General features: G+C 34.7%; 107 protein-coding genes (1 of these 107 running past the window's edge). 32 read left to right on the forward strand and 75 right to left on the reverse strand.

Features of this window, described 5'->3' with window-relative positions; genetic code table 11:
- Both LAB100_RS08960 and LAB100_RS08965 read left to right on the forward strand, forming a co-directional pair.
- The coding region (locus tag LAB100_RS08960; protein ID WP_174233500.1) for an SLAP domain-containing protein at positions 1–1695 on the forward strand (1695 nt) is incomplete at its 5' end.
- 130 nt (positions 1696–1825) lie between these two features.
- On the forward strand, positions 1826–3727 hold the full coding sequence (locus tag LAB100_RS08965) for a BspA family leucine-rich repeat surface protein (RefSeq protein WP_119327181.1): 1902 nt from the start codon (positions 1826–1828) through the stop codon (positions 3725–3727).
- A 67-nt stretch (positions 3728–3794) separates the two neighbouring features.
- Here the strand turns inward: LAB100_RS08965 and LAB100_RS08970 are convergent, their stop codons facing one another.
- Complete coding sequence (locus LAB100_RS08970; protein ID WP_119327182.1) at positions 3795–5519, reverse strand: pyruvate oxidase; 1725 nt, start codon at positions 5517–5519, stop codon at positions 3795–3797.
- A 194-nt stretch (positions 5520–5713) separates the two neighbouring features.
- Between LAB100_RS08970 and LAB100_RS08975 the strand changes: the two genes are divergently transcribed.
- The gene (locus LAB100_RS08975) at positions 5714–6235 is read left to right on the forward strand and encodes a DUF308 domain-containing protein (RefSeq protein ID WP_119327183.1); all 522 of its coding nucleotides are present in this window, start codon (positions 5714–5716) and stop codon (positions 6233–6235) included.
- Here LAB100_RS08975 and LAB100_RS08980 read toward each other — a convergent pair whose 3' ends face one another.
- Positions 6236–6604 (reverse strand): PaaI family thioesterase, encoded by a 369-nt coding sequence (locus LAB100_RS08980; protein ID WP_119327184.1) that lies wholly within the window; start codon positions 6602–6604, stop codon positions 6236–6238. It abuts the gene before it with no gap.
- A gap of 112 nt (positions 6605–6716) precedes the next feature.
- Between LAB100_RS08980 and LAB100_RS08985 the strand changes: the two genes are divergently transcribed.
- From LAB100_RS08985 to LAB100_RS08995, 3 genes are all read left to right on the forward strand, one after another.
- Positions 6717–8174, forward strand: a complete 1458-nt coding sequence (locus tag LAB100_RS08985; protein WP_119327185.1) for an AMP-binding protein — start codon at positions 6717–6719, stop codon at positions 8172–8174.
- A gap of 165 nt (positions 8175–8339) precedes the next feature.
- Positions 8340–8765 carry a MarR family winged helix-turn-helix transcriptional regulator gene (locus LAB100_RS08990; RefSeq protein WP_119327186.1) on the forward strand — a complete coding sequence of 142 codons (426 nt, stop codon included), beginning with the start codon at positions 8340–8342 and terminating at the stop codon, positions 8763–8765.
- Positions 8765–10150, forward strand: a complete 1386-nt coding sequence (locus LAB100_RS08995; protein WP_119327187.1) for an MDR family MFS transporter — start codon at positions 8765–8767, stop codon at positions 10148–10150. The genes LAB100_RS08990 and LAB100_RS08995 overlap by 1 nt, the downstream gene beginning before the upstream one ends.
- Here the strand turns inward: LAB100_RS08995 and LAB100_RS09000 are convergent.
- From LAB100_RS09000 to LAB100_RS09010, 3 genes are all read right to left on the reverse strand, one after another.
- Positions 10138–10890 carry an alpha/beta fold hydrolase gene (locus tag LAB100_RS09000; protein ID WP_119327188.1) on the reverse strand — a complete coding sequence of 251 codons (753 nt, stop codon included), beginning with the start codon at positions 10888–10890 and terminating at the stop codon, positions 10138–10140. The two genes, LAB100_RS08995 and LAB100_RS09000, sit on opposite strands and share 13 nt — an antisense overlap.
- Before the next feature lie 76 nt (positions 10891–10966).
- Positions 10967–11242: a hypothetical protein gene (locus LAB100_RS09005; protein WP_119327189.1), complete on the reverse strand. Its 276-nt coding sequence runs from the start codon at positions 11240–11242 to the stop codon at positions 10967–10969.
- An 814-nt stretch (positions 11243–12056) separates the two neighbouring features.
- Positions 12057–12338: a LysR family transcriptional regulator gene (locus tag LAB100_RS09010; protein ID WP_119327190.1), complete on the reverse strand. Its 282-nt coding sequence runs from the start codon at positions 12336–12338 to the stop codon at positions 12057–12059.
- A 92-nt stretch (positions 12339–12430) separates the two neighbouring features.
- Here LAB100_RS09010 and proB point away from each other — a divergent pair, with 92 nt between their 5' ends.
- From proB to LAB100_RS09030, 4 genes are all read left to right on the forward strand, one after another.
- Positions 12431–13240 carry a glutamate 5-kinase gene (gene proB / locus LAB100_RS09015; protein WP_119327191.1) on the forward strand — a complete coding sequence of 270 codons (810 nt, stop codon included), beginning with the start codon at positions 12431–12433 and terminating at the stop codon, positions 13238–13240.
- A 22-nt stretch (positions 13241–13262) separates the two neighbouring features.
- Positions 13263–13688, forward strand: a complete 426-nt coding sequence (locus tag LAB100_RS09020) for a MarR family winged helix-turn-helix transcriptional regulator (protein ID WP_119327192.1) — start codon at positions 13263–13265, stop codon at positions 13686–13688.
- Positions 13689–13869: 181 nt separating this feature from the next.
- A complete protein-coding gene (locus LAB100_RS09025) occupies positions 13870–15117 on the forward strand; it encodes a glutamate-5-semialdehyde dehydrogenase (protein ID WP_119327193.1) in 1248 nt (415 codons plus the stop codon).
- Complete coding sequence (locus tag LAB100_RS09030) at positions 15098–15568, forward strand: GNAT family N-acetyltransferase (protein ID WP_119327194.1); 471 nt, start codon at positions 15098–15100, stop codon at positions 15566–15568. Before LAB100_RS09025 ends, LAB100_RS09030 begins: the two co-directional genes overlap by 20 nt.
- Before the next feature lie 82 nt (positions 15569–15650).
- Here LAB100_RS09030 and LAB100_RS09035 read toward each other — a convergent pair whose 3' ends face one another.
- Both LAB100_RS09035 and LAB100_RS09040 read right to left on the reverse strand, forming a co-directional pair.
- Positions 15651–16079: a hypothetical protein gene (locus LAB100_RS09035; RefSeq protein ID WP_162894258.1), complete on the reverse strand. Its 429-nt coding sequence runs from the start codon at positions 16077–16079 to the stop codon at positions 15651–15653.
- Between the two features lie 260 nt (positions 16080–16339).
- Positions 16340–17284 carry a D-2-hydroxyacid dehydrogenase gene (locus LAB100_RS09040; protein WP_119327196.1) on the reverse strand — a complete coding sequence of 315 codons (945 nt, stop codon included), beginning with the start codon at positions 17282–17284 and terminating at the stop codon, positions 16340–16342.
- Positions 17285–17621: 337 nt separating this feature from the next.
- On the opposite strand from LAB100_RS09040, the gene LAB100_RS09045 reads away from it, so the two are divergent.
- Entirely contained in the window at positions 17622–18341 is a 720-nt protein-coding gene (locus tag LAB100_RS09045) for an MIP/aquaporin family protein (RefSeq protein WP_119327197.1), read from the forward strand.
- Between the two features lie 53 nt (positions 18342–18394).
- Here LAB100_RS09045 and LAB100_RS09050 read toward each other — a convergent pair whose 3' ends face one another.
- Both LAB100_RS09050 and LAB100_RS09055 read right to left on the reverse strand, forming a co-directional pair.
- Entirely contained in the window at positions 18395–19618 is a 1224-nt protein-coding gene (locus LAB100_RS09050; protein WP_119327198.1) for an ABC transporter permease, read from the reverse strand.
- Entirely contained in the window at positions 19611–20507 is an 897-nt protein-coding gene (locus LAB100_RS09055; protein ID WP_119327199.1) for an ABC transporter ATP-binding protein, read from the reverse strand. The genes LAB100_RS09050 and LAB100_RS09055 overlap by 8 nt, the downstream gene beginning before the upstream one ends.
- A gap of 119 nt (positions 20508–20626) precedes the next feature.
- Between LAB100_RS09055 and LAB100_RS09060 the strand changes: the two genes are divergently transcribed.
- Positions 20627–21529, forward strand: coding sequence for a DMT family transporter (locus LAB100_RS09060; RefSeq protein WP_119327200.1), 903 nt, complete (start codon positions 20627–20629; stop codon positions 21527–21529).
- 83 nt (positions 21530–21612) lie between these two features.
- On the opposite strand, the gene LAB100_RS09065 is transcribed toward LAB100_RS09060, so the two are convergent.
- From LAB100_RS09065 to LAB100_RS09185, 25 genes are all read right to left on the reverse strand, one after another.
- Positions 21613–22965 (reverse strand): ABC transporter substrate-binding protein, encoded by a 1353-nt coding sequence (locus tag LAB100_RS09065; protein ID WP_119327201.1) that lies wholly within the window; start codon positions 22963–22965, stop codon positions 21613–21615.
- The gene (locus LAB100_RS09070) at positions 22965–23795 is read right to left on the reverse strand and encodes a carbohydrate ABC transporter permease (RefSeq protein ID WP_119327202.1); all 831 of its coding nucleotides are present in this window, start codon (positions 23793–23795) and stop codon (positions 22965–22967) included. Before LAB100_RS09070 ends, LAB100_RS09065 begins: the two co-directional genes overlap by 1 nt.
- Complete coding sequence (locus LAB100_RS09075) at positions 23795–24736, reverse strand: carbohydrate ABC transporter permease (protein WP_119327203.1); 942 nt, start codon at positions 24734–24736, stop codon at positions 23795–23797. Before LAB100_RS09075 ends, LAB100_RS09070 begins: the two co-directional genes overlap by 1 nt.
- On the reverse strand, positions 24729–25817 hold the full coding sequence (locus tag LAB100_RS09080; RefSeq protein ID WP_119327204.1) for an ABC transporter ATP-binding protein: 1089 nt from the start codon (positions 25815–25817) through the stop codon (positions 24729–24731). Before LAB100_RS09080 ends, LAB100_RS09075 begins: the two co-directional genes overlap by 8 nt.
- A 206-nt stretch (positions 25818–26023) precedes the next feature.
- Positions 26024–26434 (reverse strand): cupin domain-containing protein, encoded by a 411-nt coding sequence (locus LAB100_RS09085; protein ID WP_119327205.1) that lies wholly within the window; start codon positions 26432–26434, stop codon positions 26024–26026.
- Between the two features lie 3 nt (positions 26435–26437).
- Positions 26438–26761, reverse strand: a complete 324-nt coding sequence (locus LAB100_RS09090; RefSeq protein WP_119327206.1) for a carboxymuconolactone decarboxylase family protein — start codon at positions 26759–26761, stop codon at positions 26438–26440.
- Between the two features lie 173 nt (positions 26762–26934).
- Complete coding sequence (locus LAB100_RS09095) at positions 26935–30078, reverse strand: LamG-like jellyroll fold domain-containing protein (protein ID WP_246001322.1); 3144 nt, start codon at positions 30076–30078, stop codon at positions 26935–26937.
- Positions 30079–30791: 713 nt separating this feature from the next.
- Positions 30792–31238, reverse strand: coding sequence for a MerR family transcriptional regulator (locus LAB100_RS09100; RefSeq protein ID WP_119327207.1), 447 nt, complete (start codon positions 31236–31238; stop codon positions 30792–30794).
- Between the two features lie 43 nt (positions 31239–31281).
- Complete coding sequence (locus tag LAB100_RS09105) at positions 31282–31986, reverse strand: SDR family oxidoreductase (protein ID WP_119327208.1); 705 nt, start codon at positions 31984–31986, stop codon at positions 31282–31284.
- 14 nt (positions 31987–32000) lie between these two features.
- Positions 32001–34514, reverse strand: coding sequence for an ABC transporter permease (locus LAB100_RS09110; RefSeq protein ID WP_119327209.1), 2514 nt, complete (start codon positions 34512–34514; stop codon positions 32001–32003).
- A gap of 8 nt (positions 34515–34522) precedes the next feature.
- Complete coding sequence (locus LAB100_RS09115; RefSeq protein WP_119327210.1) at positions 34523–35224, reverse strand: ABC transporter ATP-binding protein; 702 nt, start codon at positions 35222–35224, stop codon at positions 34523–34525.
- Positions 35225–35480: 256 nt separating this feature from the next.
- Positions 35481–37430 carry a M13 family metallopeptidase gene (locus tag LAB100_RS09120; protein ID WP_246001324.1) on the reverse strand — a complete coding sequence of 650 codons (1950 nt, stop codon included), beginning with the start codon at positions 37428–37430 and terminating at the stop codon, positions 35481–35483.
- Positions 37431–37506: 76 nt separating this feature from the next.
- Entirely contained in the window at positions 37507–39444 is a 1938-nt protein-coding gene (locus tag LAB100_RS09125) for a M13 family metallopeptidase (RefSeq protein WP_119327211.1), read from the reverse strand.
- Positions 39445–39610: 166 nt separating this feature from the next.
- Positions 39611–40075 carry a universal stress protein gene (locus LAB100_RS09130; protein WP_119327212.1) on the reverse strand — a complete coding sequence of 155 codons (465 nt, stop codon included), beginning with the start codon at positions 40073–40075 and terminating at the stop codon, positions 39611–39613.
- A gap of 17 nt (positions 40076–40092) precedes the next feature.
- Positions 40093–41313, reverse strand: coding sequence for a carboxylate--amine ligase (locus LAB100_RS09135; protein WP_119327295.1), 1221 nt, complete (start codon positions 41311–41313; stop codon positions 40093–40095).
- Between the two features lie 514 nt (positions 41314–41827).
- Positions 41828–43033, reverse strand: coding sequence for a BspA family leucine-rich repeat surface protein (locus tag LAB100_RS09140; protein ID WP_119327213.1), 1206 nt, complete (start codon positions 43031–43033; stop codon positions 41828–41830).
- Between the two features lie 530 nt (positions 43034–43563).
- Positions 43564–45492: an asparagine synthase (glutamine-hydrolyzing) gene (gene asnB, locus LAB100_RS09145; RefSeq protein ID WP_119327214.1), complete on the reverse strand. Its 1929-nt coding sequence runs from the start codon at positions 45490–45492 to the stop codon at positions 43564–43566.
- Positions 45493–45506: 14 nt separating this feature from the next.
- Positions 45507–46676: a metallophosphoesterase family protein gene (locus tag LAB100_RS09150; RefSeq protein WP_119327215.1), complete on the reverse strand. Its 1170-nt coding sequence runs from the start codon at positions 46674–46676 to the stop codon at positions 45507–45509.
- A gap of 120 nt (positions 46677–46796) precedes the next feature.
- Positions 46797–47321 (reverse strand): GNAT family N-acetyltransferase, encoded by a 525-nt coding sequence (locus LAB100_RS09155; protein ID WP_119327216.1) that lies wholly within the window; start codon positions 47319–47321, stop codon positions 46797–46799.
- Between the two features lie 62 nt (positions 47322–47383).
- The gene (locus LAB100_RS09160; protein WP_119327217.1) at positions 47384–48061 is read right to left on the reverse strand and encodes a hypothetical protein; all 678 of its coding nucleotides are present in this window, start codon (positions 48059–48061) and stop codon (positions 47384–47386) included.
- On the reverse strand, positions 48051–48878 hold the full coding sequence (locus LAB100_RS09165) for an ATP-binding cassette domain-containing protein (protein WP_162894259.1): 828 nt from the start codon (positions 48876–48878) through the stop codon (positions 48051–48053). Before LAB100_RS09165 ends, LAB100_RS09160 begins: the two co-directional genes overlap by 11 nt.
- Positions 48875–49366, reverse strand: a complete 492-nt coding sequence (locus LAB100_RS09170; RefSeq protein WP_119327219.1) for a hypothetical protein — start codon at positions 49364–49366, stop codon at positions 48875–48877. The genes LAB100_RS09165 and LAB100_RS09170 overlap by 4 nt, the downstream gene beginning before the upstream one ends.
- Before the next feature lie 580 nt (positions 49367–49946).
- A complete protein-coding gene (locus LAB100_RS09175; protein ID WP_119327220.1) occupies positions 49947–50492 on the reverse strand; it encodes a DNA-3-methyladenine glycosylase I in 546 nt (181 codons plus the stop codon).
- A gap of 342 nt (positions 50493–50834) precedes the next feature.
- Positions 50835–51320 carry a universal stress protein gene (locus tag LAB100_RS09180; RefSeq protein WP_119327221.1) on the reverse strand — a complete coding sequence of 162 codons (486 nt, stop codon included), beginning with the start codon at positions 51318–51320 and terminating at the stop codon, positions 50835–50837.
- A gap of 80 nt (positions 51321–51400) precedes the next feature.
- Positions 51401–52513: a glycerate kinase gene (locus tag LAB100_RS09185; protein WP_119327222.1), complete on the reverse strand. Its 1113-nt coding sequence runs from the start codon at positions 52511–52513 to the stop codon at positions 51401–51403.
- Positions 52514–52574: 61 nt separating this feature from the next.
- Between LAB100_RS09185 and LAB100_RS09190 the strand changes: the two genes are divergently transcribed.
- Positions 52575–53378 carry a tyrosine-protein phosphatase gene (locus LAB100_RS09190; protein ID WP_119327223.1) on the forward strand — a complete coding sequence of 268 codons (804 nt, stop codon included), beginning with the start codon at positions 52575–52577 and terminating at the stop codon, positions 53376–53378.
- Between the two features lie 286 nt (positions 53379–53664).
- On the opposite strand, the gene LAB100_RS09195 is transcribed toward LAB100_RS09190, so the two are convergent.
- The 3 genes from LAB100_RS09195 to LAB100_RS09205 are packed head-to-tail and all read right to left on the reverse strand — an operon-like array spanning position 53665 to position 56314.
- Positions 53665–54423 carry an ABC transporter ATP-binding protein gene (locus LAB100_RS09195; protein WP_119327224.1) on the reverse strand — a complete coding sequence of 253 codons (759 nt, stop codon included), beginning with the start codon at positions 54421–54423 and terminating at the stop codon, positions 53665–53667.
- Positions 54371–55321, reverse strand: coding sequence for an ABC transporter permease (locus LAB100_RS09200; protein ID WP_119327225.1), 951 nt, complete (start codon positions 55319–55321; stop codon positions 54371–54373). Before LAB100_RS09200 ends, LAB100_RS09195 begins: the two co-directional genes overlap by 53 nt.
- Before the next feature lie 24 nt (positions 55322–55345).
- Complete coding sequence (locus LAB100_RS09205) at positions 55346–56314, reverse strand: ABC transporter substrate-binding protein (protein ID WP_119327226.1); 969 nt, start codon at positions 56312–56314, stop codon at positions 55346–55348.
- Positions 56315–57342: 1028 nt separating this feature from the next.
- On the opposite strand from LAB100_RS09205, the gene LAB100_RS09210 reads away from it, so the two are divergent.
- The gene (locus LAB100_RS09210; protein ID WP_119327228.1) at positions 57343–58551 is read left to right on the forward strand and encodes an MFS transporter; all 1209 of its coding nucleotides are present in this window, start codon (positions 57343–57345) and stop codon (positions 58549–58551) included.
- A gap of 58 nt (positions 58552–58609) precedes the next feature.
- On the forward strand, positions 58610–58999 hold the full coding sequence (locus LAB100_RS09215; RefSeq protein ID WP_119327229.1) for a winged helix-turn-helix transcriptional regulator: 390 nt from the start codon (positions 58610–58612) through the stop codon (positions 58997–58999).
- Between the two features lie 62 nt (positions 59000–59061).
- Here LAB100_RS09215 and LAB100_RS09220 read toward each other — a convergent pair whose 3' ends face one another.
- The 6 genes from LAB100_RS09220 to LAB100_RS09245 all read right to left on the reverse strand — a co-directional run bounded on the left by LAB100_RS09220 (position 59062) and on the right by LAB100_RS09245 (position 66624).
- Positions 59062–59535 carry an SLAP domain-containing protein gene (locus LAB100_RS09220; RefSeq protein WP_119327230.1) on the reverse strand — a complete coding sequence of 158 codons (474 nt, stop codon included), beginning with the start codon at positions 59533–59535 and terminating at the stop codon, positions 59062–59064.
- Positions 59536–59539: 4 nt separating this feature from the next.
- Positions 59540–61363 (reverse strand): bacterial Ig-like domain-containing protein, encoded by a 1824-nt coding sequence (locus LAB100_RS09225; protein ID WP_119327231.1) that lies wholly within the window; start codon positions 61361–61363, stop codon positions 59540–59542.
- A 266-nt stretch (positions 61364–61629) separates the two neighbouring features.
- Positions 61630–61815, reverse strand: a complete 186-nt coding sequence (locus LAB100_RS09230; protein ID WP_119327232.1) for a hypothetical protein — start codon at positions 61813–61815, stop codon at positions 61630–61632.
- 446 nt (positions 61816–62261) lie between these two features.
- The gene (locus LAB100_RS09235) at positions 62262–64616 is read right to left on the reverse strand and encodes a phosphoketolase family protein (RefSeq protein WP_119327233.1); all 2355 of its coding nucleotides are present in this window, start codon (positions 64614–64616) and stop codon (positions 62262–62264) included.
- A 101-nt stretch (positions 64617–64717) separates the two neighbouring features.
- Complete coding sequence (locus LAB100_RS09240; protein ID WP_119327234.1) at positions 64718–65446, reverse strand: GntR family transcriptional regulator; 729 nt, start codon at positions 65444–65446, stop codon at positions 64718–64720.
- A 188-nt stretch (positions 65447–65634) separates the two neighbouring features.
- On the reverse strand, positions 65635–66624 hold the full coding sequence (locus tag LAB100_RS09245; RefSeq protein WP_119327235.1) for a choloylglycine hydrolase family protein: 990 nt from the start codon (positions 66622–66624) through the stop codon (positions 65635–65637).
- Between the two features lie 679 nt (positions 66625–67303).
- Between LAB100_RS09245 and LAB100_RS09250 the strand changes: the two genes are divergently transcribed.
- Positions 67304–68248, forward strand: a complete 945-nt coding sequence (locus tag LAB100_RS09250; RefSeq protein ID WP_119327236.1) for a Dyp-type peroxidase — start codon at positions 67304–67306, stop codon at positions 68246–68248.
- 120 nt (positions 68249–68368) lie between these two features.
- On the opposite strand, the gene LAB100_RS09255 is transcribed toward LAB100_RS09250, so the two are convergent.
- The 8 genes from LAB100_RS09255 to LAB100_RS11585 form a co-directional block, all read right to left on the reverse strand.
- Positions 68369–71128 carry a sigma 54-interacting transcriptional regulator gene (locus tag LAB100_RS09255; protein WP_119327237.1) on the reverse strand — a complete coding sequence of 920 codons (2760 nt, stop codon included), beginning with the start codon at positions 71126–71128 and terminating at the stop codon, positions 68369–68371.
- Positions 71129–71223: 95 nt separating this feature from the next.
- Positions 71224–72195 (reverse strand): SIS domain-containing protein, encoded by a 972-nt coding sequence (locus LAB100_RS09260; protein ID WP_119327238.1) that lies wholly within the window; start codon positions 72193–72195, stop codon positions 71224–71226.
- A 106-nt stretch (positions 72196–72301) separates the two neighbouring features.
- Complete coding sequence (locus LAB100_RS09265; RefSeq protein WP_119327239.1) at positions 72302–73141, reverse strand: PTS system mannose/fructose/sorbose family transporter subunit IID; 840 nt, start codon at positions 73139–73141, stop codon at positions 72302–72304.
- Positions 73142–73156: 15 nt separating this feature from the next.
- Complete coding sequence (locus LAB100_RS09270; RefSeq protein ID WP_119327240.1) at positions 73157–73936, reverse strand: PTS mannose/fructose/sorbose/N-acetylgalactosamine transporter subunit IIC; 780 nt, start codon at positions 73934–73936, stop codon at positions 73157–73159.
- A gap of 15 nt (positions 73937–73951) precedes the next feature.
- Positions 73952–74422 (reverse strand): PTS sugar transporter subunit IIB, encoded by a 471-nt coding sequence (locus tag LAB100_RS09275; RefSeq protein ID WP_119327296.1) that lies wholly within the window; start codon positions 74420–74422, stop codon positions 73952–73954.
- Entirely contained in the window at positions 74406–74834 is a 429-nt protein-coding gene (locus LAB100_RS09280) for a PTS sugar transporter subunit IIA (protein WP_119327241.1), read from the reverse strand. The genes LAB100_RS09275 and LAB100_RS09280 overlap by 17 nt, the downstream gene beginning before the upstream one ends.
- 608 nt (positions 74835–75442) lie before the next feature.
- Entirely contained in the window at positions 75443–75961 is a 519-nt protein-coding gene (locus LAB100_RS09285; protein WP_119327242.1) for a hypothetical protein, read from the reverse strand.
- A 367-nt stretch (positions 75962–76328) separates the two neighbouring features.
- Positions 76329–76481 carry a DUF6095 family protein gene (locus tag LAB100_RS11585; protein WP_162894260.1) on the reverse strand — a complete coding sequence of 51 codons (153 nt, stop codon included), beginning with the start codon at positions 76479–76481 and terminating at the stop codon, positions 76329–76331.
- A 188-nt stretch (positions 76482–76669) separates the two neighbouring features.
- On the opposite strand from LAB100_RS11585, the gene LAB100_RS09290 reads away from it, so the two are divergent.
- Complete coding sequence (locus LAB100_RS09290) at positions 76670–77779, forward strand: SLC13 family permease (protein ID WP_119327243.1); 1110 nt, start codon at positions 76670–76672, stop codon at positions 77777–77779.
- A gap of 53 nt (positions 77780–77832) precedes the next feature.
- Here LAB100_RS09290 and LAB100_RS09295 read toward each other — a convergent pair whose 3' ends face one another.
- The 5 genes from LAB100_RS09295 to LAB100_RS09315 form a co-directional block, all read right to left on the reverse strand.
- Positions 77833–78366 (reverse strand): ClbS/DfsB family four-helix bundle protein, encoded by a 534-nt coding sequence (locus LAB100_RS09295; protein WP_246001326.1) that lies wholly within the window; start codon positions 78364–78366, stop codon positions 77833–77835.
- Positions 78367–78742: 376 nt separating this feature from the next.
- Positions 78743–80167 carry a C69 family dipeptidase gene (locus LAB100_RS09300; protein WP_119327245.1) on the reverse strand — a complete coding sequence of 475 codons (1425 nt, stop codon included), beginning with the start codon at positions 80165–80167 and terminating at the stop codon, positions 78743–78745.
- A 21-nt stretch (positions 80168–80188) separates the two neighbouring features.
- On the reverse strand, positions 80189–81055 hold the full coding sequence (gene sdaAA, locus LAB100_RS09305; RefSeq protein WP_119327246.1) for an L-serine ammonia-lyase, iron-sulfur-dependent, subunit alpha: 867 nt from the start codon (positions 81053–81055) through the stop codon (positions 80189–80191).
- Between the two features lie 11 nt (positions 81056–81066).
- A complete protein-coding gene (gene sdaAB / locus LAB100_RS09310) occupies positions 81067–81738 on the reverse strand; it encodes an L-serine ammonia-lyase, iron-sulfur-dependent subunit beta (protein ID WP_119327247.1) in 672 nt (223 codons plus the stop codon).
- Positions 81739–82170: 432 nt separating this feature from the next.
- The gene (locus LAB100_RS09315; protein WP_119327248.1) at positions 82171–83607 is read right to left on the reverse strand and encodes a C69 family dipeptidase; all 1437 of its coding nucleotides are present in this window, start codon (positions 83605–83607) and stop codon (positions 82171–82173) included.
- A 201-nt stretch (positions 83608–83808) separates the two neighbouring features.
- Between LAB100_RS09315 and LAB100_RS09320 the strand changes: the two genes are divergently transcribed.
- Positions 83809–84534 carry a GntR family transcriptional regulator gene (locus LAB100_RS09320; RefSeq protein ID WP_119327249.1) on the forward strand — a complete coding sequence of 242 codons (726 nt, stop codon included), beginning with the start codon at positions 83809–83811 and terminating at the stop codon, positions 84532–84534.
- A gap of 92 nt (positions 84535–84626) precedes the next feature.
- Here LAB100_RS09320 and LAB100_RS09325 read toward each other — a convergent pair whose 3' ends face one another.
- The gene (locus LAB100_RS09325) at positions 84627–85649 is read right to left on the reverse strand and encodes an LCP family protein (protein WP_119327250.1); all 1023 of its coding nucleotides are present in this window, start codon (positions 85647–85649) and stop codon (positions 84627–84629) included.
- A 155-nt stretch (positions 85650–85804) separates the two neighbouring features.
- Between LAB100_RS09325 and LAB100_RS09330 the strand changes: the two genes are divergently transcribed.
- Entirely contained in the window at positions 85805–86293 is a 489-nt protein-coding gene (locus tag LAB100_RS09330; protein WP_119327251.1) for a cysteine hydrolase family protein, read from the forward strand.
- 404 nt (positions 86294–86697) lie between these two features.
- On the opposite strand, the gene LAB100_RS09335 is transcribed toward LAB100_RS09330, so the two are convergent.
- Together LAB100_RS09335 and LAB100_RS09340 are read right to left on the reverse strand one after the other, a co-directional pair.
- Positions 86698–86967 (reverse strand): hypothetical protein, encoded by a 270-nt coding sequence (locus tag LAB100_RS09335; RefSeq protein WP_119327252.1) that lies wholly within the window; start codon positions 86965–86967, stop codon positions 86698–86700.
- Between the two features lie 180 nt (positions 86968–87147).
- Positions 87148–87471, reverse strand: a complete 324-nt coding sequence (locus LAB100_RS09340; protein ID WP_119327253.1) for a thioredoxin family protein — start codon at positions 87469–87471, stop codon at positions 87148–87150.
- Positions 87472–87637: 166 nt separating this feature from the next.
- Here LAB100_RS09340 and LAB100_RS09345 point away from each other — a divergent pair, with 166 nt between their 5' ends.
- Complete coding sequence (locus tag LAB100_RS09345) at positions 87638–87907, forward strand: metal-sensing transcriptional repressor (RefSeq protein WP_119327254.1); 270 nt, start codon at positions 87638–87640, stop codon at positions 87905–87907.
- 75 nt (positions 87908–87982) lie between these two features.
- Here LAB100_RS09345 and LAB100_RS09350 read toward each other — a convergent pair whose 3' ends face one another.
- Positions 87983–88687 carry a VIT1/CCC1 transporter family protein gene (locus LAB100_RS09350; RefSeq protein ID WP_119327255.1) on the reverse strand — a complete coding sequence of 235 codons (705 nt, stop codon included), beginning with the start codon at positions 88685–88687 and terminating at the stop codon, positions 87983–87985.
- A gap of 10 nt (positions 88688–88697) precedes the next feature.
- Positions 88698–89387, reverse strand: a complete 690-nt coding sequence (locus tag LAB100_RS09355; RefSeq protein WP_119327256.1) for a VIT1/CCC1 transporter family protein — start codon at positions 89385–89387, stop codon at positions 88698–88700.
- A 191-nt stretch (positions 89388–89578) separates the two neighbouring features.
- Between LAB100_RS09355 and LAB100_RS09360 the strand changes: the two genes are divergently transcribed.
- The 5 genes from LAB100_RS09360 to LAB100_RS09380 all read left to right on the forward strand — a co-directional run bounded on the left by LAB100_RS09360 (position 89579) and on the right by LAB100_RS09380 (position 93037).
- Positions 89579–90043, forward strand: coding sequence for a Fur family transcriptional regulator (locus LAB100_RS09360; protein ID WP_119327257.1), 465 nt, complete (start codon positions 89579–89581; stop codon positions 90041–90043).
- A complete protein-coding gene (locus LAB100_RS09365) occupies positions 90036–90464 on the forward strand; it encodes an arsenate reductase/protein-tyrosine-phosphatase family protein (protein WP_119327258.1) in 429 nt (142 codons plus the stop codon). The genes LAB100_RS09360 and LAB100_RS09365 overlap by 8 nt, the downstream gene beginning before the upstream one ends.
- Positions 90465–90656: 192 nt before the next feature.
- Positions 90657–91562 (forward strand): metal ABC transporter solute-binding protein, encoded by a 906-nt coding sequence (locus tag LAB100_RS09370; RefSeq protein ID WP_119327259.1) that lies wholly within the window; start codon positions 90657–90659, stop codon positions 91560–91562.
- A 2-nt stretch (positions 91563–91564) separates the two neighbouring features.
- Positions 91565–92233 carry a metal ABC transporter ATP-binding protein gene (locus LAB100_RS09375; RefSeq protein ID WP_119327260.1) on the forward strand — a complete coding sequence of 223 codons (669 nt, stop codon included), beginning with the start codon at positions 91565–91567 and terminating at the stop codon, positions 92231–92233.
- 6 nt (positions 92234–92239) lie between these two features.
- The gene (locus LAB100_RS09380; RefSeq protein WP_119327261.1) at positions 92240–93037 is read left to right on the forward strand and encodes a metal ABC transporter permease; all 798 of its coding nucleotides are present in this window, start codon (positions 92240–92242) and stop codon (positions 93035–93037) included.
- Positions 93038–93176: 139 nt separating this feature from the next.
- Here the strand turns inward: LAB100_RS09380 and LAB100_RS09385 are convergent, their stop codons facing one another.
- The gene (locus tag LAB100_RS09385; protein ID WP_119327262.1) at positions 93177–93602 is read right to left on the reverse strand and encodes a Fur family transcriptional regulator; all 426 of its coding nucleotides are present in this window, start codon (positions 93600–93602) and stop codon (positions 93177–93179) included.
- A gap of 60 nt (positions 93603–93662) precedes the next feature.
- Positions 93663–95090, reverse strand: coding sequence for an MFS transporter (locus tag LAB100_RS09390; RefSeq protein WP_119327263.1), 1428 nt, complete (start codon positions 95088–95090; stop codon positions 93663–93665).
- A gap of 215 nt (positions 95091–95305) precedes the next feature.
- Here LAB100_RS09390 and LAB100_RS09395 point away from each other — a divergent pair, with 215 nt between their 5' ends.
- The 7 genes from LAB100_RS09395 to LAB100_RS09425 all read left to right on the forward strand — a co-directional run bounded on the left by LAB100_RS09395 (position 95306) and on the right by LAB100_RS09425 (position 101999).
- Positions 95306–96004: a response regulator transcription factor gene (locus LAB100_RS09395; protein ID WP_119327264.1), complete on the forward strand. Its 699-nt coding sequence runs from the start codon at positions 95306–95308 to the stop codon at positions 96002–96004.
- The gene (locus tag LAB100_RS09400; protein ID WP_119327265.1) at positions 95994–97382 is read left to right on the forward strand and encodes a sensor histidine kinase; all 1389 of its coding nucleotides are present in this window, start codon (positions 95994–95996) and stop codon (positions 97380–97382) included. Before LAB100_RS09395 ends, LAB100_RS09400 begins: the two co-directional genes overlap by 11 nt.
- A gap of 344 nt (positions 97383–97726) precedes the next feature.
- Positions 97727–99229, forward strand: a complete 1503-nt coding sequence (locus LAB100_RS09405) for an AMP-binding protein (protein WP_119327266.1) — start codon at positions 97727–97729, stop codon at positions 99227–99229.
- 3 nt (positions 99230–99232) lie between these two features.
- Positions 99233–100042, forward strand: coding sequence for an ABC transporter permease subunit (locus tag LAB100_RS09410; RefSeq protein ID WP_119327267.1), 810 nt, complete (start codon positions 99233–99235; stop codon positions 100040–100042).
- A complete protein-coding gene (locus LAB100_RS09415; RefSeq protein ID WP_119327268.1) occupies positions 100042–100767 on the forward strand; it encodes an ABC transporter ATP-binding protein in 726 nt (241 codons plus the stop codon). The genes LAB100_RS09410 and LAB100_RS09415 overlap by 1 nt, the downstream gene beginning before the upstream one ends.
- An 84-nt stretch (positions 100768–100851) precedes the next feature.
- Entirely contained in the window at positions 100852–101502 is a 651-nt protein-coding gene (locus LAB100_RS09420; RefSeq protein WP_119327269.1) for a CPBP family intramembrane glutamic endopeptidase, read from the forward strand.
- A gap of 83 nt (positions 101503–101585) precedes the next feature.
- Entirely contained in the window at positions 101586–101999 is a 414-nt protein-coding gene (locus tag LAB100_RS09425; protein ID WP_119327270.1) for a protein-export chaperone SecB, read from the forward strand.
- Between the two features lie 61 nt (positions 102000–102060).
- On the opposite strand, the gene LAB100_RS09430 is transcribed toward LAB100_RS09425, so the two are convergent.
- From LAB100_RS09430 to LAB100_RS09485, 12 genes are all read right to left on the reverse strand, one after another.
- Positions 102061–102609, reverse strand: coding sequence for a helix-turn-helix domain-containing protein (locus tag LAB100_RS09430; protein ID WP_119327271.1), 549 nt, complete (start codon positions 102607–102609; stop codon positions 102061–102063).
- Positions 102610–102747: 138 nt separating this feature from the next.
- Complete coding sequence (locus LAB100_RS09435; protein WP_119327272.1) at positions 102748–103071, reverse strand: hypothetical protein; 324 nt, start codon at positions 103069–103071, stop codon at positions 102748–102750.
- 37 nt (positions 103072–103108) lie between these two features.
- The gene (locus tag LAB100_RS09440; RefSeq protein ID WP_119327273.1) at positions 103109–103789 is read right to left on the reverse strand and encodes a CPBP family intramembrane glutamic endopeptidase; all 681 of its coding nucleotides are present in this window, start codon (positions 103787–103789) and stop codon (positions 103109–103111) included.
- Between the two features lie 121 nt (positions 103790–103910).
- Positions 103911–104429: a helix-turn-helix domain-containing protein gene (locus tag LAB100_RS09445; protein ID WP_119327274.1), complete on the reverse strand. Its 519-nt coding sequence runs from the start codon at positions 104427–104429 to the stop codon at positions 103911–103913.
- Positions 104430–104512: 83 nt separating this feature from the next.
- Positions 104513–105490, reverse strand: coding sequence for an aliphatic sulfonate ABC transporter substrate-binding protein (locus tag LAB100_RS09450; protein ID WP_119327275.1), 978 nt, complete (start codon positions 105488–105490; stop codon positions 104513–104515).
- Positions 105487–107004, reverse strand: coding sequence for an AMP-binding protein (locus LAB100_RS09455; protein WP_119327276.1), 1518 nt, complete (start codon positions 107002–107004; stop codon positions 105487–105489). The genes LAB100_RS09450 and LAB100_RS09455 overlap by 4 nt, the downstream gene beginning before the upstream one ends.
- Entirely contained in the window at positions 106961–108178 is a 1218-nt protein-coding gene (locus tag LAB100_RS09460) for an acyltransferase (RefSeq protein WP_119327277.1), read from the reverse strand. The genes LAB100_RS09455 and LAB100_RS09460 overlap by 44 nt, the downstream gene beginning before the upstream one ends.
- A 656-nt stretch (positions 108179–108834) precedes the next feature.
- The gene (gene argH / locus LAB100_RS09465) at positions 108835–110214 is read right to left on the reverse strand and encodes an argininosuccinate lyase (RefSeq protein ID WP_119327278.1); all 1380 of its coding nucleotides are present in this window, start codon (positions 110212–110214) and stop codon (positions 108835–108837) included.
- Positions 110211–111455: an argininosuccinate synthase gene (locus tag LAB100_RS09470; protein ID WP_281273998.1), complete on the reverse strand. Its 1245-nt coding sequence runs from the start codon at positions 111453–111455 to the stop codon at positions 110211–110213. The genes argH and LAB100_RS09470 overlap by 4 nt, the downstream gene beginning before the upstream one ends.
- A gap of 127 nt (positions 111456–111582) precedes the next feature.
- Complete coding sequence (locus tag LAB100_RS09475) at positions 111583–113892, reverse strand: glycosyl hydrolase family 65 domain-containing protein (RefSeq protein ID WP_119327280.1); 2310 nt, start codon at positions 113890–113892, stop codon at positions 111583–111585.
- A gap of 155 nt (positions 113893–114047) precedes the next feature.
- Positions 114048–114857 carry an SDR family NAD(P)-dependent oxidoreductase gene (locus LAB100_RS09480; RefSeq protein WP_119327281.1) on the reverse strand — a complete coding sequence of 270 codons (810 nt, stop codon included), beginning with the start codon at positions 114855–114857 and terminating at the stop codon, positions 114048–114050.
- A 70-nt stretch (positions 114858–114927) separates the two neighbouring features.
- Positions 114928–115343: the 3' portion of a glycoside hydrolase family 65 protein gene (locus LAB100_RS09485; RefSeq protein WP_119327282.1), read on the reverse strand. It continues 1915 nt past the right edge of the window; 416 of the gene's 2331 nt are visible here — the last part of the coding sequence; its start codon lies beyond the right edge, outside the window — the gene reads right to left on this strand; the stop codon is at positions 114928–114930.

Genomic DNA, 115343 nt, shown 5'->3' on the forward strand with positions numbered 1-115343 from the left:
GTTGTTGTTAAAGATGCCAATGGTAATACTATTACTGCTGATGATCCTGCTACTTACACCGCTAAAACTATTTCTAATAATAAACCCGTTGCCGTTACTGATCCCACTAACGGTAAACCTGTTTCTATTGTTGTTCCCGACGGTAAAGTTGGTAGTTCTGTTACTCTTAACATTCCTAACCACGATAGTGATGGATATATTGCTCCCATTTTGACCGCCACTTACGGTCCCAGTGGGGTTGTTGTTAAAGATGCCAATGGTAATACTATTACTGCTGATGATCCTGCTACTTACACCGCTAAAACTATTTCTAACAATGAAGCTGTTGCCGTTACTGATCCTACTACCGGTAAATCTGTTTCCATTGACGTTCCTGACGGTAAAGTTGGTAGTTCTGTTACTCTTAATATTCCTGACCATAACGGATATATCACTCCAGTTCTAACTGCTACCTATAGCCCTAACGGGGCTATTGTTAAAGACGCTAATAACAATATTATTACTGTTGATAATCCAGCTACTTACACCGGAAATGCTAATCCAGCAACCAATGTAAACGTCAAAAATCCTGACGGAACTAATGGTGAGCCCATAAATATTCCTGCTGGTAAATATGGTGATCCTGATAAAACTATAAGTCTTCCTGAAGTTTCCGGTTATGAAACACCCAAAATCACAGTAACCTACGGTGCTAACGGTAAACCATTAATTAAAGACCAAGACGGAAATACAATCAGCGAGGATAATTCATATACCTATACAGGTGTTGAAAATAAAAAAACTACCATAAACGTTAAAACTCCGGATGGTAAAACCGTCGCTTTAGATATACCCGCTGGCCGTTACGGTGATAATCCTGTAAAGATAAGTGCACAGAATATTTCTGGATATACTGCCCCTACGGTCATTGTCACATACGGTAAAGATGGGAAACCATCAATTTCCAATGTTAAAACGCCTGATAAAAAGCTTTCGGATACAGACGTCTTAACATATACCAAGAATCCTTCACATAGCTCAAATGGAAATCATACTAATAATGAAAGCAACACTCCTTCTGAAACAACATCCCCAGAACAAAACGTTCAAAACATCGCCACATATAGCGAGAAGGGACAAATTAACGTCTACGCTTTGGGATCAGATAACAAAATGTCAGCTATTGGTAACCGTGGTTTAGCTTATCAATCAACTTGGTACTCTGACCAAAAAGTAACTGTTGATGGTATTCAATACTACCGTGTTGCTACCAATGAATGGGTCAAAGCTAGTCAAGTTTACCCATACGAAGATGTTAACTTTGATGTTAGAACTTACGACAAAACAGCCAAAGTTCTTTATAAATCAGAAGATGAAATCATCAACAACAGAATGCTAGCTCCTAATACAAGCTGGTTCAGTGATCGTGTTACATACGTCATTAATGGCGAAAAGTATTATCGTGTTGCTACTAACGAATTTGTCAGTGCTAAAGATGCCTATGTTTACGAACCAACAAATATGGTCGTCACAACCAACGTTAATATCCCTGCTACTGCACTTTACTCAGCTAAAGGTGAACTAGTAACTAATAGATCACTTGCGGCCGATACAAGCTGGTTAGTTGATAGCATTACTTATATCAATGGTGTTAAATACTATCGCGTTGCTACTAACGAATTCGTTAAAGCTAGCGATGTTGATAACAATCACTAAAGTCAAATTCCACACAAAAACAAACTCCTATTCAGTATTTAGGGGTTTGTTTTTTTATAATTTATTTTATGTTCTTGCATGAAATTGACTTATACTAGAGTACATACTGCAAATTTAGGGGTAAAATTTCATGCAATCATATAAAGTCTCCATATTTAAACGATTAATTAATCCAAAATCATATTGGTTATTAATCATAATTTTTTTGTTCTTTAACGTATTTTCATTTTTAAAATCTCCAGAAATTGTAAATGCCGATAGTTCAAATACTGCTACCACAACTAAAAACATTTTTACAATTCCTAGCGATGCTACGGCTCAAGGTACAGCTAATAATCAAAGCAACTCAAGTAAATGGTATATCAAAGACGGCATACTACATTTTGGACCAGGGGTAATTAAATTTTATGACCAAATAAACAATTGGGATAAATATTCTGATCAAATAACATCAATTTCTTTCGATGGACAAATTAGTCTTGTAGACGCTTCGCAGAAAAAAACCAATATAGGTGGTTTTTTAAGTAATCTTCCTAACTTGGCAAAAATAGATAATCTTGATAACCTAGATGTTTCTAGAACAACTAATTTTTCTAAACTTTTTCAAAATGATTCCAAACTAAAAGAACTTGATTTATCTACCTGGGACACATCTAATGTTACTGGAATGTTTAAGACATTTCTGAACGATTCTTCATTATCTATTCTTAATACTTCCCACTGGAATACAGAAAAGGTTGAAGATATGGGTAGTATGTTCAGCGGTGATTCTTCACTAACAAAGTTAGATCTTTCCACCTTTGACACATCTAATGTTACAAATTTTGCTTCTATGTTTTACAGCGATTCTAATTTAATCGATTTAAATATCTCTAGTTTTAACACTAAAAATGCCGATTATACTGATCATATGTTTGATGGCCTTTCAAAAATCAAAACTATTAATCTCCCTAAAACATTTGATACCAGTAAAGCACGGGGAATTGGGGCTATGTTTAGTGACGACATTTCACTAGAAAATATCGATATCTCCAATCTTGATACATCCAACGCATTGATAGATTCTGATATGAATATAGGCGATAATTTATTTGGAAGTATGCAGATTGATGATGCTAAGGAATGTGATAATAATCTAAGATCCATAACACTTGGTCCAAAAAATAAACTAGACAATAATTTTTCCATTTCCGACAAAATATCTGATACCTGGGTAAACATAGGAAACGGTTCTGTTAAAACTCCACAGGCAAATCTTTCTTTCCATACCGGTGTCGATACCACTGATGCTTACAAAATCTATGATGGTACAGCCAAAACGGTTGAAACTTTCGTACCAAAGTTAACTACTGTTACTAGTGATGTCACTATCCCTTCAAACCTCAATGATCAAGTTGTTAAAAATGTAACTGGTACAGTTGGAAAAACAGTCTTAGTTGATGTTCCTTCAATCAAGGGCTACACTCCTGATAAACAAAAAGTTACTGCCAATGTTTATAATGACGGTACTATAATTACTACTGAAAAAGTAACTTATAAAAAAAATCCATCATCACACCACAGCAGTTCTTCAAGTTCCAATCATAATAACCATAATCAAAACGAATCTAATAAAATCATCAAACAAAACGCTGATATAGCAACTTATTCTGACAAGAAAAATGTTCCTATCTACTCCTATAACAATGAATCCATGAATTTTATTTCCAACAAAGAATTATCTCATGGTACCGATTGGTTTACTGATGAAAATATAACTATCAACGACAAAATTTACTATCGAGTTGCTAACAATGAGTGGGTTGAAGCCAGTCGCGTCTATCCTTATAAAAATGACAAGAAAGTAATCAAAACACATGCTAAAACTATTACCTATCTTTCAAAAGCAGAAGGCATAGCTGTTTCCAATCGTGCGTTAGCACCAAGTACTCTTTGGAAGTCTGATAGATATACTACTATAAATGGTATTAAATACTATCGCGTTGCTACTAACGAATTCGTTAAAGCTAGCGATGTTGACACCAACTATTAATGCAAAACAAAAAACAGTCACATAATTGCGGCTGTTTTTTATTTATTCTATAAATCAAAATATTATATTATAGGAAAGAACGTAATATTTCTTTCATAGGTGGTAATTCAGGCAAGGATTTCTTATCAATCACATGACCTAAACCAAATTTAGCATAACCTTGGGCTTCATCCATCATAATCTTACCTGGTAGTGGAGCTTCATCAGTTACGGCAACATCTAGCAATACTGGCTTTTCAGGATTGCGATACTTTTCAATTGCGGCTTTAAATTCTTCATCAGTTGTAATTCTTTCACCAATTCCACCACATGCTTCAGCAACTTTAGCAAAATCAATTTCAGGCAAACTAATTCCGTAATTTTGTTGGCCGGCGGATTGTTGCTCATATTCAATAAAGGCTAACAATTTATTATTTAAAACGATATACAACATTGGTAAATTATATCTAACTGCTGTAGCAAAGTCCTGCATAACCATAGATGTGGCACCATCACCAGCAATAGCATAAACGGGACGATCTGGGAAAGCATTTTTAGCGGCAATAGCACCTGGCAAAGCGCATCCCATTGTTCCTAGCCAAGCTGAAATTGTATACATTTGTGTAGATTTGGCAGTCAAGAATCTAGCGCCAAAAGCAGTCGAGGTACCAACATCAATTGACCATATTGTATCACTTGGAGCTGACTCACTGATATTATGGAACATCAATGATGGCAAAACGCCGTTATGCTTTTTAGTATAAACATCATGCATCCAACTGCGCCATTGTCCAATTTTAGCAACCGCTTGATCTAAGAATGGACGTTCCTTAACTGGTTCGCCTAATTCGTTCAAACGTGCTAATGCTTCTTTAGCATCTGCCTGAATTGCAATATTAACGTGACGACGTTTGCCTAGACGATCAGCATTGATATCAATTTGAATAGCATCAACTTTTTTATTTAAGTATGGTGCATAAGGATAATCAGTCCCTAGCATAATTACTAAATCAGCTTTTTGCATCATTTCAAAAGCCGGCTTGGTCCCTAACTTACCTAGTTGACCTAAATTATAAGGATGATCATCATCAACTAGTCCTTTTGCGGGCATAGTTTGTATAATTGGAATCTTATATTTCTCGATGAATTCTTTTGTTTCTTTCTTGGCATCTTTAATACCAATACCTGCTAAAACGATTGGATTAGAATGAATCTTCATCATTTCCAAAACGGCCTTAATCTGGTCATCATCAACCTTGTAATTCTCCATTTGGAAATTATCAACGTTAGGTGTGAAGTTATCTTTGATCATATGATCTGGAATATCATCAGGAATTGTCAAAACAGCTACGCCTTTTTTAGCAATAGCAGTTCTGATAGCTTCGTCCATAATTCTTGGCAAAGATTGTGGGTCCATGATGATTTTATTATAAACAGCCACATCATCGAATAAGACATGCGTATCAACCTCTTGGAAGAAATCGGTATTAAGTAACTTGGATTGAACTTGTCCCAAAATTGCTAGTACTGGCGCATGATCCATCTTGGCATCATATAATCCATTTAACAAATGGATAGCTCCAGGCCCACCAATAGACAAACAAACGCCTAATTTTCCAGTTAATTTGGCATGAGCAGCAGCTGACAAGGCAGCCACCTCTTCATGTAGCACATGAGTAAATTTAATCTTATCTTGAGCACGATATAACGCATCAATCGTTGTATCAACAGAATCCCCAGGCAGACCATAAATATTATCTACGCCCCACTTTGCTAAAACATCTACCATTTCATCAGATGCACGAACAGCCATAATTGTCCCTCCTAATATCTATTACTTATAACGTACCACAATCATTTCACAATTAAAGTAATATGCTCATTCTTGGGACAGTAGTTTGCTTATATATTGATAAATAAGTTTGTGAAATATTTTCTTATGATTAATTCTATTTTTGAACTTTTCTGTTATTATATGAATATAAGTTACTGAGGGGGATTTTCAAAATGGTCAGACAGTTCCAACTATATCGTTGGTTACGGTTTATTTTTCTGCTGGTCGCTGGGACTTTGATAGTGATCGAACCGATAAAAAGCTTTAACATCATCATCTATATTGTTTCCAGCTACATTGCCATTTATGGAATACTTTCCATTTTTGATGGTCTACATATTCGCCGAACCACCGGTGAAAATAATATTGCAATTGGAATGGGTATCGGAGCTTTATTTTTAGCCCTTGGCGTTTTATTATTTGCTAAATTCTTTGTTACTTTAGTTCCATCAGTCTTGGGGATTATTCTTTTAGTTAATGGTATCAATCAATTTCGAGATTCTCATGAAATGACAAAAAGAGTTCAGATAACACCCTACCTTGATTACTTTTACTCAGCACTGTTGATGCTGGCAGGAATCGTGTTTATTCTGAACCCTTCTAAAACAATTATTTTTATTTATCAATTATTCGGTTTGAGTTTAGTAATACTAGCTTTCTTTGAAATTATAAATTCCAGAATCTATCGTGGTTAGTTAGATCTGGATTTTTTTTAGAGTAATTGTACTCAAGCTGTTAGTAATGGCACTCTTATCAAAATGTGTAGTTGCCTGCCAAGTTTGAACATTTTCACCATTACGGACGGAGATAGCTTCAACCATCAAACGTCCCAATTTAAGATTATTTAAATTATGTAGTGATACGCCCAATACCGCAGCGGAATTATCTTTATCAACATTTAAGTTAGCACCAATACTTGCAGCGGTTTCCGATAACATAGCATTGATGATACCCTCTTTATTACTTTCCATTTGGAGATGCTCTTCAGTCAGGTCCATCTGTAAAATCACTTTATGCCTGCCTTGTTCAACCACTTTTATTCCCATATCATTTAGTAAACTCATTTTATACCTCAATTTTTTTCAATAATTAGTTAAGTTTTATTGTGTAAATGTTTTACAATTTAGTCATAGCTCTTTAATCGTATCAAAATTTCAAAGGAAAAGAGGTCAAATTTTGGAAAACTGGTTAGTCAAACGTGCAAAACTTGATCCTGATAAAATCGCCCTTATCCTAGAACATGCCGATTTTACCTTTGGTGAACTTAATTCAACTGTCCAACTCTTTGCTAGCAAATTATTCACCAGCGGTATTCGTCAAAATGATTCTGTGGCACTTTTTTCCGATAACTGTTTTAATGGCTACGTTGCCATTTTAGCACTTCAACAGTTAGGAACACGAACTATCTTCCTTGATACTGGACTTTCAAAAGACACTTTGACATATCAAATCAATGATTGTCATCCCAAAACAATTCTTATCAGTGATTCAGTGAATACTTCGGAAATAGACCATATTAACTGGGATAAAACTATGATGTCGGAAGTTTTAAGCCTTAATCCAACTAAAAATTACCGACCTGTTTCTGAATTTGACAATTCTCAAGTAGCAACTATCTTCTATACACCCAATGCTGATAAAAAAGATACTGGCGTTATGCTGACTTACGGTAATTATTTTTACTCTGCTATGGGAACTACTTTAAATTTAGGTATTAACAAACAAGATACCTGGGTCTTAACTTTGCCCATCTTCAATGTACCGGGGCTTTCAATCATCATGCGTTCTTTGATCTACGGAATTGGGGTTTACTTAATTGATGGATTTAACATTGATTTGATCAATAAAGTTTTGATCAATGAAAGAGCTACCATCATTTCCTTAACGCCCACACTTTTAAGGGAATTATTGAATACTTTACCAAAAGGAAGTCGTTATAACGAACACTTCCGTTGCATCTTTTTAGGAACTGGTTTAATTGATAATTGGACTCTCCTACGTTGCAACATGCTCGATATACCGGTTTTACAATCTTACGGTATGACTGAAACGACTGCTAACATCTCAGCACTCAACTTTAATGATGCCGAAATCAAAGCGGGTTCTTGTGGACAGCCATTTTTTACTGAACAAGTTAGGATCACCAATATCAATCAAGATAATATCGGTTGTATTGAGGTCAAATCTCCCACTATTGCTGCTGGTTATCTCAATAAGGATAAACTATTCAAAAATCGTTTTACAAGTGACGGCTTTTTCAAAACTGGAGATGTCGGCTATCTCGATGATGATAATTTCTTGTATCTCAAAGGACGTCAGGCTGATTTGATCTATTCTGGTAATAAGATCATCTATCCTGAAGAAGTCGAAAACGTTTATCATAGTGTTAACGGCATTACCGATATTTGTATTGTTGGTATCAAGGGGGATCATGGCAAGCAGATTCCTATTGCTTACTTAACCTTAAAGGATAACGCCTATTTAACTAGTGAGGATTTACATGAGTTTGGACAACATAATTTAATCAATTATCAAGTTCCAATTGAATTTCGTTTGATAGAAAAATTTCCTAAAAGTACTGGTGGTAAAATCTTACGAAATCGATTGTTTAATTTGAAATATAAGGTTATTTAATTGAATTTCCCATTTAACTTAGTGGAATGACGAGCAAAAGAAGTCATTCCACTAAGTTTTTTTGTATTCAAAAACTAATCAATATTTTTTATTGCACATTTTATTTTTTCCGAGTAACATAGATAATCGTTAGTCAGCTAGCATTTATTTTGTAAGGAGTTTTATATGTCAAAAAAATACACTAATACACTGTTAAAAATTGCTGCCAACAGATTGTCTAAAAAATTCGACGCCTTTGCCAAAGAATTTGATACTACTTGGATGCAAATGTCTGTTATTGATTTCGTTAGTCGTCGTAAAGATACTGAAACTTTTCAGCGTGATATTGAAATCGAATTCTTTATCCAACGTTCGACTGCCACTGTCCTATTACAACGCATGGAAAAGAAGAATTTACTTTATCGTCAATCTTCCAAAACTGATGCTAGACAAAAATCAGTTTATCTAACTGATAAGGCCTTGGCTCTAGAAGAACGAATTAACGATTACATGCAGCATCAACAAGAATTGCTCTCAGAAAATTTCTCTCCGGAAGAAATTACCCAATTTGAGAAAATGCTTAACTTTTTTATTGATGGAGGTAATGATTAATGTCTCAAGAAAAAATACCTTTAAAGGTTTTATTGGCCGTTATTGCCACAGGATTAATGTCATTTTGTGGAGTAATCGTTGAAACCTCAATGAACATATCTTTTCCAACTTTAATGAAGGAGTTCAATGTCACTACTTCAACCGTCCAATGGATGACAACTATTTATCTCTTAGTCGTTGCCATTGTGGTTCCACTATCATCATTTTTCAAAAAGAACTTTAAAACTAAAACTCTCTTTATTTTCGCTAACTTATTCTTCATTTTAGGTGTCTTAATTGATGCTATCGCTCCAGCTTTTCCAATTCTTCTATTAGGACGTGTGATTCAAGGTCTTGGAACTGGTATTGCCCTTCCTTTGATGTTCAATATTATTTTAGAAAATGTCCCCGCCAGTAAGATCGGACTAATGATGGGTATCGGAACTCTAATCACTGCCGTTGCTCCAGCAATTGGGCCTACTTTTGGTGGTCTAGTCGTCAGTGCCTTGGGTTGGCGTTATATTTTTGTTATTCTTCTACCAATTCTGATTATTTCCTTTTTACTCGGTATTAAAAACATTGAACAAAAAAGCCAAATACAAAAATCTGCATTTGACTTAGCTAGTTTAATCGCCTTAATTCTTACTTTTGGCGGTTTAATTTACGGTTTCAGTAATATGAGTAATTTAAATCTTTATGTTATCGTTTCATTCATTATTGGTATTTTAGGATTGATTGGCTTTGTGGTCCGTTCTGAAAAAATCAAACAACCGATTCTCAACTTGAATGTCTTAAAGAACAAAACTTTTGCTAGTCACGTACTTAGCTTCTTTTTTTTCCAGATTCTATCTTTAGGGTTTGCTTTTATCTTGCCTAATTATATTCAATTAGTTAACCACCAAAGTGCTACCATCGCTGGTTTGGCAGTTCTCCCTGCCGGTGTAGTCGGTGCCATTTTAGCTCCTCTGGGTGGTAAAATTCTTGATGAAATGGGAGCTCGTTTGCCAATTCTCTTTGGTGTTACTTTTGCCGACATTTCACTAATTATTTTTACTATTTTTAGTCGTAATTTAAACACGACCTTAATTATCTGGGCCTATATCCTTTATATGTTTGGTATGGGATTGTCTTTCGGTAACATTATGACCAATGGTTTGAAATACCTTACTAACCAAAATCAAGCTGACGGTAATGCTATCTTTAATACACTTCAACAATTTGCTGGTGCCACAGGTACTTCAATCGTGTCAGCCATCATTGCCTTGAGCCAAAATAACGAGTCTCTTTCAACTGCTACTTCAACAGCTATTGGAACTCAACACGCCTTTATTATTTTAGTTATCTTAGGTTTGATCAATTTATTGATTCTCTTCAAAGCCATTCCTAGAGAAAATCATTCCAAATAATACTCAAAAAAATTAGCTACTTTATCCATTAATCTAATTTCAACTAGATGTCCCGCTTTATAGCCAGTGATAAAGGCAACTTGATCAGCGTAATCTTCTTGATGAATTCGATCAAAAAAATCTTTCGACATTCGATAAGGAATTCTTGAGTCATCAGTTCCATGCCAAAATAATACCGGTCGATGAGCAATCTTTTCTGGCTGACTATTTAAATCGTAATTTTCAATCCAACTAGTTAACGACTCTAAATCAGTAGGAAGATAAAGCTTTCTCTTTTTAGCATCTTGTCGAACTAAGCGGGCGTAACCTTTTAAATCAGGGGTTCCCATAATAATCGCTGCTACTGAAATTTCCGGGTGGGCTGTTAATAAAGCCCCCGTCGTCATACCACCCATTGAATAACCGCCAACACCAATCTTGTGATCTTTAATTAAATTTTTGTCAGCAAAATAATCTCTGATTAAGGCAAATTCTGCTAAATTTCCTTGAATACTATTCCAAAAAGTAAATGAAGGTATCGAAGAAATATCCATGTGTCTTTCCCCGTGATTCATAGCATCGGGCAAGATCACACGGATATTTTTTTGAGCTAATTTACGTGCTTGAGTTAAAACTAATTCCTTATCTGAACGCCATCCGTGATAGAAAATAACCAGTGGTAACGGCTTGTGAAATGCACCGTCTGGAACTACTTCTAAAACTGGAACATCTTGAATTAAATATTGATTAATTTTTACCATCTTGTCACCTCATGACCATATATTATCATCATGAGCATAAAAAAAGCAGGAATAAAAAATATTCCTACATTATATACTAGATATATGGTAAATTTCGATTTTTAATTTTAAAAAGCAACTCTTCAACGTCACGACTATGGCGATGTCCTGTATCTATATCATACTCGATTAATTCTCTTCGGAAATTAATCAATTCGGCTTCTAAGTTATCATTGTATTCTAACAATTTTAGATGTTTGAACACCAAATTGATTAGCGACCTCTCAGAGCCCAAATTGAAGGATCCTACTGACTCTTCAACGGAACGAATAAAATTATCTCGTTCAACGTTGGAAACTTTAACTTGTTTCAAAATGTTACCACCCTTCTATTGGAATATATACATTAACCCATATGCAACTTTTCTCATTCATTGACACTATTATGCTCCCTTATAGCATCAATATACTCTCAACTTTATATAAAATACTTATAGTATTTTGAATTTATTATATAAGATCATTATTATGAAGTTGACTAAATTATGACATGTTAAGTATGCGCTGTCACGACTATTCACAAACTCAACAAAATAATGTACGCGCCCCTCTGATTGTTCTAATATCTTGCTATTTTAATCAAAATATTTTTCCGTAAATATAGAAATGTTTTTAATTAGGACTTATAATTAATTTGGTTATATAAGCGAGATGTATTAACCTAACAATATTTTCATTGTTATCCTTTTTGAAGTAGTACTCCTTCTCAACTGCTTAGGAATCAGGGTTAGTGGTAGGCTCTGATTTTAATTTCTCGCAAAAATAAAGGCTTGTGGTAGGCCTTTATTTTTTTGCTCAAAAGTATAAAAAGAGGACAAAATTAAATCAAAGGGAGTTGATTTAATTCGTCCATTGCAGCTATCCTACCAATGCTCATGATATACGGTTTAAACATCTTATAGACATCAAATCTATTAAAAGAAATTTACGAGTTTTGATTTACAATTGTAGCCTGTTTAAACAATTTTATTAATGAAAACGATTAGTTAGTTGTCTAATTTTAAATATTAAGCGTAAAAACAAAAGAGCGTCTATTAAGAAACTTTCAAGGTATGTAAAAATATACCTAATTTTTTTAATAGACGCTCTTTTTATTAAATTCTTTATCTGACTACATTTTATCTAAAACTATTCATTCTTATTATATTCTGGATCATCAAGATCTTGAGCAATGTCAACTCCATATAATTGGTTAACCTCAGCATCTTTATCAGCTGGATGAACAACGACAATGGCAATTGCACCTTTACTGCTAACGTAACCAACAAAGGTTGTTACTTCTTCTACATAGTATGGCAAACCATCAGAATGAATAATATATTGTCCAGCGACTGGCATACTTTCAATGTAAACTTTGTTCATTCGGATATAATCATCGCCGTCATGAAGCATAATTAATATTTTGTACATGAAATACACCCTTTTCTTATTCTACCTATTGTTCTATCGTAATAGTATTGGAAAATAATTACCACTTAAAAAACTATCATGAGGATGAAAGCATGCAAAATAAGCGTTCTATTTTTGCCGATCGTATTGTCGTTAAAGTCGGTACAAGTACTCTGATTCGCCAAAACAGTAAAATAAACTTAGCTGTTATTAAAGAACTAGCTCACGTTTTGAGCCAATTAAAAAAAGAAGGAAAAGATGTTGTCTTAGTTTCATCCGGTGCTATTGGTGTGGGCATGGGTGTTTTAGGAATCGACAAACGTCCTATTAAAATCTCTAAACAACAAGCTGTAGCCGCCGTCGGTCAAGCTGAATTGATGCAAATTTATAATGAAGCTTTCCACGAATACGGGATGTCAGTTGCCCAAATGTTGATTACTCGTGATATAATCGATTATCCAGAAAGTCACACTAATGTTATGAATAGCTTCCAAGAATTGCTTTCAATGGATAATACAATTCCAATCGTTAATGAAAATGATACCGTAACGGTTTCGGAATTGGATCACCATACAAAATTTGGTGACAATGATCAACTTTCAGCTATCGTTACTAACTTAGTCGATGCCGACTTGTTGATTATGCTTTCAGACATCGACGGATTTTACTCAGCTAATCCCCTTAAGGCTCCTGATGCCGAATTGATCCAAAGAATCGACAAGATCAGTCCTAATATTATTGCTGCAGCTGGTGGCCACGGAACTAAATACGGAACCGGTGGGATGACAACAAAATTAAAAGCAGCTGAACTCATTTTGAAACATAATCAACAAATGGTTTTAACTAATGGGAAAAATCCTGATATAATCTTTAATATTCTTTCAGGCGAACCTGTTGGAACACTATTTTCAAAAGCACGTTAAACTAACTATTAGGAGGATAATAATGAATTCCGAATTTCCAATTGAAAAGGCCATTATTAACCTTATAACAAGTTACAAAAGCCGTATTACAAAACGAATGCGACCTTTAGGGCTCTACCCTGGTCAGGATATGATCTTATTAGAATTACTAAAAAAAGATGGAATCTCTCAAAATAAACTTGTCGTTGAACTCTGTGTCGATCATTCAACAATTGCCAAGTCAGTTAACCGCATGATCAAAACCGATTTGGTCAAAACTGAAAAATCAACTAAAGATAAGCGAGTAACTCTTGTTAGTTTGACTGAACACGGTCGTCAAGTTGCTACTCACGTTCAAGACGTTTGGCTAGAAGCTGAATATGATGCTACTAATGATTTAAGTGATGAGGAACAACGTTTGTTCATTGAAATGCTAGAAAAAATCACTAAAAATTTAAATAGCAAATAATTTATGTTGACGGCAACATAATGTAGTGATAAATCAGCAATACGTTGACGGCAACATATTAATCAACGTTCAAATAAAATAAATTACTTAGACGTTAAATAGTGGATGCAGCCGTCCACTATTTTTTTGTACAAAAATGCTATACTTAGAGATATTAGAAAGCGTTTTAGGAGTGATGATGATGACAAATCTTGAAGATATGGGGCAAAAGGCCCAAAGTGCTGCTTTTGAATTAGGACAACTTGGTACTCAACAAAAGAACAATGCTCTACTTAATATGGCAAATGCCCTAGTAGTTAACACTGACAAAATAATTGAAGCTAATAAAGAAGATATCGCTAATGCTAAGAAAAATGACATTAAAGAGGCTATGATTGATCGCCTACTTTTGACACCTGATCGAATCAATGATATGTCAGATGGCTTACGTCAAGTTATGGATCTACCCGACCCCATAGGCAAAGTCGATCGTGGCTGGGAAACCGTAACTGGCTTAGACATCACTCAAGAACGTGTTCCTTTAGGCGTCATTGGTATGATTTACGAAGCTCGTCCTAATGTAACTGTCGATGCAGCTGGACTTTGTTTTAAAGCCGGAAACGCTGTAATCTTACGTGGCGGCAAGGAAGCAATTAATTCAAATATCATTTTATCTGAAACTTTACGTTCTGCCTTGAAAGACTCAAACATTAATCCTGACGCAATTCAATTGATCGATGACGTCAGCCACGAAACAGCTCAAAAAATGATGGAATTAACTGATTATATCGATGTTTTAATTCCTCGTGGTAGCGGTAAATTTATCAAAATGGTAGTCAATAAAGCCAAAGTTCCAATCATTGAAACTGGTGCCGGCAACTGCCACATTTATGTTGATAAAGACGCTGATTTGGATAAAGCCTTAAAGATCATCATCAATGCCAAGGTTCAACGCCCTTCTGTCTGCAATGCTGCCGAAAAAGTTATTTTGCATAAGGACATCGCTAATGAATTTTTGCCAGATCTATATGACGCATTACGTGCCAATAACGTTGAAGTTCGTGGCGATACTTTAGCCAGAGCGATCGAACCCGACATCATCCCTGCTACTGAAGAAGATTGGGGTACTGAATACGACGATTACATCATCGCTATTAAAATTACTGACTCAATCGACGATGCTATCAAACATATCAATAAATACAATACTAAACACAGTGAATCTATTATTACCGAAAACTACTCCGCTAGCCGTCAATTCATGAAACAAATCGATGCTGCCGTAGTTTATACTAATGCCTCAACTCGCTTTACTGATGGTCAACAATTTGGATTCGGTGCTGAAATTGGTATTAGCACTCAAAAACTACATGCTAGAGGTCCCATGGGTGCCAATGAATTAACTACAACAAAATACTTGGTCCAAGGCGATGGTCAAATTAGACACTAAAATAGTTGCCTTCCACAAAGTAACCTCAGCTCACTACAAATTATTACTGACAGCGGACCCCTCCAAGGAGATTGTCGATAGTTATCTTGATCGAGCTTATAAATTTGAATTAATCAATTGTGGAAAACTCTTAGGGGTTATCTTGTTAATTGATACCAGACCTAAAACAGTAGAAATTGTTAATATTGCTGTGGATGAAAGTGTCCAAAATCAGGGATTCGGTGAAAGATTACTACATTTTGCCTTGAATTGGGCCAAAAAACAACATTATTCCACAGTTGAAATCGGCACTGGCAGTACTAGTTTTGCACAACTCTACTTGTATCAAAAATGCGGTTTCCGAGTTACTAACATTGATCGTAATTTCTTTGTTGATAACTATTCTGAACCTATTATTGAAAATAAATTAGTTTTGAAAGACATGATTCGTTTGAAGAAACCAATAATCTAACATTGTCACCTTTCAAATCAAAATTGATGAACTAAATACAAAAAGAGAATTACCAACAATAATTTGTTAGTAATTCTCTTTTTTAATTTGAGTTCTTTCTAGACAGAGCGACTGAATTCTTAATGAATTTGTAAATATGCAAGTCTTTAGCAATCAAAATCATATCGCCTATCATCACCGCAATTACAATTGCTGAGAACAACAGAATTTGATTAAATGAAGCAGCATCTAATTGAAATCCTTGATATCTCAAGTCCGTTAGCAATGCATAGACAATATAACCGATTAACAAAAACTCCAATAATTCAAACGGTCCCTGAAAACGGACACCAAATTTTTGATTAAGTCGTTTGTCTAAATTATTTAGTTTTTCATCAGAAAAGAAAGATAATTCTATGATCGTGTTTCTCATGTTTAAAATTATTTCCAAAAGTAGTAATAATAACCAAAATAAAAAAACCAACATGAATCCTATAAAATAGTCACTAGATAACATCATTTTTCCTTTCATCTATCTAGCCTAATTTTAATACATCCACAAAAAATCTCAACCTGATTTGTTTTTTGGAAACGAAATCATTGATATTGAATACGATAAATGACCGTATCAAGTTGTAAATCTATTGCCCTTCATTGCTACCTTGTTTAATTTTAGAATAAAAAAACAGAATCTATTAAAAAGTTCTTCAAGATGTGTACCACCTGAGCCTCTTAATAGATTCTGTTCTATTTATAACTTTTGTCCAATTACCTAGAATTTAAAAAATTCTTCTAATATCCTGTAGAATAATTAACAACATTTTCTATAACTTCGCCATTTTCCACATATGACTTCAAATTACGTTTGAAAATATCAAAAGCACGTTCTTCATAGTGGACACTTGTTCCCGCATCGTGAGGGGTTAAAATAACATTCTTCATATCCCATAGTGGACTAGAACTTGGTAGTGGTTCTGGTGTTGTAACATCCAAACCGGCTCCGGCAATCTCACCGTTTTGAAGAGCTGCAACTAAATCATCCATATTTGTTGTTTTTCCACGGCCAATATTAATGTAATAAGCCTTCTTTGACATAGCAGCAAACAATTCTTGATTGAACATTCCAGCAGTTGCATTAGTATCAGGCAAAGAATTAATTACGTAATGAACTTCACCAATTCTTGATTGAAGCTCTGACATTGGAATCATTTCATCAATATATTCCACTGGCTTATCACTTCTACGAACACCAATGGTCTTCATACCTAAGGCTTTAGCATATTGAGCAATAACTTTTCCAATATGTCCAACACCGACGATCATGACAGTCTTGTTATAAATTTCATCATAGCCTTCATCAAGTTTCCATTCTTTAGCATCTTGATGACGAGTGGTCAAATTCATACGTCTGGCAAACATCAACATATAAGCCAAAGTTTGTTCAGCAATGTTAATAGCATTAGCACCAGACCCGTTAGTTAAAATAACACCTTTATCAGCCAATTCAGACAGTGGCAAAGCATCCACACCGGCACGAACTACTTGAATCCAATTCAAAGTATCACTCTTCAAAATAGTATCTTTTAAAGTATTAGACCAGTCGTAAAGCACTTCTATGCCATCGAGGTCAGCAGGAGTAACTTTTTTAGGAGATACAACTTTCAAATCTACACCAGAGATCGATTCGATCTTATCGGTTTGTTTCTTTGTTAAGTTAACTAAACTAAGAACTTTCATTTTCCTACCTCGTTTTAAAATTAATATTTCTATTATTACTATATAGCAAAATATAGCCGTTTTTTCTGAAAATAGCAAAAAATATTCGGAATGTATGATACAATGTTAAATGTTGCACATTATTTGATTTATTTTACTATTTATGTTAGTGAAAATTGCCCCGTATTGGTGGAGCAATTTTTTTATGTGAAATATGAAGAATATTCACTCATAAAAGACAAATTATTACGAATTTATACGATTTAACCCATTTTTGAGTGAATTTTAATATTCGTGTTTTGCTTATAATATAGGTCATGATGTAACAAATCAATTAAATTTAGGGGTAGTATTAATTATGCACTATACGTTATTAGTACGTTGTATCGCTGAATTTATCGGAACAGCTATTATGGTTGCCCTCGGTAATGGTTCAGTTGCCAACGTTGAATTAAAAGGAACAAAAGGTTTTCACGGTGGGTGGATCTTGATTGGATTCGGTTACGGTATCGGTGTTATGGTTCCAGCCATGATGTTCGGTCCAATTTCCGGTGGTCAAATCAATCCCGCAATGACTTTGGCTTTAGCTTTCAATGGTGAATTTCCTTGGGCTGAAGTTGGTCCATATATCATTGCTCAATTCTTAGGTGCCATCTTTGGTCAACTTATGATTGTCGCTGCTTACAAGCCTTACTACAACAAAACAGAAAATGTTGAAAGTATCCTTGGTACTTTCTCAACTATTGATGCTGAAAATAGTCGTCTAAATGGTTTCATTAACGAATTTATCGGTACCTTCATCTTAGTATTCGGTGCCGTTGCTTTAACTTCAGATCATATTGATCCACGTGCTGACTTTATTGGTTTAGGATTCTTGGTTATGTGTTTGGTCGTTTCATTTGGTGGTCCTACTGGTCCAGCCTTGAACCCTGCTCGTGATCTTGGTCCTCGTATCTTGCATGCACTATTACCTTTAAATCCAAAGGGTTCATCCCAATGGAAATATAGTTGGGTCCCAGTTCTTGCTCCAATCCTTGGTGCTATCGCTGCGGTTAAACTTTACGGATTATTCTTTTAAATAGTATATAAAATAAGGCGATCTACTTTTAATTAAGTAGGTCGCCTTTTTGATTATTTATTATAAGAAATACCACGTTTGAATCTTTTCCAAAAACTAGAATCATCTGTTTGAAGCATCAATCCTTGATAGATTTTTCCAATATAAACTGTTAGTAAAATAATGCTTACTAACAAAACAATCAAAGAAATGGCTACTTCTACACCACTAGCATTGTTATTTATCAAACGTAGTGGCATGAAATATGAAGAGAAGAAAGGAACATATGACAAAGTTTTAACTACGATTGAATCAACATTACTTTGGAATGGAAATGTAATAAAAAATGCCACTAGATTTAACATAATAGCCGGCTGTGCAGCCTTTGACGCATCTTCTACTTTGGCCACTAACGCACCACAGAAAGCTGCCAAGACTGTATAAATCACCACTCCCAATAGAAGATATATCAAATTGACACTTAGTAAATTCCGTAAAACTGAAGTGATCAATGATTGATACTGGCTCACAAACGATTTGGTCAATGAAGAATTCTCAATGAAGAGATATCCTCCAAAACCTCCAATTAGGTAAACTAAAATCTGTGCCAAAATAACTAAAAGAACTCCGAAAATTTTACCTAAGAAATACTTGAGTGCTGTGGTACTGGAAAAGATAATTTCCATTATCTTAGTTCCCTTTTCGGAAGCAATTTCTTGAGCTGTGATAGTAGTGTAGGTAATCAAAATTATATAAACCATGACGACCGTGATCCAAAAGGAAATAATTTTGGCTGTATGAGCCGTTCCAGTTTTCTTTTGAACATTTTCTGTTAACTTAGGTTGTTGCTGTAAGGCCTGAATCTGAGTTGCTGATAACTGAGCATTAGCTAAATTCAGCTGTTGTTGTTGAGTATTTAGGAAGATATTGATTTTAGACTTCATTGATGAATCTAAAGAACTTGTTCCTACGTACTGTGCTGAAATCTTCTGATTATCGCTCTTTAAAGTTAAATAACCAGCAATCTTTCCCTTATTCAATTGTTTTTTTGCCTTAGTTTGATCAGTAATAGCAGTATTAACATCAGTTTTATTAGCCTTTAGATAGCTGTTACGCAATTGTGAATTTTGACTGATTACTGCTATTTCAGAATTATTCTCAGTATTTGAGGCACCTAAATAACCTGCACCAATAGTAATTCCAAACATTAGAAATGGACCAAAGACTAACATGACAAAACTCCAAGATTTAACTTGGCGTAAAAAGGTTTCTAATGTAACGATCCATAGTTTATTCATCTTTTTCACCCGCTTTTCTTCTGAAAATTTCATTCAAAGTCGGTGGTTGTTGACTGAATTCTTCAATATATTGCCCATGTGTCAATTCATCAAAGACATCACGTCCTGCTTCTTCTTTATCTAGATACAAAACATATCGACGCGATTCTAACGGTTTGGCAGCTACAACGTGTGGCAAGGTAGCTAGTTTATCAATACTTTGATCTGTTGTTACATAAATCATCGTTTTCCCAAAGGAGTCACGAATTTCTTGAACTGCTCCATTTAAAACAACTTTTCCATTACGCAACATCACAAGTTTATCGCACAATTCTTCAACATTTTCCATATCATGACTGGAAAATATAATAGCAGCACCTTGTTTTTTAGCAGTTAAAATTGCCTGCTTCAAAAGATCCGCATTAACCGGATCTAAGCCACTAAAAGGCTCATCAAGAATCAATAATTTAGGATTGTGAATTAGAGTACAGATCAGCTGAACCTTTTGTTGATTACCTTTGGAAAGATCTTTGATTTTATCTTTCTTTGTCCCTTTGACCGCAAAGCGCTTCAACCAAGTTTCGATCTGCGGACGAATCTCTTTGGCGGATTTATTTTTTAATCGTGCTAAATAAATAATCTGTTGTTCAATCGTTAACTTAGGCATCAAACTACGTTCTTCTGGCAAATAACCAATTTCATCGAAAACTGTTTCAGTTATCGGTTGGTCATTCCAAGTTATAGTTCCTTGATAGTTTAGAAAGTTCAAAATACTGTGAAAAGTAGTCGACTTACCGGCACCATTTTGGCCAATCAAACCAAGGATTTGACCATCAGAAACATCAAAAGATACGTCATTTAATGCTTTTAAATCACCGAAATTTTTACTAATATTCTGGATTTTAAGCATTTTTCTTCTCCTCCTATATAAATCTGATTATACAGAATAGCTAATTTTTTTGCTGGCGTAGGTTGGTAATAAATATATTTGTGTTAGCATGAGATTTAACATGATTTAGGGGGATTTACATGACTGATAAACAAAAGGGATTCTTTTACGCTATCGCTGGACCAGTACTGTGGGGATTTTCTGGTAGTATTGCTCAGTACTTGTTCACGCAAGAAAGTATCCCAACACAATGGATCGTAGGGATTCGTTTGATTTTTGCGGGGTTAATGCTGGTTATTTGGTGCTATTTTGTGGATTCTAAAGAATTATTTGCTATCTTAAAAAAGCCACGCTACGTTGTGCAATTATTGGCTTTTGGACTTTTGGGGATGTTACCGGCGCAGTTCACCTACTTTATGGCAATCAAGTATGGAAATGCACCCACGGCTACAGTTTTACAATTTTTAGGACCACTTTTTATTATTCTGTACTTATCATTACGAAAGTTACAATTACCACGCCGAATCGATATGATTTCAATTGTTTTAGCCATCTTAGGAACTTTTCTTCTAGTCACCCACGGACATCTCAATCAATTAATGCTTTCTCCAGCAGCAATTTTTTGGGGCGTAGGTGCTGGAATTAGTCAGGCATCTTACACTCTTTTACCACGGGAACTTTTAAAACGTTTTGATGCCAGAATAGTTACTGGCTGGTCGATGCTTTTGGGTGGCATCGTCTTCGCTCCATTTGCAGGGCTAAACCATATGCCACAACTAACTGGAATTGCTTGGATCTGTATTATTTTTATCGTTACTGGTGGAACAATGTTTTCTTATCTCTTTTACCTACAAAGTCTTAACTACTTAACACCTTCAACTACTGGAATGTTAAGTGCCTTTGAACCACTGACAGCTACTGTTCTAGCTGTAACTGTTTTAAACACCAAAGTCAGCGGTGCCGAATTAGCTGGGGCTCTTTTAATTCTAGGGATAACATTCTTACAAGCACTGCCACCTAATTTATTTAATCTAAAAAGATAAATATACTAAAAAATAGCGTATATTAAGTATTCGAGATATTTCCCGAGCCTCTTAATATATGCTATTTCTTATTGCATTAAATTTTATTTATAACCATTGGCCTTATTCAGTTGCATTAAATTATCATTGATATTCTTATCAGCAGTATTCAATGCTTGATTAATATCACCACCGTTATAAACAGTTTCCATTGCCACTTCTTCAAGTTGACGAGTTAGCTGCATACCTTCCATCAAAATACCAGAATTAGAATAATTAGGTTTTGCTGTCGCTAATTGTTGTCCTGGAACTTTTGACTCTGGACTTTTAGCATAAAGGTCCTTTAAAATCTTTGTCTTTTGTGAATCCTTATTTAATGCTAAATACCCAGTTGATTTTTGCCATTGTGCTTGAACTTCTGGTTTCAAAGTATATTTGATGAACTCAAAAGCTCCACGTTGAACATTCTTTGGCTTATCATTGGAGATCCAAAGAGCTGCCCCACCGATTGCAACACCGTTGGCCTTTTTATCATCTGGATGTGGGAAGTAAGTGATTCCCAATTTATTCTTATTATTTTGTGTTAACTGACCGATACTTGCTGACGATTGAATAAAGATACCCACTTTGTCAGATAAGAACCCGGCTGTTTGATTGGCACCAGCGCTGGCACCAGAACCATAATCAATGAAATCACCAGACTTGATATTTTCCTTGATCCAATTCAAAAACTCAACTGTATCTGGATTATTGATCTTAACCTGAGTTGGATTACCTGTATGACCATCATTTTGATTGGCAAGTTGAGCTCCGGCATTAGCCAAGGCTTGTTCTAAGAACCAACCATAAACTTGAATAGTCATTCCTTTAGTCTTGTGTCCTGATTTCTCATATAACTCTTTAGCCACACGGGTAATATCACTGTATGAAGGTGATACTGGAGGTGGTGTAATATTGTACTTCTTCAACAAACTTGCATTGTAATACAAGACTGGTTGAGAAGTATTGAATGGCATTGCTTGTTGCTTGCCGTCATTAGAATAAAAGGCTCTAGCAACCGGTGAGATCTTGCTGACGTCATAATTATCTTCATCTATAAAGTTTTGAACTGGTGTCGTATAACCACTATGCAACATTTGAGCTGTAGAAATATCAAATGCTTGGAAAACGGCTGGTGAAGTACTTGTATTATGAGTTTGTAAAATCTTTTGAATTGCTTCGTCATAAGTACCTTGGTACTTGGGAATTACTTTGTACTTATTTTGTGACTTATTGAATCCGTCAACAACTTGTTCCAAGGCTTGTTCTGAAGGTCCACCCATTTCGTGCCAAAAAACAATCGGTGTTCTATTATCTTTGACAGCTGATTTGGCAGATAAAGCTTTTCCAAAGACTGCTACAAAAACGATACCTAAAATTAAAATTAATGGTAAAGTAAGTTTTTTGTATTTCGACATTATTTAACGGCCCCCTCATTCATACCTGACTTGAAGTAATGTTGACCAATGAATAAAACAATAATTGTCGGAATAACAATAATAGCCGCACTGGCCTGAATCATACCCCAGTCATTAAAGGTTTCCTCAGATTGTAATTGCTTCAAACCATTTTGGATAACACGTGAATTGTTACTGAAAGTAGTCAACATTGGCCATAAATATTGATTCCATGAACCCAAGAAACTATATGCACCTAAAGTAATCATACTAATCTTGTTATATGACAAAACAATGTTCCAATAGAATTGGAAATGATTCAAACCTTCAATATCTGAAGCTTCCTTTAATTCAATTGGTGTTTGCATAAATGACTGGCGAAGCATGAAAGTACCAAAAGCTGAAGTTAAAAATGGAATAATCAAAACTGCGTAGTTATCAAGTAACCCCATTTGCTTAACAGTCGCAAAATTAGGGATGATTTCAGCTTCAAATGGAAGCATCATAGTAACTAAGAATAGTGTGAAAATAGTCTTTCTAAACTTAAACTTAAGAAAAACAAATGCATAAGCACTCATCGAACAAAAAATTAATTGAGCAATCATAGTAATCGTAGAAATTACCAAGGTATTAAGCAGATATCTTAAAATCGGTGTCTTAGTGAAAGCTGCCGCATAATTATCCAGTGATAGATTAGTACTAAAAAGATTTCCTTTAGCAATATCCATTGTTGGTAAAAAGCTTGTCCAAATACCAATAAAGAATGGCGCCAGAATAACAACTGCTAAGGCAATCAACAAAATATAATTGAAAACTTTCTTTAAAACTGCTTTCTCGTCAAAACTCGCCATTAGTAGTTCACCTTTTTCTCTAAGAATTTAAATTGCAACAAAGTAAAGAAGGCAATGATAACAGTAAGAATAATTGCTTCTGCACTTGATTTTGCATAATTACCACTATAAAAGGCATCTTTATAAATACGGTAAACTAACATATTTGTAGCATTAGTTGGTCCACCTTTTGTTATAAGATCAATCAATCCAAAACTCTTGAATGCATCAATAATTGTAATCGTTGAAACAAAGAATAGTGTTGGTGAGATCATTGGAATAGTAATATGGAAAAATTGAAATCTTGATGAAGCACCTTCAACGTCAGCTGCTTCATAAAGTGTACTAGGAACAGATTCAATAGCTCCCAAAAGAATTAAGAACGTAAATCCTAAATGCATCCAAACGGTAGTAATGATAACTGCCCACATAGCATTTGTTGGACTAGTTAACCAATTGACGACTGGTAAGTTTAGCCAGTTACTTAAAAGAGCGAAGAACCCAGTTGATGGATTAAAGATAAAGAGCCAAAAGATGGCAGCCACGGCAACTGAAACACCCATTGTTACTGAATAAAGTGTTCTAAAAATTCCCATTCCCGGCAATTTTTGGCTAGCTAAATTAGCTAGTAACAATCCTAAAGTAATAGTCAAAACTGTTACTGCAATCACGTAAACAAACGTGACCCAAAGACTAGAGATAAAATCTGGTGAGGACATCAATTTAACATAATTTTCTAAGCCGACATAAACCGTCGTTTTACCCAACGTATTAGTTAGAAACATACTGATATAAAGGGTTTTGAACATTGGATAAAAAACAAATAATCCTAAAATCAACAATGATGGACCTAAAAAGAGTGAAGCAAAATACTTATCTTTAGCATTTAATTTGAATCCTTGGCGTTGCTTTGCTTTAATCTTCTTTTCAGGAACAACGTCAGTTGTAGAAGTTTTAAGCATTGACTACGTCCTCCACACTTTTAGTAATATTGACACCATCACTATTGAATACTAAGTAGTTGTTTTTAGCAGTAACTTTAATAGTGTCATATGCCTTGAATTCAGAGTCACTAGCAACAATAGCAGCAACTTCTACATTATTATGAGCCATCTTAATGTAGACGATTTTCTCATCACCTAAGAACTCAATGGTTTTGATAGAAGCATTAGCATCTAATTCATCAGCCGCCTCGATTACTAATTCATTAGGTCTTATTCCTACTTGGAAATGATCGTTAGGAACTTGTTGATCAACTTCCATTTTGAAATCATTATTAACTTCAATCAAATTACCAGTATCCTTAGTAGCTGGCAAAATATTAATCGGTGGAACTCCGAAGAAACTAGCTACAAATTCATTTGCAGGATGTTTGTAGATTTCTGTAGGTGTTCCAATTTGTTGAACCTTTGAATCATGCAAGACCATAATATGGTCAGCCATAGTCATAGCTTCCACTTGATCATGAGTAACATAGATCAAAGTTAAACCAAGTTTTCTTTGCAAAGCATAAATTTCTTGACGCATTTTAATACGTAATTGTGCATCTAAATTTGACAAGGGTTCGTCCATTAAACAAATTTTGGCATCACTGGCAACCGCACGAGCCAAGGCTACACGTTGTCTTTGACCACCTGAAAGTTCACGGGGCTTTCTGTCTTTTAGTTCTTCCAAATTAACCATTTTCAAGGCATCATTGACACGTTCTTCAATTTCAGATTGTGAAGTATTTTTTCTAGCCTTTAATCCAAAAGCCACATTATCCCAAACACTCAAGAATGGGAACAAAGCGTAACTTTGAAATACCATGGTTAAATTACGATCTTTTGGCGCCATATCATTAACAACTTTGTCATTAATACTGATCTCACCATCACTGATTTGTGTTAAACCAGCAATCATACGTAACAAGGTACTCTTCCCACATCCAGACGGACCAACAATTACGAAGAATTCTCCCGTTTGAATTTCGGCTGAAACATCACTCAAAACTGTTTTATCCGAATCATATCGTTTTGAAACATTTGTTAAAACTGTAGACATTATCTAATCCCTCCAAATAAGTCATTGGTTATATTATGAAATCAGAATGTATATATCTAATCTATTTACTGTAAAGATAATGTAAAGTTATAAGGACTTATATCCAAAACAAAAAAATACCCTTATTAGGGATATGTCATACAAATTACGTATGATTTATCTGCTAAAAGGGTATTTTTTATTAAAATTGAAAACTAATCTTTTAATTATAACTTGTTGTATTCTTCGTCAGTAACTTTCTCAAGCCACTCTGATGTTCCTTTAGTAATAGCAACATGGCTAAACCAACTATCTTTAGTTGCTCCATGCCAATGCTTAACGCCTTCTTTAATTACTACAACATCACCTTGTTTCAACAATTGAGCAGGTTTGCCCCATTCTTGATACCAACCTTCGCCACCAGTAACCAATAAAATTTGAAATCCATCATGATGAATATGCCAGTCATTACGACAACCAGGTTCAAAAGTTACATTTCCAACTCCAAAATCAATATTATCCTCTGGACTTACTAAGCTATTAAGATAACTTTGTCCGATAAAATATTTTGCATATGCTTCATTCTTATCCCCAACTGGGAAAACACCATTTGTTCTTAATTCTTCATTTTTTGCCATAAATTAATCTTCCTTCCAAATTTCCTTAGCACGATTGAATGCACTCCAAGCCTTTGGCCAACCTGCATAAAATGCTAAATGAGTAATTTCTGCTACGATTTCATTTTTAGTAATACCATTCTTTTTACCAATCTTTAAGTGAGCGTCTAGTTGCTCTGTATTACCAGCTGAAATAATACTTGCAATTGTAATTAGAGAACGATCATGCGCTGAAAGTTCATTTTCCTTACTCCATACTTCTCCAAATAATACATCATCATTTAATTCAGCAAATTGTGGAGCAAAATCTCCTAACATATCATGTCCGGCTGTTTGTTTTTCTGCCATAATCAATTCCTCCTCGTATCAAGTCGATAAATATATTAAACAACTTAAAGTCGACTTTAAGTCAAGAAGAAAATAAAAAAATTCTTCCATAACTATCAGACAAATTTATATCATTTCATCCGACAATCATAAAAGAATTTTTTGAATTAAAATTATTATTTTATAAAAGTAACTTAATTAATATGTACTGTATCGCTTAGAACAAATTCATTTGTTGCAACTCTATAATAGATTTTTCCTTTAATATTAACTACACGATCCGTTGCCCAAGGTGTGCTTGGTGCTAATGCACGATTAGTTATTTTTTCTCCATTTGATTTTACTAGGAAAGTAATTTTATCTTTTGGAGTAGTTAAAACACTTGAAATATTAGTATACTCATATGCATCTTTTTCATTTACCCATTCGTTTGAGGCAACACGATAATATTTAATACCATCCTTGGTCATAGTTTTGTCACTAAACCAATCGCTTCCACCTGATAATGCTTTATTTGAGATCTTTTTCAAATCAGATGTGTACAATGGAATTTCTTTTTGTGATTCATGTAAGGAAATAACCTTCTCAACATTAACAACTGAATCTGAATTTGAACCATTATCAACTGGTTTTGATGGTTTTGAAGGCTTTGATGGTTCTAAAGGTTTTGATGTAGATGGTCTATTAATGTTATTAGCATCACCGTTATCTAAGTCAACTAAAACTTCTGTTCCATCTGTTGTTCCGGCCATTGCTTGTTTAATGGCTATTTTCCCAGCATTTCTGTTAGCTACAGAACTTAATTTGATTGTTGCTAAACTGTCAGTTGTTTGACCTTCAACGGGCTGACGATCAATACTTACTGTTAGCTTCAAGATACCATTTTCAATTTTTTGACGTAAAACTTTAACCCCATCAACAGTTTGAATACTATTAACATTACGACCAGCTAAATCAATTTGCATATCTACTGCATTAAGTCTTCTTGTTTTCTTCAAGTTCGTTAATCCAAGTTTAACCGTATCACCTTTATAGCCTAACTTAACAGTTTCAACATTACGCTTCTTTCCAGCCAACTCTCCTTGACTTAAGAAAGCAGAATTATCAAAGACATTACTATTGAACATATGTGAAGCACGTGGAACTTGTAGAGCATTCAATACCAAGGCTGTAATATCAGAATTACTACCACCATGTAAACGACGACCACTATCAACCGTTTCACCACCCAAGGCTATAAAAATATTGCTGTCGGGTTCATCATTTGGACCATGATTTGTACCTGCACCACCATGATCGGCATTAGCAATTACTAAAGTATCATGAATATGCCCCGTGGATTCTAACTTATCCATCACTTTTTTGAATAAACCATCATATTGGGCATATTGATTCCAGTAATTATCGTTATACCAACCATTGCCATGACCTTGTCCATCCATATAATCACTTTGCATGTAAACCATGGCTGTGTTTTGGAAATCATCTGTTCCAATATAATCTGCTACGTCATCGAATGATTTCAAAGAATCTGATTGTTTAGTTTTAACGGCGGCATCGGGCTCAACAATTGCATTAACAATTGGCCCCCATTCAGAAAAGACTGCTGCTTTTTGAGTAGGGTTATTCTTTTGCAATACTTTGAAAACAGAAGGATATAACTGTTTATCTTTTCCAAAATCGGCAAAATAATGTTGCCCCATTGTACCGTTTGTACCTTGATATTCTTTTGGTAAAGTTTCCCATGGTCGACCATGTAACATTGAAATATAGTTTTGAGCTGAGATTGCTGGCATTACTGAATGAGCAGTTGTACTCATAGCAAATTGCTTATTAAACAAGTCCATCGTATACGTGTTTTTACGTTTTTGCATTAAATTATGATCTGTAGTCCATGCGGGCATACCAGTTCCCTTAGCATAATAAATTCCTTCTGGATTCCAAGGATTTCCACCTCCATCAGTGGTTAATACAATAACATGCTTATATGGTTTGATTTCAGCTTTGGCTGCTACTTCTGCTTTCTTATCTGCAGGCGCTAAAGCAACATCACCGGCTCCAACGATTCCATCACCGTTATAATCTAAAGGATTTTTTGCTTGAATATTCACAGTTAATGGTGAGCCTAATTGAATTGTTCCCTTTTTAGCAACCTGTTCAAATTGGATATCAGATTTACCTGAAGCATCTTTTTTAGCACGTAAATTAATATGTGCTAAACGTGTTTTAGCATATTCTATGAATTCTGCATTAGATAATCCAGCAGAAGTTGTAATTCGTAATCGCCCATTTTCAACTTGATTGACAGTTGTTTTATCACCACCAAGCATACGTTCCGAATCGACATAATAGAACTTGTCTGGATTAAAGACAACATCAAAAGATAAGGTTTCAGAATCACCAACTTTTAATTGTCGAGCATGTACGTTTAGACCATATACCGCACCAGCGGAAATTTGCTTAGGACCAACTAATTCTGTTCCCACCGTTTGATCGACCGGAATATGTGCACGTTGATCCTTATGTGCATCTTCACTTAATTTAGCAACTTGATCTGCATTTAATGTTTGACTGTATAATCTGGCTGATTTAATTTTACCCGTCATTTGTGATTGAACATGAGAATCAGGTTTGGCATCTCCACCTAAAACAAGATCTTTAGTATTTCTTGCGAACTGCAAATCCCCCGGCATTTTTACAGATTGAGCCAACTTACCGTCCAAATACAAACTAGCAGTCTTGTTCTTGTCAATAACTCCAACAGCATGAACCCATATGCCAGCTTTTAAATCGCCAGAGGGTCGTTTATAACCGCTACCGTCATTGGCGTAGAAAACAACTTTGCCATTTTGAACCCCTAGACCAAAGCCCCCACTTTCTTGACTAGAAAAAATCTCATGCTCACCATTAAAATCAGCACTAGGATCATACTTAAAATATGCCTCAATCGTTAGTCCATCTTTTAATTGTCCTAATTGATCATCAGTCAAAGTAGTATAAAAAGCTGAATCACCGTCAAAATTAAGAACGGCACCATTCATTTCAGTATCTCTAGCAACTCCTGGCTTTCCAGATTTTTGCCATATAGTTTGACCACTCTTATCAGCCAATTGATTATCTGACCCTACACCTAGATTAATCAATGCCTTTGGTATAACATTGTCAGTTTCTGGTGCTATTGAATTTTCTTGGGAAATCGTTGAAGATGAGACAGCACTAGCGGCTGGAACTTGTACGGTTGCTTTGGATGCAGGAGTTACTGCGGCAATAGCCGGAGTTGCTGTTGTTGTCAAAGTCGCTGAACAAATTAATAAGGTCGTTAAAATGCGAGGTTTCATAAAAATAATCTCTCCAAATTTTTTATTATATTTAATTAGTACAATGTATAATCCATTTATAAATTACATACTCTGCAATATCAGTAGAATCTTTAAGTATATTTTGTAACATTTGTTAGTTATTTTTGAGTATAATACATAACTTTTATGATCTATTTTTCAATCAAAATATTTCTTTTGAATTTTCAAACATTAATTTGATCTAATATTTGATTTTTACTGTTTTAAATCTTATATAAGTCGATAATCACTATCGTTATTGCACTTAAGCCACATATAAAGCGTAAAAATCCTTGCCACTAGTTAAATAGCAATTTTAAGTAGAGCGTTTCAATTAAATTATTTTGTCATATTTCCTCCTAAATTTTTGAATAAATTTAGTTTATCATTGGTATATACAGCATTAAAAATTTAAATTTTAGTAAAATGTATAAATCAAAAAAACAAATATTTTTTTAAAAAGTAAAACCTTAATACAGAAATTTTTAAAGTTGCCTATTTTCAAAAAATGAAAACGAATAACATAATTCATATATCAAGTAACAAAATCTGCAATAGTAATCATTTAGAAAAATAATATTGATAACTTATATAAACAAACAATATTTCGATATGTACACGAAAAATAATAAATAGAATTTATCATCAAAAAAAGAGCTAGTATGCAAATTTTTATAATCTGCATACTAGCTCTTTTGAAATCTGAATATCATTTATCTTTCTTCTAAATAACCATGATCAAGATTCTGTAAATAATCGGAAAATTGCTCACTGTCGTCAATTTTTCCTTTTTGTTTGCCTTTATACCAATCGAGTTTGTCATTCAAAACAGTCCAACTATCTTGTAACTGTTGAAATTCAACTTCAAAATTACGGCGAACTTCCTCTAATAACTCAACTCTTTGATTAATCGTTGAATCACCTTCAGCACGTAATTTAACGTATCTTTTCAACTGTTCAATTGTCATTCCAGTGCTTTTCAAATGTAATAAGAAGCGAACCCATCTAGCATCTTGTTCAGTATAATAACGAACTCCACTATTAGTCCGATGTGGCTTGATCAAGCCTTCTTTTTCATAGTACCGAAGAGTTGGACTATTCAAGCCAACTAACTCCGAAAAATCACCAATACGATATCTTTTCTCAATTTCTACAGGCATTTATTTCACCTCTACTTAAAGTCGACTTCAAGTATAGCATCTTCTATAAATCGACACCACCGTCAACATTTAGAACTTGTCCAGTAATAAAGTCATTCTCCATCAAGTAAATATAGCCTGAAGCGACTTCAGCAATTTTGGCGACTCTACCTAAGGGAACATTTTCGGCAACATTAGTCTTTTGTTGAGCCAATTGTTTTGAATCCATTCCCCTCCAAAGACCGGTTGGGGTCCACGTTGGTGAAACGGCATTAATACGATAATGTGGTGCCAGCTCTACGGCGACACCCTCTACCATTGTATTAATAGCTTGATTACCAATGATAGCTCCAGAAGCATCATAAGGATGACCACCCGATCCAGAGGTCAAAATAATCGAACCATTCTCTTTCAAATGCTTACTAGCAATCTGAACTAATTGTAAATTAGCAAAAAATTTATCTTCAATTGCTTCACGAATTTCACTTACTGGACTGTCTAGAAATCCGCCACCCATGGCACCACCTAACATTGAAACAATATGATCAAAGGAACCATACTTTTCAAAGAAACGTTGAAGTTGTTTTTCATCTTGGGCATCTAATGAACTTCCCTGGATATTATCATCATAACGTAATTTGTTAACACGTTCTTGATCACGACCAACGACATAAACTTCGGCTTTTTTATGTTGGGCCATAATGGCAACTTCCTTACCAAAACCAGAAGTTCCTCCAATTACAAGAACTTTATCGTTTTCCAAACTCATACTACTACCCTCAATCATTCATTAGATTTTAATGCACCGATCATATCGATGTGCTGTAATTTTTTATGCGTAACTAGCATAACAATAGCGGTGAAAATTATCATCAACAAGGTTGCAACTAGGTATCCAAACCAATTAATAGTCAATGGGAAGATAACTTGTTCAGTCGCCGCTTGATTTAAAATATAAGCCGTCAATAAATTACCGACTCCATAACCGACAATAATTCCAATAATCGTCAAAATAATATTTTCGCGAACGATATACATCGTCACCTCATTATTATAAAATCCTAAAACCTTGATCGTTGACAATTCTCGAATTCTTTCAGAAACGTTAATGTTAGTTAGATTATATAAAACAACAAATGAAAGAATACCGGACAATAGGACAAAAATCAAAATGATTGGTTTTAATGAGGAAGACATTTTGGATACTGTACTCAAAACGTCATGCGTATAACTAGTTCCCATAACTTCTCCGGAATCTAGTAACTTGTTAGCCAATTGCTTTCTTTGAGCTTTTGTTTGAGATTTTAGATGTAATAATAAAGTATTATTAGTTGCTGTACCTATTTTTTGGCGATACATTTTTGGACTTAGATACAAGAAGTGTCCAATGAAATTATCTGAAATAGCTCCTACTTTTAAAGTGATTTTTTTACCACTAGTTAATGTAACTTTGATGGAATCATCTTTCTTAACATTTAACAACTGCGCAGTCTTTTTAGATAAGATCACCTTTTGCTTATTTAAATCAGAACCTAAATGAACATATTTATCAAAATTCTTCACAGAACTCGGTGTATAAACATTCACATCGTTAACTTGTTTACCGTTAGTCTTGAGCTTGGCAGTAGTGGAATTGATCTGGGTACTACTTTTATATCGGGTATCTTGATTTAAAATATTACGTACTTTAGTGACATTAGTATCATCATTTAACTTCACAACCGCTTGATAATTAAATATTTCAGAATACTGCCGATTACCACTGGCAGCAATTGAATTCTGAATTCCAAACCCAGTTAAGATCAAGGCTGTCCCACCAGCAATACCGATAATAGTCATAAACATCCGTGATTTAAATCTAAATAAATTACGATAACTGACTTTACTATTAAAACTTAAATGATTCCATAGAGGTTTAATTCTTTCCAAAAGAATCTTTTTAGCTGATTTAGGTGACTTAGGACGCATCAAGGCAGCTGGCCCTTCTACCAACTCTTTACGGATTACAATGATAGCTGCCCCTAATGTCGCCAGTAACGAGATGAATAGAGCAATTAAAATAACGATCCATTGCAAACTAACAACCCAATCCAATGCAATATATTGTTTATATAATGCCAAAACGATTCTCGGCAAAGTTTCATTACCAATAATTGCCCCTAAAATTGCCCCAATAACTCCAGCAGAAATGGCATAGTAATAATAATTACGAGAAATTTCCCATTTAGTGTAGCCTAAAGCCTTAAATGTTCCAATTTCACTTCTAGCTTCTTCCACCATTCTAGTTATGGTCGTAAAAGTAATTAAAGCAGCAATTAAAAAGAAGAAGACTGGAAAGACATTAGCAATTGCCGCAATTCGATCAGAACTTTCTCCATATGCCGAGAAGCCTGGTAAATCTTCTCGAGTTTGCCAAGTATAAGTTGTCTTTGCTTTCTTTAACAATTTAACCTTAGCCGAGTTCAACTGTGTCTGTTGCTGAATGGCTTCCTCAGGAGATACTTGTTTCATCTGATCCAGCATGGTTTGTTGTGAATCTAACTCTGGATTGACTAATTCAGCCGTCCGCTGTTCACCACGATTGGCAAATTTTTTCTTCAATATCTTAAGTTTTTTATTAACAGCATCTTTGTACGTTTTACTAAAAGTATTCTTATTTTTTAAAGAATTGAAATGTAAATTTAAAACAGAACCAACCGACATATCCAACTGCTCATCTGGTACATAAGCAAAGAGTTGCACTTGACCATCGGCAATATTAGTTGAACCACGTGATTGATTATCAATATATTGCGGTGAATCAGCAAAACCGACAATTTTATAAGACTTTCGGTTTAAATTTGAACTTTTAGCAAATTTAAATTTTTGACCTAATTTATAACCGTACTTTGATTTAGCATTTTTATCCAAAACCACCTCATTATTATTTCTAGGTAGATGACCACTGCGCATAATCAATCGGTTTTGTTTTGCCTGGTCATCATAGCCGTATAAGGCAACCGCAACTTTGTCCTTTCCACCAATGACATATTTCATTTTGGTGGCTTCAACCTTTGCCCCAGGGACTTCACGTGCTAATTTTAAATCCGTTTCCGTAAAGCCAGTCGAAGAAATCACTTGAATATCTGATAAATTTTTATCAGCGACCGTTTTATTCAAAGAATCATTTAGACTAGGTCCAGCTGCTTTGACCCCCACGAAAATCAAAACACCTAACATAATAATCAGAATGATGGCAATAAAACGACCCTTAGATTTTTTTATATCTTGCAACATGTTTTTTGTCAGAGGATTCATCTAATCACCTACCATTCAATATCTTTAACGGGAGTAGGATATGGATTGTCTTCAATCGACTGGATCTTAGCATCATGAATTCTAATCACTCGATCGGCCATTTTAGCTAGTGCTGAGTTATGAGTAATGATTACAACCGTCTTATTGTTTAAATAACTGGCATTTTGTAAAAGTGTCAAAACTTGCTTACCTGTTTCGTAATCCAAAGCTCCAGTCGGTTCATCACAAAGTAATAATTTAGGATTTTTAGCCAAAGCTCTAGCAATAGCCACTCTTTGTTGCTCACCACCAGATAACTGCGATGGAAAATTATCAATTCTGTCACCCAAACCAACTGCTCGCAAAGTTTCAGTTGCATCCAAAGCACCTTTGACAATTGCCGAAGCTAATTCAACATTTTCTTTAGTAGTTAAATTTGGAATCAAATTATAAAATTGAAAGATAAATCCCACATCATTACGGCGATAAGTAGTTAATTCACGTTCATTGAATTTAGCAATATCGGTACCATCAATAATTACTTGCCCATCACTAGGTGTATCCATTCCGCCAAGGATATTCAAAACTGTTGATTTACCAGCACCACTAGGTCCCAAAATGACTGTTAGTTTTCCCTGTTCAACATCAAAAGAGAGATTATTGTTTGCAAAAATCGTTGTTTCTCCCATTTGATAACGCTTGGATTCGTTTCTTACTTCGATATACGCCATATTCCCTCACCCTTCTTTATTACTATTTATTATAAGGGAAAACAAATACATCATTAAGATAAAAAACTGAAAATTATTTTAAAAATGTTAACCAGATTGATTAAAAATCACAAAAAAACGGTATCTATTAAGAGATTCAGGTTTTTACATACCTTGAATGCTCTTTAATAGATACCGTTTCTTTTTGCATAACCATTCTGGAGTAATAATACTCACTAGGTTCTAGTCCAATTAGATTTGTTGCAAAGAATGACAATTACCAAATATTAACTCGTTTATCAGGTTCTAGCCACATGCCATCGTTTTTTGTCACTTGAAAGGCTGGATAAAACTCATCCATATCTTGAGAAATAACATTAGCTCGCAATGGTTGTGGAGCGTGAACATCAGTCGCTAAAAGATCTTCATTGTATTCTTTTGTTGCCTTATAACGCCATGACTTCGCCCATTGAATAAAGAACTCACGTGATGAATAATGATCACTTAATTTGGCGGCTTCAATTGCACAACGCATACCACCAACATCAGCGATGTTTTCACTAACAACTAGTTTTCCATTTACTTTGCCATTGGCATACTTAATTCCATCAAATTGATTGATCATTGCCTGAGTCAATTGCTTAAATTTTGCATAATCATTTTGGGTCCACCAATCATGCATATTACCTAGCTCATCAAATTGAGCTCCATTATTATCAAAAGCGTGTGATATTTCATGAGCAATTGTGGCACCAATACCACCAAAATTTTCACTATTAGTTTGTTTCAAACTATAAAACGGTGCTTGTAAAATAGCGGCTGGAAAAGTGATGTCATTTCTTGACGGATCATAACACGCATTGACCATATGTCCGGGCATTAACCATTTATCACGATCAACTGGACGATGATAATTCTCTAGAGAATCTGCCGTAATTATTCGACCTAATCTCACCATATTTGCATAAAGCGATTTATTTTCATCAATTTTTAATTTTCGATAAATATTCTCAATTTTATCCGGATAACCGACTTTGATAACAATTTTTTCTAATTTGATAATAGCCTTTTTCTTGGTCTCTATACTCAACCAATCATTATCTTGTAGTCTTTGTTCATAAATAGCTATCATCTTTTCAATCATCTGACGTACATCAGCCTTAGCTGTTTCACCAAAATATTTTTTACCGTAATAAATACCGATTACTTCATCAAACATATTTTCTGATAAATGATAGGCAAATTTAGTTCTGTTTGGCAATTCTGCTGCACCACTTCGTGCTAACTTATATTGACCATAAATTTGACGGAAATCTTCACTTACAATTTCAGCGTTATCCATCAAATACTGAACTATCATCCAAGCCTTGATATTTTCAAAATTTTCTGTATTGATCAACTCATCAATTTTATTCAAATATCTGGGTTGTTCAATAATCACTTTTTCAGGAATATCGTTGATTTCACCTGTTACTAAAGACTTCAAATCTAAATTACGTGACTTCTTGCCAAAATCTTCAAAAGATAATGGATTATATATCTTAGTATAATCAGCCCATTCCTCAGAACTTTTAACAATAGGAACCAATAATTTATCAAATTCCAAAGTCTGTTCTATTAGAGTTTGTGCTTGCTTTGCATCATAGCCTAACTTGACCAACAAAATTTGAGCTACTTGAGAATACTTGGCTAATAATTTTTTACCCGATATATTTTCAGAATCATAATACAACTTGTCTGGTAAGATCAAATCTGCGCCTTCAACATAGACGACATTTTTAGTTGTATCTTTCATATCGGCATCAATATAAATATCAATTGGCAAAACAAAATTACTTTTATCTAAGATGGCCAAGTTTTTATTCAAATCATTCAGGTCTTTTAAATCAGCAATCTTTTGTAAATCATGATGTAATTCATTTTCAGCCGAATTCTCTTTCAAAACAACTTGATATAATTTGATTGCTTGCAAAAGTTCAGTTGATTTCACACTATTTTCATCTTCTGCAAAATCATGAAATTCTTTCATTAAATCTTTTTCAATCTTCATTTCTAATTCAACCGATGCACCAGCACTAGATTTATCAGCCGGAATCTTAGCCTTTTCTTGCCAAGCTCCATTAACTGCTAAATATAAATTATCTTTATAATCAGTTGGCTTAGTATCTACTGCTAAATCACCTGCACCACCGACAATTTTTCTCATTAACAAATTTTTCACCGCCATTTTTTAAATATCCTGTCCTGATTCAGAATAAAAAAAACTCCACCAATTGAAAATTGATGAAGTCTCGTTAAATTTTTTACCAAATATTTACACGTTTATCAGGTGCTAACCACATACTATCTTTTTCGGTAACATTGAAAGCATCATAGAATTCATCCATATTTTGAGCCATTACATTAGCACGTAATGGAGCTGGTGAATGAACATCAATAGATAAGAACATTTCAGTTAATTGCTTAGTTGACTTATTTCTCCAAACACGAGCCCAGTTGATGAAGAATTTCTTCACATCAAAATCACTATCTTGTTTGGCGGCTTCTAAAGCACAACGAAGTCCACCGACATCAGCAACATTCTCACTGACAACCAAAGTACCATTGACCTTGCTACCAGCATAAGGAATACCATCAAATTCTTCAATCATCTTTTTAGTAAGTTCCTTGAATTTAGCGTAATCTTCTTCAGTCCACCAATTATTCATATTACCGTATTCATCGAATTGGGCACCATTGTTATCAAAAGCATGAGAAATTTCATGAGCAATAACAGCACCAATACCACCGAAGTTTTCACTACTTGTTTGTTCCAAACTATAAAATGGAGCTTGCAAAATAGCAGCTGGGAAAGTGATGTCATTTCTTGATGGATCGTAACAAGCATTGACCATATGTCCTGGCATTAACCATTTTGTACGATCAACTGGCTTATGATATTGATCCAATGAATTTTGAGTAACGATTTTTCTAATACGAGAAACGTTATCATACAATGAATCATTTTCATTAATATCAAATTTGCTATAAATATCATCAATCTTGTCTGGATAACCGACTTTGATGACAATCTTATCTAATTTAACAATAGCTTTTTTCTTAGTATCTTCGCTTAACCAAGTATTCTTAGCAAGTCTTTGTTCATAAATGGAAATCATCTTCTTAACCATGCTACGAACATCTTCTTTGGCCTTTTCACCAAAGTACTTCTTACCATAATAAGTACCAACAACTTGACTAAAAATACCTGCCGCAAAGTTATAAGCATACTTAGTTCTATTCTTAAGTTCCTTAGCACCACTCAAAGCTAAATTATATTCACCAATTGTTTGACGGAACTCTTCATCAAGAATCGAAGCATTGCTAGTCAAAAACTTAACCATCATCCATGCTTTAATATTTTCAAAGGTATCGTCATTAACTAATTGATTAAGATTATCCAAATATCTTGGTTCTTCAATAATAACTTTTTCAGGAGTGTCATTAATCAAATCAACAACTAAACTCTTCAAATCTAAGTTATCAGATTTAGTAATAAATTCACTGAACTTCATTGGATTATAAACCTTAGTATAATCAGCCCATTCTTCAGAACTCTTAACGATTGGGACAAGCGATTTATCAAATGCCAAAGCATGTTCAACAATTTCTTTGGCTTCATCTAGTTTATAGCCGATCATTGATAACAAACGACCAGCAATTTCAGCATACTTAGCTAATAATTGCTTACCAGATTCATTTTTTTCATCATAATATGATTTATCAGGCAAAATCAAACCAGCGCCTTGGACATAAACAACATTTTTGGCAGTATCTTTCATATCAGCTTCGATGCCGATATCAATTGGAAGTGGGAAACCATCTTTAGATAACTGAGCTATTTCAGCACTTAAATCCTTTAAACTTTCCAAATCACTGATACGTTGCATATCTTTTAAAATTGGTTGTTGATGAAACTTGCTCAAGTGATCAACGTTGTTAGCTAAACGATACAATTTTACAGCTTGCAACATCAAATCATCATTGATTTCAGTTTCGTTATTGGCAAACTCATGAAAATCTTTCATCAAAGATTTTTCAACACCCTCATCGAGATCCATGAAACCACCAGTACGTGACTTGTCGGCTGGAATTTCAGCCTTTTCTTGCCAAGCACCGTTAACAGCCAAATACAAATTATCTTTATAGTCAGCAGGCTTAGCATTGATCATATCCCCAGCACCACCGACAATTTTACTCATTAACAATATAATTCACCGCCATTTAGATTTTAGAAACTACTATATCACTCTTTATATTATATCCAAATAATTATGATTATTATCATTCGGGTATAATCTTTTAATATTCTGAAAAACAAAAAAAGAATGAAACAACAAGTCTCATCCTTTTGATCATATAAATATACTATCTAATAACACTAACTGAACAACGTGAATTATTAACGATTTTAGCCGCTTGTGAGCCAATCGTATTACGTGTTCGGTTCTTTTCTTCTACACCAACGATTACTAGGTCTGGTTTGAAGCTTGGAATAACTTTATCTACAATTGTTGTTCCTGGCGTGCCTTCTGTAACCATCAAATGTATATTCTTAACTCCATAATCTTCAGCCTTTTGACCGTACATTTCAAGGAGTTCCTTTATTTGTTCACGACGTTCCTTCAAAACCTCTGGATCTAGCGATTGGAAGATATTTAAATCTCCTGTTTCTAATACGGATACTATGCCTAGTTCAGCATCGTGATGTCTAGCTAATGAACAAGCATAGTTAAAAGCATTTTTCGATGACACAAAATCGTCTGAGTCTACACAGATCAAAATCTTGGAATAGTCCACTTTTTTTACTTTGTATTCTTTTATTTCGTCCATCAATAAAGCCTCCTAAATTATTTAAAATCGCGTCCTTTATTTTCTTGGAAGTATTTGTCGAATCTCTTAACATAATTGTGGAACATGTATGTCAACAATAACCAACGTCTAAATGATTTATCTTTGTCATAGAAAACAGTTGTACCGATTCGATCTTGTTTGATCAATTCGTCAGCATATTCTGTAGTATCATTTTTAGCTGCATATTTTTTGAAGACCTTAACTGGTACACCTAACCAAAGCTTGTGTTGCGCTTTATTCTTGTTAGCATAAACAGTTGGTTCATTTTCCAAAGTACCCTCAACGTAATCTTCAACTACATACTTAGCCAAGTTGTAACCATTCAAGGTTACAAAGAAACTACTTCTACCTTGACGCAAATTGATTTCAAAGAACTTGAATGTCTTATCACGTGAGTCATACTTCATATCAAAATTGGCATAACCTGTAAATTCAATATCTTCAAGGAACTTTTGAACACGGTCATAAACATCCTGATTAAATTCAGGAATAATTGCTACATAGTTACCAATTGATTGAGGTGTAGGATCTTCCAAAATTGGGTGACCCAAACACATCATTTTGACATGATGATCCTGGTCAACGTAAGCATTAAGCACACGCATGTTGGAATCATCACCAGGGATAAAGTCTTGTAAAATCAAATCTGACTTGTAACCATTGTCATAAATTTTTCCAACGATACTCATATATTCCTCTTGAGAGTGAATTGTGAAAGCCTTTTTACGACCTTCAAAATGAATATCTAACCATTCAACACTATTGGCTGGTTTTAAAGCTACAGGAAAATCAAAAGGAACATCCATGTCCTTCTTGTTTTCGTACATATCTTTAGTGATAATTTTTGTCAATGGATGTGGCAAACCATGTTTGTCAGCAACATTGTAAAAACTTTCTTTATTATTCAATGATTTTAATAGATCATAATCGACATATGGGCAGACAAATGTCTTTGACAATTCTTCTTTATGTTTGCTGATAAGTTCGGCATAACCATCACCACAACCAATTAAGATAACTGGTTCATCATGATTTTGGTAAACTTTAGCAATTTCACGCATTTTTTCAATAAAAACAGGGTCTTCAGAAAAACCTGGGTGAAGTGTTAGGTTTAAGATTTTTGTATATCTTGTAGGTGCCAATTGGATATCAGCATAGGCCTGAACAGTGCCCCCATAAAGTTCATGGAAAGCACGAGCCATTCCGTAAACATTCATATCACTACCTAGCAATATAGGCGTGAATTTTTTTCCTGATTCAGTTTCGATAGGGATCAACCTCTTACTATAATTAATTCTATTTTTAATTTTTCACACATTTCAAACAAAATTATACCATACTCAATTTAGCACAACGAGTATAGCTATGATATTAAATATCACAGGCTTATTATTTTCTTAATTTATTGAAAGTAAACCGCTTAATATTGCGAAATTCCAATAGTATTTTTAACAATTTGAATAACTATTCTATATGAGCAGTTATTAATATAACACATATCTTAGTAACGTCATAACGCCTCAAATTTTCCTCTTTTGAGTTGTTACAAGCGTTATCTTACCATTATTTTTTGAGGTGAGAAAGTTAGACCGTCTATTATCTTCAATAGACAAGGTCACTTTTAGATATCAAAGCAAGAACAGCACCCATTAAGAGATTTAGGTAAACAAGCTTGCCTAGAATACTTAACAGATGCTGTCATTTTTTGATTAAAAAATTTTACCTAATTTTCTATGCTTTAACTAAATCAACTTTTTCCGCATCAACAAACTCGTTAGTTCCGATTTGATAATACTTGTGATTATTTAACATGGCAGTTTTTTGACTTTTCCATGTACTCAAAGCAGCCAAACCTCGGTTAGTTAACTGTTGCTCATGACTATCAACTAAATTAGTTATATAAATATCCTTAGTTTTAACAGTATTTTGCTTATTTTCACACTCATAAACTGCATTAGCCTTTACCCAAGCATTTTCTGGCGTATGATAATAAACTTGTTTATCAATTGTCAATTTACGATCACTGAACCACGTATAATTTCGGCTCAAAATATGTCCATCAATTGGTGTCCCATTTGAATCGAATTCTTGGGCACTCTTTGCATCAGGATGTATCGTAACGTATTGATTGAATTCCTCAATATTACCCTTCATCTTTGATTGAACTGGAATAGATGGCTTTTCAGTAACAGTTGGCTTTACTTCAGGCTTCTTAGTTTCAACTTCTGGTTGAGTCATTTTATGATAAACCACAAAATCAGTACTTGATAATTTACTGTCTAATGCCATTACTTTGACAGTTTTTTTATCAGCTTGGTAACCTGACTTTTCAGGTACTGTAACTTCAAAAGTACTGCCAACATATTCTGGACGAATCGATTCTGGTACTTCGATGATCAATCCATCAACAAGGTTATTATTAATTTGAACTGTAAAAGGTCCCTTATATTCTCGATCCGGTTTTACAACCCAATCACCTTTATTATCCTCAGATAATAAATCTTCCGAAGTAATTCCAGCCTTATTGGCAGGTTTTGGATTATCTCTTGTTCCTTTACCAATATCAACCCAAGTTTTATTTACTAATTTTAAATCCTTCTTTTGCTTATTAGGTACAACAAACTTCTTACCTAACTTGATGGACTTCAATGCATCCGAAGATTCAAACATATTTGACATGTCTTTTACTTGTGTTGTGTCAAAACTGGAAAGATCTAATTCTTCCAAGGTTTCACACCCCGCAAACATCCCCGTCATATCAGTAACCTGGCTTGTATCGAAATTCGAGATATTTAAACTCTTCAAATCACGACAGCCACCAAACATGTGTGACATATTTTGTACTTGATTAGTCTTAAAGCTAGACAGATCAAGTTTTTTTAATGAGTGACAATCTAAAAACATTTGACTCATATCTGTAACTTGGCTAGTATCCATATCTTCACCCCTAAATTTGGAAATAATTTTCCCTGAAACTATCCCCAATATAGAAAATAACGAATATACTATACCAAATTATGAGTAATCTCGATTATTTTTAAAAATAATTTTAGCTAATCTTAACTTTATTCTTTAAATTATTCTTTTTAAATATCAACTAGGATATTGACGGATGCCGTCGTCCGTGAAATCTTTTAATTCGACATAAACAATCAAAACTCTAACCCTTTTAATATATAGATTTAAAGATAACCAATTAACAAATCAATACACTAGTCCGGAGCAACAAAGAAAATGGGCTCAGTAGTGAAATTCTACTTAGCTCACGTAGTGAGGTTAGTAGAAGGCCAGTATTTGAGATAATTGCGAACTTCAATTAGCTCAAATCTGTGCCCACTACGTTCCAGTCCAATTTTCTTTGTTGCGGAGGACGATATATTTAACAAAAAAACAGTCTCTACTGAAGAATTCTGATATGCACATTGCATACCGCAAATTCTTAATAGAGACTGTTTTATTTTTAACTTTTATTCTGCAACTATTTCAGTAGCCTTTTCATCTTCTGGAACAACTACTTGAGGATCAACATCTGGCTTCTTACCATTGTCGATAAAGAAGACTTTATACCAAATTAAGAAAGTATAAATTGTCCATACTTTACGACGATCGTCATTTTCACCCTTATAACAACCATCAAGCATCTTCAAGATAGCATCTTGATCGAAGAATTCAGCAGCAAAGTCAGAACTGAATAACTTACGGAAGTCTTCATAAACTTCTTTAGTTCTGATCCAATCACGAATTGGCACTGGGAATCCTAATTTTTCACGTTTAGCCCATTCTTCAGGAAGAGCACGTTCAGCGGCAACACGAAGAGCATACTTACTATCTTTACTATTCAAAAGATACTTAGTAGGAACTCCAGAAGCAACCTTAGCAACTTCTTTGTCTAGGAATGGTACACGTAATTCCATTGAATTAGCCATACTCATACGATCAGCTTTTAACAAAATATCATTTGTCATAAATTGGTGGAAATCAAGATATTGCATCTTCTTAACTTCATCATCATAGCCACTAACCTTATTGTAACTTCTCATAACAATATCTCTAACTGAACGTGACTTTTCAAATTCAGGTTTAACCAAATCAGCAGCTTCTTTTTCACTAAAGATTCTAGCTTCACCAATAAAGAATTCTTCAGCCTTAGCAGTTGATTCATACAAATGCAAACGTCCTGGGAAATTTGGCATTTTCTTTAGACCATGAGCCAACTTGTACTTAATACCCTTAGGCAATTTCTTCAAATCTTCAGCTACCACACGAATAGCTTTGGAATGAGAATGGAAACCATAATTTGCATATCCAGCAAATAATTCATCGGCACCTTCACCTGAAAGAATAACCGTAACATCTCGACTAGCTAATTTAGTCAAGAAATAAAGTGGTACACATGAAGGATTAGCATCTGGTTCATCCATATACCATTGAATCAATGGCAATGACTTAACAGCTTCTTCTTTAGTAACAATACCACGAGTATTTTCCAATCCTAGTTTGTCTGCTAATAATTTAGCTGCAGTTCCTTCTTCGTATGTACTTGTATCAAAGTCAATTGAATAAGTATGTTGTGGTTTCAAGATAGCTGTAACGTAACTTGAGTCAACACCACTAGATAATAATGATCCAACAGGAACATCACTGATCTTATGTTCTTTAACAGAATCACGTAAAGACTTATCAATTCTCTTAACAGTTTCTTCAAATGACAAGTGGTTTTCTTTGAATTCCATATCCCAATACTTCTTGATACTTAACTTACCATTCTTAAATGTAAAGTAATGACCTTCAGGGATTCTGAAGACATTCTTGAAGAATGTTTCATTCATTGCTGAATATTGGAATGTTAAATATGGCTTCAAAGCAGCTTTATTTAATTCCTTCTTGAAGTTAGGTTCTTTCAAGAATGACTTAATTTCTGAACCAAAAATAAATGTACCTTCGCGGTTATAGTAATACAAAGGTTTGATACCAAAGAAATCTCTAGCACCGGTAATATCACCAGTTTTAAGATCATAGATAACAAAGGCAAACATTCCACGAATGCGTTTCAATAAGCCTTCGATACCCCATTCTTCAAAACCATGCAATAAAACTTCAGTATCAGTTTCAGTACTGAAAACATGTCCAGCTTCTTTTAAATCTTTTCTAACGTCTTGATAGTTATAAATTTCACCATTAAAAATAATAGCTTTTGATCTGTCTTCGTTATAAATAGGTTGCATACCACTGTTAATATCAATGATACTCAAGCGACGAAAACCTAGAGCAGTATCGCCTTCAAATAGTTCACCTGAACTGTTTGGTCCACGATGTTTGATTGTATCCATCATAGCTTCGATCACAGGCTTCTTGTCTGCAATATTTTTATCTACGAATCCGACAATTCCACACATAAAATAATTCTCCCTTATATTTCAAAACTTACATACCTTGTTGCGGCTCCGTAACCAAAAATCTGTAAGCGTAGTTTGTTCGGGTCGATATTAATGAAATAACCTGCTAATTCAGATATTTCATTATATCGTCTGTCCCATTTCTTGTTATAGTCAGTTGTTAATCCGTGCTTCTTCCCCATAAGGGCCGAACAATTTAATATTATATGATTAATTTCAGAAACTTTGTAGTTTTTTTCATAATGCATATGACCGCAAATATAAGTTGTTACCTTAGAAATGCCTGTAGAAGAGAAATCATAGCGAATATTTACTCCAAAATCTCCTGTTAATTCATTTTTTAATTGTCCAGACTCTTTGTTGTTGAAAGCAACTAATAACTGCTGAACCAAATCACCATTAAAGTTTAATGCACTGCGTCCACTTGGACTGACGATATTAGCATGTCCCATTACAATTACGTGCTTATCGACCGTATTTTCTAAAACAGTGGTCAAATCTTCTAGTTGTTGTTCTCTAACTCCTCGAACTTTCTTGAAGTCATACTTCTTAGAACCGTTACTAAGAATATAAGGAATGTCACTAGTATCAATAAAAATGACACGAATATCACCTTTATCATACCAACCAACTTTAGAGACAGGATTCAAACGTAGAATTTCCGGTTGTTCAAAATCATACTTCGTTACTAATGAATCATAGTCATCTCGATGAAATGATGCTGTCTTAAAGAAACGGTGTTCATCATACTTATCATTTTCATCGTGATTTCCCTCAATTATAAAGAACGGTGGCTTGCTTAATTGATAATTCTCAACTGCAAACCGCAAAATACCGCGACTGATCTCTGGCTTGTCACTGCCATCCATCAAATCACCTAAATGAACATTAAGGTCAACTCCAACGTCATCACTGACTTGATTGGCCTCAATTATATGTCGCATACCATTGATTCCATAATAAGAAGCACTGACAACGGCTTTAGCATGAGTATCAGTCAGAACAGAAATTGTGACTGTATCATCATTGACGTTTGGTAAGACATTATTTTTATAAACACCTTCGATATAATCAACGACAAACGGTCTAGGCTTTAATCTTCTCAAAAAATTATCTGTTTGAGTTGAAATAAATTCTGAAGGTCTAGGTGAAAGCACCCTTCTTGCAATCTTTTTGATTTTCAATTTACCGTTCTCCTAATATCCAACACCATGGATAAAAAATATATTAAAAAAACCATCTTAACGATGGTTAATTTATGGTTCAATTATATATCAAAAATACTAAAAATAATCTGTCGATGCTTATTTCAAAAGAATTTGATAAGCCAATCTGATACCATCATCTTCATCCATTGTTATAGTGCCTTTTTCTTCAAAACCATTGCTCTCAATAATATGTTGCATTACCAAGTTATCTGGATGCGTGTCAATTCTAACATCTTGATAGCCTAAATAATAGGACATTGTTAACAATTGTTGTATCAAGGCTGCACTGAGGTGTTCTCCTTGATGATCGGCTTCAATAGCAATGCGATGAATGATGGAATAAGTAACATCAGAATTCTTATCCCATGACCCAGAAGTCATATCTTGATAATTCTTATCATAACCTTGTTGCAAAGCAGCAGCTCCTACGACTTCACCATTCAGTACTAACGCAAAACTTATATCCTCTTCTATATCTTGTTTCAGGATCTCTTTATCGGGATACCCTTGTTGCCATTGTTCAACTCCACGATCCCGTAAGGTTTTCTTAGCACCATCAATAATATCGATAATCTTTGGCAAATCGTCCATTGTTGCTTGACGTAAATAAATATTGCTCATTAAATTGCCTCCTTACTTCATCAAAGTATTAAAACAGAAAAACATATAACATTGCAATACTTTTACTTAACTTTTTTCTTAGGTTTATATACAAAACTACTTATAAAAAATAGAATTAATGCGTATAAAAACGTTTGTCCAGCAGTCGGCAAAAGACTTGTTATAGATTCCTTTTCCTGTAAAGTAACTATTATTTTTGATAACGGAGGTAATAACCACTCCACATAACTAAGAATACTGATAATACTACCCGATAATGCCAGATAGACAAAAACCAGTACTCCCACTTGACCCATACTAGAATGATTGTACCACTGTGTTTTGAATAAGGTAGCGACAGAACTGCCCAATAGTCCCACTGCAACTAAAGTAATTATTCCAATAATATCTAACGAAAGATTTCGATCAAGAATCAGACTAAAGATAAAAATTAAGATTCCTGAAAATATATTTGTAATCAATGCCACTAGAAATTGACTTAAAGTATCAGCCCAATAACTATTTATTTTTTGCTTCAAATATTTATTTTGCTTACTATCATTATGATACAGATTCATTGTCGAAAATAATGACAAAAAGAATATTCCAATTATCAATAAACTATATTTTTTTAAGGAATTCATCTCTAAAAGATGACTACTTGTTAGTCCAAAAGCAATAATCGAAAATAACATCGTCAGATAAAAAAAGTTTTGAAAGAATAATTGTAAATAATTTTTCAATAAAATTTTAACTTTCAAGGTTTTTGACCTCCTGAAGACGATAATTGAGCTGAGTCATTTTTTCGACCATAGAATCCTTTAATGCTAAAGGCAATTCTAATTCAACAAGATTGTTCATATTTGAAACTAGATAACGTTCAATATCAGAAGTTATTGCCACTGAATTAGGATTTGCACTAAATATTAATAGACAATAAGTTTCTTGATTAGTTGTCGATTGAATTTTATCCAAACGATTATCTTTCAAAAGATAATTGTTATCAAGATACTGGGACACGTTAGTTTCAAATTTCGTTGCCGCTAAAATTATTCCCGAACCGTTATCCTTTAAATCCTGCATCAAAGTCAGCATATTATTAATTGTCTTATTTGTTTGATAAACAAATGGTTCATCTAGCAACAAGACATTTGGATGACCTGCTACGGCCGCCAAAAAATCAACTTTTCTTTGTAATCCCTTTGAGAGCTGTCTGACCGGACGATCCAAATAAGGGCTGACCCCTAGTAAAGTGATCATTCCTGATAGTTGTTCTTTTCTAACTGCTAATTCTCTGGATAAACTTCTAATATCCTCTAAATACTTTTCAACAGTTTGATCAATAACTTGTGAATTGTCCTGTGGCATATAACCGATTCTAACGCCCGGTGTGTAATCAATCGTGCCACTATCCAAATTCTCACCACTGGCAATTGCTTCCAAAAGCTGAGTTTTACCGCTACCGTTGTCGCCATTGATACCGATAATTTCATTTTGGGATAAAGAAAAAGCTACATGCTTAAATGCAAAGTAGCCCTCATTTTGCAATGACAAGTCATTGACAGATATTAATTTCATTTTTGCCATTCCTCAACAGCATTTGCGGCTAGTCCAATAGAAAGGATAGCATCTCTTGAAACTGAATTTCTAACATCAGCGACAATTGTATTATCATAAACAGCACCAATAACGGTGAATGAATAGTCGATCAAGTCAATATCAGTCTTGGCTTTGTAGTCACCACCAGCATATGGATCTTCATGATTGTAAGTAAAATTAATTTCATGACCAGCAAGTGAGCCATCAACGTGGTTGATTTGAACACGATCATGCAAGTCTTTAAGCTTGTTGTTAGGATTTTGAAGTGTCAAACGATGGTCAGATTCATTCTGATAGTAATCATCCTCAGTCATATCAAAGTATTCTTTAATAGGCTTTCTCAAAACTTCTAGAGAATCCAAAATATCGTAAACCTTTTGTGCGTCAAATTCTTGTGACTTATCTTCAAGTTGCTTTCTATTTGTATAAAGCCAATCGGCCAATGTGCTAATAGTTTCAGAATTCATAATTATCCTCCGTCTTTAATACCATTATACTAATTTCCGATTCTTGCTCAAGTTTGGTTAAAACTAATATTAACTAAGTAATTTAAAGGATGCCGTCGTCCGTGAAATCTCTGTGGACGCTGGAACGTGGAGGGCACGAATTTGAGCCAATGAAAAACACATTGTCTCAAATCTCGACCTTGTTCTAAGTGGTTTCACCACTAAGAACAATTTCACCACTGAGCGTCCACAGAGATTTCACTACCGACTAGTTTTTTTATTCTAATATTACTAATGAAAATTGCAGTATCTAAATATTTTTAGTTTCTTATAATTAAATAAGGACTCGAAATTTTTATATCTGAATTTAAAAATAATTAATAAATAAAGTAAACACTAGTCCGGAGCAACAAAGGAAATGGGCTCAGTAGTGAGATTCTACTTAGTTTGCGAAGCAAAGTTAGTAGAAGGCCGAGCTTGAAGACTGTTGGCGAAGCCAAGAGGCTCCAAGTCGTGCCCACTACGTTCCAGCCCAATTTTCTTTGCTGTGGAGGACGGCAAATTTACACTGTAACCAAATTTAAGTAAGAAAATCTAACTTTTACTTAAAATCACAGGTATCGATATGATCATTGATTACACCGACTGCCTGCAAAAATGAATAGATAATCGTTGGTCCCACGAATCGGAACCCACGTTTTTTCAAATCTTTACTAATTCTTTGTGATAGCTCAGTTTGCGCTGGCAACTCACTTATATCACTATAATGATTAATTATCTGTTTATTATCAACAAAATTCCAGATATATTCGGAAAATTTTTCATTATTTTGATGCATCTTTTGAATTATTTGCGCATTATTGATTGAAGAATCAACTTTTAAATGATTACGAATGATTCCTTTATCTGCCAATAACTCTTCACGCTTATTTTCGTCAAACCGGGCTACTTTTTCAATATTAAAGTTGTCATATGCTAGACGATACGTCTGACGGCGTTTGATAATTGTTGCCCAAGATAATCCAGCTTGAGCTCCTTCAAGAGTTAACATTTCAAAAAAGTACCGTTCGTCATGACTGGGAACTCCCCATTCTTTATCGTGATAATCTTGCATTTCCTTAGAACTATTAGCCCATTCGCATCTCATAAGTTTCTCCTATAAAAAAAGCTGGCATCCGCCAGCTTTTTAATTTTCAAATTCAATTATATTAAATTGATTGATAGTCCCTATCGTCCATAGAGTAGTGTCATCTGATTCACTTTATTTAAATTTTTTTAATATCTAAAGAAAATCAATACACTAGTCCGGAGCAACAAAGAAAATGGACTCAATAGTGAAATTCTACTTAGCTTGCGTAGCAAGGTTAGTAGAATGCCGAGCTTGAAGACTGTTGGCGAAGCCAAGAGGCTCCAAGTCGTGCCCACTACGTTCCAGCCCATTTTCTTTGTTGTGAAGGACGGCATCGCTCAACCAAATTACTATTTATTATTATTTCTTTTTATCAACTAACTTCTTATTATCAATATCAGTTCTAACGATGATAACATCAGTTCTAGCATTTCTTGTAACGTATTCTGAAACAGATCCTACCAATAAACGTGTTACAGCATTCATACCAGTTGAACCAATCATAATTAAATCATTCTTATATTCTTCGATGAATTCTTGTGAAATAACTGTCTTAGGTTCACCAAAACGAACGTGGATATCAATGTCATCAACATTAAAACCATCTTTAACAGCGCCGTCTTTTAATTCATTAAGATATTTTTGAGCATCTTCAGATAGTTGGTAAATTACATCCCCATTAAGCATTCCACCATGTAAACCGATGAATTGTTTAGTATCTAGAACAGTTAAAACATCAAGATGTCCACCATTCATTTGTGCAACTTTTACAGCCTTTTTAAAAGCCATTTCAGCTTCTTTTGATCCATCTACCGGAACCAAAATTCTCTTATAATCTTGTTCCATAATTCAATCCTCCAATGCACTTATTGAAATTCCTTTAATTTTAGATTAATGCATTCATATATATTATTCAATAAAATAAACTATTTAAATGCCAAAAGTGTCCTTGCTAATTGATTAGCCACTGATTCATAATTTTCAAATATCGTAATCTCATCATCGTATTCCGTCATTTGCGTTGAAAATATTCCTGTAAAAAGCTGCTCGTAATCTTGAAAATTATCGACAAAATTATTACACAAAACGAATGTCGGTATTTTTTCTGATCCCGCTACTCTACTCAAATGATACAAGATATCATCATGCATCGAATCGCTAGAAATTTTATCGGTTGCTGTAATCAAAACATCGGTAGACCGAATAATCTCATTCATCCCCGTAACCTTAGCAACCCATTCAAACGATGACCGTAAAATACGTGCATTAATCATTGCAAACGCCCCTGCCAATGTCTTAATTGAATCCGAATGTGGCATCGGGTGTATATCTAAATTATACTTCTGATTCATTTTTTCGGTAACATAAACTAAATTATCTTCCAAAAAACTTTCTTGAGTTTCATTTAGATATTCAACCGTATCGCAAAGTTTCTGAGAACTTGAATAGCTCAATAAGACTGTGATATTCGTCCGTCTTCCCAACAATTCATAGACATCTTCCATGTCAATTCTCACGGCATTTATCAAAGGATTTTCACCTTCCGGAATCAGTTCACCATTTTCATCATAGATCTTGGCACCTAATGCTTGTAAAGCACCTAATCCACCATCAGCTACGGCCGTTTTACCTAAGCACAAAACAATATTTTTAATACCACTAGTTACCGCGTCAACAATGAATTCACCGATACCATAACTCGTTGCGTGAAACAACTGATCTCTGGTTTTATCTTTTGCTAAATTTACGCCTACAACTTGCTCTGAATCAATAACAGCGGTACTTTGACTATCGATCTTTGTTATTAGATAATGTCCATTTTTATTGTCCCAAAAAGCATCAAAAAACGGCAATTTCATCCATTGACCGCCAATTGTATGTTCAACTAACGCTGGCATACCATATTCACTATCGGTCACTGGCATTGTAGCAATTTCAGCATCAGGAAGGGCTCGAGAAATACCACTATAAATAGCCTGACCTATTTTGGTCGAGCTAATATGATTGCTATATTTTCCGGGTGCAATAATAAACTTCATAATAAGAATGACCCTTCCTTTGTTATAATAGATTATAGAAAAAACAACGAGGTAATTGACAATGGCTAACGATAATGAACGTGTTTTAAACCTTGAAAAAGGTGTTAATTTCCGTGAACTTGGCGGCTATAAAACAGCAGATGGTAGAACTGTTAAGTATCACAAAATTCTTAGATCTGCCGGTTTAGCTGATTTGACTGACAATGATCTGAACTATCTTAAAGATTACGGATTAAAAATAGATGTCGACTTCCGTTCAAAAGCAGAAATTGATCAAAAGCCTGACAAACGTCCTGAGGGCGTCCGCTATGTTTGGGCTCCAGTATTTCAAGAAGATGAAACAAAGGCCTCAGAAGTCCAGAATGAAGGCTATATTCCTGAAATCGGCAGTGATCCTACCAATGGATATGAACATATGATTGCAGTTTACCGTGATGTTATCATAGGTGACACCGCAAAAGTCGCTTATCGTAAATTCTTTAATCAATTATTATTAAATACTGGCGATGATAACGTTTTGATTTTCCATTGTAGTGCTGGTAAAGATAGAACCGGTATGGGCGCAGTCTTCTTCTTAACTGCTCTAGGAGTTCCTTTTGAAACTATCAAGGAAGATTACCTATTAACTAACGTCGCTAATAAGGAATTTGTCGATAATCTTCTTGAAATGTTAAATAAGAAGGGGTACACCGATCCTGACGTTATCAATTCAGTCAAAGACTTAATGACCGTTCACTACAATTATCTAGCAACAGCCATGAAAACAATTGATAAAAAGTATGGCAATATAAATAATTATATCAAAAAAGAACTCAAGGTCAGCTCTTCGGAAATCACTACTTTGAAGAAAATTTATCTTGAGTAACACTGACTGAAGTTTGACTATAATCAACATAGTTAATGCTGATTATAGTCAAACTTCTTATTTTCAAAACACCAACATCATAATTTCTTCACATTTGCCAGTTACGATGTACTTGTAAGTTAAAGGAAATCAAAAAGCTTTAACTTATCCCCCCTATAAACATAATCTTCATATAAAAAAAGATATAGATAAATTAAAAGTCTTAATCCATCCTTCCCCCCTGATAAATGGATTATTAAATACGAAAAGTCCGTTACTGATCTCTACTTCAGTAACGGACTTTTTACTATGCCTCAAATGCGGCTAATAATTGTTCTTGTTTAAGATTTTTCTTTTCTGTGCCTTTAACATCCAACTTGATTTGACCATCTTGAATCATTACCAAACGATTACCATACTTCAAAGCATCTGACATTTTATGTGTAATCATCATCGTTGTTAATTGTTCTCTCAAAACAATCTGATCAGTTATTTTCATAACTTCCTGACTTGTTTTAGGATCAAGTGCTGCGGTATGTTCGTCTAACAATAACAATTTTGGTTTACTTAATGTAGCCATCAGTAATGATAAAGCCTGTCTTTGACCACCAGACAAATATTTAACTTGCGTGTTCAAAAAATTTTCCAGTCCCATATTCAAAGTAGCTAATAATTGTTGATATGATTCGATATCCCCCTTTTTCTGATACCATTTCAAATTGATCGTATGGGTATGACTTTGGGCTAGAACCAAATTTTGCAAAACTGTTAAATCACCAGCAGTTCCCATTTTAGGATCTTGGAAAACTCGTGACATCCAACGAGAACGGTACGCAACTGATTTTTTAGAAACATTATGATTGGCCAAGTCGATTTCGCCGGCATCAGCGTTCAATGTACCAGCAATAGTATTCAAAAGTGTTGATTTACCAGCACCATTATTCCCAATAACTGAGATAAAATCGCCTTCATTAACTTGTAAATTAATATTTTTCAAAACATGACGCTCATTCTCAGTCCCGGGAAAGAATACCTTCTGTAGATGCTGCACTTGTAATACTTTCATCGTCTTGTTCCTCCATTTGTTCTAAGTATTTCTTCAATTGACGTTTTGTTCTAATTCGATTTTGGATAATTGGTACACAGATAACAATAATTAAGATAATGGCTGAAAGTATCTTCAAATCGTCTGCTGGGAAGCCTAAACTCATCGCTACCGTTAATAATAATCGATAGATTATAGCTCCGACTACCATTGCTATTAAACGAGTTAAAATTCCATGTCCACGTAGGAATATTTCACCAACAAGAACTGAAGCTAATCCAATAACAATTGTTCCAATACCCATTCCGATATCAGCATAACCATTACTTTGGGCAACTAAAGCTCCAGATAAAGCGATAAATCCATTGGAAATGGCATATCCAAAAATAATCATTCCGTCGGTATTGATACCATTAGCAGCTGACATATCTTTATTATTACCAGTTGCCATTAGAGAAAGTCCTAATCTAGTTTTGAACATCATATACAACAATCCCACTACGATTACTGTAATTAACAATCCTAAGACAATCGTTTGAACCTCTAAGCTCCAACCTTCTGGCAAATACTCTGTCAAAACTTTTTGATTTAATAACGGTACATTGGATTTGCCCATAATATGCATATTGATTGAATACAAGCCTGTCATCGTTAAAATACCAGCCAATAGTGAAGGGATCTTTAACTTTGTATCGAGAATTCCCGTAATTAATCCGGCTACGCAGCCAGCCAAAAATCCAGCTAGTGAAGCTACAATGGCCGACTGACCTTTCAACATTAAACTAACCGCAATAGCTGCTCCAAAAGGAAAACTACCTTCAGTTGTTAAATCAGGAATATCCAAAATTCTAAATGTAATAAAAACACCGATTGCCAAAGGTGCCCATAATAATCCTTGTCCAAGACTAGATATAATCATTTCTCTACCTCCAAAAATTTCCTACTAAGGTTTCTTGATTTGATCAGGATTGATTCCAAGTGCTTTAGCATTATCTTTGTTGATATAAAGTCTCAAAGTATGTGATATTTCAACTGGCATATCTTGAGGTTTCTTTTTATCAATCAAAATCTTGTAAGCCATCTTAGCTGTTTGCTTTCCTAAATCATTGTAATTAATACCATATGTAGCTGTACCACCATCTTCAGCCATTTCAATTGAACCTGTGACAACTGGCAATTTAGCCTCACGAGCTTTTTTACCAACAGTTTTCATTGAACTAGCCATCAAATTATCAGTTGGAATATAAATACCTGAAACCTTGTCGGCCATACCTGACAAAGCACTAGCAACATCGTTAGTACTTGTTACACTGACAATATTTAATTTAAGATTATGATTTTTAGCATATTTTTTAACCATCTTGATCTGTAAAACTGAATTTTCTTCTGATGAATTATATAAAACACCAACTGGTTTATTATTCTTAGTCAAAGTAGTTAATAGTTTAACTTGCTTATCAACTGGTCCTAAATCTTTAGTACCAGTGACGTTAGTATTAGGCTTGTTATCACTCTTGACCAAACCGGCACTCTCTAAATTAGTTACAGCTGTGACAACAATTGGAGTTGATTTAGTTTTCTTAGCCAAAGCTTGTGCTGATGGTGTAGCAATACCTAAGATCAAATCATTTTTCTTTTGAGTCAATTGTTGTGCCATTGAATTAAGATTTGATTGATCCCCTTGAGCATTTTGATAGTTATAATTAACCTTGATTGACTTGTCATGTTGCTTAACTTCTTTATTTAATTCTTCCTTGAATCCTTTACGTGCTGCATCTAATGAGCCATGTGGCACAATCTGTAAAATTCCTACGTTAAGTGTTTTTTTATCCGCTGCAGAATTATTAGAACAACCTACTAATGCCAAGGCTGCCATCGCTACTGTCAACAAACTAATTAATGTTTTTTTCATGAAATTCATCCTCCCAAATATATAAAAAAACCAGCTAGATTCGGATACGAATCTAACTGGTTTTTTACTTGGGCCCAAATAATTTCTCCAGATAGATTCAACCCTGTATCTATCTGGCTTTAAATGACATGCTTAAAAGCTTTAGCCAATCGATAGATACGAACACGTACGCGTCCGTATCCTATCAATGGGATACAAACGCTATCTAAAGAAAAAGCTAAAGGCAAATTGATTATTTAAATGTGAGTTTTGATTATTAATTTTCATAATAAAGTTCCCCTCGTTTTCAATTTACAATGACTAGTAAAGCATTTAAAAATTAGTCTGTCAATAATAATATTAAAATAATCTAATTTATCAACGCAATATATTAGGAAATGTTGTTGAAGGATGCCGTCCTCCGCATCAAAGCCGATAGGGCTGGAACGTAGTGGGCCGACTTGGAGCCTCTTGGCTTTGCCAACAGTCTTCAAGTTCGACCTTCTACTAACCTCACTTCGTGAGCTAAGTAGAATTTCACTACTGAGCCCATCGGATTTGATACTCCGGACTAGGTTTTTTCTCTGTTAGTTTAGTTACCTTGAATTCTAAGTAATTAGAAAAAAGTCCATTAAGAAACTTATAGTATAAACAAACTGACACTTTAGCAAAAACTACTTTGTAAATTAATTAATTAAAAACTTCTAAAATGATAAAAACCAATTTCCTATATTGCAAGTTTACTCAATAATCCTAAATCTCAAGCCCTAGTCGGGAGTGAAACCTCTGTGGATGCTCAGTAGTGAAATTGTCCTTAGTGGGTTTCCCACTTAGGACAAGGCCAGTCTTGAAGACAATGTGAACTTCATTGGCTCCAAGCTGTGCCCACTACGTTCCAGCATCCACAGAGGTTTCACGGACGACGGCATTCTTAATTAATATAGGTACTTTTTAGTCCCTACTGCACTTTAAAGTACGTAATTGTTTATTTATCCCAACCCCATATAATGATACACATACTTAATTATTACCTAAGGGGTGAAATGAATATGAACAAAAAAGTGTCATCAACTTGGATTCTTTTGTCACTAGCTATCAGTGCTTTTGCAATTGGATCAACAGAATTTATCAGTGTTGGTATTATGCCAATGCTTACTAAGGCCTTTGGCATATCTTTAGCACAAGGTGGATTAACTGTTTCTATTTATGCAACAGGAATTATGTTTGGAGCTCCTATTTTGGCTTTGATCACTAATCGCTGGGATAGAAAAAAACTACTGATTGGTATCATGATCAGTTTTATCATTGGAAATCTTTTAGCCGCTATGGCCCCAACGTTTGCTATTCTTTTGGCAGGCCGTGTAATTGCTGCTTTAGCACACGGAATTTTCATGACGATTGCTTCATTGATTGCCGCTGACGTGGTTGCTCCTAACAAACGTGCTTCAGCTATTGCAGTTATGTTTACTGGTTTAACAGTCGCAACTATTACTGGTGTGCCTATTGGTACTTTTATCGGTAACACTTGGGGTTGGAGATTGTCATTCTTCTTCCTTGTTGCACTTGGTCTAATAGGATTGATTACTAACATCGTTTTAGTTCCAAATGAATTGCCATTGCCAAAACCTACTAGTGTCAAAGGCATTTGGAGAATTTTGAAACAACCACAATTGCTGTTGATTCTTTTGATCACAGCTTTGGGTTACGGTGCAACTTTCCCCGTATACACTTATTTAACAACAATTCTTAATAAGAATATGGGCTGGTCACAAGGCGCAATTGTTATTATTTTAATTGTCTATGGTGCAGCAGTTGCTGTTGGAAATACATTGGGTGGTCGCTGGGCTAATAAACGTCCATTATTGGCTTTATTGAAGATGTTTGTTGGCTTAGGCGTTGCTTTGATTGTTATGAAGTTTGCTATGAACTCGCATTTCCTCGGCTTACTTGCTGTATTATTGTTAGGACTTTTCGCCTTTATGAACGTTCCTGGATTGCAACTTTATATCGTTCAATTAGCTGAAAAATACACTCCTAATGAAGTTCCTCTAGCATCAGCCTTGAATATTTCAGCTTTCAATGTGGGAATTACTTTAGGATCAACTGTTGGTGGTCAAATGGTCGCCAACAGTCAATTAACTAACACTCCGTGGGCTGGTATTGCTATGCTAGTAGTTGGTATTATTTTGATTTGGGCTTTAATGAAAATGGAAGTCTCAGTCGCTAAAACTGAAGATTTAGACTTAGAAAATTGCTAAGACTAATTAGTGATGTTATGATTTAAAAATTAGATAAGAATATTGAGAGGATGGCATTATGAAACAAGCAATTTATAATATTGGTGTCGAAAATACAATGAGAATAATTGGTGGCAAATGGAAACCAATTATTCTTTGTCACTTAAAACATGGCAAAATGCGAACTGGTCAATTGCGCCGTGCCATCCCTAACATCACTCAAAAAATGTTGACTCAACAGTTACGTGAGTTGGAAGATGACGGCATTGTAGCTCGCAAAGTTTACAATCAAATTCCGCCAAAAGTTGAATACTCATTAACCAACTACGGTCATTCATTAAATAAAATATTGGAAGAACTCTGTGTTTGGGGTGAAAACGATATTGATCGTCGTAAGGCTAATGGTGAGAACATCATCTTGCTTAACAAAGAAGATGTTGAAAATGATGCATTACCCTATGCAGATTAAAATATTTATATAACAAAGGCTCTAACGACAAGACAAAGTCATTAGAGCCTTTTTATGTATTTCTATTTCACGATCATATCACTAATTGGTACAAACTCATTAGTCGCCACACGATAATAACTCTTGTCATTAATATATGCTAGACGGTCAGCTTTCCAAGCTGTATTAGGTGCTAATTCACGATTGGTGATTTTCTTACCGTTTGCAGTATATAGTAATTGCGCTGAACTCTGAGTTTTAACAACAATATTTTTACTTTCATAACTATAAACATCATTAGAATCAACCCACTCATTAGTCGATACACGATAATATAGTTTTTCATTAAGAGTTAACTCTTGATCACTATACCAAGAAGTATTCTTACCTAATGCACGATCGCCTACCTTTTGACCTTCGATATTATATAAAACTGTTTCAGTATTATCAGGATTTGTCGCTAATATTCTTTGGACATGTTTAATCGAAGTATTGTCAACATTGGCCGTTGTTTCATGTGAACTCGTTGAAACTGTTTCTCCGTTGTTTTTGTGCATTGTCTTATAAGAATGAGATGTATTTAGTCTGATGTGTTTGGTGCGTTACATGTGCATGAGTATGTGTTGCATTGCCGTTATCTTGAATATGATCAGCAGTATTAGATCCATTTGTGGTTGGTTCTTTTTCAACATTCACCGAAGCTGTTTTGGTAATTATATATGGAGCATCATTTTCATAAAAACTATCTGAAATTTTGTATGAATATCTAACTGTTAATTTACCCTCTTTAGTGACTTTTCCATCCTTAAGAATACCATCAGGGTCATCAATACTCACCTGAACATCCTTTGTGCTCAATGGTTTATCATCATTATCTAATCCCGAAACAAAGTTATCGGTATTGGACCAATTATCGCCAACTTTAAGTGATAAATCTTTAGTATCAATAACTTTTCTTAAAATTATATAAACAAACGGATTCGTTTCTACATAATCTTCATCATCTGAAGAATCGCTTCGTTCCGATTCATCATCATTAGCAGAAAATGTATAAAATTCTTGAGGATAACGTTTTCCTTCACTATCCGCATCTGTTAATAGAACTGAATAGCCTTTGTCTTTAACAATTTCTGGAATTCCTACATACTCCAAATCAACAGCAATGATGCTCCCCGTATAAACCAAAGTTTGGTCTGTTGCAAATTCATAGGTCCAAAAATTATCTATTTCCATAGCATCAGATTTAGCAACAGGCATTAGCTCTTGAATTTCATCAGGAACATCTTCATAATCCTGATTTACTGGATTCACCCATATTGCCTCATACGGCTTATCCCCAGTGGCTAATTTTATTCCAGACGTTTTTCCAAACCTGACATATCTTCTATATGCTCCAGTAAATTTACTGCTAACTGCACCAATTGAAAATTTACCCGCAGTAGCGTCATAAATATTAATTGATTTACCAGCAACTAAGGGAACCGAAATCGAAAAACTACTGCCGCCTTTCATGGGTGTGCCATCAAAATAGATTCCAATTTCCGATAAATCAGACCATTTAAAATCGGGATTATCTTTTATCAACTCATCATATGTTTTCATACCAAAAAAATCTGTAGTTGAATATTTTAAATAAGCATTTTCAGGTAGATTTTTAGTAAGCTCATCTACCGATAGGTCATTTGAAACCTCTACATCGTTTTCTGGAGTGGTTTCTTTATAATACTTCGGTAAACATAAAATTTCGCCCAGATTTTCTCTACTACCTGGAAAACGAGAAAAAGTTGTATCCTGATCGTCCCCGCTAGTATTAACCACCGTAAAAATGGCATTAACATCTTTTGCATTCGCGTCTACCATGACATCGGTAACTTTTGAGTTAGATATAGCCGTCCCACTGTCATTTGTAGCGCTAATTTGAACCGTCGTACGTATTGGACTTGTTTCTTCCTGTCCATCTGTCACTCCTTCTTCGGTAGTATCGGTTACCGCTGGAAATTGGGGACTTTCCGGTTGAATATCATCGTTATTTGTTTTTGGACTAGCATCATCATTAGATTTAAGAACATCTTTCTCTTTCGCCGAATCACTGTCAACTGATGATTGTTTTGTATCATTTAAATCAGATTCTTGATTTGTTTTCGACTGATCAACTGTCGTAACTGACTGTTTATTTTCTTGAGCTATTGGTGTCGATTGAGAATGAATATTTTGTCCATCCTGTTTTAATTTTTCACCACTTTGAACATTTTCGATAACACTATTATTCTCAGCATCAGCTTTAACATCTATAGTTTGATTTAACCTTACCCCTATAGCAGCAATACCCAATGCTGTAATAATCAATCCCTTTTTATTGATACTCTCATAGTTTATCCTTCTCATGATCTATTCCTCTTAAAAAATAATTGAATTATCAGCGTATGATACTCATGCATTGATAGATAAACTATTGAGCAACCCAACTATAAGAACAACATTTTACACATATTTATTTTCTAATATTTAACTTATTTAATAGACTTTTTTTAAGGTATATGTTATCTAAATCTAAAGAAATGAAGTTTTTTGTATCCTTTACGATATTTTGTTGCACAAAAAAAGGATTCCCATATTGGAAATCCTACCCCAGTTGTCTTATGACTGATTAATTAATCAGTAAACTTGAATGTATGTTTCTTTGAAATTTTATCTTCTGAATAGACAGCTAATATAATCGCTACAATAGCAACTACCGGAATGATGTATCGGCTTTGCAAAACGAATAACATCATTAATAATATTGCTACTACCGCCATTAGTGCTACTTTCATGAATTTTACGTTTCTTGTTGTCATAACATCCACCCCTTAGTGTCTTTCTTTTCTTTTCCATAGATGAGAATACCATGGCAAAAAACGTTTGACAACCCCGTCATATCAATGCTTAGAGCCACATTTATACTTATCGTTTTCTTTCTAATAATCCCTATTATTCTCTTAAAACAAATTAAAGTTTACATTCTACTCGCAGTAAGCTTTTGAAAATCTTTCACATTTTTCTAAAATATTTTCTTAGAATTATTAAAGCTAAACTTATTCAATTATTTTTTTGCTTATTTTCTCTACTAGCCCTATTGTGGCGGGGTTTATAAACAATTGTCTACGAAGTGTGAACACATAATTTAATTGTAAATCTTATAACGATTTTAATAAAAAAGAACAGCATCCCATTAAGAAACATTCAAGGTAAGTAAAATATACCTGAATTCTTAACAGACACTGTCCTTTTTTATTAGTTAGATTTATTTATCCCATGTCCAACTGTTAACTTCTGGTAAGTCATCGCCATACTCACGAATATACTTGTTATGCTTATCAACTTCAGCTTCCATCTCATCGGCAAAGTCACTAGCACCATCGCCTTCAACAGCAACAGCAGCTTCTTCAGCCAAATGGAATCTATCCATTTCATTAACAACACGCATATCAAATGGTGTAGTGATATCACCATTTTCACGATAACCATGAACATATAGATTGTGATTATCACGATCAAAGAAGATCTCTTTAATGATATCTTCAAAGCCGTGGAATGCGAACAATACTGGTTTATCAACCGTAAAGATCTCATTGAATTGTTCATCAGTTAAACCACGAGGGTCAACTTTTGGTGATCTCAACTTCAATAGATCAACTACGTTAACAAATCTAATCTTAAGTCCTGGTTTCTCTTTTCTAAGAATACTGATAGCAGCCAGTGATTCAAGGTTAGGTTCAGTACCAGCAGCAGCAATAACAATATCAGGATCACCGTTATCATTTGATGCCCAGTCAATAACCTTCAAACCTTTATCGGCTAATTCTTGACCTTCTTCAATTGAGTAGAATTGAAGTCTTGGTTGTTTAGATGTGACCAATAAATTGATTTTCTCTTGATCATCCAAAATCTTAGGCATAACAGCTAACAATGAATTTGTGTCAGCTGGGAAATATTCACGAATATATTCTGGTTTTTTCTCAGCCAAGTGAGTGATAATACCAGGATCTTGGTGAGTATAACCATTATGATCTTGTTGGAAAGCTGTTGATGTAGCAATAACATTTAGTGAAGGATACTTATTTCTCCAACCTAGTTCGTTTGCTTTTCTCAACCACTTGAAGTGTTGTGTCAACATTGAATCGACAACTCTCAAGAAAGCTTCATAACTAGCAAAGATACCGTGACGTCCTGTCAAAGTATAACCTTCATTGAATCCTTCAGCTTGATGTTCTGAAAGTTGTGAATCAATGATACGACCAGCTGGTGCTTCATATTGATCATTAGGTTCATGAACTGGTTCCATCCATTGACGTGGTGTAGCTTCAAAGGCACCATACAAACGGTTAGACATTGTTTCATCAGGTCCAAACAATCTAAAGTTATCAGAATTCATCTTAATAACTTCACCTAGATACTTACCTAATTCAATCATATCTTGTGCTGTCTTAGTACCTGGCTTGTCAAACTTCAAAGCATAGTTCTTGTAGTCTGGCAATTTAAGAGGTTTTGGATCCACTCCACCATTGACGATTGGATTCATAGCCATTCTGCTTTGGCCCTTAGGAGCAATAGCAGCAATTTCTGACTTCAAAGTACCATTTTCATCGAATAATTCATCTGGCTTATATGATTCCATCCATTCAACCAACTTGTCAGCATGTTGCATATCATTTTGATCAACAGGGATTGGAATTTGGTGAGCTCTAAATGAACCTTCAATAGGTTCGCCATCCCAAGTCTTTGGACCAGTCCAGCCCTTAGGAGCACGGAAAATGATAACAGGCCAGTTAGGCATCTTAGCTTCTGAAGCTGGATGTTTTCTAGCCTCTGTTTGAATAGCTTGAATCTTTTCAATAGCAGCATCAACGGTCTTAGCCATTTCTGGATGCATCTTTTCAGGATCATCGCCTTCAACAAACATTGGGTCCCAACCCATACCTTCAAAGTACTTGGTTAGATCTTCGTCACTTTTACGTGACAAAATTGTTGGATTAGAAATCTTGAAACCATTTAAGTTAAGGATTGGCAAGACAGCACCATCGTCAACAGGATTGATAAAGACATTAGAGAACCATGAAGCAGCCAATGGGCCAGTTTCTGATTCACCATCACCAATAACTACTGCGGCGATTTCCTTAGGATTGTCCAAAATAGCACCAACACCGTGTGATAGAGAATAACCTAGTTCTCCACCTTCATGCATTGATCCAGGAGTTTCAGGGGCAGCATGAGATGCTACACCACCTGGGAATGAGAATTGTTTAAAGAGTTTTTGCATACCCTTAGTGTCTTGAGTGATCTCTGGGTAAGTTTCAGTATAACTACCATCAAGGTAAGAATTTGAAACCATTACTTGCCCACCATGACCTGGGCCTTCGATATAGAACATATTTAGACCGTACTTATTGATAGCACGATTCAAATGAGCATAAATAAAGTTTTGACCAGCGATAGTACCCCAATGTCCAATTGGGTGAACTTTAACGTCCTCAGGCTTTAATTCACGTCTCAACAATGGATTATCTTTTAAATATAGTTGACCAACAGAAACATAGTTAGCTGCTCGCCAATATTTATCTACTAAGTTTAAGTATTCTTTTGATGAGTAATCTGTCATTACCAGCACACTCCTTATGTATTTACAATTGCTATGATAACTAGAATAATATTAAAAGTCAACCATTTAACAAATTGGTGCGTTCCAATTATTGTTAGCTGTTACTTATTTGCTAAATCAACAAATGAATCATACTTGAAATATTTATAATGAAGCTTCATAGTTGAAAATTCAAATGGTGTTCCATCATCTAAGAAGAAAATTCCTTCCATTAAACCAACTGGTTCATTATCAGCTAAATGTAATAACTCTTTTCCCTCTTGATCTGATGGCTCTGCAGAAATTGTCAAATAAGTTTTGTTAACTTCTTTTCCCAACTCTGATTCTACATAATTAAAGATTGATTCCGAAGCAATTTGCTCTGACAATTCTGGTGCCAACTTAATAGGAATATATCCTGTTTCGATCATAAAAGGTACATCGTCTAACGAACGTAAACGTTTGAAAGCATAAACAAATTCAGTTGGTTTTAAGAACAAATTATCTTGAAGATCTTTATTTGGATGAATTACATCAAAACTCAGAACTTTTACGCCCGGTTTTTGGCCATTAGCATTGAAACTATCAGTAATTCCCAAATTCTTACCACTGTAATTAAATGATGAACCCTGTTTCAAATATAATGGATTCACAAATGTTCCCGAACCACGTTTTTTAAATATAATTCCTTGATCTGCCATTAATCCTAAAGCTCGTTTGATTGAGCTTCGGCTGACACTATAACTTTCAGCTAGAGATCTTTCATCAGGTAAACGCATATCTGAAAATTCTCCGGCATCAATCGCCTTTTTTAGTGATGCAATAATTTTTTGATAAACTAAATCAGCCATTCTTTTTCCTCATTTCATAAATTGGGTCGCACCAATTATAAACATGGTGATTATCTTTTGATTTAATTATATCTTATAACATATCGTGCATACATACCAAAAAAGAAACCATTCCTAACAAAAAACAGGTATCTTACCAGAGAAAGTTACGCCTTGTCTGATAAAACACCTGCTTATTTATTAAAATTTTAATTTAAAGCTAAAAAGTCTTGATTAAGATCGACTTCAAATTCCTTTGGTTCTTTTTGATTCTTGATTAAATCATCAGTCAATTTAACTGAATAAACAGTTCTATTGCCATATGGTATAAAGTACATAACTTTATTAGTCAAATCCAAAACAGTTTGGTATTGAGTATAACTAGCTTCACCGTTTTCCTTGATATTGACACCACGAGGAATGGTTACACTATCAAGCATATGCAAAATTGTATTAACAGCTTGCTTAGCATCTTTAGGAGCTTCAGTTGCGTTACGAACGAATGCAGTTCTCACAAAACGATCGACGGCTGTGTAACCACCAGGCAATCTAAATGTACCATTTTGACCCAATGGGATAACTTCTTGGTCACCGAATTTCTTAGCACCGAAGTTAGTTGTTTGAGCACCTAAGTAGTTAGCAAGGTTAGTTTTGTGCCAGTTGTAATCAGGAGTATTAGTCATAACGCCGACTTTGTCTTCTTGAAGAACTAAGCCGTCCCCTTCTGGTTCCAAAATGTAAGTAGCCCCAGTTGAATCACTAAAGATAAAGTGTAATGGTTGATTTTGTCCCATAACGCCAGCGTCTGACTCAATCAAATGAACTTGTTTGATATTTTCCTTCAAATCTTCAATTGATTTATTATTTCCTAAAGCCCAAAGAATAAATTCTTCCGCTACAAGGTTGATTTCACCATCAGTTGGTTCTGTTTCATACTTGGCAGCATTAGCGAAATACAATTCAGCAGCTGACAAACCGTATTCATTGAAACCATCGGCTACCATATAATTATTACCATACTTAGCACCAGTTCCCATAATTGCATAATCAGCCGTGTAAGTCTTCTTATCATAAGAAGAAATCCACTTGTATTGTTCTGGTAAAAAAGTTGGTCTGCCATTTAATTCAAAAGCAAAATCCATTGTTCTTGCTAAAAATTTTGAGCCATCTAAAGCTCCTAAACTAAGACTTGTACACATATATTGGTACTTCCTTTCGGGAATTATCTGAAATTTCAGTTCTTACTTAAATTTGGTTACAATTTAAACTTGCCGTTCTCCGCAACAAAGAAAATTGGGCTGGAACGTAGTGGGCCGACTTGGAGCCTCTTGGCTATGCCAACAGTCTTCAAGATCGACCTTCTACTAACCTCACTACGTGAGCTAAGTAGAATCTCACTACTGAGCCCATTTTCTTTGTTGCTCCGAACTAGTATATTAATTTACTAATTAATCGTTTTTATACAATGCATATAAGACAAAAGATTCTATAACATTGCACTTTTAACCAACAATACTAGAAATTAAAATCCAGTCGGTAGTAAAATCTCTGTGGATGCTCAGTGGTGAAATTGTCCTTAGTGAGGAACTCACTTAGGACAAGGCCAGTATTTGAGATAATGCGAATTTCATTAGCTCAAATCTGTGCCCACCACGTTCCAGCGTCCACAGAGATTTCACGGACGACGGTATCCTTCAAATTATTCAGTTAATATTAGTCATAATCAAGCTTAAGTAAGAACTGAAATTCATTATTAAATTAATTATTCGCTTAATTAAGAACATAATCAAGAATTTTTATTTGTGAATTTTAATAATATCGTTTTAATTTATTGTGTGATAAGGTAAGTGTATAAACAAATACTTCGGAGGTAGATTCATGACAGTAGACATAAAAAAAGCTCAAGATGTGTACAAGGACGCTGGTGAGAGTGTTATTTTTACAACTTTGATGTTAAATCATAGCGATTTAACTGCTGAAAAAGATGCTATCGCAGAATTTTCTGACATGTCTAATTCAATTATCAATAGTATGCGAATTCGTGACCCTGAAGCCCAAGCACATATTGCTTGGGGATTTGGATCAGATGCTTGGGATTATCTTTTCCCAAATTCTCCAAAGCCAAAAGAATTAGAAAATTTTCAAGAGATCAAAGGTCCAAAATACACTGCCGTTTCAACACCAGGTGATTTATTCATTCATATTCGTTCCAAGAAAATGGCTGTTTGTTATGAACTAATGGATCAATTCATGGGGATTTTACGTCCTATCACTACCGTAGAAGATGAAACACATGGTTTCAGATATATGGAAGGACGTTCAATTGTTGGTTTCATTGATGGTACTGAGAACCCTACTGGTATCGAATCAATGGATTATACTTTAATTGATAAAGAACAAGATCCTGAATTTGAAAATGGTTCTTACGCTTTTGCCCAAAAATATATCCACAATATGGATGCTTGGAAAAAATTAAAGACCGAAGATCAAGAAAAAGCCATTGGTCGTCACAAATTCTCCGATCGAGAACTCGATGATGATGAAAAACTAAAAAATGCTCACAACGTCGTTTCCAAAGATGAAGAAGGCGGCGTCGAACACAAAATTGTCAGAATGAATGTTCCCTTCTCAGATCCCGCCAAAAATATTACTGGAACATATTTTATTGGTTATTCGAAAGACTTCGCTATTACCAACCGTATGTTGACCAATATGTTCACTAAGAGCGATCGTCTACTTGATTTCAGTACTCCAATTACTGGGAATCTATTCTTCATCCCTTCCAAAACTACTTTGGAGAAGATTGCTGACGGAGATTATTAAAAAACAACTTGATTTAATTTTTAGTATCAGTATTCAAAATTTACAGTATTATAAATATTAAATAAAAATAACAGTGCTTATTAAGTTTTAATTTCTTAATAGGCACTGTTTTAATTTTCTCTAATCATCACCCAGAATTATCTCAATAATTAATCTAATTTCTTCTGGACTAATTTTTATATTATATTGCTCCTCTAAGGGTTGAACTGCTTGAGAAACTAAATCAAACATTTTTTGATGCTTTAATTCAAATTCTGCAATATCGTTTTGTTGATCTAAAGTTTGTTTGCGAATCAATCGCTCCACCATACCTGATTCATGAATTATTAGAAGAATTCTTTTATTGGTTTTAAATTTAGTACTTAACAAATTTTCCATTTTTGACACTGTTGAATCCGTAATTTTAATTAAACTATTAGGATCTAAAATAGTCACACTTGAAATCATTCGTTTAATAGTAAAATTCATTAACAAAGCATCTTTTAGTTCCGAATAATCCATAGATTTAGTATTATTCAAAATTTTAATAAGTTGATCAATATGATCTCCCGATAACAAACCATCTAAAGATAAATATGGAATACCACTTATTTTGGGATTTGCCGTCCCCACAATTGCAATAACATCATAAAGTTCAAATGGTAACTCATTACGCTTATTTCTGGATAATTTTCCAAAATCATACGGTAGAATTTCGATATCAACATCAAATTTTTTCAAGCTATTTTTTATAATCTCCTGAATTTGTACAGCACTCCCCATTCCCGAATGACAACACGTAATAATAGCCTTTTTTTGTTTTTTATGTGGCAATAATATTTGGCTATTAATTTTATTATTAAATTGAACATCATTTCGTATATCACTCATACCTTTATGTTGAAGAATCAGATTACCTACATTAAGAACTAATGGGGTCGATACGTGATCAATCATTAAAATTGGTACATTCAGTTTCTCATTCAAGCTATTACCAATTTGATTTAAAGACCCCATATCAATTAGCAAAATCAATCCTTTATCAATATTAACTGTATTAATATAATCAATTAACTTAGTTTCAATATCCTTGGTAGTCGTATCAATTGGCATATCAATAGATTGAAAAATATTATCTTTTAACATTCTATTGGCAACATTAGCTAAACTACTAGCGGTTGAATAACCATGGGCAACGACGATACTATGAATTGAATGTAATGCAGTATTACTCTTATTTTTGGCCACATAAAGAGTAACCATTAGGATATCCTCTTTTAAGATATCTCTTTCCATTTTGTTAGATAACAACGACAAAATCCTCGTGGCAATCTGATACGATCTACTAAAATTATTTTTTAATTCTTCCAGAATTTGCAACTGATATAAATTCCAAATCTTATTTTCGTTCAAAACAGATTGCAGATTTTTCGATCTCAGCAAAGTAGCAATTGCTATTATTTGATTACCATCTTTGGGATATCCATAACTATCTTCCATAAAGTCAAAAACTGATTTTATTTGATATACCAAAAATTCATATTCAGAATCGTCTAAGCTTTTATATTCAGTCTTGAATAAGATACTGTCAAAAAGCATATCTACATTTTTATTAATATGATTTAAAAATTGCTTTCTAGTAATTTGATTATTAAAAAAGTTCCAAATTATTTTTATCGTACTTTCGTATAAGTTCTTAATTATTTTGACAGTCTGATTAGTGTGATGCGGTAAAGTTCCACCATTAAAATCGTATTTAATATATTCGTTAGGTTCATTTTCAAATTTTTTATATTGAATTAAATTTTGATAGTAATTTACAGGAATATTAGATAAATTAACTCTAATTTCTTTTGTATTATCAAATTTAGCATAAGCATTGCCACTGGAATATTTGATAATATTCTTCAACTTACCAATATTTCCTTCCATATCGGCTGATGCTAAGACACTGATTAACTGAGTTGAAACATTTATTTTTCTATTTAAAACTCGACTTTCATTCATAAAAAAGTAATCAATTAACTGAACTTTTTCACTCTGTGGTCTCGAACTAAAACTAGGAATATTAATAATTACTGGAATACGTCTTACGAAGGTTGGCAAAAAGGTTGAATCTAATTTTTCAGTCGTAGCAAAAATCAATCTTACTGAGGCTTTACGCTTGATACTATCGTTTCCGACTGGTGAATACTGTCCTGTGTCCATAAACGAAAAGAGTTTTTCCTGTCCGCTCTGTGTTAAACGATGAACCTCGTCCAAAAATAAAATTCCGCCATTGGCACTCTCTATAAGTCCTGGAGTATCTTGGTCGGCTCCTGTAAAAGCTCCTTTAGTATAACCAAACAATAAACTTGAAAGTAATTCAGGGTTATTAAAGTACTGCGCACAATTCAATGATTGAAATTTAGATTGTTTAGCAATCAACTTTTTTTGAACACAATATTCATAAATCTTATGTGCTAAAAATGTCTTTCCTGATCCACTAGGACCCATAAGCATTATGGGTAATCCTTTTCCGGGATAAAGTGTAGCTGTCTTTATTTCTTCAATTTGATTAACTAAACTGCCATCAGATCCAATAACTGCATTAAAAATATCTCTACCATCCGTCTGATATATTCTTTTCCCATTTACCAATGATTCGACATCATCGTAATTTAAAGCCGGATTTTTAAAATATTTTTTTAATACCTTTATAGAGATATATTTAATCGGATGGGTTTTTATTTTAGAAAACATCCCCTCTTTATATCCTGTATTCAAATAACGACTTACTGTACTACGCGATAAATTCAATTTATCCGCAATGGTACTAGTTTCTAATAGATCAAATTTATTCTCCTCTATTGCTGTTCTCGATATTTTATCGAGATAATTTTCCAACTTAATTTCCGCCATTCATTAACCCCCTAATAAATAAATTTATAAAAATTTTTAAGCACAAAAACGGGTTGACCTCCGGCCAATCCGCTTTATTTGTCTATTCAACTAAATTAGTACTCCAATTTCCACATATAACGACGTTTTGTTAGTGGATGTTTTCTAGCGATGGCCAATTGTTCAGCATATACACGCATTACACCTGTTAAAATCATTGGGTTTAGATAATCAATTACATTTTCAGATGCGATTGAAGCCAAGCCATAATCTTTAGCATCGATTGTTGTTACTTTAGCATCAAATCTTTGCAAGAATGTCAAAGCTCTGGCATCCAAGTGACGTGTAGGACCATCATTCATGAATAGTAAGTAAGGAACATCTTTTTCTGTCATTTCAAATGGGCCATGGAAGTACTCACCTGAATTTAATGTTGGAGCAGCAATCCATTGCATTTCCATAAATAAGAAACTAGCTGTCGAGTATGCAACGTCATATGTAGCACCACTCGATAAGACGTAAATCAATTTGTCGTTCTTATATTGTTCAGCAAAAGCTTTAGCTGAAGGAGTAACTGATTTAACAGATTCATTGATAAGTCCGTCAATTTTATTCAAAGCATCAATCATTTCATCATAATGAGCATATTTTTCACTTGCTTGAAGAATTTCAACTGCTAATAACAAAACATTCTTCATTTTAGCAACCTTAGCAGCATAACTTTCGTGGAATCCATGAACAATTACATACTCTGCCGCTTCCGTCAATGGAGATCCTTCTGAATTTGTTACTGAAATGACATGAGCCCCACCTTTGCTAGCTACTTTTGTTGCTTCAACAGATTCTGGTGTAGTACCACCAAGTGATGCAACAATAACAATTGAAGTTTTACCTAAAGATGCTGGTGTATCATAGTTAAATTCATTAGCAGTTGATAAACTGATGCGTAATTTTTTAGCATTCTTTTCCAAGAAATATTTTGCAGGATATAAATCTGCCATTGAAGCACCACAACCAACAAACATTACATTCTCAATATTTGATTCTTCCTTAAAAATCTTAGCTACAATTTCCTTTGGTGATAACATAATTAAATTCCTCCTAATTGTTTTACTTGTTTGATTGATAAATTTTGATATTAAATTTACTTCCTAACTAGAATCAAACATCTTTCAATCTCCTCTTTTACTAGGTTTAAGCTTTCAGAATTCCCAACACACTAGCTAGGATTCCACCAATAATACAAATTGCTAAAATCCAACCCGTATTAACTTTCTTTTGAATCAACCAATACATAAACATCGTCAAACCTACTGGAATCAATTTAGGCATGATGGTATTAAGCGTGGATTGAAGCTTAAACGTTGTTCCCATATGTAAAGGTGTTGTTAAAGGTATCATGCTGGCAACCATCGAGCCGATTACCATCAGTCCTACTACACCAGCAATGAACATTACTCGATCCATTGCACCTTCTGAATTTAGCTTTGTTAAAAACTGATTACCGGCTGTATAACCCCATTTAGCTCCATACCAAGTAACTAACCATGCTGGTACCAAACAAATCAATAAGGCAAGGATTGGTCCTAAAATGTTACCTTTTTGAGCGAAGTTAATACCTAGTCCAAAAGCGAGTACCTTAACTGTCCCTTGAAAGAATGAATCTCCAATCCCAGATAGCGGACCCATTAAACTAGATTTAACAGCACTTATAGATTCAGGATCAAAATCATCGGGATTCTTAGCCAATTGCTCTTCCATCGAAGCCGATAATCCTAAAACAAATGATGAGGTTTGTGGCGTACAGTTATAAAAAGCCAAATGTCTTTTATAAGCTGCTTTCTTCTTATCAATATCCTTTGGGTCTTTATATATTCGATTCAAAGTTGGAGCAATTCCATATAAAAATCCCAAATTCATTTGACGTTCATAATTCCAAGAAGCTTGAATGGCCCATGAACGCCAGAAAAATTGCCAGTATTTTTTGTTATTTTCCTTTTTAACAGCTTTATTCTTAGTTTTGTCTTCTGACATGACCTTGCCTTCTTTCTATAAGGAATCTAATGAATCCCCACCACCGTCTGAAGATGATGAATTATCCTTTTTATAAATAATCTGATCTAATAAAATAGCTATAAGAATTGCAAATAAAGCTATCCCAGTAACACTAATATTTGCATATGCAGTGATTAAGAATCCGATGAAGAAATAAGGAGCCATTTTTTTAGAAAGCATCGTTGAAAGTAATAAAGCAAATCCATAAGCAGGTAACACTGCACTGGCTACTGTTAGTCCATTAGTCAACCACTTTGGAATTACTTCAACGACTTGTTTAACTAATCCCGTTCCGAAATAGATTGAGACGAAGATAGGCACAAAATAACTAACGGCATAAAGTGTTGAACCCCATAGAATATGTAAATTAGTTGCTGATTTAAACTTTCCTTCATTGATATAACGTTTAGCTAAAACGTTAAATGAAGACATCCCCATTCTCAAAACAATAGCCAACAACTGTCCTAAAACTGCAATGGGAATGGCAATTGTTAATGCTGTCTGAGCCGAAGCACCTGATAGAATGGAAAAAGCTGCAGCAATAATCGATCCAAGCGCCATATCTGGCGGAGCAGCGGCACCTACATTAACTAGTCCTAGTGAAATAAGTTCCAATGTTGCACCAACCATTAAACCTTTAGTAATATCACCCAAAGCAATCCCAACTAACGTGCTAGCAATTAATGGCTGTTCTACGTTTAATCTTCCAAATAACCGAGAATCCAAAACAACGATAATTCCAATTATTCCTAATATGATGGCCTTATATAACATTGCTTTCACTTCCCTTTACAATTTATCGTTCAATTCTTCTCTCTTTGTTGTAGGTATTTGTTGCATGTAAAGTCTGATTCCCATATCACTTAATTCTTTAGAATTTTGAATATCTTGTTTCGTCAAAGCGATAGTATTACTAAACTTCTTAGATCCTTCTGTTTCAGGAATACCTCCGTAGTTAATTTCTTTGATATCCTCATAAGCTTTTACAAATTTCAATGTTGAATTAGTATTTCCAAATATCAACATTACTTTCTCAGGTAATTTTTTAATTTTGGAGATATTCTTAATAGCTGTGTCTACTGAGAAAATATTTAACTTTACACCAGTAGGCTTAGATAAACTCAAAGACATTTTTTTAAACTCATCATTTGCTGCAGTATCATCAATCACAATAATTCGTTCAATACTTTCGGATTTTGTCCAAGAGAAAATTACTTGTCCATGTAATAAACGATGGTCAATTCTACAAAATTTGATCATTTTCATTCATCCTCTTTTCTACTAATAATTTTTTTACATTTACCAGCGATTTTTTGCTTTGATCAATAATTGAAGATAAATCCTTATCTGAAATATTCTCAGCAGTGCTTGCCTTCAATTGCAGTTGCATCGCCAATGGTAAATTCATTCCTGTAACTAACTTTACGTTTTCATTATTCTCAAGTAATTGCATCATTTCGTTATTAACACTGCCACCCAATAAATCGGTAAGAATAATAAATTGTTCTTGTTTTTCTGTTTCAACCATCCTCTTCACTTTTTGTATTTCTGCTGTACTGCCTTTTATATATGCTGCAAAAGCAAGTACGTCCTTATCATCTCCAACAATCATATTTAAAGTTTGTTTCATTCCTACTGCCATATTGCTATGACTTATCAACACAATTTTCATAACATCACTTCCTGTTTATCCGTTCACCTTTATATAAGCAAGTTACGTGCCAATTTCTCAAAACGTTGTTATTTCAACTTCTAAACGTCGTAATACACACTTTGCACACTTCGATAATAAAAAGAATGCACACATAAAAATAGAAAGGTTCAAAACATTTGGGTTCTTTCTCAATTTTGTTACACCTGTTACTAACTAAAAAAGAACAATGCCTATTAAACATTCAAAGTAGTAAAACTACCTGAAGCTAATAGACATTGCTCTTCTTTTTTTATATTTAAAATAAAACTTATTAACAAAATAAAATAATAGTCCGGAACAACAAAACCGATGGGCTCAGCCGCGAAATTCTACTGAGTGAGGTACTCACTTAGTAGAAGGTCAGTATTTGAAACAATTCGCAGAATTGATTCAAATCTGTGCCCTCAGCGTTCCAGCCCAATCGGTTTTGTTGTGGAGGACGGCAAGTTCATAATATAACCTAACTTGAAAAACAACTAACACTTGTATCTTTTGAACCTTCCTTTTATGTTTCCTGTGAAACAATTGTTCCATGAACAAGTATTCTACTATTTTAAAATTCATTCGTTACCACACTAAATATATAATTAATCCACCTCTACCCATTCATTGGTTGCCACTTGATTATAACTTGGGGTGCCATCTGGAAAAGTCATAAATGATGCTACTAACCATTTGCCGGCTGGCAAAACCGATGAAGTCTTTTCCATAGTATAAGATTCAGGATCAAACTTGAAGATAGGATAGGATTTCTCTGTTGTAACAGGATAAGGTGTATCTGCTTTATTTGTAAATACAATATCACTCCACTTTACCCACTCATTCGTAGCTACCCTTGTATAACTACTGTCATTACTGTCCGCTGTTATATCGGTATACCAATCGGTATTAGCTGCTAATTGCCGATTAGTTACTGGTGTGAAATTAAATTTGGGATCACCCAACCCGTTATCAATTGATTGTCCTTTAGCATATAAATTCGCATTTTTTAAAGTATGGACGGTAAACACAGCACCATTAGCTGCCCTGACACTGGTAAAATCAAATATACTTATTGAAAAAAATGCTAAAGCAGCGATAATAGTTACTCTAATTGCGTTTTTCATATTTATTCCCCTTGGTAATTTTTTTGAATTATAGCACTTTTTGACACTCTATTTAACTGAATTAAGGTATACAAAAAGGCCAAGATAAAATTATACATTGGCCCTTTATTGAATCTTATTTCAATTTAAAAATACTATTTACTAAATCGCCACAAACTTTTTACAAATAGCAATGATAATAGTAGCATCAGTAGCCCTGAAAACGCTAAAGAGATCCTTCCAAAGAAGAATCCCGGGTCAACGGTCATTTCAATAACACTTACGATCATCGAAACAAGGACCAAAAGAGATGTACGTTTTAAAATCATGGAAATCCCTCCCCTATTTGATACGACGATTATACCAATCCACAGTCTAGTTGGCATACTTATTTAGGAAATATCACGAAAATTCCGGCAAAAAATATAATTACGCCAATTGATAAGGTCAGATAATATACCAATTCTTTTTTTGCTTTGAAAGATACGGTCATTACGGCAATCCCCACGATAAACATTAAAATTGATAAAATTATTTGCATTTATTATCCTCCCTCATGTTGATATTTAGTATACTTAGGTTACAATACATTATGCTTTTTATAAAAATAATTTTTGGAAAAATTAACTTTTGGAAACTTATTTGGTATTTTTTGTATAATTATCTTTTTTAACAGTACTTTTATCTTTATACTAGATAAGGTACTTCTTTTTTGTAGGGGAAACGTAAATGGCCGTATTAAAACGTGTATTTTCAGATAGGGTGTTGTGGATTGCTGGAGCAGCAGCTATTCTTACATCTATCTTCATCAGTCCACCACAGATGATGGACATTAATTGGAAGACACTTGCATCACTACTATCTATGATGATTATAATCCAAATCTATGATTATTTGGACTTTCTAAAATATTATGCTGCGTATATGACTCATAAAGCCAAAACTACGCGGCAAATGATTTTTATGCTAGCTTCCTTAGCATTCTTCGGAGCTATGTTCTTAACTAATGATGTTACGATTTTAACTTTAGTTCCTTTATTCTATCAACTTTCCAAACATATAAAAGTAAACCCGATCTTTCCAGTGATACTTATTGCGATGGCTGCTAACCTTGGAAGTATTTTTACCCCGTTTGGTAACACCCATAATTTATTCCTGCTAACGCACTTTAACTTAGGAATCAAACAATTCTTTATCATGTCAACGCCGATAACAATTGTTACTTTCATAGCAATTTTTCTAGCTACTCGATTTTTTTCAAAAGATCCAATTGAATTGACCGAATTGCCAGCTGTGGAATTGAATATTCCTAGTTTAACTTTGACAGTTGCTGTTACAGTAGTAATTTTCTTAGGGATCTTTTCTGTTATTCCTATGTGGGGTTCATTGATTGCGGCATTACTATTGGTAATTTTTATTAATCCGCATATTCTTGAATCAGTTGATTACTCAATCGTGTTGATTTTCATGTGCTTCTTCATTGCCGTTGGTAATATTAACCGTGAACCAGCAATTGTTAATAATCTACATCAGTTTTTGCAAACAAGAACAAGCACTTACTTAACATCGATCATTACCAGTCAATTTATTAGTAATGTTCCAACAACTATTCTGGTTTCTAAATTCTCCAAATATGTTCATGCCATTTTCTTAGGTACAAACATTGGTGGTTTAGGTACTGTAGTGGGTTCATTGGCTAATTTATTGGCTTTCAAACAATATAGATTTTTCTTTAAGAAAAACCCTGGTAAATATTTATTATACTTTACAATAATTAACTTTATTATGTTAATTATTATTGGTACAATCGGATTCTTCTTAATTGATTTTGGACTTTAAACACAAAAAAAAGGATTACTAACTGTATAAAGTTAGTAATCCTTTTTTGATGTCTATGAGTTTACTGCTTTTTTATCTCTTAAATTAAAATTCTTCCACTTTCTAACCTGTCTACTATAGTTATTAAATGGAGAAACCGCATTGATTCTGATCCACTTAGCTACTGGCCACATTGCTTTTGTTGTTGCCCACTTACGTTCACCAGGTTTAAACAATTCATCATGTGACATATCAGAGATCCAAGAAATTAATTCAGCCACAACACTACCAAGTTCAGCCTTTTCATTCTCGATGCCATCTGAACCATACTTAATGTTGAAGTCATGGTACAACTGACGCATTTGATCCCACTTGTATCCTGGAGTTGGGGTAGTAATCTTTTCCCCACCAGATTCTGCTTTCTCCCATGATAAAATCATATTAATCCAACCGACCTGATATGAGAGCATTTCTCTTGGAGTTTTATCCACTTGATCAATTTTTTCATCAGCAACATCGTCGCTAATTCCCTCATATTCATCAATGAACTTATGATAACTCTCTTTAATCTGGTCTATCAATTCTTCTGAATTTTTATATACCTGCATGCCTTCGCTACCTTTCATTGATTTACGGTTCCCAAAACGGGAACATCCCAATTTCTATTATAGACCCGTAATTGTCACTTTGGGTAAAAAAAGCTCATGACATAACAAAAAAGTAGTGAGAAAACGTTTTATTTATGTTATATTGATTTGTTATGCACAAAAAAGCTTGTAGATTCGAACAAATCTACAAGCTTTTTTACTGGGAATTTCTTTGTTTTTTTAAATTATTTTTTAAATCATATATAGGCAGCGACTTTGAAACGAGCTACGATGGAGCAGCTCCTTCTTCACTCTCTAATTAAAACGAGCTGCACAAGGGCAACCCATTCCGATACTTAGGCAAATCCTCGTGGGCTAACCGCCCTTGTTTCGCTCTCTAAAGATTTGGGTCCATCTTGAATGTTAACTTGCTCAACTCGGTTCCTTTTGTAACTAAATCTGCCATATGGCTCTTAGTTACTTCGTTAAAGTGCTTAGCAATTAACTTATTTTGTTCGGTTAAATAATCGGTTACTTCAATATCATCCATTTTTTCAACGGCGTGATCGACTTCTTCTATCTTTTGACGTGCCCACTCTGATAGTTCTTTTTGATAGTCTAAGTTAGGTTCTACAAACTCGCTGTAATGACTTTCGACTACAAACTCTAACGCCGTATACAGCCAATAAGCACTTTTTAGATCCATTTTTTCTGGTGTATAACTATATGACTTATCAATCTCGTTAGCATTAGTAAAGAATGGTACATAAGCACTGAAACATGGCATTCCTAAACCTTTCCATTCTATTGCAGCACTTGAAATTTTTTCAGGATCGCGCATTTGTAATATATGAGAGTTCATTGTTCTAGACAAGCAGATGGCACGATAACGCTTCTTATCTTCCTCACTACCGTTTCCCATTGGATCAAACTTTGTTTCGTTGTAATGAGATGCTAAGATTTTTTGAATATCTTCAACTGCTATTTTTTTCTCTGGTTTTCTCAAAAATGGCAGTTCAGAAGACTCTGGATCTTGTTCAATCGAAGGATTTAATACTTTTTGTCCGTACCAAACTCTTGGAGTATTGTAATGACGATCTTTTTTAGTATCTGTACCAAAAATATGTCTGAAGTCCCAACGATCAAAATCAGGATTTAAATTATGCTTTTCGACAAACTCCTGAATACCATCTGACCACATGTAATTATCAGTATCTTCAAAATCGATGTCTTCAATGCCAATTTGATTGGCAGCTACTACGTAACAATCATCAGGAATTTTAATGGCAACCCAATGATGTCCGGTGGCAATTTCCATATACCAAATTTCATCTTTATCGAAAAACTCTACCCCATTGCTTTCAGTTGATCCATATTTAGCAATTAAATCTCCTAAATATTTCACACCTTCACGAGCAGAATTAATATATGGCAAGACTAAAGTTGTAATTGAATCCTCAGCTACGCCATTTTCTATCAAAGGATCATAAGCCAACACCTTTTCATTGGCCATGACACTTTCTGTAGCACTCATTCCAACGTTTTTTTCATTAATACCGTCTTCTTCATAATAACCTTCATCTTGATTGGCATCAGGCGATGTAGTGTAACGATAACCGGTTTCTGGTAGTTCAACTGTTAACTTATTATATGGTGAAACATAAGTCTGATGACGATTGGTAACGGCTGGTTGAACATAGAATTTCTTAGGCCAATTAGCGACAAAATTATCTTCATTTCTAGCTATATAGTTAGCTCCGTCCATCGAGGCTTTTTTGCCAACCATAATTGAAGTACAAGCGGAATGAGCATGTCTTTTCATATTTAAAATCCCTTTCTATTTCTAATCTCCGAAAATTTCTTTTTTCAATTTCAAAGCTGTTGGTGTAGTAGCCATGCCACCTTCTGCTGTTTCTTTAAAGATCGAAGGCATTTGTTGACCAACTTTATGCATTGCTTCAACCACCTCGTCAACCGGAATAACACTCTTAATGCCAGCTAAGGCCATATCAGCCGAGATCATTGCCTGTGAAGAACCCAAAGCATTTCTCTTTACACATGGAACTTCTACTAATCCTGCCACAGGATCACAAACTAATCCCATCATATTCTGTAAGGTTATCGATATGGCTTCGGCAGCTTGTTGAGCAGTACCACCCTTTGCGCAGACCAAAGCTGCTGAAGCCATTGCTGCAGCAGAACCTACTTCAGCTTGACAACCACCTTCTGCCCCAGCAATTGAAGAATTATTAGCAATTACCAAGCCAAAAGCACCGGCAGTAAATAAAAAGTCTACTTGTTGATCACGAGTCATTTTTAATCTATCTCTAACGGCCACCAAAACTCCGGCTAAAACACCAGCACTACCAGCAGTTGGAGTGGCACAGATCAATCCCATTTTGGCATTGACTTCATTTACAGCTACAGCATTTCTGACCGCTTCAAGAATAGGTTCTCCACTAAGAAAGTCGCCCTTAGCCAAGTATTCATCCATCAACTTAGCATCTCCACCTGTCAAACCTGTTACAGATCTGACACCAGCAACACCTTCCTTGATCGACTCCTCCATTACTTTTAAATTACGTTCCATTTGTATACGAATAAACTCTTTGCTACGATCGGTATTTTCCATTTCAGTTTGAACCATCAAGTCAGCAACAGAATCATAATCAGCACTTTTTTCAACTAACTCTTTAATTGTATAAAACATCCTGTCATCCCCTATTCAAAATATGTAGCGTTGTCGACATTAGGCAATGCTTTTAATTTTTCTAAAATTTCCGAACGATCACGACGCTCATCAACCTCAATTATCATAATGGCTTTTTCACCCTTCGATGCCCGAGTAACTGTCATCGTTCCGATATTAATATTGAATTCAGAAAATACATCAGTTACTTTGGCAATCATTCCTGCCACATCTTGATGAACAGTGATATAAGTCGGAGTTCCTAAGCTCAACGACATTTTAAACCCATTGATTTCAGAAATTTGAATATTGCCGCCACCTATTGAAACACCAGTTACTGATAACTCATGGTCTCCTTTGACCAAAGTTATTTTGGCTGTATTAGGGTGATCGACTTTATCACTTTTAGGAACAAAAGCAACTTTAATTCCTTGTTCATAGGCTATTTTCAAAGAATCGGATAATCTTCTATCATCTGGTTCCATTCCTAACAAGCCACCAACAATAGCGACATCTGTTCCATGGCCTCGATAAGTTTTTGCAAAAGATTCATATAAATCAATCGTTATTTTATCTGGTTTTTCACCAAAGATATCATGTACCACTTTTCCGATACGGGCAGCTCCGGCAGTGTGAGAACTACTGGGTCCAACCATTACTGGACCGATGATATCAAAAACACTCTTAAATCTTATACCTTTCATGATATTTACCCCTAAATTATTTACGTTATTTAAAGTTTACAATTATTGATTGTGAAATTCATCATTATTTTTGTTTTTGAGAGATTGAAAAAACCGATAGCTACAATTTCTCTTGAGAGGTGAAATTGAGGTTATCGGTCTTTTTGATTTTATTAAGTCAAGAATATATATGAGCGGTGGCTTCAAAACGAGCTATGGTGGAGCAACTCCTTCCGGTTAAGTCAACTTTCTGTGTCACTTGCTTCACAAGTAACTCAGAAAGTAGTCTTAATCCTCGGGAGCTGACCGCTCCATCTTCGCTCTCTAATTAAAACGAGCTACACAGGGGCAACTCCTTCCGGTTAACTACGCGTTGGAAACTACATGCAAACTACGCATGTAATTTCTAACGCTACGTTAATCCTCAGGAGCTGAGCGCCCCTGTTTCGCTCTCTAAAGATTTGGATCCATCTTGAATGTTAACTTGCTCAATTCAGTTCCCTTTGTAACTAAATCTGCTAGGTGTTCCATGGTCTTTTCATTATAATGTTTTACAATTTCATGGTTTTGTTCTGTCAAATAGTCGGTCAATTCTTCTCCGTTCATTGACACGGCTTTTTGATCAACGGCATCTATTTTACGACGAGCCCAGGCCGAAAGATCTTTTTGGTAATCTAGGTTTGGTTCTACAAACTCTTTGTAATGTGACTCTACTACCATGGCCAAAGCCTCATACATCCAATATGCACTCTTTAAATCCATTTTTTCTGGTGTATAGCTGTACGATTCATCAATATCTTTGGCGTTGGTGAAAAATGGCACTTGTGGGCAGAAACTTGGGATTCCAAATCCAGTCCATTCTACTCCGGCAGCACCATTTTTATCAGAATCTCTCATTTGAAGAATATGAGAATTGGCTGTTCTTGATAATGATATGGCACGATAAGTTCTTCTATCATGATCACTACCACTACCCAATGGATCATATTTTGTTTCATTGTAATGGGATTTCAAAATATATTGAATATCTTCAACTGCAATCTTTTTTTCTGGCTTTCTGATAAAGGGAAGTTCTGGTGATTCCGGATCTTGTGTATCATCTGATGGATTGAAATAACGTTGGGCAAACCATACTCTTGGTGTGTTGTAATGATGATCTTGTTCCGTATCAGTTCCAAAAATATGTCTAAAGTCCCAACGGTCAAAATCTGGATTTAAATTATGTGATGCAACGAAATCTTGAATCCCATCAGCCCACATGTAATTATCGGGATCATCAAAATCTATATCTTGAATGGCTACTTGATTAGCTGCCACGGCATAGCAATCATCTGGAATACGAACGGCTACCCATTGATGTCCAGTAACTATTTCCATATACCAAACTTCATTTTTATCATTGAATTGAAGTCCATTACCTTCAGCAGAACCATATTTGGCAACTAAATTTCCTAAATATTTCACACCATCTCTAGCAGAATCAATATATGGCAATACCAAGGTTGCTAATGAATCTTCAGCCAAACCGTTTTTTACATATGGATCAAATGCCAAAACTTTTTCATTGGCATAAACACTTTCAGTTGCACTGATACCAACATTTTTTTCGTTAAAACCATCTTCTTCATTAGGACCAGTACTTTGGTCGGCGTCCAAAGTTGAAGTATAGCGATAACCATTTTCAGGATATGGTGCTGTCATTTTATTATAAGGTGAAACATAAGTTTCATGACGGTCTGAAACAGCTGGTTGGACAATAACTCGTTTTCTGTAGATAGCGTTTAAGCGATCTTCATTTCTGGAAATATAAGTAGCTCCATCCATAGAAGCCTTTTTACCTACCATAATTGAAGTACAAGCAGATGATTCGATACGATCTAGCTCAGTCATTTTATTTTCCCCCATTGTCTATTATTCATTTATTATGATACTCGTTCTATCCTGCAAATCCGACACTAACTCATAAAAACGCAACTTAAATAATTTTTTTATTCAATAATTAATCTATTGGTGAAATTATGTGCCAAACGGCTCAAAAATGATTTATTAATGATAAACTAAGTTTGTAATTGGTCTAGAGAGGTTGATAATATGGCATACAAATACAAAGAGGTCGCTGAAACATTACGACAAGAAATCAAGTCAGGTAAATATTCTCCTGGAGAACTATTACCTGATCAAAATCAAATTGCTAAAAACTTTAACACTACCAGAATCACTGTTCACAAGGCACTCCAACTCTTAATTATTGAGGGAATGATTTATTCCAAACGTGGTTCAGGAACCTATGTTAGAAAAGACTATTCTCCCGACGATCATGATCCCACCTTTGGAAAGGTTTCTCCAATTGACAAGCCTTTTGGAGCAACCAGAACTAACAAAGGAAAACTAGTTACAAGCAAAGTTTTAGAATTATCCGCTCGCATTCCCACTGAAGAAGAAGCCAATAAACTTCTTATCCAGCCAACTGAGCCTGTCTACGTTATTCGCCGTATTCGTTACGTTAATGGAGTGATATTTGCTTATGAACATACCATTATGCCAACAGCTATCACGACATTAACTGAAGATATCCTTGAAAAATCAATCTACGGACATCTTCAAAAAGAAGGACTTAGAGTTGAGGGAACCCATCGAATTGTCAGTGCTGATAAAGCCAATCAAATTGATGTAGATTCAGGAATAGCTGAAAATTTAGGCGAACCCGTTTTGGTAATCGATCAATTAAGTTATCTAGACGACGGACAGCCATTCGAAATATCAGAATCAAGGTTTCCTTATAGAACAAGCAAACTAACAGCAGATATTACATTATAAAAAATGAATTCAACTCGTCTAATATATTCAAAAAGATCCCCATGCGTAACCAATTGATGGCCATCGTATGAGGATCTTTTATTGCTTGAAACTTAGTAAGTATTATTAGTGTAATAAGTAGTATCTAAACCAAAAGTATCATAATCAGTACTATCTTCATCTTCAAAAAATTCTTTATTCTTAGCATTCAATTTAGTTTCGGTATTATCCAAAGTCTGCTGCTTCAATCCTAAATTCTCACGTAATTTATCAGAAGCATTTTGCATAGTTGAAGTTGGTAAAACTTGATAAGAACTTTCATTGATCCAAGCCGTCTTACCTTGAATCTGATTGAAATCCATATGCTTTGAACTACCATTATATTTCAAAACAATCTGATCAATTTGGCTAGTAGTCAAATCAGTACTAATATCATTGCCTAACTGTTTGATCAAGTCCGGTACTTTAACTAAATACTTGGGCTCTTCTAGTTTATGTACAACTGCCTTTAAAATTTGTTGCTGACGAATCTGACGTCCATAATCGCCACGTGGATCTTGGTAACGCATACGAGCATACGTCAAAGCTTCTTTACCGTTCAAATGATGTGTACCCTTGGGAATCGTAACTCCGTCAAAAGATACCTTCAAATCACTTGTTACTGTCACACCGCCAACAAAGTCGACAGTCTTTTCCAAAGCTTCCATATTAATAGCAACATGGTAATCAACTGGAACCCCTAACAAATTACCGACCGTACTCTTAGCCATCTTCGATAAGCCAATATTATAAGCTGCATTGACCTTCTGAACATTCTTTTGCTTATCTCCAACCATCTCAGCCAAAGCATCACGAGGAATTGAATAAGCAACCGTCTTTTTCTTTTGAGGGTTAAGTGTCAAAAGCATCATCGTATCAGAATTACCACGATCAACACGCCCATCCGTTCCCGTATCAGCACCTAACAATAGAATCGAAAACGGCTTACTACTATTTATTTTCTTTGATACACTCTTTTTACTGGTATTTAAAGAATTCAATGATTGCTGTGTACGATAAACAAAGAAACCACCAATTCCCAAAGCCACCACTAAAATTAACCCAATTATGATAGAAATTATTTTTATTTTTTTCATTATTTATATCCTATATTTTAATATTTCCCATTATAAAACGAATTATTTCCATTCCGCAAACTTTTTTAAGAGACATATTCCCAAAATATCGCTTTCAAATATTAAACCAAAATGTTAGGCTCAAATTATAAATTTCTTTTAGGGGAAGTGTCATCATGCCAAAATTAGCTCAAACATTAATTGTTATCGACATGCAAAAAGCTTTGCAATATAGTTATAATTTCAGTGGTTTGATTCAAAGTATCAATAATCGTATCTCTCAATATCGTCAAGCAAATCTGCCAATCATCTTTATTCAACACAACGACCAAGATGTAGTCCGTGGCAGTGAATTATGGCAACTATCAGGCAAATTAGATAAACAAAAAGAAGACATCGTCGTTGAAAAATTTCACCCCAATGCCTTCTACCAAACCAATCTAAATAAAGTTCTCATGCAAAATGGCGTTCGTACAATCGAACTCTGTGGAGCCCAAACCGAATATTGCTGCAACGCAACCATTGTCATGGCCCATGGATTAGGCTACAAAATCCTAATGGAACACGACATGACAACCACCTTTGACAATGATTATATGATAGCCGAAGATACAATTTCTTTCTTCGAAAATATTTGGAATAACAGCTTCGTAACATTTCAATAAGAGAGCGAAACTGGAGCGCTCAGCTCACGAGGATTTGCCTAAGTACTGGAATTGCACGCCGTTTTTGCGTGTGATTTCAATACTGTAGCAAAACGGAATGAGTTGCTCCCGTGTAGCTCGTTTCAATAAGAGAGCGGAACAAGCTTGGGAATTCTCGAGGATTAGCCTAGCCTTGGAAATTACACACGTACCTTGTGTGTGGTTTTCAAGGTGTAGCTAACCGGAAAGAATTGGCTTGTGTAGCTCGTTTCAATAAAGAGAGCGGAACTGGAGCGCTCAGCTCACGAGGATTTGCCTAAGTATTGGAATTGCACGCCGTTTTTGCGTGTGATTTCAATACCACCAACATATATCAAAAAAACTCAATATAGTAACCAACATATACCGGTCACTATATTGAGTTTTTATGCGTACGCAATATTGCTATGTATTAATTCATAACCATTCAAGTTCAATTTACCTAACACTTGATTGATTATTTTATCAGGAAACTCATTTTCAAATTTATAAGCTAAATAGTACTTGGATTGATCATCTGAAGCTATCCAACTGCCAATTTCCGCAAGTTCTGGATATAGTTTTGGATCAAACTCAACCGAACGATCAAAATCAATCGTAATTACTTCTCCCTCAAGCCAATTAACATAATTCAATGTTCTGGGTAAATTATCCATGTATAATCATCCCTTTTTATAATTTTGAAAGCGTTTGCCAACAGATAATATAACACCTTTTGATATCTGAAAATATTCAAAATCAGAAATTTTGCTAAAAAAATACCACCGACCTGAAAATTCAAGTCAGTGGCTCTATATGTTGTGTATATGAATGTTATGAATGATTTAATACTTGACCTACATGAACTTCTCTAAGGCCATACGGAATTTCTCTTCTGGTTGATAACCAACCATACGTCCAACGACATTTCCATCTTTCTTAACGATGAAAGTTGGAATACCCTGAATACCAAAATTATTTGGTGTTTCTGGATTGTGATCTACATTCATTGAAGTAAATTTGATCTTATCGCCTAATTGATCATTTGAAGATAACTTCTCCAAAATTGGATTCATCATCTTACATGGTGGACACCAATCAGCGTTGAAATCAGTTATTACTAATCCCTTACTTGTTTCGTCATTGAATGTCTTATCTGTTAATTCTGTAATATTTGCCATCATTCAATCTCCTTCTCATTACTTATGTAAAATAATATACCCCCTAGGGTAAAATTAAGCAAATATTTTGATTTACCAATGAACATAAATAAAACAAAGCAATTATTTGCTCCCCGTTACCCGTATGGGTATAATTGTAACAATAAACCAGTTTGGGAGGTCGAGCATGTCACAAACACCCGAAGAAATAGCCAACAAAAAAATAACTAGTCGTCTAAAACGTTCTCGAGGTCAACTAGATGCCGTTTTGAGAATGATGGACGAAAATAAACCTTGTGATCAAGTTTTAATGCAGCTTTCAGCCGTTAAATCCAGCGTCGATAAGGCTATGAAACTAGTTTTAGCACAAAATATCCGTAAAAATACCAACTGCAAAGATGAAGAACAATTAGCTGAATTGCAAAAATCATTGGATCTAATGTTAAAAACTAAATAGTACTCAAAATAAAAAATATCGAGAATCGGACAGCATTCTGTCCCTTCCCGATATTTTTTATTTTATATCTATTTATTAAAGCATCAAACCAACTGAATAGTGAATTGCCATTGTAATCAAACCAACAATGATATTTCTAATCATAGCTGTTTTAACTAAACCATCACCAAGCTTAGCACTCAAATAACCTGTTAAAGCAACTGACAAAGTTACAGCTAAAATTGTTCCTGGCCATTGAATTGAAGCTGGTAAAAACGTCATTGCAACCAATGGAAAAATTCCACCAGAAGCAGCTGAAACTAGTGATGAAAAAGCGGCATCCCAAGGGTTCATATAATGTCCCAATTGCAAATCATATTTAACTCTGACCACGGTTCCTAAAGCATCTTTATTCATTAATTCCGTAGCAATTTTTTTGGCAGTTTCTTGAGTGACACCACGTTCAACATAGTAATCAGCAACTACTGCCAATTCATCTTGATAATTTGTCTTAATTAATTCACGTTCTTTTTCAATAGCTGCTCGTTCAGTATCCTTTTGAGAACTAACCGAAGCATATTCACCAGAAGCCATTGAAAAGGCACATGCTAATAAGTCAGAAAGTCCGGCAATAAAAATTGTAAATTGATTAGTTGTCGCAACGGCAACTGAAAATAATACACCAACAACAGTTAAAATACCATCGTTAGAACCAAGCACACCAGCACGTAAGGTATTGGAACGTTCGGCCATTGTCTTCTTTTGTTTTTTTGATTTAGAAATTGTCATAGTTTTCATCATTCCTTACCTCCTAGTGTGCAAACAGCGATCCAATTACATAGGTTACTAACATCGTCAAAAGTCCTGAGACGACATTTCTCAATGCAGCTTTGAATCTATTAGCACCACCCAGAGCAGCGGCAACATAGCCTGTGATTGTCAATGCGATAATAACAGCAATTACAGTTGCAATCATCTTAATATTTTGGGGAAACATTGTAATTGATACTAACGGCAAAATTGATCCCGTTGGAAATGAAATCATAGATGCCAAAGCAGCAGCAATAGCACTTGTCTTTTCACGAGGATTAAAACCATATCTTTCACGAACTGCCACGTCCAAAGGATCATCGCTGAGCATCTCCTGTGTAGCTTGAGTAGCTAGTTCGTTAGAAATACCGGTAGCTTGATATTTATCACGGATAAAACTAAATTCACCATCATAATCACCATCTAAAGCTGCAGATTCCTTTTCCAGAGCACGTTTTTCAGTATCACGTTGGGTACTTACCGAGACCCACTCTCCCATTGCCATTGAAATTGTTCCAGCAAGCATTCCAGCAATTCCTGATAGAAAAATAGCATGATTATTGCTTTGTGCACTGGCAACACCTACAACGATACCAGCCACTGATACAATTCCGTCATTAGCACCCATAACACTGGCACGCATGACATTGATCTTTTCGGCTAAACTTTGTTTCTTCTTTTCTTTAGGCATGACACTCAGCTCCTTAAATACGCCTTACATTGGAATGGTTCTCATTTGTTATCGAATACATAATAACGCACGAATTTTAAAAAGTAAACAATTAAGCGATTTCATCAAAATAGAATCTTTCTTTGGAATTATGTTACGTTAAGTAATATAATCATCTTGTAATGATTCTAAAGTAGAAAGGAAGATTGCTCATGGCTAGTAATGCTGTAATGGAAGAAACCCTACAAGTTCTAAAAGACCATAAATTAAGAGTTACACCGCAACGGCATATTATTTTGGCCTATTTAGTTAGCCATCATAATCATCCTACAGTAGAAACAATTCGTGATGCACTAAGCAAAGAGTTACCTAATATTGGGGCATCTACGATTTATAATACTCTGAACACTTTTGTTGACCACCATTTAGTCGTTGAATTGCAAAACGGTGATGGAAGCACACACTATGATTACTTCGGTTCTCCCCATTATCACGCCATTTGTACCAATTGTGGACGAATCGTCGATGTCACATATCCTGGTTTCAGTGAGACTGAAAAAAGTCTTGAAGAAAAAACTGCTGAGATTTCTGGATATATGATTTCTGGAAATCATATGGAAGTCTACGGACTATGTCCCGAATGCCAAATCAAACTAGGAATTAAGAAAAATGACTAATAGTATTTATTTTTTGTGTAGCGGAAATTCTTGTCGTGGACAAATAGCTGAAGGCTATGCAAAGAAATTTTTACCCAATTGGAAAATCCAAAGCGCCGGCGTGAGAGCTGAGGATATTAATCCCACAGCAGTCAAAGTAATGTCCGAAGATAATATTGATATTTCAAAACAACAACCAAAAAAGATTGATGATCTTTTCTTAAATCAAGCAACTATTATTATTACTTTAAGCGGTGAAGCTCGAGATAAAAATATAATTCCCCAGACAGCTCGTTGGTTACATTGGCCTATCAATGATCCAACTATTGTTTCTGGAAATGATGAGGAAATCATGAATGCCTATCGAGATGTTCGTGATGAGATCAAACAAAATATCATCAAATTAACAAATTATATTAAGGATCATACCCAGCAAGATTAACTTAATTTAAAATTTTAGGTACAACAAAAACAGCGTCTATTAAAAAATTCAGGTATATATTTTATACCTTGAATTCCTATTAATAGGTGCTGTTTTTTTACACCCAATTCCTAAATAGTAAAATTTATCATTTACTTTTCAAGCTCCTTAGCTTAAGGTTTAATAGTAACTTTTATCATTAAGGAGAAGGATATGTTTATTAAGAAATATAAGTTTTTAGGAATCATTCTAAGTTTCGCCATTTTTATTTTAGTTTTATCCGGTTGTGGAAACAAAAAAGTTAACTCATCTTCACAAAAAATCAATGTCGTTACCACCACTGATTTTTACGCTGAGGTAGCCAAAAAGATTGTCGGCAACAAAGGCCAAGTTACTTCGATCATTAATAATCCTGCTATTGATCCACATGACTATGAACCAACTACCAAAGTCGCCCAAATGATCAGTAAGGCTGACATCACTGTCGCTAATGGTCTTGGTTATGATTCATGGATGAATAAATTAAACAAGAATAATGGTTCGTATATCAAAATTGGTGAACAAGTTATGGATAAAAAAACTGGCGATAACCCACACATTTGGTACAACCCAGAAACTATGCCCAAATATGCTAAATACTTAGCCGCCAAACTTGCCAAAAAGTATCCTAAGAATAAAGCTTACTTTGAAAAGAACGCTCAAGAATACATTGCTTCACTTGAACCAGTTCAAAATGAATTGACTCAATTAAAGAAAGCATCCAAAGAATTATCTAACAAAAATGTTTATGTTACCGAACCTGTTTTTGATTACTCCATTGAAGCCACTGGTTTCAAAGTTGCCAACAAGAGTTTTGAAAAAGCAATTGAGAATGGTACTGATCCAACACCACAGGCTATTCAAAAAATGCACCAAGGCATTAAGAATAAACAAGTTGCCTTCTTAGTTCTTAATACACAAACTGAAAGCAAAGTTGTTAATAATTTGGTCAAACTGGCTAAACAAAACGATATTCCTATATTAAAGGTTACCGAAACTTTGCCCGCAAAGAAAACCTACACACAGTGGATGCTTTCCCAATATCAAGATCTAAATAAAATTTTACAAAGTGAGAAATAAATTTGATTGAAGCAAAAAATTTAACTAAAAAATTTGGAAATCAATTAGTCTTTCAAGATTTAAACTTCCAAATCAACCAAGGTGAATTTGTCAGTTTGATTGGGCCAAATGGCTCTGGTAAAACCACGCTCATTAAAATTCTCATGGGTCTAGAAAAGAAGACTAGTGGCACTTTAGATTTTAATAAGAAGGAAACTATCGGTTACGTTCCTCAATTTCGTAATATCGACCTTGATTATCCTTTAAGTATCGAACAATTCATCCGCTTAAACTTAAAATTTACACCTAGTTTTACTAAGCGAAAAAGTAATAATCAAAAAATCTGTGACATTCTCGAAAAAACTGGTTTAACTAGTTTAAAAGACCGTCCACTAGGCTTATCATCTGGCGGTGAAAAACAAAAAGCCTATCTAGCTCAAGCATTATTAAATGATCCTCAAATTTTAATTTTAGATGAATCAACTGCCAGTTTAGATGTCGAAGTTAAAATGCAATTGATGGATCTGGTAGCAGAATTGAGTCACAAATATCATTTGACCGTTATCTTTATTACTCATGATTATGAATTAACGAAAAAGTATACTCAACGTGTTTTACTTTTCCAAAATAAAACCATCAAAAATGTTAATCTCAATAATATTTCTGAAAACATGTTTGGAAAGGAGCAATAATTATTTATGTTTGATTATGAATTTATGCGTCAAGCCTTCGTAGCAAGTACTTTTATTGCCATTACTGCAGGACTAGTTGGCGTCTTCGTCGTCTCTCGAAACATGTCTTTTCTCTCACATACCTTGTCAGAAATTGGCTTTGCGGGAGCTTCATTTGGTATTTTGATTGGCATAAGTCCTTTAGCAGGAATGATAATATTTACTTTGATCAGCTCTATTGCCGTTGGTAGTTTAAGTAGTGAATCGTCACGAAGAGAAGCCTCTATTAGCGCCATATCTTCTTTATTCATTGGTCTCGGTATTCTTTTTCTATCATTGTCATCTGAATCCAGCAGTTACGCTACCAATATACTTTTTGGTAGTATAGTTGGTATCAGTTCCAAAGAAGTCCAACAATTACTTATCTTGGCAATTTTTGTAATCTTTATTTTTATCATCTTTTATAAACCTTTAGCCTTTGATTCTTTTGATCACATCGGAGCTCAGGCGGCTGGCTTAAAAACTCGTTTATTATCAATTACCTTCCTAGTTACTCTAGCTTTAAGTGTCAGTATCGGTGCTCAAATTGTCGGTTCATTACTAGTTTTCGTTCTACTGACTTTACCCGGTGCAACTGCTAAATACTTAGTTCATACTTTACCAAAGTTGATTATGGTTTCTGTCGGATTGTCACTTGCTGGTGTTTGGTTAGGGTTATATCTGGCTTTTGTTACTAATTGGCCAGTTACCTTTTTTATCTCCGCTTTTGAAGTTATTGCCTATTTCTGTGGTCTGAGTTATAAAAATTGGAAATTAAATCATTAAGTTCAGATAAAGTATCTAATAAAAAGAGCATCTATTAAAAAGTTCAGGCATATTTTTATATACCTTGAAAGTTTCTTAATAGATACTCTTTTTGTCTTTATATTAGAATTTTAAGTTAACCAATAAACACTCCATGGTTTTACTTATTTTCTAACTTCTTTGTACAGTCGGCACACAATCCATAAACCTCAATTGCATGACCTTCTATCGTATAACCCGGTAATTGGTCAGCAAAAAATTCAATCGGACATGCCTTTAATTCGGTTACTTTGCCACAATTTTTACAAACAAAATGATGGTGATGTCGGTGAGAAAAATCACACTGATACTTCACCAAAGTTTTGTCTTTTTCTTGATACTCGACCAAACCGATATCAGCAAATTCTTTAAGATTGCGATATATAGTATTATTACTCATTCCCGGATAAAGCGAGCGCATATAATCGGCAATATCATTAATTGATACATACTGAACCGTAAATTTTCTGAGAAAATCAATTAAATCTGTTCTTTGTTTAGTAATTTTATAATTATTTTTTTTAAGAATTTCTATTGCTTTTTCCACGTGTCTCACCCTTTTTAACTAATCAGTTTGTAGTGTAACATAAACTGATTCAAAAGAATGTTATATTCGCTTCCCCTTCAATTTTCTCCAAACAACCATTATTAAAGAAAATGCTGAAATAATAACTGCTACATAAAAAACATGATCAAAGGCATGCATGAATGACATACCCAGCTTTGGAGTAATATCTTTAACCTTAGGTAACTGCACAAATAATAGAATTGAAGCCATGCTGATACCGATTGTTATTCCCAAAGTCCTTGCAAAAGAATTGATCGAACCAGCAACGCCTGACAATTTATCATCAACTGAACTCATCGTAATGGTATTATTTGGTGGCAAAAATAATCCTAAACCAATCCCGTTAATAACAATAGGTATAATAATTAAAATCAGATTCATATTTCGTGGATACATTGCATAGCCAATTTGCGATATTAATAAGATCATTAGTCCAATGATTGATAAATTAGCTCGATCCCAATGATCAGTTATATATCCAGCCACAGGTGTTACCAATAACATTGTTAACGACTGTCCCATCAACAATAAACCACTGATAAAAGGTGAAATTTTGCCATAGCTTTGCAAATAAAATGGTAATAAGATATTAGACATTGCATTCACTAGCATTGCCAAGAAAAGAATAAATATCGACAATAAATAATCCCAGTTCTTCACTAGTTCAGGATCAATCAAAGACTCATGAAATCTCTGATCTTGATAAAAGGCCAGCAGCGCAATCACTGTTCCTACGACAAAGAAGATTGTTCCTGTAATAATTGACCCCATGCCTTTTTGAAAATATACTCCACTCAAAAAGAACAGGCTCAACCCAATCGAGAAAATAAATTGCCCTAACCAATTGAATCTTTTCAACATTGTTGACATCTTTTCCAATGGAACCTTAGGGGTCGGCAATAGTTTGTGACTGAACCAAATGATAATAATTCCTAAAGGAACGTTAAACAAATAAATCCAGCGCCAAGATGTAAATGATAAAATCAAACCACCAATAGCAGGTCCAGAAATAGCACCAATAGAAATAAACATTGAGATAATCGACAAGGCTTCACCACGAGTTTCATTAGGAAAATATTGGCTAACGATTCCCAAAGAATTGGCCATAATCATTGCTACACCTATTGCTTGAATGAACCGACCAAATAAAATCATCACAAAATTAACAGAAATACCGGTCCAAAGAGAACCAATAATAAAAACTTTGCCACCGTTAGTAAAAACAAAATTCTTAGAAATCATATCTCCTAAATGACCAAACAATACAAAGGTTATTGTAGCCACGATCAACCCAATTTGAATGATCCACGTTGATTGACTGTTACTAATCTTTAAGTCTTCTGATATTTTAGGTAAAGCCAGATTAGTACTTGAACCCGATATAGAGGTTAACAATGAGAAAAATCCCAGAACCAATATAACGGGTAATTGATCCATTAATTTACCCGTAATTTTTTCTGAACGCATAATCAACATCTCCTATTCACAACAATAGGTTTCTGCTGAAATAGTAGTCCCTCTAAAATGAAATACAATTATCTGAATTAGCCATTTCTATAAGAAAGGGGGTAAAATTTAATAACTAGGCTTTGGCTCCAAATATTTTATACAGAATGGAATTTTTAGTTTTATTTAATAAAGCATGTTTATAATTAAGAAAATAATTATTGGGAGATTTGTTAATGAAAAATACAATTTTAATTGTTGAAGATGAACGTAGTCTTTCAAGTTACGTTAGTAAAGAACTACAATTTGAGGATTTTAAAACTATCATAGCTAACGATGGTGCTGAAGCTATGGAACTTTATGAAAAGCATCAAAATGAACTATTACTGATTCTTTTAGACTGGATGCTACCCAAGCTTGATGGTATGGAAGTTCTCCGTCGTATTAGAAAGCATGACCAAGTTCCGGTTATTGTTATGACAGCTCGTGACTATATTGGTGACAAAGTTGCTGGATTAGACAATGGAGCTGATGATTATATTACTAAACCCTTTGAAATTGAAGAGTTGTTGGCTCGTGTCAGGGTTATTCAAAGAAGAGCTGAGCACTTAACTGAACCCGATCAAACTTATCAAATTGCCGACTTAGTTTTGAATACCAAGTCACACCAAGTTACTAGAAATGATGAAAATGTTCAATTAACCAGACGTGAATATGATCTCTTATTATTTTTCTTACAGCACGTTGGCAAAGTATTTACTCGTGATGAATTACTTGATAACGTTTGGGGCGAAGACTTCTTAGGACAACAAAACGTTGTTGATGTGTATGTTGGTTACTTACGTAATAAGGTTGATGGCAAAAAAAATAAGCCCTTGATTCAAACCATTCGTGGTGTGGGTTATTCCCTTGAGGATATTGCCAATGAAAATTGATAAACCATCATCTTATCAAGAATTAATCAACCATGCCATTCGCAAATTAGTCATCATTATTACGTTATCCATCAGTGCCCTAATTCTGATCGTCGTTGGAGTTCAACAATACGCTCAAACAGTCCACGAATCCAGAGGACAAATGATGAGCCTTTATCGTTCAAATATTGATGATATTCCCGGATTTATCCAATGGAGCAACCAAAATAATCGCCATACCAAACAAAGTACCGTTATCCGAGTAAAAACCCAAAAATCTTCGATTACAGCTGCTTCTAATCGTGTTGGTCAAGAAATTATGACTACTTCTGCTTCTAAAAAATTTATCAATCAACATAAAATCAGTATTTTACCAGGGCAACATATTGTTTACGTTCAAGGTTATGGACTATTTCTTTTTTACTCAAAAAAGGATTCTGACACTACTTATCAACTTTGGACTAGTCTAAATCGTCTGATAAATAGCTTAATTCTATTATTGATAATTATCAGTATTATTGTCTTTGTTACTTTAGGATTTGGAACATGGTGGGCTCAACAATTAGCCGCTAAATTAAGTGCTCCTACGATCGAATTAGTTAAAGAAACTCGTAGTACAACCAAAGATCCTGATTTTGATCAACCAACTCTAGAAGTTCCCAACAGCCCTCAAGAAATTAAAGAACTAGGTGAAGCCTTCAATGAATTGCTACAAACTCAAAATCAGCGCCTGCAACGTGAAAAAGACTTTGTTTCAAATGCCTCTCATGAATTAAAAACACCGATTGCAGCTATTCGTGGCAATATCAACTTAATCAAACGTCATGGTGACAAACATCCCGATGTCATCCCTGAATCACTAGGATTTATTGATGAAGAATCCTTAAGAATGCAAAACCTAATTACTAATCTTCTGCATCTATCCCGAGCCGATCGTGCCGACCTTGTTTTAGAAGATGTTAACTTATCGAAAATAACTCAACAAATTGGTCAACAATATCAAAAAACTATTGCACATGATTTGAAATTAAAGATTGATCCTGATTTACATATCTCGGGCAATTCCGATACTTTAAAACAAATTATTGTTGCTCTACTGGATAATGCTAACAAGTATTCTCCCGAAAACTCAGCCATAAATTTAGTTTTAAAAAAATTCGGTTCAAAAGTTCAACTATCAATTGAGGATTTTGGTATCGGTATTCCTGATGATCAAAAGGATTTAATTTTTCAACGTTTCTATCGAGTAGATACTTCCCACTCCACTGAGATCAAAGGTAGCGGGTTAGGATTATCAATTGTTTCGCAATTAGTTAAATTGAATAATGGTATGATTCAGGTTTTGGATAATCAACCTAAGGGTTCAATTTTTCAGGTTAGTTTTGAAGCTGTGGAATAAAACTGTATATAAAGATACTAAAAAACTTCTTAATTTGATGAAAATTCAAGTTAAGGAGTTTTTTTAATGCCTAATTCAGAGCTGTTAAAACTTTTCTTATATAGGCAATGGCTCTAAAACGAGTTACACAAGCCAATTTCTTCCGGTTAGCTACGCATTGAAAACTACACGCAAAGTACGCGTGTAATTTCCAATACTAGGCTAATCCTCGCAAATTCCCAGGCTTGTTCCACTCTCTGTTTCCTAAGAATTTCTTATATAAACCTTATCAAACCTAAGTAGTTGTCTTCACTCTTTCCTTGTAAACTATGTTTATTCAATCGAAAGGACATGGTGATTTACTTATGTCAGAACTTACTGAAAGATTACAACAACAATTAATTGCTGGCGCTACTCGTCCTTTGATGCAAGACGCAAATCAGCATTGGTACACCGGCAGTGAACTTAACTTAGAAAAAAACGTTTGGAAAAATTATTGGAAAAATAAAGGAATTGGTTACAACGATATTGTCTTAGTTGGTTTAACAAATTCTGTTACTTACTCTCTGGTCATTCAAAGTCTTTGGGAAATTGGAGCGATTGTTCAAACTATTAACCCTGTTGCTAACGAAATTCAAATTAGTGAACTTGAAGATCAATATCATTATTCAGCTATTATTCTAAATTCAGATACTCAAGAATTAAAATTTCTCAACGATATCTTTACTAATCAACCTCGCTTGACGACTTTACACGAATCAGAGGTTCAAATTTTTATCCGTAACAAACATATTGCACATTTAGCAGATACTCCTATGGAAGATCAACTTGCTTTGATCATGCACACTTCCGGAACGACTGGTAAGCCTAAACGAGTTGGTTTAACACATCAGCAATTATTAGCCGGAGCTTTTAACGTTATCGACAGCGAAGAACTAACTGATCAAGATCGTACTTTTATCTTGATGCCAATGTTTCATATCAACGCTATGGTGATTTCCAATCTAGCTACTCGGCTGTCCCATGGTCAATTACTTTTTCGTCCTAAATTTAGTGCTCATCTTTTCTGGAAAGAAGTTAGTAGTGAGAAGGTGACTTGGGTTTCATTAACCCCTGCAATTGTTGCCATTCTCTTACAACGTGAGGAGCAACCTGCTACTAACGACTTGCGATTTCTCCGGACTGCTTCAGCCCCTCTCCTACCAAGTATCCATCGAGAATTTAAGCAACGTTTCGGCATTCCACTAATTGAAAGCTATGGTATGACCGAAGCTGCTAGTCAGATCGCTCAGAATCCATTAGACAATCCTATTCAAAATACCGTCGGTAAAGTGGTTGGTACACAAATCAAAATTTTAGATAGCAATTATGACGAACTTGGCCTAAACCAAGTTGGAGAAATTGCTTTAAAAGGCGAAAGTGTTATTTCCAACTACTTAGATCCCCAACCTGAAGCTTTTCACGATGGCTGGCTATTAACTGGTGATCTTGGTTCCCTTGACGAAAAAGGTTATCTGCATATCGCTGGTCGTATCAAAGAAATGATCATTCGAGGTGGTGAAAATGTTAATCCATTAGCCGTCGAAGATTGTTTAAATAATTTGAACTTCATCAAAGAGCTTGCCGTTATTGGTACTCCGGATTTAATTTATGGTGAAACTGTCACCGCCGTTATCGTACCTAAGAAACTTAGTCATGATCACAGACATCAATTGGCGTTGTTGAACGAATTAGCAAATGAGCAATTATTACCTGTTGAACGTCCCACAAAATACATTTTTAGTACTCAATTGCCTAAAAATGCGACTGGAAAAATTCAACGCACACTTCTAGCTCAAGAAGTGACTCAACAACTCAAGGAGGCTTAATAGATGCAAAAACCAATTGCATTAACTAATAATAAAAAATCTATTCGCCTTCCTGTCGACAAGATCTTACCGTTTCTCATTCCGATAATTGTAATTTTATTTTGGCAGGTCAGTAGCTCTTTAGGTTGGTTATCAAGTTCTGTTTTGCCATCCCCTATGGCTGTGGTTCAAGATGGTATTAAATTGACCCAATCAGGTGAATTGCCTAAAAATCTTAGCATCAGTCTTTATCGTGCCACGGTTGGGCTATTGATCGGTGGTGGAGTTGGCTTCATCTTAGGATTTATCAACGGCATGTCCAACACTTGTCGTTTACTATTCGATTCATCAATTCAGATGTTTCGTAATATTCCTCATTTAGCACTAATTCCACTAATCATTCTTTGGTTAGGGATCAACGAATCTGCCAAGATTTCTTTAGTGGCTATTGGAACAATGTTCCCTGTTTATATCAACACTTTCCATGGGATACGTTCTGTCGATCCTGATTTGATTGAAATGGGAAAATCATATGAACTTTCAAGAAGCCAGATGTTTTTCAAAATTATCTTCCCAGCGGCTTTACCACAAATATTAGTTGGTATTCGCTACGCACTGGGTGTTATGTGGACCACTTTGATTGTTGCTGAAACAATCTCTGCTAGTTCAGGTATCGGTTATATGGCAAATAACGCTGAAGATTTCGTTGATATGGAAACAGTTATTCTCTGTATCGTTGTCTATGCAGTTTTAGGTAAAATCTCTGATTTAGTTGCTAAAAGTTTTGAAAGTCTATTACTAGAATGGCAAAACACTGGAAGGAGTAATGTTTAATGAATAATAATTCAATGATTACAATAAAAAATGTTAATAAAACTTATGATAATTTAACCGCATTACATGACGTAAATCTCGATATCAAGCAAGGCGAATTCATCGCTTTAGTTGGTATGAGTGGTGGTGGTAAAAGTACCCTCTTACGTTTGATTGCCGGTCTGGAAAAACCAACCACTGGTACAGTTGATATCAATGAAACTGAAACTAAATCTTTAATGAGAGTAATGTTTCAAGAAGATAGATTACTTCCCTGGATGTCCGTTTTAGACAATTTATCCTTTGGTTCAAAAGATAAAAATACTAAAGCGCATGCTCAGGAACTATTAGAATTAGTCGAACTTGGCGACTACGTTGACCACTTCCCTAATCAACTATCTGGTGGTCAAAAACAACGAGTTGCTTTAGCCAGAGCTCTAATGAGCCATCCCAAAATTCTTCTACTGGATGAACCTCTAGGTGCTTTGGACGCCTTGACTAGACGTAAAATGCAGGATTTGATTTTAGATATTTGTCAGAAACAAAATCTAACAACTATCCTCGTAACCCATGATGTTGAAGAGGCTGCCCGTATGGCTGATCGAATCATTGTTATGAAAGATTCAACTAATTCATACGAAGAAGATTGCCCTAAGAACCGTAATGCCGGTCAAATTGGTATCGTAGCTGATCGGGTTCTTGGTGAAATTTTAGAGGAACCTACTTTACAAAAACAAACCGCTTAAAAAGCCCATCAAAAGGGCTTTTTTGCTGTAATCCTGATTCTTCAAGAATGATATAATAAAAATATTAATTCTTAGGGGAAACCAATGCGACTAACTAATCAAAAGCTCAAGTACCTACTTATAACTACGCTGATTTATATGGCGATTACACTTATACCCATTCATATAGAAAAAACTGTCTACTTAATAGTAATAATCTTTTTGATCAGTTGTTATCTATTAAAGGATGAATTCAAATATTATTGGACATATTTAAGAAACAATGGCAAAAAACTTTGGCTGATCCCAGTATTTACAATCGCGGACTTTTTAATTTCTCAAATTACTGCTAATCTTTTTCCTCAAGAATCATCTAATGAAGTTGGTTTGGAAAATATCCTACACCACGGCAATACTCTAATTATTATGGCTATGATCTTATTGATCACAGTTATAGGTCCTTTAATGGAAGAAATTATTTTCCAATACTTTATTCAAGGAGCTGTAAAAAAATATCTAAAAAAATCCACCCTTAATCAGCATTGGATTAGTATTCTTGCTATTATTATTGCCACAATATGCTTCATGCTTTGGCATGTTGACAGTTTAAAAGACTTTACTAATCTATCTTTCTTTACTTATATAGATTTGATTTTATATGCCATTATTTATCAATTGACAGACGATAATTTACTTTATCCTTTAGCAACACATATCATTTGGAATACCTTGGGATTACTCATTATTCTGCACTAAATCAGACATCATTTATCTACGGATAAATGATGTCTTTTCGTTTTTATAATGATAAGCTTGTATAAAATGACTGGAGAACAATTATGAATACCCCTAACAAGTATTTACAATTTGAAGACCCAACTGTACTTAAATTTAATTTTCAAGTTAATGATAATTTTGATTTTGAAGGTGAAATTGATGACACTGACATCAGTACTTTAGTTGAAATGCCTAGTCAATCAGAACTTGATTTTTCTGATGAAATTCCAGTTTATCTGACAGTCTTTATTAATTACGAAAATAACAATTCACCTTACAAGATCACCACACGCATATTCTCACTCTTCAAAGTATCTCAGATATTAGAACCAGAAGACGCTTTGCAAATATTACAAACTGAAGGTGCTTCAATCTTGTTATCTTATCTTCGTCCTATCGTTTCGATGATGACAGCTTCTAGTGGTTTCGAAGCTATGACCTTACCGATGTTAGATTTTTCTGATGAAGAGGACTAAAAATAACACCCATCAAAAACTCAGTATATAAATATATACCAGTTCTTAATAGGTGTTATTTTTATTTATATAGGTGATCATAATACACTTGTTGTTCTATCATTCCCTTTAAAACATCACTTAGAAACTGCATTATAAATGGCACCATAATGGTGACTAACAACAAAATTCCAAAAATTACGGCTTTTTTATTTAAACTATCATTAAATTTTTTCCTATCGACACTCATCATAAACAAGATAAAAAATACTAAAGCAAAATCTGGTAACCAATCATTTACATTACTCAAAGAAATCCCGGTTGCATAAATGATTCCCAACGAAATTGCTACTAATAAAAATCCTACGATGATGATTGTTTCAATCTTAGTTAATCTGATCTTTCCATCATCTTTAAATTTATCCATCAGAGCTGCATCTCCTTTGATCAATTCATCCAGAGAAACATCAAATAATTCGCTAATGGTAATTACATTTGCAAAGCTTGGCAAAGTTGTTCCATTTTCCCACTTTGAAATTGACTGTCTGGTTAAATGAAGCTTTTCCGCCAATTCATTTTGAGACATGTGGTGTAATTTACGTTGACTTTGTAACTGTTCACCAATTTTCATTTTGATACTCCTCCTTGATTAACTATTATTTTAGATGCCCTGGTTAGATCTGACGAGAACGTGGCGGTTGCAATTTTTAATGTACAAAAAAATCGGCTCAAGGCCGATCGTTTAAATCGTTATGGAATCGTTATTAACTCATAATCTTATCAAAATCCAGGCTATCATAGTCAAGACTATCCAAACAACTGTTTTTTTATTTATACTGCGTTCAATGGCCCTAGCAATATAAGTCCAATTGACACTGTACAACATTCCCCAAAATGAAATCATCTTAACAACATCTAGGCAGAAACAATAACTGGCATTAGATTTCAAATTCAACCAATAAATAATTCCCCAAAGAAATAGTGCACTTAATAGACTAATCATTAAAACTGCTAAAAATTTTTTATACGGCTCATACCAAGGCTCTTCATTGTCATTTTTCGACATTTGATAAAGTTGTTTCTCTTTTCTCATAAAAAAGGCTCCCTCAATTAATTACATTTAGTGAAATTTATTTATATATCAAAAATAAACTTATCATGGCGATTGTATTATTAATAATGTGAAACGAAATACTGTATTTGATATCTCCTAATAATACGTACCCTATTGCAAATACAATTCCCATAAATGTATAAGGCAGTAAATCTAAACTAAAACTATCTCCATGAATGGCTGTAAAAATCATTGCTGATAAAAGCACATAAACTACCAATTGCCAGTTTGTTCTAATTTTTTGGAAAAACAACTTTTGAAATACGCCTCGATAGATTAATTCTTCAATTATTGGACCGAAGATAACGGCGCTTAATACTATAGAAAACTTATTAACTTGAAACATTTTTTCAATCGTATTTTGATTGTCTGATGTTGATAGAACAAATGGTAATAAATATTCGCCCACTACCAAAATAATCAACAAAGATACGTAAATTCCAATTCTTTGCTCCTTCGTCCAAGATCTTATAAACGTTACTTCTGGTCGATAGCCATCAAACTTCTTCCACAGATAACTAATAAAGATGATTGATAATATACTTCCAATTATGATATAGACAATATTTAGCCACCAATTATTATTAAACTTCTTTGTAGTTGATAATATTGTTGGAATTGAAACAATCATATAAACGATATAAAGCCAGGTAAACCATGCAATCTTTTTTACTAATGAACTAATTTTTCTTATCATAAAGCTCCCTCACATTTCTCGAACAAGAAAACCATACTAATAAATCATCTTTTTCCCTAGAACCTGCAAGTTGCTTTTGAAAATGTAAAGTCAAAATTGCCAATATGGCGTTTTAACTTCGTTATGATCCAGTAAAACCAACAATGAAACCTGCAACAAAATCATTCATTATTGGTATTAAGTACAGTGCCAACCAAATTACACCCCAGAAAATGATTTTTTTATTGATTCCTTTATTAAATCTTTTCCAATTGATATTAACAATTAGAAAAGCAAAAGCAATTAATTCTGGAATCATAAACATATTATCAATTCCGTCATCTGACATATGAAACAAACGTAAACTGCTCATGACCACAGCAGCGACTGTAAAACTAATAAGAATGATCTTCCAAGTTTTACTTACTCGGGGATCTTTTAACTCCAAATTATTCATCACTTCATCGTCGTTTTTAATCAGTTCATCCAAAGAAATATTAAACAAATCGCTGATAATAACAATATTGCTAAAACTTGGTAATGTTGTTCCATTTTCCCATTTAGAGATTGACTGTCGTGAAATATGGAGTTCATTTGCCAACTCTCCTTGGGACATTCCATTCAATTTCCTTTGGTATTGTATTTGTTCCCCAATTTTCATAAAAATCCCCCTACTTTAATATCTTTAACATAATAACAAAAAAGCCGGCTCTTCGAGTCGGCTTTTATAATTAATTTTATTCATTATTTATAATCTCCTGAATCACTAATAGTGACCTTGTTTTCAATTAAATTCTCTTCATAGAACAAATCAGCAATCTTTTGTTCTTCTTTAGCATAGGTACTATTCATAGCACTGATTCCATAGGTTCGGCGTTCAACCATCTTCTTAACCACAGACTTAGAAACCTTCAATGACTTACTCATCATAGTAATTAATTCACTGTGATTATTATTAGCCCATTTCATATCTTCTTGTAAATACTTAATCAAGTACTTAGAAACTTCAGTATTTTCTTTAGCATAACTTTGCATTGCTAAAACATAATCACGATTGTTAGTAATGCCAACACCATTTGTTAACAACTTGGCGTTTTGTGTTAACTCGGCTTGAGAAGTATATGGATCCCAAGTTGCCCAAGCATCAACCTTTCCCTTAGAAAAGGCAACACTGGCACTTGATTGATCCATATTGACCCAAGTAATATCACTAGCACTCATTCCAGCTTTTTTCAAAGCAGCTAACAACATGTACTGTGAACTAGTTCCCTTGGTATAGGCGACTTTCTTACCCTTTAGATCTTTAATTGATGAGATACTTGAGGATTTCTTAACTAATAATCCTGATCCCTTAGCCTTAGAGTAACCAGCAGCGACATAAGTCAATTTAGTACCCGTTGAAAGAGCAGAAACTGGTGGCGTATCACCGGTTCTAGCGTAGTTAATACTTCCAGCCTTTAGAGCCTGCATTAATGAGTTACCATCTTGGAATTCTTTCCAAACAACTTTGTAACCCTTAGCTTTCATTTTTTTAGCAAATTCACCACGTTGTTTTGAAATATCAAATGGATCACCTTTCTGATAACCAATCGTTACGGTTTGTAAATCTGAACTAGCAGCACCAGCATCAGTTTGTTTGAAACCATAAATGGCAATTACTGCCCAAAAGATTAGGACAACGCTGATTAATAATTTCTTGAATTTTTTCGTTTTCTTACTCATCCAACTCTCCCTACTAAGGTTGACATAACTTGCTCACGCAATTTCAAACGAATCACTTTGCCAGTCGCATTACGAGGATAATCTTGAACAAAAAAGATTCTTGTTGGTTGTTCATAATTTGCCAAAGTTGCTTTTGCATGAGCCATAATCTTTTGTCGTTCCAAGTCTTCCGATTGTATTCCTTGACTGATAACGACCGCCGTAACAGCTTCACCATAAAGTGTATCTGGTGTACCAATTACAGAAATTTCTTTTACAAAACTCAATTGACTAAGAGAATTTTCTACTTGAGCTGGGGCTACTTTTTCACCACCATGGTTAATAATGTCCTTTTTACGACCTTTAACGAATAAATAACCATCTTCATCTAAATAACCTAAATCACCAGTCAAAAACCAACCATCTCGAAAAGCATCTGGATGTGGATCTAAATAATCACTAATTACATGATCACCACGAACAACAATTTCACCAATTCGATTAGCTGAGTTCATAATTTTACCATTGTTCATAATCGCCACATCAGTTTTAAACGCTTTACCTGCTGAACCAACTTTGGGGGCATCAAAGGGATTGATAGTACATTGACTGGCCGTTTCTGTCATCCCATATCCTTCTAATATTCTAGTGTGAAAGCGTGTCTGAAAGGCAGTTAACTTATCCAGTGGCAAAGCAAACGAAGAGCACCTGACAAATCTTAATCGAATGTCATCACGATATTGTTCATTTGCTGCCTGATTAATCAATAAAATATTAACGATTGTTGGTACAACTGATACCCAAGTCACTTTATTATCACGAATCTGTTGCCAAAATTTAGATGCACTGAATTTTTCAGTAATAACGATTTTTCCACCAGATAATCTAGTTGAAAGTATCGAAACTGCTTGAGCATTAATATGAAACATTGGCATAACTACCATTGTCGTGTCCAAAGCTGTCATATTGTGACTTTCTATATCGTGTTCAACACCATTCAGTAACAGTCGATGTGTTAATCCAACTCGTTTAGGTTTGCCGGTCGTACCAGAGGTATTCATAATCAAGGCCAAATCATCTTCATTTGGAACTGAGGCGTCATGTCCCATCAAATTTCGATCCCGAATAATATGTAACAAAGAATATGTTTGTAAATGTAACGCTGTTACAATCGCAATTCGATCATCTAAGGCTGCATTGACTAACTCTTCACCAACAATTGAAGCCACATAGTCGTGTTCTAATAATTCTTGTTTTAATTCTAATTCAGGCGTTGTTGCAGCAATTGGATGCATCACCGCTCCTACTTCCCAAATAGCTTGAGTTATCACTGGATAAGCCGCCGTATTTGGTAAACAAACCAACACGGTATCGCCAAATCCAACATGTAATTCTAATAATTCCTCTCTTATCATCCGAACATCGTCTGCTACTTCAAAACCTGTGAACCAACGATTTAAATTTTCATCTTTAATGATTTTTTCAGTCATATTATTCTCTAATTGTTTGTTTAATTGATTTGTTATTTTCGACATTTTTTATTACTCCTTTAGTCTTTTTTGCTTTATTAAGATGCCATTGTGGTCTTCCGATAAGTACTCCAAATGGAGGAACTTTATAACAGAACCACGAAATCAAAAATGCCCCGCCTAAAACAAATGCATATCCCAATGGAAGTAGTAATAACGTCACAACTGATGGTAACTTGACGATACTAAGAATTCCATATAATAAGGTCAAAGGAATCGTTTGAACTAAATAAATCCCAAAAGAAACTTTCGACATATTTTTAACAATTCGATCCATCCAATTAGGTAGACCATTGTTTCTTGCATGAGCATATTGCCGACCAATCCAGAAAACAAAGGCAATCATAAACGTATCGTAAATGAAGATATATGGTTGATGGATTGATTCAGTAGCACCCATGCTAAGTTTCAAAATATTTAAATTTCCAAAGAATAAAGCAACCGTACCTAAAGCCAATACCAAAGTTGCCCAACCGAGCACTCGATGATTTTTCTCAATGAAACGGTCAACCTCATCATAATGAATAGCAACATAAGCTCCAGCAATGAAATAGAACTGATAAACCAATACATTCATTCCATAAGCTCTAAATAAGTACCACCAGCTACTACGGTCAACACCAGGCAACCAATATTTGATTCCAATCACTAACAGTAATTGCACAATCGCACTAGTAATTAAAATTGCTAAATGATGATCCGGTAACTTTTTGAACATATATACAATCAACGGAAAAATCAGATATAGCTGGAAAGTAACCAGAATGTAGTACATGTAATATTTATTACCGTGAATTATTGCATCAGTTAAATTTTTAAAATAGTTCGGCCAATTAAGCGCCACACCAGCCGTAATCGTCGCAAACCACATAATAATGGCATTCCAACCAATATAAGGAATACCTACACTGGTGTAACGCTTCTTCCAAAAGCTAAACCAATGATTTTCTTTATTGTAATAATTAAGAACCAGAACCAGTCCCGTCATAAACATGAAACCCATTCTCGTAAAATGAAGTGCCAAATGAGTTGCTTCTAAAAAAAGCTCACTACCCGATCCACTACCAACATTATTTTTAAAAGCCGTCGTCGAATGATTCAACAAAACACCGCCAATAAAAATAACACGCATCAGATCCACTTCATGCAAGTATCTTTTCTTTGTTTTTACTTCAGCCAAAAGGTCACCTCAATTGCTAAACTTACTTCTTCAAAAGCATATATAAGTTATAGCATCCCAACAGAGCCAAGGTCTTGATGATTCAATAAGGTTAAAATAAGAAAATCTTAGAGAGCGAAACAGAGGCGCTCAGCTCACGAGGATTTGCCTAAGTATTGGAATTACACGCCGAACTTGCGTGTGGTTTCAATGCTGTAGCAAACCGGAATGAGTTGCCCCTGTGTAGCTCGTTTAAAACCAGAGAGCGAAACAAGGGCGCCCAGCTCACGAGGATTAGCCTAGTGTTGGAAATTACACGCGTACTTTGCGTGTAGTTTCCAATACGTAGCTAACCCGAATGAGTTGCCCTTGTGTAGTTCGTTTCAGAGCCGCCGCATATATAAGGTTTTGGTTTTGGTTTTGGTTTTGCCTTAAACAAAAAAAGTCCACCCACCCCTAGTCCGGAGCAACAAACCCGATCAGCTCAGCCGCGACATTCTTCTTAGTGGAGGAATCCACTTAGAAGAAGACCAGTATTTGAGATAATTGTGTACTTCAATTAGCTCAAATCTGTGTCCGCAGCGTTCCAGCCCAATCGACCTTTGGTTGTGGAGGACGGCATAAAAAAAGACCCCAACAACTTACATCAAAGTAAGTCATCAGAGCCTAAAGCCATATTAACCTAATTCATTTTGAGCCTTCTCAATCTGCTTAATAACTTGTTCAAACCCAGTACCACCATAAGAATTTCTTCTCTTAACAGCCACTTCAGGTTTCAACACTTCATAAACATCTTCTTCAATCAAAGGTGAAATTTTCTTAAACTGATCCATCGGAATATCTTGCAGGTTCTTACCTGTTTGAATACCCTTCAAAACCAATTCACCAACAATTCCATGCGCCTGTCTAAAAGGAATTCCCTTTGTAGCCAAATAATCAGCCAACTCAGTCGCGTTAGAAAAATCATGGGTCGTTGCTTGATACATATTATCTTTTTTAACTTTAACAGTTGAGATCATCCCGTTGAAAACTCTCAAAGCAGGCAAAATTGTTTTGACAGTATCAAAGACGCCCTCTTTATCTTCTTGCAGATCCTTGTTATAAGCCAAAGGTAAAGATTTCATAGTCGACAACAATCCTAGTAAATGTCCAAAAACTCGACCACTTTTACCACGGATCAATTCAGCCATATCAGGATTCTTCTTTTGCGGCATGATTGAACTACCTGTAGTATATTTGTCGCTTAATTCCAGATAATTGAATTCATAACTGACCCACATACTTAATTCTTCGCAAAAACGTGACAAATGCATCATCAAAATTGAAGCATTGCTCAAAAACTCTAAGGCAAAGTCACGATCTGAAACTGCATCCAAAGAATTATTATAAACATCATTAAATCCTAACTCATCGGCTGTGAATTGGCGATCAATGGGAAACGTTGTTCCAGCCAACGCTGCCGCACCTAATGGTGAAATATCCGTATGTTTTTGATTAAATTCAAATCTTTCCACATCACGCTTCAACATAGAATAATAAGCCATCAAGTAATGTCCGTAGGAAATTGGTTGCGCATGTTGCAAATGCGTATAGCCTGGCATAATAGTTTCGACATTTTCAGAAGCAAGTTTAACCAAAGTTTTTTGAATTATTTTTATTTCTTCAATAATTTTAGGCAAACGATTCTTTACATAGAGATGAAAATCAGTCGCTACCTGATCATTTCTAGAACGTCCCGTATGTAATTTGCCCGCCACCGAACCAATTCGATCAGTCAAAATACTTTCAATATTCATATGAATATCTTCGTTTTCGACCGTGAACTCGATCTTACCTTGATGTAGATCTTGTTGAATTCCTTCTAAGCCAGCAATAATCTGCTTTACATCATCTGCTTTTAAAATGCCAGTTTTCTGTAGCATTTTAACGTGCGCTAGTGAACCTTCGATATCCTCGTCAGCCATTTGTTGATCAAAACTAATAGAAGCACCGAATTCATCTACCCAAGTATCAGCTTGTTCTGAAAATCTACCACCCCAGAGTTTTTCGGTACTCATTGGTTCACCCCAGTTTTGTGGTTAATATTCTTTTTTTCAGCTGCACTTTGTGCAACTTGAGCTGAAACTTGTGTAGGAAGACCCCAGAGTTTAATAAAACCTTGAGCTGCTTCTTGATCAAATGAATCAGCTGAAGTATAAGTTGCCAAATCTTTATCATAAAGTGAATTTGGTGACTTACGTCCTTGAACCCAAATAGTTCCTTTAAACAACTTCAACTTGATAGTTCCATTAACGGTCTTTTGACTTTCATGCAAGAAAGCCAATAGTGAATCCATCAGTGGTGAGAACCAAAGGCCATTATAAATAGTGTCACTTAATTCCTTTTCAATATAAGGCTTGAAATGAGCTAGATCACGTTCGAGTGTCAAGTCTTCCAATTCTTTGTGGGCTTTCAACAATACTGCTGCAGCAGGTGTCTCATAAACTTCACGCGACTTGATACCAACCAAACGATTTTCGATATGATCGATTCTACCAATCCCATTTTCACCGGCAACAACATTTAATTCCTGAATCATATCAGATAATTTCATCTTCTCGCCATCTAGCTTAACCGGAACGCCATGTTCAAATTCAATTTCGATACTTGTTGGTTCATCAGGTGTTTTTTCAATCGGATTAGTGATATCAAAAGCATCTTCTGGAGCCTCGTTCCAAGGATCTTCCAAAACGCCGCATTCATTAGCACGTCCCCAAATATTGGCATCGATTGAGTATGGTGAATCCAAATCAATTGGAATAGGAATATTATGTTCCTTAGCATATTCAATTTCTTCCTCACGTGACCAGTGCCAATCACGAACTGGGCCAAGCACTGTCATTTCTGGTGCTAAAGCATGAATTGCAACTTCAAAACGAACTTGATCATTACCTTTTCCGGTACAGCCATGGGCAATGGCAACTGCATCGTTTTCTTGGGCAATTTCTACTAATTTTTTACTAATAAGAGGTCGGGATAGAGCAGAGAGAAGAGGATAAATACCTTCATAGAGGGTATGTCCTTGTAAAGCTACTAATGCGTAATCGTCAGCGAATTCATCTAAAGCATCAATTGCAATTGCGTCAACCGCACCGGCATCAATTGCCTTGTTCTTGATAAATTCAAGATCTTTTCCTTCGCCAACATTGATACAACATGCAATCACATCGTATCCTTTATTCTTCAACCACGGAATGGCTACTGATGTATCCAATCCACCGGAATATGCTAAAACTACTTTCTTTGTCTCTGTCATAATACTATCTCCCTTTATTAGAAAAAAATTAATTTATGAAAAAGATAGTATCACCATACAAAATGTTTTTCAACAGTTAAATTAGAGTAAAATTAAATATTTTAATCTATTCTAAGAAAAATACTTATGTTTAAAGCTCAATTATCAGCTTTTCACCAGCATCTGTTTGATATTCTCGATCATGATAAATAAATTTAAATTTTCCATCAGTGAGGACTGAAAAATGAGTATGAGTTACATGAACATGGACCTTTGTCTTGTGCCAAACTATCGAATATCTTAAAGAATTCCACGTACTAGGAATATGCGGTTGAATTTTAAGTTTGCTTTGGACAATTCGTACACCGCCAAATCCCTCCACAACTACTTTCCAAATTCCTGCCAAACTTGCCATATGAATTCCTCTAATCGAGGACTGCATATTCACTCCCAGATCAGTCTGACAACTCTTTTCGAAGTAATCAAAAGCCTTATCATAAAGTCCTAAATCATTGGCCAAGATGGCATGAACTGGATAGGATAATGACGAATCATGAGTCGTCTTAGGTTCATAGTAATTCCAATTTTCCATGATTGTATCTCTAGTAAAATCATTTTCAAATAACAGCATTAATAGAACCACATCTGCTTGTTTAGTCACTTGAATCTTATCCAATTGTTTCAAGTCAAAATCCTTAAAAATCTCTGAAGTATTATCGGCTTTTTTATACTTTTCGACATTGATTTTCTTGTATGATAAATAATCATCATCTTGTGGGATCAATCCGTTTTCATCGGGTTCTGGTACATAGAGTTTTGAAGCTTTAATAATCAAATCTTTTAGGAGCCTTTTCAAGTTTAGTTTAATGTTAAGACGCTCATAGTCATGGGGATTATTTTGACGAAGATCAATAATGATCTCCGCACCTTTTTTCATGCACCAATGAGCCAAGTAATTAGTAAAAGCATTGTTTGATGAGTGTTCCTTATATTCATCTGGACCGATGACGTCCGTAATTTCATACCGATTCTTATCTGCATTCCATTCAACACGACTATCCCAAAATTTGGCACATTGTAAAATTATTTCATAACCCATTCGTTTGGCAAAATCTTCATCCCCGGTAGCAACTAAATATTGTGATACTCCAAAGGCTACGTCACTAGTAACGTGTTGCTCAGTATCACCAGAAAGAATTTTCATTGGTTCACCGGTTATAATATCCGCACTGCCCCACAAAGGTGCAGATTCAGCATCCGTTGGCATGGCAGCTTCCCATGGATATTGGGCGCCTTTATAGCCGCCCTCATGGGCTTTCCTTTTGGCACCAATCAATCCCAAATAACGATACACCAGTAAGTTATAGGCATAGTGTGGCATATTAAACATGAAGAACGGCAACATGAAGATCTCGGTATCCCAAAAAGCATGACCTTTGTATCCTTCACCCGTCATCCCCTTAGCACCAATATTCATTCCAAAATCATGTGGCATATTTGCGACCAATTGATACCGAGCATAATTAATGGCTATTTGTGGTTTATTATTGTGTGATGAAATTTCTACCATACTTTTTTGCCAAATTTTTTCATCCCATACCTTGCTAGATTCATCCAATAAAGTTTGATAAGGAAGTCTCCCAACACGCTTTAATTCTTTCAAAGAGTCCTCTGATACATTAACTTCCAAATCTTTATCTTTACTAGAAAAGACCGTAGCATATTTAACAAATCTCAATAATTTGCCCTTTTCAACATCAACTGAATAGTTAGCACAGACCCGTCGCCGATCAATTATTAGGTGAGGATTCAGCGTTAATTCTGAATCCTCTAAAAATAAACGGTGATATTCAGTCAAAGCAAACTTAATTTTTGATTCTTGAGTTTGTGTCTGCATTTGCACAAAACGAGCATTGAAAAGACGTTTACTCCCCTCCAAAAAATGTTGTGCTCCACTATTAGTTTGTTGTCCATCTATTCCTGATTTAATTTGTAGACGAATGTTATTATTTAATGGTGTAATTGACACTTTGGAAACAAATAAATGCAAGTTATGCATCGAAACAAACCTTTGAAATTTAAAATGTAATTTACACTCGCCGACTTGCCAATCAAATGAACGAATTATTTCACCATTTTTCAAATTTAAACCACGTTGATAATTAGTGACTTTTCCATGATTTAAACTCAATACCCGATCATTAACTATTATTTCGATATTAACAATGTCCGGCAAATTGGGCAGTTCCGTCGCTTCGCCTTGTAACTTATCGAAACTTCCTAGAACAAACATATCTCGTTTTTCATTCAAATAATTTTCTTCTAAGGTTCCACGAATACCAAAATAACCATTTCCCTGAAACATCAAAGATTCATATTTACTAAGATTTTTCGTATCAGGGATATTACTGCCGATCCACCAATCATTGTCTGGTTTAGTAGCAACTCCAAATAACATCATGAATCATCTCTTTTAATTGTTATTTGTTTAAACATATTATAAATCTCACGCTAAATATACTATAAAATATATAATAATCAACAAAAAAGATTCGGAACGTAAAAATCCCCATGTAGGCAACCATCTTGATGGTCACTGCATGAGGATTTCTTCAATTACTTCATTAATTTATTCAAAACAACTCGATAAGTATTAGGCATAGTCCGGGCAATCATAACCATACTGTGATCAACCACGGAATTATAATATCTTCTCTTCGGATGGGCATCTGTTGCGGCATGATAAAATACCTGGGCTAAATCTTCAGATGTTGCTCCAGTACCTAACTTAGAAAAGAGCTTCTCTACTTTATCAACTAATTCATCATAGGGCGAATTATCCAACAAATTCTTTCTAGCATTTTCAAAAGCAATTTTACTCCATTCAGACTTAGTTAAACCAGGCTGAATAATGATTGAACGGATTCCAAATCTCTTCACCTCAGAATCCAGTACATCACTCCACATATTCAAACTAGCCTTAGTAGCATGATACCAACCACCTAAAGGACTATAAACATTAGCTCCAATAGATGAAACATTGATGATACGACCAGAATTTTGACGACGCATAACCGGTAAAACTAATTGCGTTAGCTGTCCAACTGCAAACAAGTTGACGTCAAATTGTTTTTTAGCATTTTCAATGGGAACTTCTTCCAAAGGTCCATACTCGCCATAACCTGCATTATTGATCAAAACATCAATTCTTCCCTGCTCGCTGACAGTTCGATCAACTAATTGTCGAACTGAAAATTTATCGGTCACATCCAATTTCTGTGTATGAATTCCCTTTTCTCTTAAATCTGTCAATCTTTCTACACGTCTAGCACCGCCATAAACTTCAAAACCTTGCTGTTTAAAATATAAGGCTGCCGCACGTCCCATACCAGATGAAATACCAGTAATAATCGCAACTCGTGTCATAAAAATTCCTCCAAGCTTATCAATAAATTTATTTTAACTTATTAATCGAATTACGCATTAAAAAATCAACTTACTCTTGAATTTCTACAGGAATCTCTATATCGACACTATTATTAGCAGAAACTTGATATTCTTGACCATGATTAATAAAGGAAATATCATCACCTATTACCGATACCAATGTTTCCTCATGATTAGTTTTAACTTGGACTAAATTACCTTGCCAATTTATTTGATATTCCAAACTATGCCACTGTTCTGGCAAATGGGGCTCAATTCTCAATTTGCCATTATCAATTCTGACACCACCGAATCCTTCGACCGTCATATTCCAAACGCCACCGCAAGCAGCCATATGCAATCCTTGAACAGCCTTACCAATATGGACACCCAAATCTGTTTCACAGGCTTTCTCATAAAAATCATAAGCTTTCTTGTCATATCCTAAGTCACTGGCTAAAACTGCATGCGTCGACAAAGACAATG

The sequence above is a fragment of the Companilactobacillus musae genome, from assembly GCF_003967595.1.
Classification (GTDB): Bacteria; Bacillota; Bacilli; order Lactobacillales; family Lactobacillaceae; genus Companilactobacillus; species Companilactobacillus musae.

Coding starts and splice junctions, on each gene's coding strand:
- LAB100_RS08965 (WP_119327181.1), top strand. CDS start 1,826: ATGCAATCATATAAAGTCTCCATATTTAAACGATTAATTAATCCAAAA.
- LAB100_RS08970 (WP_119327182.1), bottom strand. CDS start 5,519: ATGGCTGTTCGTGCATCTGATGAAATGGTAGATGTTTTAGCAAAGTGG.
- LAB100_RS08975 (WP_119327183.1), top strand. CDS start 5,714: ATGGTCAGACAGTTCCAACTATATCGTTGGTTACGGTTTATTTTTCTG.
- LAB100_RS08980 (WP_119327184.1), bottom strand. CDS start 6,604: ATGAGTTTACTAAATGATATGGGAATAAAAGTGGTTGAACAAGGCAGG.
- LAB100_RS08990 (WP_119327186.1), top strand. CDS start 8,340: ATGTCAAAAAAATACACTAATACACTGTTAAAAATTGCTGCCAACAGA.
- LAB100_RS08995 (WP_119327187.1), top strand. CDS start 8,765: ATGTCTCAAGAAAAAATACCTTTAAAGGTTTTATTGGCCGTTATTGCC.
- LAB100_RS09000 (WP_119327188.1), bottom strand. CDS start 10,890: ATGGTAAAAATTAATCAATATTTAATTCAAGATGTTCCAGTTTTAGAA.
- LAB100_RS09010 (WP_119327190.1), bottom strand. CDS start 12,338: ATGTACAAAATATTAATTATGCTTCATGACGGCGATGATTATATCCGA.
- proB (WP_119327191.1), top strand. CDS start 12,431: ATGCAAAATAAGCGTTCTATTTTTGCCGATCGTATTGTCGTTAAAGTC.
- LAB100_RS09020 (WP_119327192.1), top strand. CDS start 13,263: ATGAATTCCGAATTTCCAATTGAAAAGGCCATTATTAACCTTATAACA.
- LAB100_RS09025 (WP_119327193.1), top strand. CDS start 13,870: ATGACAAATCTTGAAGATATGGGGCAAAAGGCCCAAAGTGCTGCTTTT.
- LAB100_RS09030 (WP_119327194.1), top strand. CDS start 15,098: ATGGTCAAATTAGACACTAAAATAGTTGCCTTCCACAAAGTAACCTCA.
- LAB100_RS09035 (WP_162894258.1), bottom strand. CDS start 16,079: ATGAAAGGAAAAATGATGTTATCTAGTGACTATTTTATAGGATTCATG.
- LAB100_RS09040 (WP_119327196.1), bottom strand. CDS start 17,284: ATGAAAGTTCTTAGTTTAGTTAACTTAACAAAGAAACAAACCGATAAG.
- LAB100_RS09045 (WP_119327197.1), top strand. CDS start 17,622: ATGCACTATACGTTATTAGTACGTTGTATCGCTGAATTTATCGGAACA.
- LAB100_RS09050 (WP_119327198.1), bottom strand. CDS start 19,618: ATGAATAAACTATGGATCGTTACATTAGAAACCTTTTTACGCCAAGTT.
- LAB100_RS09055 (WP_119327199.1), bottom strand. CDS start 20,507: ATGCTTAAAATCCAGAATATTAGTAAAAATTTCGGTGATTTAAAAGCA.
- LAB100_RS09060 (WP_119327200.1), top strand. CDS start 20,627: ATGACTGATAAACAAAAGGGATTCTTTTACGCTATCGCTGGACCAGTA.
- LAB100_RS09065 (WP_119327201.1), bottom strand. CDS start 22,965: ATGTCGAAATACAAAAAACTTACTTTACCATTAATTTTAATTTTAGGT.
- LAB100_RS09070 (WP_119327202.1), bottom strand. CDS start 23,795: ATGGCGAGTTTTGACGAGAAAGCAGTTTTAAAGAAAGTTTTCAATTAT.
- LAB100_RS09075 (WP_119327203.1), bottom strand. CDS start 24,736: ATGCTTAAAACTTCTACAACTGACGTTGTTCCTGAAAAGAAGATTAAA.
- LAB100_RS09080 (WP_119327204.1), bottom strand. CDS start 25,817: ATGTCTACAGTTTTAACAAATGTTTCAAAACGATATGATTCGGATAAA.
- LAB100_RS09085 (WP_119327205.1), bottom strand. CDS start 26,434: ATGGCAAAAAATGAAGAATTAAGAACAAATGGTGTTTTCCCAGTTGGG.
- LAB100_RS09090 (WP_119327206.1), bottom strand. CDS start 26,761: ATGGCAGAAAAACAAACAGCCGGACATGATATGTTAGGAGATTTTGCT.
- LAB100_RS09095 (WP_246001322.1), bottom strand. CDS start 30,078: ATGAAACCTCGCATTTTAACGACCTTATTAATTTGTTCAGCGACTTTG.
- LAB100_RS09100 (WP_119327207.1), bottom strand. CDS start 31,238: ATGCCTGTAGAAATTGAGAAAAGATATCGTATTGGTGATTTTTCGGAG.
- LAB100_RS09105 (WP_119327208.1), bottom strand. CDS start 31,986: ATGAGTTTGGAAAACGATAAAGTTCTTGTAATTGGAGGAACTTCTGGT.
- LAB100_RS09110 (WP_119327209.1), bottom strand. CDS start 34,514: ATGAATCCTCTGACAAAAAACATGTTGCAAGATATAAAAAAATCTAAG.
- LAB100_RS09115 (WP_119327210.1), bottom strand. CDS start 35,224: ATGGCGTATATCGAAGTAAGAAACGAATCCAAGCGTTATCAAATGGGA.
- LAB100_RS09120 (WP_246001324.1), bottom strand. CDS start 37,430: ATGGCGGTGAAAAATTTGTTAATGAGAAAAATTGTCGGTGGTGCAGGT.
- LAB100_RS09125 (WP_119327211.1), bottom strand. CDS start 39,444: ATGAGTAAAATTGTCGGTGGTGCTGGGGATATGATCAATGCTAAGCCT.
- LAB100_RS09130 (WP_119327212.1), bottom strand. CDS start 40,075: ATGGACGAAATAAAAGAATACAAAGTAAAAAAAGTGGACTATTCCAAG.
- LAB100_RS09135 (WP_119327295.1), bottom strand. CDS start 41,313: ATGAATGTTTACGGAATGGCTCGTGCTTTCCATGAACTTTATGGGGGC.
- LAB100_RS09140 (WP_119327213.1), bottom strand. CDS start 43,033: ATGGATACTAGCCAAGTTACAGATATGAGTCAAATGTTTTTAGATTGT.
- asnB (WP_119327214.1), bottom strand. CDS start 45,492: ATGTGTGGAATTGTCGGATTCGTAGATAAAAATATTGCAGACAAGAAG.
- LAB100_RS09155 (WP_119327216.1), bottom strand. CDS start 47,321: ATGAGCAATATTTATTTACGTCAAGCAACAATGGACGATTTGCCAAAG.
- LAB100_RS09165 (WP_162894259.1), bottom strand. CDS start 48,878: ATGAAATTAATATCTGTCAATGACTTGTCATTGCAAAATGAGGGCTAC.
- LAB100_RS09170 (WP_119327219.1), bottom strand. CDS start 49,366: ATGAATTCTGAAACTATTAGCACATTGGCCGATTGGCTTTATACAAAT.
- LAB100_RS09175 (WP_119327220.1), bottom strand. CDS start 50,492: ATGAGATGCGAATGGGCTAATAGTTCTAAGGAAATGCAAGATTATCAC.
- LAB100_RS09180 (WP_119327221.1), bottom strand. CDS start 51,320: ATGGAACAAGATTATAAGAGAATTTTGGTTCCGGTAGATGGATCAAAA.
- LAB100_RS09185 (WP_119327222.1), bottom strand. CDS start 52,513: ATGAAGTTTATTATTGCACCCGGAAAATATAGCAATCATATTAGCTCG.
- LAB100_RS09190 (WP_119327223.1), top strand. CDS start 52,575: ATGGCTAACGATAATGAACGTGTTTTAAACCTTGAAAAAGGTGTTAAT.
- LAB100_RS09195 (WP_119327224.1), bottom strand. CDS start 54,423: ATGAAAGTATTACAAGTGCAGCATCTACAGAAGGTATTCTTTCCCGGG.
- LAB100_RS09200 (WP_119327225.1), bottom strand. CDS start 55,321: ATGATTATATCTAGTCTTGGACAAGGATTATTATGGGCACCTTTGGCA.
- LAB100_RS09205 (WP_119327226.1), bottom strand. CDS start 56,314: ATGAAAAAAACATTAATTAGTTTGTTGACAGTAGCGATGGCAGCCTTG.
- LAB100_RS09210 (WP_119327228.1), top strand. CDS start 57,343: ATGAACAAAAAAGTGTCATCAACTTGGATTCTTTTGTCACTAGCTATC.
- LAB100_RS09215 (WP_119327229.1), top strand. CDS start 58,610: ATGAAACAAGCAATTTATAATATTGGTGTCGAAAATACAATGAGAATA.
- LAB100_RS09220 (WP_119327230.1), bottom strand. CDS start 59,535: ATGCACAAAAACAACGGAGAAACAGTTTCAACGAGTTCACATGAAACA.
- LAB100_RS09225 (WP_119327231.1), bottom strand. CDS start 61,363: ATGAGAAGGATAAACTATGAGAGTATCAATAAAAAGGGATTGATTATT.
- LAB100_RS09230 (WP_119327232.1), bottom strand. CDS start 61,815: ATGACAACAAGAAACGTAAAATTCATGAAAGTAGCACTAATGGCGGTA.
- LAB100_RS09235 (WP_119327233.1), bottom strand. CDS start 64,616: ATGACAGATTACTCATCAAAAGAATACTTAAACTTAGTAGATAAATAT.
- LAB100_RS09240 (WP_119327234.1), bottom strand. CDS start 65,446: ATGGCTGATTTAGTTTATCAAAAAATTATTGCATCACTAAAAAAGGCG.
- LAB100_RS09245 (WP_119327235.1), bottom strand. CDS start 66,624: ATGTGTACAAGTCTTAGTTTAGGAGCTTTAGATGGCTCAAAATTTTTA.
- LAB100_RS09250 (WP_119327236.1), top strand. CDS start 67,304: ATGACAGTAGACATAAAAAAAGCTCAAGATGTGTACAAGGACGCTGGT.
- LAB100_RS09255 (WP_119327237.1), bottom strand. CDS start 71,128: ATGGCGGAAATTAAGTTGGAAAATTATCTCGATAAAATATCGAGAACA.
- LAB100_RS09260 (WP_119327238.1), bottom strand. CDS start 72,195: ATGTTATCACCAAAGGAAATTGTAGCTAAGATTTTTAAGGAAGAATCA.
- LAB100_RS09265 (WP_119327239.1), bottom strand. CDS start 73,141: ATGTCAGAAGACAAAACTAAGAATAAAGCTGTTAAAAAGGAAAATAAC.
- LAB100_RS09270 (WP_119327240.1), bottom strand. CDS start 73,936: ATGTTATATAAGGCCATCATATTAGGAATAATTGGAATTATCGTTGTT.
- LAB100_RS09275 (WP_119327296.1), bottom strand. CDS start 74,422: ATGATCAAATTTTGTAGAATTGACCATCGTTTATTACATGGACAAGTA.
- LAB100_RS09280 (WP_119327241.1), bottom strand. CDS start 74,834: ATGAAAATTGTGTTGATAAGTCATAGCAATATGGCAGTAGGAATGAAA.
- LAB100_RS09285 (WP_119327242.1), bottom strand. CDS start 75,961: ATGAAAAACGCAATTAGAGTAACTATTATCGCTGCTTTAGCATTTTTT.
- LAB100_RS11585 (WP_162894260.1), bottom strand. CDS start 76,481: ATGCAAATAATTTTATCAATTTTAATGTTTATCGTGGGGATTGCCGTA.
- LAB100_RS09290 (WP_119327243.1), top strand. CDS start 76,670: ATGGCCGTATTAAAACGTGTATTTTCAGATAGGGTGTTGTGGATTGCT.
- LAB100_RS09295 (WP_246001326.1), bottom strand. CDS start 78,366: ATGCAGGTATATAAAAATTCAGAAGAATTGATAGACCAGATTAAAGAG.
- LAB100_RS09300 (WP_119327245.1), bottom strand. CDS start 80,167: ATGAAAAGACATGCTCATTCCGCTTGTACTTCAATTATGGTTGGCAAA.
- sdaAA (WP_119327246.1), bottom strand. CDS start 81,055: ATGTTTTATACAATTAAAGAGTTAGTTGAAAAAAGTGCTGATTATGAT.
- sdaAB (WP_119327247.1), bottom strand. CDS start 81,738: ATGAAAGGTATAAGATTTAAGAGTGTTTTTGATATCATCGGTCCAGTA.
- LAB100_RS09315 (WP_119327248.1), bottom strand. CDS start 83,607: ATGACTGAGCTAGATCGTATCGAATCATCTGCTTGTACTTCAATTATG.
- LAB100_RS09320 (WP_119327249.1), top strand. CDS start 83,809: ATGGCATACAAATACAAAGAGGTCGCTGAAACATTACGACAAGAAATC.
- LAB100_RS09325 (WP_119327250.1), bottom strand. CDS start 85,649: ATGAAAAAAATAAAAATAATTTCTATCATAATTGGGTTAATTTTAGTG.
- LAB100_RS09330 (WP_119327251.1), top strand. CDS start 85,805: ATGCCAAAATTAGCTCAAACATTAATTGTTATCGACATGCAAAAAGCT.
- LAB100_RS09335 (WP_119327252.1), bottom strand. CDS start 86,967: ATGGATAATTTACCCAGAACATTGAATTATGTTAATTGGCTTGAGGGA.
- LAB100_RS09340 (WP_119327253.1), bottom strand. CDS start 87,471: ATGGCAAATATTACAGAATTAACAGATAAGACATTCAATGACGAAACA.
- LAB100_RS09345 (WP_119327254.1), top strand. CDS start 87,638: ATGTCACAAACACCCGAAGAAATAGCCAACAAAAAAATAACTAGTCGT.
- LAB100_RS09350 (WP_119327255.1), bottom strand. CDS start 88,687: ATGATGAAAACTATGACAATTTCTAAATCAAAAAAACAAAAGAAGACA.
- LAB100_RS09355 (WP_119327256.1), bottom strand. CDS start 89,387: ATGCCTAAAGAAAAGAAGAAACAAAGTTTAGCCGAAAAGATCAATGTC.
- LAB100_RS09360 (WP_119327257.1), top strand. CDS start 89,579: ATGGCTAGTAATGCTGTAATGGAAGAAACCCTACAAGTTCTAAAAGAC.
- LAB100_RS09365 (WP_119327258.1), top strand. CDS start 90,036: ATGACTAATAGTATTTATTTTTTGTGTAGCGGAAATTCTTGTCGTGGA.
- LAB100_RS09370 (WP_119327259.1), top strand. CDS start 90,657: ATGTTTATTAAGAAATATAAGTTTTTAGGAATCATTCTAAGTTTCGCC.
- LAB100_RS09380 (WP_119327261.1), top strand. CDS start 92,240: ATGTTTGATTATGAATTTATGCGTCAAGCCTTCGTAGCAAGTACTTTT.
- LAB100_RS09390 (WP_119327263.1), bottom strand. CDS start 95,090: ATGCGTTCAGAAAAAATTACGGGTAAATTAATGGATCAATTACCCGTT.
- LAB100_RS09395 (WP_119327264.1), top strand. CDS start 95,306: ATGAAAAATACAATTTTAATTGTTGAAGATGAACGTAGTCTTTCAAGT.
- LAB100_RS09400 (WP_119327265.1), top strand. CDS start 95,994: ATGAAAATTGATAAACCATCATCTTATCAAGAATTAATCAACCATGCC.
- LAB100_RS09405 (WP_119327266.1), top strand. CDS start 97,727: ATGTCAGAACTTACTGAAAGATTACAACAACAATTAATTGCTGGCGCT.
- LAB100_RS09410 (WP_119327267.1), top strand. CDS start 99,233: ATGCAAAAACCAATTGCATTAACTAATAATAAAAAATCTATTCGCCTT.
- LAB100_RS09415 (WP_119327268.1), top strand. CDS start 100,042: ATGAATAATAATTCAATGATTACAATAAAAAATGTTAATAAAACTTAT.
- LAB100_RS09420 (WP_119327269.1), top strand. CDS start 100,852: ATGCGACTAACTAATCAAAAGCTCAAGTACCTACTTATAACTACGCTG.
- LAB100_RS09425 (WP_119327270.1), top strand. CDS start 101,586: ATGAATACCCCTAACAAGTATTTACAATTTGAAGACCCAACTGTACTT.
- LAB100_RS09430 (WP_119327271.1), bottom strand. CDS start 102,609: ATGAAAATTGGTGAACAGTTACAAAGTCAACGTAAATTACACCACATG.
- LAB100_RS09435 (WP_119327272.1), bottom strand. CDS start 103,071: ATGAGAAAAGAGAAACAACTTTATCAAATGTCGAAAAATGACAATGAA.
- LAB100_RS09440 (WP_119327273.1), bottom strand. CDS start 103,789: ATGATAAGAAAAATTAGTTCATTAGTAAAAAAGATTGCATGGTTTACC.
- LAB100_RS09445 (WP_119327274.1), bottom strand. CDS start 104,429: ATGAAAATTGGGGAACAAATACAATACCAAAGGAAATTGAATGGAATG.
- LAB100_RS09450 (WP_119327275.1), bottom strand. CDS start 105,490: ATGAGTAAGAAAACGAAAAAATTCAAGAAATTATTAATCAGCGTTGTC.
- LAB100_RS09455 (WP_119327276.1), bottom strand. CDS start 107,004: ATGTCGAAAATAACAAATCAATTAAACAAACAATTAGAGAATAATATG.
- argH (WP_119327278.1), bottom strand. CDS start 110,214: ATGAGTACCGAAAAACTCTGGGGTGGTAGATTTTCAGAACAAGCTGAT.
- LAB100_RS09475 (WP_119327280.1), bottom strand. CDS start 113,892: ATGATGTTATTTGGAGTTGCTACTAAACCAGACAATGATTGGTGGATC.
- LAB100_RS09480 (WP_119327281.1), bottom strand. CDS start 114,857: ATGACACGAGTTGCGATTATTACTGGTATTTCATCTGGTATGGGACGT.